The organism is Halorussus ruber (genome assembly GCF_004765785.1).
In the GTDB taxonomy this organism is placed as follows: Archaea; Halobacteriota; Halobacteria; order Halobacteriales; family Haladaptataceae; genus Halorussus; species Halorussus ruber.
The window spans coordinates 1-113,209 of record NZ_SBIT01000006.1; the positions used below are offsets into that span (position 1 = coordinate 1).

104 protein-coding genes and 1 pseudogene (1 of these 105 cut by a window edge) are annotated in these 113,209 nt (G+C 66.7%); 52 read left to right on the plus strand and 53 right to left on the minus strand.

Annotation, left to right across the window (positions count from 1 at the left end; all coding sequences use genetic code 11):
• From EPL01_RS09490 to EPL01_RS09505, 4 genes are all read left to right on the plus strand, one after another.
• A partial coding sequence (locus EPL01_RS09490; RefSeq protein WP_135824065.1) for an integrase core domain-containing protein occupies positions 1-119 on the plus strand: 119 nt, incomplete at its 5' end.
• 187 nt (positions 120-306) lie between these two features.
• Positions 307-1,029 (plus strand): helix-turn-helix domain-containing protein, encoded by a 723-nt coding sequence (locus EPL01_RS09495; RefSeq protein ID WP_135825036.1) that lies wholly within the window; start codon positions 307-309, stop codon positions 1,027-1,029.
• 338 nt (positions 1,030-1,367) lie between these two features.
• Positions 1,368-2,369 carry a glutathione S-transferase family protein gene (locus EPL01_RS09500; RefSeq protein WP_135825037.1) on the plus strand — a complete coding sequence of 334 codons (1,002 nt, stop codon included), beginning with the start codon at positions 1,368-1,370 and terminating at the stop codon, positions 2,367-2,369.
• A 108-nt stretch (positions 2,370-2,477) separates the two neighbouring features.
• Positions 2,478-3,035 (plus strand): thioredoxin family protein, encoded by a 558-nt coding sequence (locus tag EPL01_RS09505; RefSeq protein WP_168215855.1) that lies wholly within the window; start codon positions 2,478-2,480, stop codon positions 3,033-3,035.
• A gap of 17 nt (positions 3,036-3,052) precedes the next feature.
• Here the strand turns inward: EPL01_RS09505 and EPL01_RS09510 are convergent, their stop codons facing one another.
• Both EPL01_RS09510 and EPL01_RS09515 read right to left on the minus strand, forming a co-directional pair.
• Positions 3,053-4,240 (minus strand): cation:proton antiporter, encoded by a 1,188-nt coding sequence (locus tag EPL01_RS09510; protein WP_135825038.1) that lies wholly within the window; start codon positions 4,238-4,240, stop codon positions 3,053-3,055.
• On the minus strand, positions 4,240-4,719 hold the full coding sequence (locus tag EPL01_RS09515) for a cation:proton antiporter regulatory subunit (RefSeq protein ID WP_135825039.1): 480 nt from the start codon (positions 4,717-4,719) through the stop codon (positions 4,240-4,242). The genes EPL01_RS09510 and EPL01_RS09515 overlap by 1 nt, the downstream gene beginning before the upstream one ends.
• Before the next feature lie 460 nt (positions 4,720-5,179).
• Between EPL01_RS09515 and EPL01_RS09520 the strand changes: the two genes are divergently transcribed.
• Both EPL01_RS09520 and EPL01_RS09525 read left to right on the plus strand, forming a co-directional pair.
• Complete coding sequence (locus tag EPL01_RS09520; protein ID WP_210424115.1) at positions 5,180-6,511, plus strand: oxidoreductase; 1,332 nt, start codon at positions 5,180-5,182, stop codon at positions 6,509-6,511.
• A 40-nt stretch (positions 6,512-6,551) separates the two neighbouring features.
• Positions 6,552-6,803 (plus strand): CDGSH iron-sulfur domain-containing protein, encoded by a 252-nt coding sequence (locus EPL01_RS09525; protein WP_135825041.1) that lies wholly within the window; start codon positions 6,552-6,554, stop codon positions 6,801-6,803.
• On the opposite strand, the gene EPL01_RS09530 is transcribed toward EPL01_RS09525, so the two are convergent.
• The 9 genes from EPL01_RS09530 to EPL01_RS09570 all read right to left on the minus strand — a co-directional run bounded on the left by EPL01_RS09530 (position 6,800) and on the right by EPL01_RS09570 (position 17,685).
• Positions 6,800-8,053: a threonine synthase gene (locus EPL01_RS09530; protein WP_135825042.1), complete on the minus strand. Its 1,254-nt coding sequence runs from the start codon at positions 8,051-8,053 to the stop codon at positions 6,800-6,802. The two genes, EPL01_RS09525 and EPL01_RS09530, sit on opposite strands and share 4 nt — an antisense overlap.
• Positions 8,050-8,844: an HpcH/HpaI aldolase family protein gene (locus EPL01_RS09535; protein WP_135825043.1), complete on the minus strand. Its 795-nt coding sequence runs from the start codon at positions 8,842-8,844 to the stop codon at positions 8,050-8,052. The genes EPL01_RS09530 and EPL01_RS09535 overlap by 4 nt, the downstream gene beginning before the upstream one ends.
• Positions 8,845-9,446: 602 nt before the next feature.
• Positions 9,447-9,725, minus strand: a complete 279-nt coding sequence (locus EPL01_RS09540; RefSeq protein ID WP_135825044.1) for a DUF7521 family protein — start codon at positions 9,723-9,725, stop codon at positions 9,447-9,449.
• A 105-nt stretch (positions 9,726-9,830) separates the two neighbouring features.
• Positions 9,831-10,538 (minus strand): ABC transporter ATP-binding protein, encoded by a 708-nt coding sequence (locus EPL01_RS09545; protein ID WP_135825045.1) that lies wholly within the window; start codon positions 10,536-10,538, stop codon positions 9,831-9,833.
• A 25-nt stretch (positions 10,539-10,563) separates the two neighbouring features.
• Positions 10,564-11,334 (minus strand): ABC transporter ATP-binding protein, encoded by a 771-nt coding sequence (locus EPL01_RS09550; RefSeq protein ID WP_135825046.1) that lies wholly within the window; start codon positions 11,332-11,334, stop codon positions 10,564-10,566.
• A complete protein-coding gene (locus EPL01_RS09555; protein WP_210424116.1) occupies positions 11,331-12,224 on the minus strand; it encodes a branched-chain amino acid ABC transporter permease in 894 nt (297 codons plus the stop codon). The genes EPL01_RS09550 and EPL01_RS09555 overlap by 4 nt, the downstream gene beginning before the upstream one ends.
• Positions 12,224-13,174, minus strand: coding sequence for a branched-chain amino acid ABC transporter permease (locus EPL01_RS09560; protein WP_135825047.1), 951 nt, complete (start codon positions 13,172-13,174; stop codon positions 12,224-12,226). Before EPL01_RS09560 ends, EPL01_RS09555 begins: the two co-directional genes overlap by 1 nt.
• A 106-nt stretch (positions 13,175-13,280) precedes the next feature.
• Positions 13,281-14,531 carry an ABC transporter substrate-binding protein gene (locus tag EPL01_RS09565; protein WP_135825048.1) on the minus strand — a complete coding sequence of 417 codons (1,251 nt, stop codon included), beginning with the start codon at positions 14,529-14,531 and terminating at the stop codon, positions 13,281-13,283.
• A gap of 166 nt (positions 14,532-14,697) precedes the next feature.
• Positions 14,698-17,685 carry an FAD-binding and (Fe-S)-binding domain-containing protein gene (locus EPL01_RS09570; protein WP_135825049.1) on the minus strand — a complete coding sequence of 996 codons (2,988 nt, stop codon included), beginning with the start codon at positions 17,683-17,685 and terminating at the stop codon, positions 14,698-14,700.
• Positions 17,686-18,178: 493 nt separating this feature from the next.
• Between EPL01_RS09570 and EPL01_RS09575 the strand changes: the two genes are divergently transcribed.
• Both EPL01_RS09575 and EPL01_RS09580 read left to right on the plus strand, forming a co-directional pair.
• The gene (locus EPL01_RS09575; protein WP_135825050.1) at positions 18,179-18,910 is read left to right on the plus strand and encodes a minichromosome maintenance protein MCM; all 732 of its coding nucleotides are present in this window, start codon (positions 18,179-18,181) and stop codon (positions 18,908-18,910) included.
• A gap of 102 nt (positions 18,911-19,012) precedes the next feature.
• Positions 19,013-19,309, plus strand: a complete 297-nt coding sequence (locus EPL01_RS09580; protein WP_135825051.1) for a PadR family transcriptional regulator — start codon at positions 19,013-19,015, stop codon at positions 19,307-19,309.
• A 12-nt stretch (positions 19,310-19,321) separates the two neighbouring features.
• Here EPL01_RS09580 and EPL01_RS09585 read toward each other — a convergent pair whose 3' ends face one another.
• The 4 genes from EPL01_RS09585 to EPL01_RS09600 all read right to left on the minus strand — a co-directional run bounded on the left by EPL01_RS09585 (position 19,322) and on the right by EPL01_RS09600 (position 22,193).
• A complete protein-coding gene (locus tag EPL01_RS09585) occupies positions 19,322-19,990 on the minus strand; it encodes a hypothetical protein (RefSeq protein ID WP_135825052.1) in 669 nt (222 codons plus the stop codon).
• 64 nt (positions 19,991-20,054) lie between these two features.
• Entirely contained in the window at positions 20,055-20,444 is a 390-nt protein-coding gene (locus EPL01_RS09590; RefSeq protein ID WP_135825053.1) for a hypothetical protein, read from the minus strand.
• Positions 20,445-20,901: 457 nt separating this feature from the next.
• Positions 20,902-21,294 carry a DUF8115 family protein gene (locus EPL01_RS09595; RefSeq protein WP_135825054.1) on the minus strand — a complete coding sequence of 131 codons (393 nt, stop codon included), beginning with the start codon at positions 21,292-21,294 and terminating at the stop codon, positions 20,902-20,904.
• The gene (locus EPL01_RS09600) at positions 21,291-22,193 is read right to left on the minus strand and encodes a ParA family protein (protein WP_135825055.1); all 903 of its coding nucleotides are present in this window, start codon (positions 22,191-22,193) and stop codon (positions 21,291-21,293) included. Before EPL01_RS09600 ends, EPL01_RS09595 begins: the two co-directional genes overlap by 4 nt.
• A gap of 166 nt (positions 22,194-22,359) precedes the next feature.
• Between EPL01_RS09600 and EPL01_RS09605 the strand changes: the two genes are divergently transcribed.
• From EPL01_RS09605 to EPL01_RS09640, 8 genes are all read left to right on the plus strand, one after another.
• Positions 22,360-22,836, plus strand: coding sequence for a DUF456 family protein (locus tag EPL01_RS09605; protein ID WP_135825056.1), 477 nt, complete (start codon positions 22,360-22,362; stop codon positions 22,834-22,836).
• Between the two features lie 34 nt (positions 22,837-22,870).
• Complete coding sequence (locus tag EPL01_RS22025; RefSeq protein ID WP_210424117.1) at positions 22,871-23,515, plus strand: DUF192 domain-containing protein; 645 nt, start codon at positions 22,871-22,873, stop codon at positions 23,513-23,515.
• Between the two features lie 473 nt (positions 23,516-23,988).
• Complete coding sequence (locus EPL01_RS09615) at positions 23,989-24,282, plus strand: hypothetical protein (protein ID WP_135825057.1); 294 nt, start codon at positions 23,989-23,991, stop codon at positions 24,280-24,282.
• A 48-nt stretch (positions 24,283-24,330) separates the two neighbouring features.
• Positions 24,331-27,183, plus strand: coding sequence for a cation-translocating P-type ATPase (locus EPL01_RS09620; protein WP_135825058.1), 2,853 nt, complete (start codon positions 24,331-24,333; stop codon positions 27,181-27,183).
• Positions 27,184-27,544: 361 nt separating this feature from the next.
• The gene (locus EPL01_RS09625) at positions 27,545-28,540 is read left to right on the plus strand and encodes a sodium:calcium antiporter (RefSeq protein WP_135825059.1); all 996 of its coding nucleotides are present in this window, start codon (positions 27,545-27,547) and stop codon (positions 28,538-28,540) included.
• A gap of 365 nt (positions 28,541-28,905) precedes the next feature.
• Positions 28,906-29,583, plus strand: coding sequence for a pyroglutamyl-peptidase I (locus EPL01_RS09630; RefSeq protein ID WP_135825060.1), 678 nt, complete (start codon positions 28,906-28,908; stop codon positions 29,581-29,583).
• A gap of 74 nt (positions 29,584-29,657) precedes the next feature.
• Positions 29,658-30,158, plus strand: coding sequence for a LutC/YkgG family protein (locus EPL01_RS09635; protein ID WP_135825061.1), 501 nt, complete (start codon positions 29,658-29,660; stop codon positions 30,156-30,158).
• On the plus strand, positions 30,155-32,353 hold the full coding sequence (locus EPL01_RS09640) for an LUD domain-containing protein (RefSeq protein WP_135825062.1): 2,199 nt from the start codon (positions 30,155-30,157) through the stop codon (positions 32,351-32,353). Before EPL01_RS09635 ends, EPL01_RS09640 begins: the two co-directional genes overlap by 4 nt.
• Positions 32,354-32,690: 337 nt before the next feature.
• Here the strand turns inward: EPL01_RS09640 and EPL01_RS09645 are convergent, their stop codons facing one another.
• Positions 32,691-33,254 carry a HalX domain-containing protein gene (locus EPL01_RS09645; protein ID WP_135825063.1) on the minus strand — a complete coding sequence of 188 codons (564 nt, stop codon included), beginning with the start codon at positions 33,252-33,254 and terminating at the stop codon, positions 32,691-32,693.
• Positions 33,255-33,561: 307 nt separating this feature from the next.
• Here EPL01_RS09645 and EPL01_RS09650 point away from each other — a divergent pair, with 307 nt between their 5' ends.
• Positions 33,562-33,864: a hypothetical protein gene (locus tag EPL01_RS09650; protein WP_135825064.1), complete on the plus strand. Its 303-nt coding sequence runs from the start codon at positions 33,562-33,564 to the stop codon at positions 33,862-33,864.
• 243 nt (positions 33,865-34,107) lie between these two features.
• On the opposite strand, the gene EPL01_RS09655 is transcribed toward EPL01_RS09650, so the two are convergent.
• From EPL01_RS09655 to EPL01_RS09670, 4 genes are all read right to left on the minus strand, one after another.
• A complete protein-coding gene (locus EPL01_RS09655) occupies positions 34,108-35,352 on the minus strand; it encodes an RNA-guided endonuclease InsQ/TnpB family protein (RefSeq protein ID WP_135825065.1) in 1,245 nt (414 codons plus the stop codon).
• 4 nt (positions 35,353-35,356) lie between these two features.
• Positions 35,357-35,761: an IS200/IS605 family transposase gene (tnpA, locus tag EPL01_RS09660; protein WP_135825066.1), complete on the minus strand. Its 405-nt coding sequence runs from the start codon at positions 35,759-35,761 to the stop codon at positions 35,357-35,359.
• Between the two features lie 203 nt (positions 35,762-35,964).
• A complete protein-coding gene (locus EPL01_RS09665) occupies positions 35,965-37,248 on the minus strand; it encodes an ABC transporter substrate-binding protein (RefSeq protein WP_135825067.1) in 1,284 nt (427 codons plus the stop codon).
• Positions 37,249-37,362: 114 nt separating this feature from the next.
• Positions 37,363-38,127 (minus strand): hypothetical protein, encoded by a 765-nt coding sequence (locus EPL01_RS09670; protein WP_135825068.1) that lies wholly within the window; start codon positions 38,125-38,127, stop codon positions 37,363-37,365.
• Between the two features lie 170 nt (positions 38,128-38,297).
• Between EPL01_RS09670 and EPL01_RS09675 the strand changes: the two genes are divergently transcribed.
• On the plus strand, positions 38,298-38,537 hold the full coding sequence (locus EPL01_RS09675) for a hypothetical protein (protein ID WP_135825069.1): 240 nt from the start codon (positions 38,298-38,300) through the stop codon (positions 38,535-38,537).
• An 89-nt stretch (positions 38,538-38,626) separates the two neighbouring features.
• On the opposite strand, the gene EPL01_RS09680 is transcribed toward EPL01_RS09675, so the two are convergent.
• Both EPL01_RS09680 and EPL01_RS09685 read right to left on the minus strand, forming a co-directional pair.
• The gene (locus EPL01_RS09680) at positions 38,627-40,243 is read right to left on the minus strand and encodes a protein kinase domain-containing protein (RefSeq protein ID WP_135825070.1); all 1,617 of its coding nucleotides are present in this window, start codon (positions 40,241-40,243) and stop codon (positions 38,627-38,629) included.
• 141 nt (positions 40,244-40,384) lie between these two features.
• The gene (locus EPL01_RS09685; RefSeq protein WP_449272271.1) at positions 40,385-40,981 is read right to left on the minus strand and encodes a DUF7504 family protein; all 597 of its coding nucleotides are present in this window, start codon (positions 40,979-40,981) and stop codon (positions 40,385-40,387) included.
• A gap of 180 nt (positions 40,982-41,161) precedes the next feature.
• Here EPL01_RS09685 and EPL01_RS09690 point away from each other — a divergent pair, with 180 nt between their 5' ends.
• Positions 41,162-41,374, plus strand: coding sequence for a hypothetical protein (locus tag EPL01_RS09690; RefSeq protein ID WP_135825072.1), 213 nt, complete (start codon positions 41,162-41,164; stop codon positions 41,372-41,374).
• Here the strand turns inward: EPL01_RS09690 and EPL01_RS09695 are convergent.
• A complete protein-coding gene (locus EPL01_RS09695; RefSeq protein ID WP_135825073.1) occupies positions 41,337-42,650 on the minus strand; it encodes a glycosyltransferase family 87 protein in 1,314 nt (437 codons plus the stop codon). The genes EPL01_RS09690 and EPL01_RS09695 overlap by 38 nt on opposite strands.
• A 24-nt stretch (positions 42,651-42,674) precedes the next feature.
• A complete protein-coding gene (locus tag EPL01_RS09700) occupies positions 42,675-44,510 on the minus strand; it encodes a MutS-related protein (protein WP_135825074.1) in 1,836 nt (611 codons plus the stop codon).
• 567 nt (positions 44,511-45,077) lie between these two features.
• Here EPL01_RS09700 and EPL01_RS09705 point away from each other — a divergent pair.
• On the plus strand, positions 45,078-45,779 hold the full coding sequence (locus tag EPL01_RS09705) for a TVP38/TMEM64 family protein (protein ID WP_135825075.1): 702 nt from the start codon (positions 45,078-45,080) through the stop codon (positions 45,777-45,779).
• Between the two features lie 30 nt (positions 45,780-45,809).
• Here EPL01_RS09705 and EPL01_RS09710 read toward each other — a convergent pair whose 3' ends face one another.
• The 4 genes from EPL01_RS09710 to EPL01_RS09725 form a co-directional block, all read right to left on the minus strand.
• Positions 45,810-50,342 carry a GAF domain-containing protein gene (locus EPL01_RS09710; protein WP_135825076.1) on the minus strand — a complete coding sequence of 1,511 codons (4,533 nt, stop codon included), beginning with the start codon at positions 50,340-50,342 and terminating at the stop codon, positions 45,810-45,812.
• Positions 50,343-50,796: 454 nt separating this feature from the next.
• Complete coding sequence (locus EPL01_RS09715; RefSeq protein WP_135825077.1) at positions 50,797-51,960, minus strand: hypothetical protein; 1,164 nt, start codon at positions 51,958-51,960, stop codon at positions 50,797-50,799.
• 422 nt (positions 51,961-52,382) lie between these two features.
• Complete coding sequence (locus EPL01_RS09720; RefSeq protein ID WP_135825078.1) at positions 52,383-52,643, minus strand: hypothetical protein; 261 nt, start codon at positions 52,641-52,643, stop codon at positions 52,383-52,385.
• 10 nt (positions 52,644-52,653) lie between these two features.
• Positions 52,654-53,781: a M24 family metallopeptidase gene (locus EPL01_RS09725; RefSeq protein ID WP_135825079.1), complete on the minus strand. Its 1,128-nt coding sequence runs from the start codon at positions 53,779-53,781 to the stop codon at positions 52,654-52,656.
• Positions 53,782-53,902: 121 nt separating this feature from the next.
• Between EPL01_RS09725 and pdhA the strand changes: the two genes are divergently transcribed.
• From pdhA to EPL01_RS09740, 3 genes are read left to right on the plus strand one after another with little or no spacing between them, the layout of a single operon-like run.
• Entirely contained in the window at positions 53,903-55,126 is a 1,224-nt protein-coding gene (pdhA, locus tag EPL01_RS09730) for a pyruvate dehydrogenase (acetyl-transferring) E1 component subunit alpha (protein WP_135825080.1), read from the plus strand.
• Positions 55,119-56,087: an alpha-ketoacid dehydrogenase subunit beta gene (locus EPL01_RS09735; RefSeq protein ID WP_135825081.1), complete on the plus strand. Its 969-nt coding sequence runs from the start codon at positions 55,119-55,121 to the stop codon at positions 56,085-56,087. The genes pdhA and EPL01_RS09735 overlap by 8 nt, the downstream gene beginning before the upstream one ends.
• 42 nt (positions 56,088-56,129) lie before the next feature.
• Positions 56,130-57,191 (plus strand): NAD(P)-dependent alcohol dehydrogenase, encoded by a 1,062-nt coding sequence (locus EPL01_RS09740; RefSeq protein ID WP_135825082.1) that lies wholly within the window; start codon positions 56,130-56,132, stop codon positions 57,189-57,191.
• Between the two features lie 227 nt (positions 57,192-57,418).
• On the opposite strand, the gene EPL01_RS09745 is transcribed toward EPL01_RS09740, so the two are convergent.
• From EPL01_RS09745 to EPL01_RS21565, 4 genes are all read right to left on the minus strand, one after another.
• Positions 57,419-58,072 (minus strand): DUF7504 family protein, encoded by a 654-nt coding sequence (locus EPL01_RS09745; RefSeq protein ID WP_135825083.1) that lies wholly within the window; start codon positions 58,070-58,072, stop codon positions 57,419-57,421.
• Positions 58,063-58,188, minus strand: coding sequence for a hypothetical protein (locus tag EPL01_RS22440; protein WP_281275355.1), 126 nt, complete (start codon positions 58,186-58,188; stop codon positions 58,063-58,065). The genes EPL01_RS09745 and EPL01_RS22440 overlap by 10 nt, the downstream gene beginning before the upstream one ends.
• A 221-nt stretch (positions 58,189-58,409) precedes the next feature.
• Positions 58,410-58,697, minus strand: a complete 288-nt coding sequence (locus EPL01_RS09750; RefSeq protein ID WP_135825084.1) for a hypothetical protein — start codon at positions 58,695-58,697, stop codon at positions 58,410-58,412.
• A gap of 93 nt (positions 58,698-58,790) precedes the next feature.
• Complete coding sequence (locus tag EPL01_RS21565) at positions 58,791-58,931, minus strand: hypothetical protein (protein WP_168215856.1); 141 nt, start codon at positions 58,929-58,931, stop codon at positions 58,791-58,793.
• Positions 58,932-59,020: 89 nt separating this feature from the next.
• On the opposite strand from EPL01_RS21565, the gene EPL01_RS09755 reads away from it, so the two are divergent.
• Positions 59,021-59,215: a hypothetical protein gene (locus tag EPL01_RS09755; protein ID WP_135825085.1), complete on the plus strand. Its 195-nt coding sequence runs from the start codon at positions 59,021-59,023 to the stop codon at positions 59,213-59,215.
• Position 59,216: 1 nt separating this feature from the next.
• Here EPL01_RS09755 and EPL01_RS22445 read toward each other — a convergent pair whose 3' ends face one another.
• From EPL01_RS22445 to EPL01_RS09770, 4 genes are all read right to left on the minus strand, one after another.
• A complete protein-coding gene (locus tag EPL01_RS22445) occupies positions 59,217-59,345 on the minus strand; it encodes a hypothetical protein (RefSeq protein WP_281275356.1) in 129 nt (42 codons plus the stop codon).
• 86 nt (positions 59,346-59,431) lie between these two features.
• The gene (locus tag EPL01_RS09760) at positions 59,432-60,649 is read right to left on the minus strand and encodes an RNA-guided endonuclease InsQ/TnpB family protein (protein WP_135825086.1); all 1,218 of its coding nucleotides are present in this window, start codon (positions 60,647-60,649) and stop codon (positions 59,432-59,434) included.
• A gap of 161 nt (positions 60,650-60,810) precedes the next feature.
• Complete coding sequence (locus tag EPL01_RS09765) at positions 60,811-63,384, minus strand: heavy metal translocating P-type ATPase (RefSeq protein WP_246045663.1); 2,574 nt, start codon at positions 63,382-63,384, stop codon at positions 60,811-60,813.
• 279 nt (positions 63,385-63,663) lie between these two features.
• Complete coding sequence (locus EPL01_RS09770) at positions 63,664-64,476, minus strand: DUF7839 domain-containing protein (protein WP_135825088.1); 813 nt, start codon at positions 64,474-64,476, stop codon at positions 63,664-63,666.
• Positions 64,477-64,625: 149 nt separating this feature from the next.
• Between EPL01_RS09770 and cbiT the strand changes: the two genes are divergently transcribed.
• From cbiT to EPL01_RS09825, 11 genes are all read left to right on the plus strand, one after another.
• Positions 64,626-65,234, plus strand: coding sequence for a precorrin-6Y C5,15-methyltransferase (decarboxylating) subunit CbiT (gene cbiT / locus EPL01_RS09775; RefSeq protein ID WP_135825089.1), 609 nt, complete (start codon positions 64,626-64,628; stop codon positions 65,232-65,234).
• A complete protein-coding gene (locus EPL01_RS09780) occupies positions 65,231-65,941 on the plus strand; it encodes a cobalt-factor II C(20)-methyltransferase (RefSeq protein ID WP_135825090.1) in 711 nt (236 codons plus the stop codon). The genes cbiT and EPL01_RS09780 overlap by 4 nt, the downstream gene beginning before the upstream one ends.
• Before the next feature lie 29 nt (positions 65,942-65,970).
• The gene (locus EPL01_RS09785) at positions 65,971-66,840 is read left to right on the plus strand and encodes a cobalt-precorrin-4/precorrin-4 C(11)-methyltransferase (RefSeq protein WP_135825360.1); all 870 of its coding nucleotides are present in this window, start codon (positions 65,971-65,973) and stop codon (positions 66,838-66,840) included.
• A 240-nt stretch (positions 66,841-67,080) separates the two neighbouring features.
• Positions 67,081-68,052: a cobalt-precorrin 5A hydrolase gene (gene cbiG / locus EPL01_RS09790; RefSeq protein WP_135825091.1), complete on the plus strand. Its 972-nt coding sequence runs from the start codon at positions 67,081-67,083 to the stop codon at positions 68,050-68,052.
• Between the two features lies 1 nt (position 68,053).
• The gene (locus EPL01_RS09795; protein ID WP_135825092.1) at positions 68,054-68,908 is read left to right on the plus strand and encodes a precorrin-3B C(17)-methyltransferase; all 855 of its coding nucleotides are present in this window, start codon (positions 68,054-68,056) and stop codon (positions 68,906-68,908) included.
• Positions 68,909-68,915: 7 nt separating this feature from the next.
• Complete coding sequence (cobJ, locus tag EPL01_RS09800; protein WP_135825093.1) at positions 68,916-69,911, plus strand: precorrin-3B C(17)-methyltransferase; 996 nt, start codon at positions 68,916-68,918, stop codon at positions 69,909-69,911.
• Positions 69,912-69,914: 3 nt separating this feature from the next.
• Positions 69,915-70,157 carry a ferredoxin gene (locus EPL01_RS09805; protein ID WP_135825094.1) on the plus strand — a complete coding sequence of 81 codons (243 nt, stop codon included), beginning with the start codon at positions 69,915-69,917 and terminating at the stop codon, positions 70,155-70,157.
• The gene (locus tag EPL01_RS09810; protein WP_135825095.1) at positions 70,150-70,836 is read left to right on the plus strand and encodes a cobalamin biosynthesis protein; all 687 of its coding nucleotides are present in this window, start codon (positions 70,150-70,152) and stop codon (positions 70,834-70,836) included. Before EPL01_RS09805 ends, EPL01_RS09810 begins: the two co-directional genes overlap by 8 nt.
• The gene (locus EPL01_RS09815) at positions 70,829-72,052 is read left to right on the plus strand and encodes a CbiX/SirB N-terminal domain-containing protein (RefSeq protein WP_135825096.1); all 1,224 of its coding nucleotides are present in this window, start codon (positions 70,829-70,831) and stop codon (positions 72,050-72,052) included. Before EPL01_RS09810 ends, EPL01_RS09815 begins: the two co-directional genes overlap by 8 nt.
• An 11-nt stretch (positions 72,053-72,063) precedes the next feature.
• On the plus strand, positions 72,064-72,438 hold the full coding sequence (locus EPL01_RS09820) for a DUF3209 family protein (protein WP_135825097.1): 375 nt from the start codon (positions 72,064-72,066) through the stop codon (positions 72,436-72,438).
• On the plus strand, positions 72,435-73,697 hold the full coding sequence (locus EPL01_RS09825) for an outer membrane protein assembly factor BamB family protein (RefSeq protein ID WP_135825098.1): 1,263 nt from the start codon (positions 72,435-72,437) through the stop codon (positions 73,695-73,697). The genes EPL01_RS09820 and EPL01_RS09825 overlap by 4 nt, the downstream gene beginning before the upstream one ends.
• A 520-nt stretch (positions 73,698-74,217) precedes the next feature.
• Here the strand turns inward: EPL01_RS09825 and EPL01_RS09830 are convergent.
• Together EPL01_RS09830 and EPL01_RS09835 are read right to left on the minus strand one after the other, a co-directional pair.
• On the minus strand, positions 74,218-74,940 hold the full coding sequence (locus EPL01_RS09830) for a hypothetical protein (RefSeq protein WP_135825099.1): 723 nt from the start codon (positions 74,938-74,940) through the stop codon (positions 74,218-74,220).
• Positions 74,937-77,030 carry an ATP-binding protein gene (locus EPL01_RS09835; RefSeq protein WP_135825100.1) on the minus strand — a complete coding sequence of 698 codons (2,094 nt, stop codon included), beginning with the start codon at positions 77,028-77,030 and terminating at the stop codon, positions 74,937-74,939. The genes EPL01_RS09830 and EPL01_RS09835 overlap by 4 nt, the downstream gene beginning before the upstream one ends.
• 34 nt (positions 77,031-77,064) lie before the next feature.
• On the opposite strand from EPL01_RS09835, the gene cobN reads away from it, so the two are divergent.
• Genes cobN through EPL01_RS09850 form a run of 3 tightly spaced genes read left to right on the plus strand, consistent with a single transcriptional unit; the run spans position 77,065 to position 82,425 of the window.
• The gene (gene cobN, locus EPL01_RS09840; protein ID WP_135825101.1) at positions 77,065-80,949 is read left to right on the plus strand and encodes a cobaltochelatase subunit CobN; all 3,885 of its coding nucleotides are present in this window, start codon (positions 77,065-77,067) and stop codon (positions 80,947-80,949) included.
• On the plus strand, positions 80,939-81,667 hold the full coding sequence (locus tag EPL01_RS09845; protein WP_135825102.1) for a precorrin-8X methylmutase: 729 nt from the start codon (positions 80,939-80,941) through the stop codon (positions 81,665-81,667). The genes cobN and EPL01_RS09845 overlap by 11 nt, the downstream gene beginning before the upstream one ends.
• Positions 81,664-82,425, plus strand: a complete 762-nt coding sequence (locus tag EPL01_RS09850) for a cobalt-precorrin-7 (C(5))-methyltransferase (protein WP_135825103.1) — start codon at positions 81,664-81,666, stop codon at positions 82,423-82,425. Before EPL01_RS09845 ends, EPL01_RS09850 begins: the two co-directional genes overlap by 4 nt.
• Positions 82,426-82,555: 130 nt before the next feature.
• Here the strand turns inward: EPL01_RS09850 and EPL01_RS09855 are convergent, their stop codons facing one another.
• Entirely contained in the window at positions 82,556-83,335 is a 780-nt protein-coding gene (locus tag EPL01_RS09855; RefSeq protein WP_135825104.1) for a CbiX/SirB N-terminal domain-containing protein, read from the minus strand.
• Positions 83,336-83,548: 213 nt separating this feature from the next.
• On the minus strand, positions 83,549-84,307 hold the full coding sequence (gene cobA, locus EPL01_RS09860; protein ID WP_246045679.1) for a uroporphyrinogen-III C-methyltransferase: 759 nt from the start codon (positions 84,305-84,307) through the stop codon (positions 83,549-83,551).
• 632 nt (positions 84,308-84,939) lie between these two features.
• On the opposite strand from cobA, the gene EPL01_RS09865 reads away from it, so the two are divergent.
• The 4 genes from EPL01_RS09865 (at position 84,940) to EPL01_RS21570 (ending at position 88,926) form a co-directional block, all read left to right on the plus strand.
• Positions 84,940-86,280, plus strand: a complete 1,341-nt coding sequence (locus EPL01_RS09865) for a cobyrinic acid a,c-diamide synthase (RefSeq protein WP_135825106.1) — start codon at positions 84,940-84,942, stop codon at positions 86,278-86,280.
• A gap of 2 nt (positions 86,281-86,282) precedes the next feature.
• Positions 86,283-86,969: a cob(I)yrinic acid a,c-diamide adenosyltransferase gene (locus tag EPL01_RS09870; RefSeq protein ID WP_210424119.1), complete on the plus strand. Its 687-nt coding sequence runs from the start codon at positions 86,283-86,285 to the stop codon at positions 86,967-86,969.
• Positions 86,970-86,979: 10 nt separating this feature from the next.
• On the plus strand, positions 86,980-88,569 hold the full coding sequence (locus tag EPL01_RS09875; RefSeq protein ID WP_135825362.1) for a cobyric acid synthase: 1,590 nt from the start codon (positions 86,980-86,982) through the stop codon (positions 88,567-88,569).
• 186 nt (positions 88,570-88,755) lie between these two features.
• Positions 88,756-88,926, plus strand: a complete 171-nt coding sequence (locus EPL01_RS21570) for a hypothetical protein (protein WP_168215857.1) — start codon at positions 88,756-88,758, stop codon at positions 88,924-88,926.
• 31 nt (positions 88,927-88,957) lie between these two features.
• Here the strand turns inward: EPL01_RS21570 and EPL01_RS09880 are convergent.
• The 5 genes and pseudogenes from EPL01_RS09880 to EPL01_RS22450 all read right to left on the minus strand — a co-directional run bounded on the left by EPL01_RS09880 (position 88,958) and on the right by EPL01_RS22450 (position 94,710).
• Positions 88,958-90,741: pseudogene (locus tag EPL01_RS09880) on the minus strand (Rieske (2Fe-2S) protein).
• A 66-nt stretch (positions 90,742-90,807) separates the two neighbouring features.
• Positions 90,808-92,049 carry an ABC transporter ATP-binding protein gene (locus tag EPL01_RS09885; protein WP_135825107.1) on the minus strand — a complete coding sequence of 414 codons (1,242 nt, stop codon included), beginning with the start codon at positions 92,047-92,049 and terminating at the stop codon, positions 90,808-90,810.
• Positions 92,042-93,136, minus strand: a complete 1,095-nt coding sequence (locus EPL01_RS09890) for an ABC transporter ATP-binding protein (protein WP_135825108.1) — start codon at positions 93,134-93,136, stop codon at positions 92,042-92,044. Before EPL01_RS09890 ends, EPL01_RS09885 begins: the two co-directional genes overlap by 8 nt.
• Positions 93,133-94,368 carry an ABC transporter permease gene (locus EPL01_RS09895; RefSeq protein ID WP_135825109.1) on the minus strand — a complete coding sequence of 412 codons (1,236 nt, stop codon included), beginning with the start codon at positions 94,366-94,368 and terminating at the stop codon, positions 93,133-93,135. The genes EPL01_RS09890 and EPL01_RS09895 overlap by 4 nt, the downstream gene beginning before the upstream one ends.
• 210 nt (positions 94,369-94,578) lie before the next feature.
• The gene (locus EPL01_RS22450) at positions 94,579-94,710 is read right to left on the minus strand and encodes a hypothetical protein (protein ID WP_281275357.1); all 132 of its coding nucleotides are present in this window, start codon (positions 94,708-94,710) and stop codon (positions 94,579-94,581) included.
• Between the two features lie 257 nt (positions 94,711-94,967).
• On the opposite strand from EPL01_RS22450, the gene EPL01_RS09900 reads away from it, so the two are divergent.
• Positions 94,968-95,951: an ABC transporter permease gene (locus tag EPL01_RS09900; protein ID WP_135825110.1), complete on the plus strand. Its 984-nt coding sequence runs from the start codon at positions 94,968-94,970 to the stop codon at positions 95,949-95,951.
• Between the two features lie 19 nt (positions 95,952-95,970).
• Here EPL01_RS09900 and EPL01_RS09905 read toward each other — a convergent pair whose 3' ends face one another.
• Both EPL01_RS09905 and EPL01_RS09910 read right to left on the minus strand, forming a co-directional pair.
• The gene (locus EPL01_RS09905) at positions 95,971-96,561 is read right to left on the minus strand and encodes a winged helix-turn-helix transcriptional regulator (RefSeq protein ID WP_135825111.1); all 591 of its coding nucleotides are present in this window, start codon (positions 96,559-96,561) and stop codon (positions 95,971-95,973) included.
• Positions 96,562-96,668: 107 nt separating this feature from the next.
• Positions 96,669-97,724 carry a Gfo/Idh/MocA family protein gene (locus EPL01_RS09910; protein ID WP_135825112.1) on the minus strand — a complete coding sequence of 352 codons (1,056 nt, stop codon included), beginning with the start codon at positions 97,722-97,724 and terminating at the stop codon, positions 96,669-96,671.
• 260 nt (positions 97,725-97,984) lie between these two features.
• Here EPL01_RS09910 and EPL01_RS09915 point away from each other — a divergent pair, with 260 nt between their 5' ends.
• Positions 97,985-99,169, plus strand: a complete 1,185-nt coding sequence (locus EPL01_RS09915; protein WP_135825113.1) for a glycosyltransferase family 4 protein — start codon at positions 97,985-97,987, stop codon at positions 99,167-99,169.
• Here EPL01_RS09915 and EPL01_RS09920 read toward each other — a convergent pair.
• Positions 99,166-100,428 (minus strand): glycosyltransferase family 4 protein, encoded by a 1,263-nt coding sequence (locus EPL01_RS09920; protein WP_168215858.1) that lies wholly within the window; start codon positions 100,426-100,428, stop codon positions 99,166-99,168. The two genes, EPL01_RS09915 and EPL01_RS09920, sit on opposite strands and share 4 nt — an antisense overlap.
• Before the next feature lie 129 nt (positions 100,429-100,557).
• Here EPL01_RS09920 and EPL01_RS09925 point away from each other — a divergent pair, with 129 nt between their 5' ends.
• Positions 100,558-101,064: a hypothetical protein gene (locus tag EPL01_RS09925; RefSeq protein WP_135825115.1), complete on the plus strand. Its 507-nt coding sequence runs from the start codon at positions 100,558-100,560 to the stop codon at positions 101,062-101,064.
• A 138-nt stretch (positions 101,065-101,202) separates the two neighbouring features.
• Here EPL01_RS09925 and EPL01_RS09930 read toward each other — a convergent pair whose 3' ends face one another.
• A complete protein-coding gene (locus EPL01_RS09930; protein ID WP_135825116.1) occupies positions 101,203-101,727 on the minus strand; it encodes a hypothetical protein in 525 nt (174 codons plus the stop codon).
• A gap of 373 nt (positions 101,728-102,100) precedes the next feature.
• Here EPL01_RS09930 and EPL01_RS09935 point away from each other — a divergent pair, with 373 nt between their 5' ends.
• Positions 102,101-102,913 (plus strand): mycofactocin-coupled SDR family oxidoreductase, encoded by an 813-nt coding sequence (locus tag EPL01_RS09935; RefSeq protein ID WP_135825117.1) that lies wholly within the window; start codon positions 102,101-102,103, stop codon positions 102,911-102,913.
• Between the two features lie 19 nt (positions 102,914-102,932).
• Positions 102,933-104,123, plus strand: coding sequence for an AI-2E family transporter (locus tag EPL01_RS09940; protein WP_168215859.1), 1,191 nt, complete (start codon positions 102,933-102,935; stop codon positions 104,121-104,123).
• A gap of 5 nt (positions 104,124-104,128) precedes the next feature.
• On the opposite strand, the gene EPL01_RS09945 is transcribed toward EPL01_RS09940, so the two are convergent.
• Together EPL01_RS09945 and EPL01_RS09950 are read right to left on the minus strand one after the other, a co-directional pair.
• Positions 104,129-105,631 carry a glycosyltransferase family protein gene (locus EPL01_RS09945; protein WP_135825119.1) on the minus strand — a complete coding sequence of 501 codons (1,503 nt, stop codon included), beginning with the start codon at positions 105,629-105,631 and terminating at the stop codon, positions 104,129-104,131.
• 483 nt (positions 105,632-106,114) lie between these two features.
• On the minus strand, positions 106,115-106,783 hold the full coding sequence (locus EPL01_RS09950) for a hypothetical protein (protein ID WP_135825120.1): 669 nt from the start codon (positions 106,781-106,783) through the stop codon (positions 106,115-106,117).
• Between the two features lie 318 nt (positions 106,784-107,101).
• Here EPL01_RS09950 and hemE point away from each other — a divergent pair, with 318 nt between their 5' ends.
• The 3 genes from hemE to EPL01_RS09965 all read left to right on the plus strand — a co-directional run bounded on the left by hemE (position 107,102) and on the right by EPL01_RS09965 (position 109,449).
• Positions 107,102-108,112 (plus strand): uroporphyrinogen decarboxylase, encoded by a 1,011-nt coding sequence (gene hemE / locus EPL01_RS09955; protein WP_135825121.1) that lies wholly within the window; start codon positions 107,102-107,104, stop codon positions 108,110-108,112.
• 33 nt (positions 108,113-108,145) lie between these two features.
• Positions 108,146-108,466, plus strand: a complete 321-nt coding sequence (locus EPL01_RS09960; protein WP_135825122.1) for a hypothetical protein — start codon at positions 108,146-108,148, stop codon at positions 108,464-108,466.
• A 281-nt stretch (positions 108,467-108,747) separates the two neighbouring features.
• Positions 108,748-109,449, plus strand: coding sequence for a ZIP family metal transporter (locus tag EPL01_RS09965; RefSeq protein ID WP_394346244.1), 702 nt, complete (start codon positions 108,748-108,750; stop codon positions 109,447-109,449).
• A gap of 32 nt (positions 109,450-109,481) precedes the next feature.
• Here EPL01_RS09965 and hemG read toward each other — a convergent pair whose 3' ends face one another.
• Entirely contained in the window at positions 109,482-110,849 is a 1,368-nt protein-coding gene (gene hemG / locus EPL01_RS09970; RefSeq protein WP_246045667.1) for a protoporphyrinogen oxidase, read from the minus strand.
• Positions 110,828-111,883: a ferrochelatase gene (gene hemH, locus EPL01_RS09975; protein ID WP_135825123.1), complete on the minus strand. Its 1,056-nt coding sequence runs from the start codon at positions 111,881-111,883 to the stop codon at positions 110,828-110,830. Before hemH ends, hemG begins: the two co-directional genes overlap by 22 nt.
• 243 nt (positions 111,884-112,126) lie before the next feature.
• Here hemH and EPL01_RS09980 point away from each other — a divergent pair, with 243 nt between their 5' ends.
• Both EPL01_RS09980 and EPL01_RS09985 read left to right on the plus strand, forming a co-directional pair.
• Positions 112,127-112,381: a hypothetical protein gene (locus tag EPL01_RS09980; RefSeq protein WP_135825124.1), complete on the plus strand. Its 255-nt coding sequence runs from the start codon at positions 112,127-112,129 to the stop codon at positions 112,379-112,381.
• 324 nt (positions 112,382-112,705) lie between these two features.
• Positions 112,706-113,209: the start of an Eco57I restriction-modification methylase domain-containing protein gene (locus EPL01_RS09985; protein WP_135825125.1), read on the plus strand. It continues 3,870 nt past the right edge of the window; the window shows 504 of its 4,374 coding nt (coding positions 1-504); the start codon lies at positions 112,706-112,708; its stop codon lies beyond the right edge, outside the window.

Sequence of the window (113,209 nt, forward strand, 5' to 3'; positions counted from 1 at the left end):
GGGTGGGCAGTCAGCAAAGCGCCCGCGAGTGGCTTGTACAGTTCACCCATTATTATAACGCACAACGACCGCATCAAGCACTCGATGGACGCACCCCGATTCAGGAGGTGCGTAACTAGACAGTGCCTCTAGAGAAATATAGTAGTGTTGCAGAGAAGTGATATGATATATCGAACGCGCTCTGTCCACCTCGTCCGAACACCGTCGGACGTCAGACTCGCGCCCCTGACGATTCCGGACGCAACCTCGACTATCCAAAACCGCCTCCACCCCGGACGCTAACTTGTCGGAGGCCGAAGACGAGGTATGCGCGCCGTTTCGTTCGCGTTGGAATACCAGGCCGGGGCCGACGCGGTGGCCGAGGTCTTCCGCGAGCATCCGGACCTCTACGGTCACTCGCTAGCGTGTACTGTCACCTCCGACTACTGCTGGCGGGTGGACCGGCTCACCGGTCCCGCCGAGGCGCTGGAGGAGGCCGAACTCGCGTTCGCCGAGGCGGGCCACGCGGCCGACTGTTTCGGGGCCGCGGAGTGCGCGACGGAGTTCCGGAGCGAGGTCCTACACCGGGACCCCTCGACGCGCATCCTGTTCACGAGTTGGCAGCGAACCGGCGAGTGCGCGTCGATACCCCACCTCGCGCTGGAGTACGTCGGGCCGGGCGTCCTGTTCGCCACCGAGCGCCGCGGCCCGCGCTACGAGTGGCACGTCCTCCTGCCGAGCGACGCCAACTTGGGCGCGTTCTCCGACGCGATTCAGGCCGAGGCGGGCGAGGGTATCTGGTTCGACCTCCAGCAGGTCACCGACGAGTCGGCGTGGCTCTCGGCCTACAGCGGTCGGCCCGCGCTCCCCTACACTCACTACGAGGCGATGGCCGCCGCGGTTGAGCGCGGCTACTACGAGACGCCCCGCGAGATTACCGTCGAGGACCTGGCCGAGGAGTTGGACGTGCCGCGCTCGACGCTGTCGTACCGACTGCGCCGGGCGGAGGCGGAACTGGTGAGGAGTTTCGTCGGCGAACCGGGAGAGTAGGGGAGTCGGTCGTCTGAGTTCGGGAAATCGGGAGAAGAGGGTCGCCCGTGACCGTCGGCGAAGGAGACGGAGATAGAAGAGAGCTAGCTATTCCCGACTCATATGAGTTGACCGCCCCGCACCGCGACCGCGGGCCACACCCTCCCCAACCGATTGCGTTGCTCGGCCTCCGCTTCGCTCCGGCCTGCGCTACTCATCCCTCGCACGCCGATGGCAGACCACGAGGGTCTGCCAGCGCGCGCCGGACACAACTGTTCGAAATTTGCTGAAATCTATTTCAGGTCCGGACTGCCGCGAGCAACGTCCCTTTTGGGCTTCGAGACCCATCCTAGACCGTCATGAACATGCTCGTGGACGGCGAGTGGCGGACCGACGCCTACGAATCCACCGACGAGGAGGGCAACTTCGACCGGCAGGAGACGACGTTCAGAGATTGGGTCGAGGACGACCCCGACGCCGAGTTCCCGGCCGAGGCCGGTCGCTATCACCTCTACGTCTCTCACGCCTGTCCGTGGGCACACCGGACGCTGCTCCTCCGGAGCCTGAAGGGTCTGGAGGACGCGATTTCCGTCTCGGTCGTGGACCCGTACCGCGAAAACGACGGCTGGGAGTTCAGCCCGGAGACGGAGGGATGCACCGAGGACCGCGTCAACGGCTTCGACTACCTCCGCGAGACCTACGTCGCCGCCGACCCCGAGTACACCGGCCGAGTCACCGTCCCCGTGCTGTGGGACACCGAGCGCGAGACCATCGTGAACAACGAGTCCGAGGAGATTATGCGGATGTTCGACACGGCCTTCCAAGACGTGGCGGGGAGGGACCTGACTCTCTACCCCGAGGGCTACCGCGACGACGTGGACCGAATCATCGACGACATCTACGACCCCATCAACAACGGGGTCTACCGCGCCGGATTCGCCGGGAATCAGGCGGCCTACGAGCAGGCCGTCACCGAACTGTTCGACGCGCTCGACCGCTACGACGAACTCCTCGCCGACCGGCGGTACCTCTGCGGCGACCGACTCACCGAGGCCGACGTGGCGATGTTCACCACGCTGGTCCGGTTCGACCCGGTCTATCACACTCACTTCAAGTGCAATGTTCGGCAACTCTCGGACTACGAGAATTTGTGGCCCTATCTCCGGGACCTCTATCAGACACCCGGCGTCGCCGAGACGGTCCACCTCGACCACATCAAACACCACTATTTCCGGAGTCACACCAGCCTGAACCCCAAGCAAATCGTGCCGAAAGGGCCGAAACTCGACTTCGAGGAGCCGCACGATAGAGACCGTCTACCGGGCAAGCCGCCCGAGCGAGTCGAAGCCTCGGCCCGGTAGCTTCGTTTCTCCCCCAGCGATGGGTAAACTGATAAGCGCGATACGGACCCCGAGGAGAGCGCGACGCTCTCCCGAATCTATTTTTCCGCGGACGGCGAATCTCCTCACATGGTCATGAAAGAGTCCACGGAGAAACTGGAGCGCGGAGAACCAGTACCGAACTTCGAGTTGGAGGGCACCGACGGCGAGACCCACACGCTCGCAGATTTCGCCGACTACGACGCCGTGCTGTTGGTGTTCACGTGCAACCACTGCCCTTACGCACAGGCCAAGTTCGACATCCTGAACGACATCGCGGCGGAGTACGACGACGCCGCGGTCGTCGGCGTCAATCCCAACGACGCCGAGGAGTACCCCGACGACTCCTACGAGAAGATGGTCGAGTACGTCGAGGACGGCACGATTCGCTACGACGCCTACCTCCGCGACGAGACCCAAGAGGTCGCCGAGGCCTACGGCGCGGAGTGTACGCCCGACCCCTTCCTCCTCAGAAACGGTGGCGACACGTTCACCCTCGCCTACCACGGTCGCCTCGACGACGCGCTGAATCCCGACGACGAACCGACCGAAATCTACATCCGGGACGCCATCGACGCGGTGCTGGCGGGTGAGGACGTGGACTTGGAGTTCATGCCCTCGCGGGGTTGCTCAATCAAGTGGAAGTAAGCCGTCTATTTGCTGTCCTACTTCCCGCCGACGAACGCCGTCGCCTCGTCGGCGTACCGCATCGCCACCGTGCCGAGGACGCTCATCACGAGGACGTAGCCCACCGTGAAGGTAGCGAGTTCGTCGGTGCGTGCCATGGACGCGCCAGCGGTCGTCGCCAGCGAGGCCACGACCAGCGAGAACTCTCCTCGCGGGACCAGTCCGACGCCGACCCGGAGCGACCGGCGTCTGCTCAGGCCGTAGAACAGGCCCCCGGCGACGCCGCTGGCGACTTTCGAGACCGCGGTCGCCACCACGGCGACAGCGAGGAGGACCGACACGTCGAGGAAGGCGGTCACGTCGGTCGTGAGTCCGATGGAGAAGAAAAAAATCGCGGCGAAGAGGTCGCGGGTCGGGCCGACCACGGCCTCCAGTCGGTGTTCGTGGTCGGTCTGGCCGAAGGCGATGCCGACGAAGAAGGCCGCGACCGCCTCGCTGACGCCGAGGACGAGCGCCTCGCCAGCGACCAGCGTGGTGGTGCCGACCGCGAACAGCAGGAAGAGTTCGTCGGCGTCCACCGAGAGCATGCGCTCGACGTAGGGCGTGCCGTAGGCCGCGACGGCCGCCAGCGCCAGCAGGAAGGCGGCCGCGGTCCCGACCGACGAGAGGACGGCCATCGCGCCGCCACCGCCGAGTGCGACCGCGGTCAGAATCGAGAGGATGACCGCGATGAGCAGGTCCTCGAAGACCAGCGTCCCCAAAATTACGTCGCTCTCGGGGTCGGCGACCCACCCGCGCTCGACCAAGGCTTTCGTGACGACCGCGCTGGAGGAGATGTAGACGATGCTGGCGAGGAAAAGGCCGGTCAGCCACGGGAAGCCGAACAGCGCGGCCACCCCCAGTCCGACGCCGAAGTTGACCACGAAGTCGGTCGCGCCGACGCCGAGGAGTCGCGTCGGTCGGGCCAGCAGTCGCTCGGGGCTGAACTCCAGCCCGAGGAAAAAGAGGAGAAAGATGACGCCGAGTTCGGCACCCACGCCGAGGATTTGGGACTGCGAGACCAGCGTCAGGTCCACCGGGCCGACCGACCGGGGCGCGTTCGGGCCGACGACGACCCCGGCGAGGATGTACGCCGGGATGACCGACTGGTCCACGCGGGCCGCCAGCGCCCCGGCGAGTCCGAGCGCGAGAAACGCGACGCCGAGTTCGACCAGGATTTCCGCCATCAGTCGGCGACGAGGTCCGCGAGCGTCTGGTGCTCGGCGCGGGTACCGAGCGCCACGACCACGTCGCCAGCTTCGAACTCGAAGTCGGGGTTGGGGTTGGCGACAGTCTCGCCGTCGCGCTGGACGGCAAGTATCGAGGTGCCGGTCTGCTGGCGGATGCCGCAGTCGCTCAGCGACTGGCCGACCAGCGAGGAGTCCGGGGGAAGGTCGTGCCACTGGATGATTTCGTCGCCGAGCGGGACCTGAATCCGGTCCAAATCGACCGGCTGGAAGTACGCCCCCTCCAGCAGGGTGCCGAACTCGCGGGCCTGCCGGTCGGAGAGTTCGAAGAGCTTCTCGCTGTCGGCCTCGGCGGACCGACGCCGGAACACCTCGCGCTTGCCGTCGTGGTGGATGAGAACCACGAGACGGTCGTCGCCGTCGAGTTCGTACTCGAACTTCCGCCCGACACCCGGCACGTCCGTCTCGTAGACCGTCATGGTCCGCGATACGGGAGAGACGACAAGAAAAAAGCACCGGTTTATTTCATCTTTACTTCTAATGTAAAATTAGATGCGCGAGGTCATAGGTGTTTTGATTGGAAAATATAATCATTCACTAAAGCAAACTATATACAGTCTTAAGAATTTAAAATGATTCTTGGAGGCGACAGCGGTCCGCAAGAGAGCCGAAATTGGTCGTCGAGCGCCCGGCCGAGGAGTCCACGCGCGGACGCTGGGCCAGTCAGACCACCGGCGAACGCTGGGCCGACCAGACCACCGGGCGGGATGAAGGGGCCGGGCGCTTCAGAGGCGTTTACTGCCACGACCGAACTCACCGAAGACCGTTGAGTGAGTCATGACGGGTGAGCGAGAACGTCCGAAGGCGAAAACACCCGACGAAAGCACTCACATCGACCAAACACTTTACCCCCCGAACCGTCGAACACCAGACTCCAACGTGCCCGAACTCGAAGCTCCGCTCGAAATCGGCGGCGTCGAGCTATCGAACCGGCTCTACCGCGCGCCGCTGCTGGAGTGCGCCGGAGAGGGACCCGATGCCGCGGACGCTCTCATCGACGAACTCGAACCCGCCGCAGAAGCAGGCGCGGGGCTGATTTGCCAAGGCGCGGCCCCGATACGCGAGGAGGGCGGCCGGGTCGCGCCAGCGATGACCCCCGTGTCGGACCCCGAGTTCACCGCGAGCCTGTCGTCGGTCCCCGAGGCCATCAACAGCCACGGCGGGCGCATCTTCGCGCAACTCGACACCGGCGGCCTCCGGAGCATGGAGACGTGGCACGCCGAATATCGCCGTGCGAACCCGAATCTACGCCAACTCGCCGTCTCGCGGCCGCCGTGGCCGCTCCGCGCCGCCGACCGCCTCGGCTTTCTGGACTTCGACGCGCACGTCCTCTCGACCGAGGAGGTCTACGACCTCGCGGCGGATTTCGGTCGCGGCGCGGCCAACGCCGCCGACGCGGGCTACGACGGCATCCACCTCGCGGGGGCGAACATGGGCCTCCTCCAGCAGTTCCTCTCGCCGTTCTACAACCGCCGGGACGACGAGTTCGACGACGGCGTGCGCTTCTTCGAGGTGGTCTACGACGAGATTCGAGACCGGGCGGGCGACCTGCCGATTATCGCCAAAGTGCCCGCCGAGACCGAGGCCCCGCCGGGCGTCCGGCCGACGCTCTCGGCCGACGACGCGGTGGAAATCTCGACCCGCCTCGACCGCATCGGCTACGACGCGCTGGTCCCCGTCCGGGTCTCGACGTTCTGGGACATGAGCATCGTCCGCGGGCGGTTCCCCGACCGAGCGTGGCGCGACCCGAACTTCCGCGAGGGCTACGTCTCGGCGTTCGGAAGCCGGTGGAAGGCCGCGCTGGTCGCCCTTGCGAACCGAATCGAGGCGTTCGAGTACGACTTCGAACCCGCGTGGAACGCCGACCTCGCGCGCCGAGTCCGAGAGCGCGTCTCGGTGCCGGTCCTGCTGGAGGGCGGGATTCGCTCTCGTGAGCAGATGGACCGCCTCCTCGGGGCCGATGGTTCTCCACCGGCCTGCGACGCGATTGGGATGGCTCGGCCCTTCTACGCCGAGCCGAGGCTGCCCGCCCGACTGCTCGACGCCGACAGTTCCGGAGATTCCGGCGGAGTCGAGGCCGTCTGCGAGAACTGCAACAACTGCACCGTCCCGCAGGTGACCGGCGCGAACGGGGTCTGTCGGACCCCCGAGGTCATGGCCGAGCGCGGGGAGCTGATTCGGGAGGGAGCCTACGACCGGGAGCGAGAGTGACGGACGAAGGGTTACAACGCCCCGTCCCCTACCGCGAGGCATGGCCCGCGAAGTCACCCACGACGCGACCGGTCCCCTCAAACTGGACGAGAGCGACTTGGACGACGAGAAAGGCAACATCGCGGTCTGTCTCTGCGGTCTCTCGGAGAACTACCCCTTCTGCGACGGCTCGCACCAAGCCACCGAGGACGAGGAGTCCGGAGTGCGCTACAAGTACGAGGACGACGACCCGGAGGGCGAGCGCCGCGAAATCGAGGACATCGTCTTTGCGGACGAGAGCGAGAAAAGTTAATCGGCGAGCGCCCGGAGGTGGTCGGGTAAGTCGGCGAGTTCGACCGCCTCGGGTTTCTCGCCGTCGGCGTCGAGTTCTCGGAAGCCGGTCCCGGTCAGCACCGCGACCACCTCGTCGTCCGGGTCGAGTTCGCCCGAGTCGGCGAGTCGGCGAATCCCGGCGAGCGTGGTCGCCGAGGCCGGTTCGACGCAGAAGCCCGCCTTCCGGGCCAAATCTGCCTTGGCGTCGAGAATCTCGTCGTCGGGCACCGAGAGGACCGCGCCGCCGGTCGCTCTGGCCGCGGTGAGCGCCCGGGTGCCGCTCGGCGGGTCGGCGTTGGCGATGGAGTAGGCGACGGTCGATTCGGACTGCTCGGTTTTGGTCACGTCCTCGGCCTCCTCGCGGTAAGCCTCGGCGATGGGGTCGCAGGCCGCGGCCTGCACGAAGTAGAGCCGCGGGAGGTCGGCGTCGAGGAGGCCCGCCGCGCGGAGTTCTCGCAGGGCCTTCCACGTCGCGCTGGCGTGGCCCCCGCTGGAGACGGGCAGGACGATGGCGTCGGGTGCGGTCGGGGAGAAGGCCTCGCAGATTTCGAGCGCGGTGGTCTTCTGGCCCGCGACCCGGAGCGGCGTGTCGCTGTTGACGAACTCGACCGGCGAGTCCGCGGCGAGGGTCTCGTAATAGAGTCGGCCGTAGTCGCCCGAGACGCGCAGGACCTCGGGACTGTACTGCGCGATGGCCGCGAGGCGCTCGCCGGAGATATCCTCGGGGACGAGAACGAGCGCGTTTAGGCCGTCACCTTCCTCCTCGCGGTCGGAATCGCCGGTGTTTCCGGTGTTCACGTCGATTCCGGCCGCGTTGGCGGCGACGCTCATCGCCATGTTTCCGTGCGAGACGGTGCCGAGCCACCGCTTTCCGGCTCGGGCGGCCCACGCCGCGCCGACGGCGCTCCCGCGGTCCTTGAAGCTCCCCGTGGGGTTCTCGCTCTCGTCTTTGAGCCAGAGGCGACAGCCCGCGCTCTCGTCGAGGTTGGCGGCGCGGACGAGCGGGGTGGCTCCGGCGGCGGCAGCGACGCCGCCGGGCGGTTTCGTCCGGTCGGAAGACCCGACCGGGAGGAGGTCGGCGTAGCGCCAGACGCCAGTTCCCGAATCCGGCCACGAAAACCTGCTTGCGGACTCCTCGGTGTCGAACCAGAGCGGTTCCCCGCACTCGCATCGCTTGCGGTCGGGGAAGGTAGCGGTCGCGCCGCACCGGTAGCAGACGAGATTACTCATCCCATCTCCTCGTCGTAGACCGACCGGGCGCGCTCGGCCCCGGCGGCGAGGTAGCCCGCGTCCACGCCGACGATTTGGTAGTCGTAGCCGTACTCGGCCCAGCGGCGGATTTCGTCGTCGCTGGTCGCCAGCGTGCCGACCGGAGTGTCGGCGTCGTGAGCGCGGTCGAGGACCGATTCGACCGCCTCGCGGAAGGTCTCTCCGGCGTACTCGCCGAAGACGCCCAGCGACCCCGAGAGGTCCGCCGGGCCGACCAGCAGGGCGTCCACGCCCTCGACCGCCGCGATGGCCCCGGCGTTCTCGACGGCCTCCTCGGTCTCGATTTGGACGACGGTGACGAGGTGATTGCCGCCGTCCTCGACCTGTTCGGCGAGATTTCGGCCGTAGTCGTTGCCCCGCGACCCCGCGATGCCCCGGACGCCCTCCGGCGGGTAGCGCACCGCTTCGACCGCCTCGCGGGCCTCCTCGGCGGACTCGACCATCGGGACCAAGACACCGGAAACGCCGGTGTCCAGCACGCGCTTGATTCGCACGGGGTCGTTCCACGCCACGCGAGCGAGGAGCGCCGTCTCGCCGTCGCCCGCCGCGTCACCGTCGCCCGCGGCCTCGACCGCCCGGGCCACGTTCGCCACGCTTTCGAGGTCAGTCGGCGCGTGTTCGGTGTCCACGACCGCGAAATCGGCCTCCCGGGCGCAGACCTCCGCGACCGCCGGGTGACCGACCGAGAGCCACTGGCCGGTCACGGGGTCGCCGTCTCTGAGGCGTCGCTTGAATCTCGGCATCTCTGTCATGAGTACAGCGTGGACGCCGGGCGGCAAGTAGGTTTCCGAGACGGCAGAACGATAGGAGACGTGGTTTTGTGTTTGTTTTAGTAATTTTAGAATTTTCTAAAGCAATCTAAGTATTGTTAAGGATTGAGAAATCCACCGTGGCGCGCGCTGGCGCGACGCGTTCATGCGTCGCGCCTTTCCGCGCGAGGGATGAGTAGCACAGGAGCGTAGCGACGAGCAACGCAATCGGTTGGGGAGGGTGTGGCCCGCGGTTGCGGGGCGGTGCGGTTGCGGTGACGCCTAGGCTTCGGCAATAGCTAGCTACTCTCGACAGAGATGCGGCGAAGAAAATCCCGATAAAGATGAAACGAAGCCACTCCCAACAGAGATTGCATCGAGGCTAGCTCCCGACAGAAGTGCATCGAAGCTAGCTACTCCCGAAGCCTAGGAGTTACCGCACCTCGTCCTCCCCAACCTCCTCGTTCGCTCCGGAAGACTCGCGTCGCTCGTCTTCCGAAGCCTCACTCGTCCCTCACGCGCGTTACTCGCGCGCGCCAGAGAAAATAAATAATAGTTCCATAGTCTCGAAATTCCGCTCCCAAAAACTCACACCCCCAAATCTCCTACTGCGCTCGAACACTCACGATAATAAACACGTACCCGAGCGTCGTCACCGCATAATTCACCGTCAGCAGAATCCTGCTCCCCGCGAAATCGTTGACGAACGCGCTGAACGTCGTTGCCACGGCCGCGGCGACCACGAACGAGAAACCGACCGCCAGCAGGAGCATCGAGCGGTGTTCGGTCTCGAGATAGGCCCGGGCCGCGAGCGCGACGAGCGCCAGCCCGGCGACAACGAGTGCCGCGCTGAGGGCGACGTAGGCGACTTCCATCGGTAGCATTTGGGTACGTGACTAATCACATGCCAGCAATTTAAAGCTGAAGCCCGTTATCAAACCGGAGAATCGGACTGAAAATGGTCAGTCGTTCGACCGTCTGGGCCGAAATCACGACCCCAGATACAGCTCCGCGATCTCCTCGGAGTCGAGGAGTTCCTCGCCGGTTCCCTCGAAGCGGTCCTGTCCCAGCTCCAGAACCACGCCGCGGTCGGCCTCCCGGAGCGCGCGCCGGGCGTTCTGCTCGACCATCAGCACCGCGGTCCCCGAGTCGTTGATGTCGCGTATCTTCTCGAACACGTCGTCGATGAGTCGGGGCGCGAGGCCCGCGCTGGGTTCGTCCAGAATCAGCAGGTCGGGGTCTAACATTAGCGCCGCACCCATCGCCAGCATCTGCTGTTGCCCGCCGCTCATCGTCTCGGCGCGCTGGTTGGGTCGGTCTTCCAGCACCGGGAATCGCTCGTAGACGCGCTCGACTCGGTCCTCGAACGCGGCGTCCTCCAGCGCCCACGCGCCCATCTTCAGGTTCTCGATGACGGTGAGGTTGCCGAAGATGTTGGTCGTCTGGGGCACGTAGCAGATGCCGTGGTAGATGATTTCCTCGGCGGGCGTGTCGGTGATGTCCTCCCCGGCGAACTCGACCGTGCCGGTTCTGGCTTCGAGGAGGCCCGCGACGGTCTTCAGGAGCGTGGACTTGCCCGCACCGTTCGGCCCGATGACCGAGACCATCTCGCCGTCTTCGACCGTCAAATCGACGCCGTGGAGGACCAGCACGTCGCCGTAGCCGCTCTCGACGTTCGAGACTTCGAGCAGGCTCACGCTGCTCCCCCCGAACGAGCGACTCTCACACCGAACCCCCCAGATAGGCTTCCAGCATCTTCTCGTCGGACTTGACCTCCTCGGGCGTGCCGACCGACAGCACCTGCCCGTTGTGCATCCCGATTATCTTGTCGCTGACCGACATGATGACGTCCATGTCGTGTTCCACGATGACGAAGGTCATGCCCTCCTCCGACTGGAGGTCGTCGATGCGCGAGAGGAGCCGGTCGGTCAGGTCCGGGTTCACCCCGGCCATCGGCTCGTCGAGCAACAGCAGGTCCGGGTCGGCCATCAGCGCCCGGCCCAACTCCAGCAGTTTGCGCTGGCCGCCCGAGAGGTTGCCCGCGTACTCCTCGCGCAACTCCCAGAGTTCGAGGAACTTGAGCAAGTCCTCGGCGCGCTCTCGGGCCTGCTCCTCGCGGGACTCGACCGACCCCGTATTCGCCAGCGCGCCGACGACCGTCTCGCCGGGGTGGTCTTGGGCGGCCAACAGCATGTTCGCCATGACCTTCATCCCGGTCAGCTCGCGGGTGATTTGGAAGGTCCGAATCATGCCGCGCTGGGCGCGCTCGTCGGGCGAGAGGCCCTCGACGTGTTCGCCCTCGAAAATCACTTCGCCCGCGTCGGCCCCGTAGAACCCCGACAGGAGGTTGAACGTCGTGGACTTGCCCGCCCCGTTCGGCCCGATGAGGCCCGCGATGGTGCCCTCCTCGACCTCGAAGGTGGCGTCGTCCACCGCGAGGAGTCCGCCGAAGGACTTCCGGAGGCCCTCCGCGCGGAGGATGGGGTCGGTCATCTGGTCGCCTCCCCGAAGATGCCCTCCGGTTTCGACAGCAGGCCGATGATGAGCAACAGCAGGCCGATGGCTGGCTTGTACTCGGTGGGGATGACGACGACGCTGAGTTCCTGGGTAATCCCGATGGCGTAGCCGCCAGCGACCGCGCCGATTGGGTCGCCGATGCCCCCGAGGATGACCGCGGCGAAGATGGGGATGAGCGCGGTGAAGCCCATGTTCGGCCGGATTTGAGCGTCGAGTCCCAGCAGGATGCCCGCGATTCCCGCAATCGCGCCGCCGACCAACCAGACGTAGGTCACGAGGCGCTCGGTGTCGATGCCCCGGATTCGCGCGAGGTCGGTGTCGTCGGACGCCGCGCGCATGGCGATGCCGATTCTGGTCCGCCGCAACAGAAGATAGGTCCCCCCGAGGATGGCGACGCTGATGACGACGATGGCGACTTGGTCCGGCAGCACCCGAATCCCGAAGAACTGGGGCGCGGCCTCGATTGGCCCCGAGAAGCGCCTGCTCCCGGTCCCCCAGACGATGCGAATCAGGTTCCGGAGGACGAACGCCACGCCGATGGAGACCACCAGCAGGACGATGGCGCTTCTGGACCGGAACCGCTCGAAGACGAGCTTGTCCACGACGAGCGCGCCGACCGCCATCACGACCATGCCGATTAGCGCCGCGACCACGATGGGCAGGTCGTACTGGGTGTTTGCCGCGAACGCGAAGTAGGCCCCGACCGCCATGTAGTCGCCGTAGGCGATGTTGATGAAGTTGAGGATGCCGAAGATGAGCGTCAGGCCGAGGGCCGCGACCGCGATGATGCTCCCGACGACGAGTCCGTTCCAGAGGAACTGCGGGTCGAAGGCGGCCATGACGAACTGCGGGTCGAACCCCGCCATCAGTCGGCCCCCTCCTCGCTGCCCGCGAGCATTCGCTCCTCGTCGCCAAGCAGGCCGTAGGGCCGGTAGTACAGCACCGCGATGAGGAGGACGCCGATGACGACCAGTCGGATGTACGGCAGGTCGCTGGCGAAGGGCACGTCGCTCGGGACGAACCGCGTGACCTGCCGGATGCCGACGATGAAGGCGGTGCCCACGATTGCGCCGAGGTAGCTCCCCGCGCCGCCGATGATGACCGCGGCCCAAATCGTGAACGTCAGGCTCGGTAGGAACATGTTCGGCGTGATGGCGTAGACGTAGTGCGCCCACAGGCCGCCAGCGAGGCCCGCGATGGCCGCCCCGAGGCCGAACGACTTGAGCTTGAACCACGTCGTGTCCTTGCCCAGAGCGAGGGGGACCTCCTCGTCCTCGCGGACCGCGTGGAGGACCCGGCCGAAGGGACTGCCCGCGAGTCGGCGGAACAGGAGGTAGCTCCCCGCGACCACCCCCAAGACCAGCAGGAAGTAGAAGAGGTCGTAGCGAATCGGCACCGACCCCTCCAGCGGGCGCTCGATGCCCTTCAGCGACTGCGCGCCCGAGGTCAGCCACCCCTCGTTGTGGATGACGAGTCTGATGAGTTCCGCGAAGCTCAGCGTGACCATGGCCAGATAGTCGCCCTCCAACCGGACGCTCGTGACCGCGATGAGGACGCCCGCCGCCGCCGCGAGAGTGGCACCCGCCAAGAGGCCGACGAAGATGGGGTAACTCGCCCCCACGGTCCGGTTCGCCAGCAGGCCGGTCTCGGGCGGCGTCGTCAATATCGCGGAGGTGTAGGCCCCGATTGCGAAGAACGCGGCGTGGGCGAAGTTGAGCAGGCCGGTGTCGCCCCAGTGCATGTTCAGGCCGATTGCGAGCAGGGAGTAGACGCCCATGATGGTCGCTACCAGCAGGGCGAGGTCGCCTACCGCCATCGGGTCACCCCCCGAGATTCAGGGCGAGGATGAAGTCCGTCTGCGGTGCGGTCCATCTGCGGGTTGTCGAGTCGTTGTGACGACATGGAAGAAGAACGGGAGGGCGTCAGGACGTCGTGGTGGTCGCCCCACCGCCGTCTTGGGTCAGTTCCGACGCCGAGAAGGTCTCGACCTCGGTCCACTCGCCGTTCTCGACCCGGACGACCGAGAACGGGCCGACGACGTTGCCGTTCTCGTCGAAGTTCTGCGGGTTGGCCGCGCCCTGATAGTCGATTTCGCTGCCGTTAGCCAGCGCCTGCTTGCCCTCGGCGAACGTCGTGACCTTCTGGCCCGGCGGCGCGCCGACGCTCCGGAGGTTCTGGGCGATTGCCTGCCGGGAGGCTTCGCCCGCACGCTCCATTGCTAACGCAATGAGATTCATCGCGTCGTAGGACGACCCCGAGAAGGTGCCGGGCTGTTCGCCGTGCATCTCCTGGTACTTCGAGGCGAAGTTGTCGAACGCCGGGCCGGGGGCGGGAGCCTGCCCGAGCATCCCGTCCATCGTGTCCGCGCCCATCTGCTCGATGAAGTCCGGCGTAATCACGTCGTTGCTCAGCATGAGCGGAATCTCGACGCCCAGCTCCCGGAAGTTCTGGACGAAGAGGCTGGTGACCTCGGTCGCGGCCGTCATCGAAATCACGTCCGGGTTCTGGTTCCGGATGGTGTTGATTTCGCTCCGGTAGGAGTCGGCGTTGGGTGCCAGCGGCGTCTGGCCGGTGATTTGGCCGCCCTGCGACTGGAAGAACTCGCCGACCGCCGCCGAGAAGCTCTGTGACCCCTTGTCGTTCTTGAACGTCAGGGCCATCGTTTCCCACCCTTGGTCCGTGGCGTAGGCCCCCTGCGCTCGGCCGCCGATGGAGTCGCTCGGAACGGTCCGCCAGATGTACTCCCCGCCAACGTCGTCCAGTTGGAGCGTGCCCGCCATCGTGGAGACCAGCGGGAGTTGGGCGTCTTGGGCCGGTTGGACGAGGTTCGGCATCACGGTACTGGACGGCCCGATGATAGCCACGACGCCCTGACTGTCCAACGTCTGGAAGCCCGAAAGCGCCGCCTGCGGGTTGGTCTCGGTGTCTTGGCGGTTGATGGTCACCTGCCGACCGTCGAGGAGTCCGGCCTCGTTGACCTCCGAGAGCGCGAGTCCGACCCCCTTCCGGGCGTTCGGCCCTATCCAGCCGAGGCCGCCGCTGAAGGGTGCGAGGTGCCCGAGGACGATGTTGTTCTGCCGCGCGCTTCCGACGCCTGCGAGGCCGACCGCGCTCGCTCCTCCGGCCAGTCGCAGGAACCGCCGCCGACGCAACGCCGTGCCATTTCTTGACATACTCCCCACGACGTATAACCCGATGATTAATAATGTTAATTAATTGCCGGGGGCGCGGGGGCTGTTTTTGAACGTTTGGGCCAACGGTTCAATTCCGCGGGGCGAGAAACATCATCGGAGCAGTAGCTCGGGAGGCGCACTCGCCGGGAAAAGCAAAAGTACCGGCTTACCGAGGCGCTGGAAGTGCCTCTGCCAACTTTTCGACGGGATGGGTCGGGCGGCGCGTCTCCAGTTGGGACCGGCAGGAGGCACCGGGCGCAATCACCTCGTCGGCGTCGGCCTCGTCGATTTGGTCGCGCAGGATGTCGGCGATGGACTGGGAGAGGTCGTAGTGTTCGGCGTGGTAGCCGAAGCTCCCGGCCATGCCGCAACAGCCCGAATCGAGCGCGGCGACGCCGTAGCCCGCCCGAGAGAGGACCGACGCGGCGTGATTTGCGGTGCCGAGGGCCTTCTGGTTGCAGTGGCCGTGGTAGGCGAGTCGCTGGTCGGGCGCGTCGAAGTCGAGCGTTCCCGCGTGGTGCACGTCGAGGTACTCGCAGACGCCGTAGGCGTGTTCGGCGAGGCGGGCAACGTCGGCCGAGTCGGGAAGCAAGTCGCGGTACTCGTCCTGCACCATCGCGGCGTCGGAGGGTTCGGGGTAGACGACCGACCAGCCGTCGCGGACCCGAGGAGCGAGGAGTTCGACGTTCGACTCCGCCCTGTCACGAGCGACGTCGAGGAACCCCTCCGAGTACGCAGGCCGACCGCTGGGGTCGGCGTCGGGGACCCTGACGTGGACGCCCGCCGATTCGAGGACCTGCACCGCGGCCCGGCCGGTCGCGGGGTAGACGTAGTCGGTGTAGGTGTCGGGGACGAGGAGGACGCGCTCGTCGGCGTCGGATTGCGGAATCCGGGGGCCGCCGCGGGCCTCGAACCAGTCGGAGAAAGACTGTTCGGCGAACTCCGGAAAGTCGCGCTCGCGGGCCACGCCGACGGTCTTCTCGGCGAGGAGGCCCGAACCGGGGAGGTCGGCGAGCCAGTTCGAGACCGGCGCGAGGGCCGACCCCACCCGAGCGAGGCGGTCCACCTCCGCGAAGAGGCGTTCGCGCAGGCCAGCGCCCTCTCGCCGGTGGTACCGGTGTTTGACCTCGGCTTTGAGTTTTGCGAGGTCCACGCCGGTCGGGCAGTCGCTCGCACAGCCCTTGCACCCCAGACAGAGGTCCAGCACCTCCTTCTGGAATCGCTCGCTGTGCATCTCCTCGGGCGGGAGTTCGCCCGAGATGGCGGCCCGGAGCATGTTGGCCCGGCCGCGGGTGGTGGCGACCTCCTCGTCCATCCCGCGGTAGGAGGGGCACATGACCTCGGTGTCGGTCTGTCGGCAGGTGCCACAGCCGTTGCAGAGTTCTACGAGGTGCGAGAACCCGCCGTCCTCCGAAAAGTCCTGCTCGGTGCGGGGTTCGAGCGACGAGTAGGCCGGGCCGTAGCGCAGGTTTCGGGTCATGTCGGCGGGCGAGTCGTCCCGAAAGACGACCTTACCGGGGTTCATCCGCCAGTCGGGGTCGAAGGCGGTCTTGAGTTCCTTGAAGGCGTCCCAGAGGTCCGGGCCGTACATCTTGGGATTGAACTGGGTCCGGGCGAGACCGTCGCCGTGTTCGCCCGAGAACGACCCCCTGTGGTCGAGGACGAGCGAGGTCACGTCCTCGGCGATGGACTGCATCTTCTCGACGCCCGCCTCCTCCTTGAGGTTCAGGACCGGCCGGACGTGGAGGGTGCCGCTTCCCGCGTGGGCGAAGTACGCCGCGGTGGTGTCGTGCGCTTCCAGAACCCCCTCGAAGCCCTGCACGTACTCGGCGAGTTCTTCGGGGGGCACCGAGGCGTCCTCGATGAAAGGGTAGGGCTTGGGGTCGCCCTCCATGCTCATCAGCAGGGGGATGGCGGCCTTCCGGAGCTTCCAGAGTCGGGACTGGGCCTCGTCGTCGTGGGCCTCCAGCACGTCGAAGGCCGACCCCGCGTGGACGAACTCGGCGTTGGTCCCCGCAATCGCGTCCTCCAAGTCGTCGTGGACCTCCGAGTCGAACTCCAGCATCAGCGCGGCCGCGGCGTCGTCGGGGATGGGTTCGGCGTAGCGGGCGTACTCGGTGGACTCGCGGGCGAGTCGGAACACCTCGTCGTCCATCAACTCGACGGCGCTCGGGTCGTAGCCGAGCGCGACGGGTACCGCCTCCATCGCCGACAGCAGGTCATCGAAGCAGTAGAGCGCGAGTGCGGTCTCCTCGGGCTTCGAGACCAGCGAGAGGGTGGCCTCGGTGACGACGCCGAGGGTTCCCTCCGCACCGACGAAGAGCTTGGCCAAGTTTACGCAATCGTTTCCGTTTGCGTTAACGTAAACGCACTTGTGGAGGTTGTAGCCCGACACCGACCGCTTGAGTTCGGGGTATCTTTCCTCGATTTCCTCGGCGTTGTCCTCGACCAGTCCGCGGACGGTTCGATAGAGATCTGCCTCGCGGTCGTCCCTCGCCACGATTTCGTCCCACTCGGGACCGCCGATTTCGATTTCGCGGGCGTGGATGGTGGTTCCGTCGGCGAGGAGCGCCCGGGCCTCCTCGACGTAGGCGTCGGTGATGCCGTAGCGCACCGAGTGCGCGCCGGTCGAGTTGTTGCCGATGCCGCCGCCGATGGTCGCGCGGTTCGAGGAGGCCGGGTCGGGGGCGAACTTCAGGCCCCACTCCGCGAGGTGCGAGTCGAGGTCGTCCTGCACGACGCCGGGTTGGACCGTCGCGCGCTTCGCGTCGGGATTCACGTCGAGAATCGCGTCCATGTGGCGGGTGAAATCGAGGACGACGCACCCGGGGCCGACCGACTGGCCCGCGAGCGAGGAGCCAGCGCCGCGGGGCAGGACCGGCGCGTCGTGGTCGGCCGCGACCTCCATCGCGGCCCGCACGTCCTCGGCGTCGGTGGGGAAGACGACGCCAGCAGGCCGGGCCTGATAGATGCTGCCGTCGGTCGCGTAGAGGATTTGGCTGTACTCGTCGAAGCGCACGTCGCCCTCGCAGGCCGACCGGAGGTCGCGAGCGAGGGCCGAATACTCGGGGGACTCCTCGACCTCGATGTCGAGCGATTCGCGGTAGGACTCGATGGAGAGGGCCGAGTCGCCGGGAGTGGAGGGAGATGACATGGCACGTATTGCCACGCGAAGGGGTATAAGTCCGGGGGCGATTAGAGGCGATATCGGGAGTCCGTAAACGAGCGTTTCCGTAACGGTAGGTTGCTTCGATGTTATCTGACTGTCCCTGCTGACCGCAGAATCAGAGTCGTGTCGTCTTCTCGAAGCCCCTTCATCCCACCCCGGTAGTCTGGTCCGCCGAGCGCCGGAGAGACGTAAATATAATTTCTAAAGAAATATTTTCGATCTTTTAGAAAATGTGTAGTTGTCCCTCCCTCTCGGCATGCTGGCCGATGCGGCACATTCGCGCGCCGCACCGGCCGATTTCGTTTACGTAAACGAAAACGCAAACGTCAGCGAAAACGCAAATGTCGGAGAACGCTCAAACGGTCCGAAAATGGATGTAAAATCGCAGTCCGGCGGCCGAACCGCAGGACGACGCTAACCATCTCGGACGCCCGACAGGAGGCGTGTAACAAAGATTGGTGCGAGAGAAGGGTGGTCCATGTCGGTACGAAGCGGCGACTTGACGGAAAAATGGTACGAGTACGTCTATCGGGACCGGGGCGAATCGGTGCGCCGGTTCGTCGAGGAGTACCCCGACGAGCGCTCGCTGTCGGTGAGTTGCGAGCGCTTCGGCCACGACTACCAGTTCGTCCGGCCGCTGTTGGCCGACCCCGACGACGCGCTCCGGGCTGGCAAGGCCGCACTCGGGCGATTCCTCGCCGACGACGACCGGGAGATGCAGGACGTCTACCTGCGCGTCACCGACCTACCCGGCGAGAGCGAGGTCGCGCTGGCCGACTTGCGGGCGAGTCACCTCAACAGTCTCCACGCGGTCGAGGGCGTCGTCGCCGAAGTCGGGGACCTCCGGCCGAAAGTCGTGCGCGCGGGGTTCCGGTGCGCGAAGTGCGAGGACGTGACCCGTCACGTCGCTCAACCCGGTCGAGAGTTCCGGTCTCACGAGAAGTGCCCGCGGTGTAACTCGGTAGGCTACCTCTCGTTCGCGCCCGACGCCAGCGAGTACGTCGACGCCCAAGAGGTGCGGCTCCGAGACCCCGCCGGTTCGGACACCGTTCCGGTCCTCCTCGAACACGATTTGACCGGGAGCGTGTCGGACGGCGATGAAATGCGAATTGTTGGCATTCCGCGTGCTAATCGGGCCGACGGGACGACCGTCGCGGACCTCTGGGTCGAATCCGTGAGTATGGAATGCTTAACGGACTCGAACCGATAGCGTCCCGCGATTTCGGAATCATCCGACCGTGACAGGTTTTCGGCTACGAAACGGCCATCATACTTTTGGCAATACAAAGATTTCAGTCTAAAAGGGGAAACGATGTACGACTTGACAGGCTTCCAAAGAGACTTGCTATACGTCATCGCGGGATTGGACGAGCCCCACGGCCTCGCCATCAAAGACGAACTCGAATCGTACTACGAGAAAGAGATTCACCACGGGCGACTCTACCCGAACCTCGACACCTTGGTCGACAAAGGATTCGTGGAGAAGGGCCAGCGCGACCGTCGGACCAACTACTACACGCTCACCCGCCGGGGCAAGCGCGAAATCGAGGCCCGGCGCGAGTGGGAGTCCCAGTACGTGGACCACTCCCAGGAAGCGACCGCACAGTAGCACCGCGCCGACTCAGGGGTGGGAAGTAGCGAGCGTCGCACCGACGACCGCCGCGTCGAGTGACTGTACCAACCGGAGGACCGGACCGAACGGGGCAACGACGTACTCGTCGCCCGACTCCTCGAGGACCGAGAGGTCCACCAACTTCTCTACGTGCAGCCAGACCCGCTTTCGAGAGACGCCCGTCAACTGATGGACCTCCTCTTGCGTCAGCGATTGGTCGGGCTCGGCTTCGAGCAAGGCGTCGAGCATCAGTCGGACCGATTCGAGTCGCGCGAGATACTCGAAGCCCGACTCGTCGTCGGGCGCACCCGTGGCCTCGACCGCCTCGGAGAGGTCCGCCGCCATCCGGTAGACCACCGAGTGGGTGTTGACCCGGTAGGCACCCTCGTCGGCGACCAACACGCCGAGCGAGAGGAGCGCGTCGATGGCCTCCTCGACCGCCGACTCGTCCAACTCCGAGCGCGAGGCCAAGTCGTCGATGCCGTAGCGCGCGTCGGTGTCGGCCGACAGCAGCGCGGCCAGAAGCGTCCGAATCGACTCCTCGCCGGTCAGCCAGAGCCACCCGCTTGGGTAGGTCCGGCGCGCCTCGGCCGGGTTGCCGTCCTCGACGAGGTCCCACATCTGCTCGGCGGTGTCGCTGGTCCGCAGTTCGGCGTCGTCGGTCGTGGGGAGACTCATTACGTTTTGCGTGACGCGGGGGCGATAAAAAGCTACCGTGCGAGATTGAAGCGGAAAACGAAGCTCACTCCGGGTGCGTCGTCTCGCACTCGACGCGCCACGCCGACTCGTCGGCGTCGCAAATCCGGGTGTACAGCCCGCGAAGCGCCTCCGGGGCCGTCTCCGGCAGGACGTGAAACTCCACGGTCCCGTAGCGGACCACGACCCGGAAGGCGGTCGAGTGGACCTCGTCGTGAACCAGATACACCGGCTTCGGAAGCTCGAACCAGTCGCCGTAGGTGTACCGGTCGTCCTCCAGCACGCGCTCTACGAGCGCCCCCAGTTCGTCGTCCGACAGCTCTGAGTCGGGCGAGAGCCGAAACGTCGTCCCGCCCTCGTACTCGACGCCGCCGTCGCTGGGGTAGACCCGGTCGGGCCGACACGGAATCTCGAACTCCGGCGCGTCGTCGGTCACGAAGGTTGGTACGGCGCCGTCACTTATCAATCTCTGCGCCGAATCGCCAGTCGATTGCGTTTACGATTCCGTTTGCGTTTTCGTTTTCGAATTTGTTTACGCATTCGTTTCCGGCCTCTCGCGGTCGGGAGACGACCGCCGTGCAGAGGAGAAACCGGCTGGCGAGGGTCCGACTGACAACAGTCCGAGAGATTTACGCTTCCGTTTCCGGATCCGTTTTCGCACACGTTTTCGAATACGTTTGCGTTCGTCCCGTCTCGCCGGTCGAGTACTGGCACGTCGGACTCCAGTTCACGAATCGCGTTGCTTTCCGAAGCGAGAGTGAAGAGATGAAAGCCGAGGAGCGTACCGGCGCGTGAGACATTGCCGTTTTCGAAACCGTAAACGAAAACAGAGTCGCAAACGATTCCGGGAACGAATCCGTAAACGACTTCGAAAACGCGGACAAAAGCGCGTCTCAGACGTTCCGGCGGGCGTACTCGCCGGAGGCCTCGGCGAGGAGGTCCAGATACTCCGGGGCGGCCTCGCGGAGGCCGAGTCGGACTGCGAGCCGGACGATTTCGCTCCGGTCGAGCGACTCGGGGTCGATGTCTCGGTCGAGTTCGCCCTGAAGCGAGGTGCCGACCGCTTCGAGGTCGTCTGGGCGGTCGTCAAGCGTCGAGAGCAGGGCGGTCACCGACTCGTCGCGGGCCGCGAACGTCTTGGCCTGCTCGCCCGAGTCGATGGCCGCGAGGGCGTCGACCAACTCCTCCAACAGGTCGTCGGTGCCCGGCGGGTTCGTGGCGGACTCGGCGAGGCGGTCGGTGCGCTGGGTCTGCTGGCGGAGTTCTTCGAGGTCGGGGTCGCTCACGCGGTCTCACCCCCGGCCGGGGCGGCGCGCTCGCTTTCGCGTTCACGCGAGGCCAGCCGCTCGGCCAGCGCCTCGGCATTTTCTAGGAATGATTCGCGTGCGCGTTGGGCGGTCGTGGACGGCTCCTCTAGCGCGAAGGCGGTCCGGCCCGACTCGGCGGCGTTGCGGATGTCCTGACTGACCGGGACGTGAGCGGGCGCGAACGCCTCGGGGTAGGCCCCCTCGAAGGCGTCGAGGTACTCCTCGGCGAGTGTCGTCCGGGTGTCGACCTTGTTCGGGAGGACCATCGCCAGTTCCACGTCCACGTCGAAGTTCGCGCCGATTTTGTCGAGGTCGGCCCGGAGCGCCTCGGCCTGCTCGGACTCGAACGGCCCCATCTCGACCGGCGCGATGACGTTGCGCGCGGCCCAGAGACCGTTGTAGCTGACGTTGTTCGTCAGCCCCGGCAGGTCGATGAGGATGGCGTCATAGCCAAGCGGTTCGATATACTCGTCGAGGAAGGAGTCGAGTCGGGAGTAGCGGTCCTGCGCGTCGTCGATGTTGCCCAGTTCGGCGTCGAGGCTGTCCAGCCCCGGGTGGGCCGGAATCAGGTCCACGCCCTCGTCGGTTTCGAGGACGAGGTCTTCGACCGCGGCCTCGCCCAGTTTCTCGGCGATGGCGTCCCACTGGTCTTGGAACACCGTCGAGATGTTGGGCCAGTCGTCGTCCTCCTCGATTTGGCGCTCGACGGTCTCCCATCGCCCGAAGTGCTTGACGAGGTCGCCCTGCTTACCGGCGAGGTCGATGAGCAACACGTCGTTTCCCTGCTCTGCGAGCGCCACCCCGAGGTGGGCCGCGGTGGTCGTCTTGCCCGTCCCTCCCTTGTCGAGGAAGGTACAGGCGCGGATGGACCGAGACATGATTTGCGTTTGCGCAAACGCAAACGACCCATTTAATCCTTTGTCAGACATCTGTGGGAGAAACAACATTTGCGAAATCGTTTGCGGAAGCGTAAACGCAAACGAAAACGGGATCGTGTCAGCGAAGGCCGGAATCGCTAACCGGCGTGAGACCCAATGTCCCGACATGGACATCTTCTTCCTCGCGGCGGTGGCGCTCCTGCTCGCGGGCGTCGTCGGAAGCGTCGTGCCGGTCGCCCCCGGCGCGGGCCTGTCGCTTGCAGGCATCTACCTCTACTGGTGGTCGTCGGGCTACGCGGTCCCCGGTCTCGCGGCGCTGGCGGCGTTCACGCTGGTCGGCCTCGCCGCAATCGTCGCCGACCAGTTCGGCGGGGCGCTCGCCGCGAACGCGGGCGGCGCGTCGGCGAAGACGACCCTCCTCGCCAGCGTGGTCAGCATCCCGCTGTTGTTCGTCGCGGGACCGGTCGGCCTCGTCCTCGGCATCGCGGGCACGGTGTTCGTCGCCGAGTTCTACCGGACTCAGAGCGCGGGCCGAGGAGCGCGGGCGGCGGCCTTCGCCGCGGTCGGCGTCCTCGGGTCGGCGGTGGTCCAATTGATCGTCACGCTCTCGCTGCTGGTCGGATTCGCCTTCGTCGCCGTCTAACCTTTTTGGTCGGTCGGAGAGTAGTAGTAGCGACATGAAGCCACGTGCCGTGCTACTGGTGGGTGCGCTCGTCCTGCTGGCGGGTTGCATCGGCGGACTCGGCGGACCCGGCGGCGGGGCCTCGGACGACGCGAATCGACAGACGACTAGTGCAGAAGTAGCCGATTCGACGGCGGACGGGTCGGCGGCAGACGGGTCGACAGCGGACGGTTCGACGGCGACCGATTCGCCGACCGAGACGCCCGCGCCGCCGACGACCACCGACGTCGAGCGAGTCGTCAACGCGACGTTCGTGGTCGAGGACGGAGAGAACGTCAGCGTCTCGCTCATGGTCGCCGACGAGCCGTCCGAGCGCCAGTCGGGGCTGATGCACCGCGAGTCGCTGGCCAACGACACCGGGATGGTCTTCGTCTATCCGAACCCCCAGCAGGTCTCGTTCTGGATGAAGAACACCCTGATTCCGCTCGACATGATATTCGTCTCCGAGAGCGGGACCGTGCTGAACGTCCAGCACGCCGAACCACAGCCGAACGCCTCGACCAGCGAGTTGGACACCTACCCGAGCGACGGGAAGGCCAAGTACGTCGTCGAACTCCCGCGCGGGTTCGCCAACCGGACCGGCGTGGAACCGGGGTCGAAGCTGGTGTTCAACGGCACCGCACCGACCGCCGAGGAGTAGCGCGCGACCGCGGGGGAAGTTTCGCTGTTTCTCTTGAGCCACCTTCCTCCGTGGTAAAGAAATAAAATTGCAATTTAGGGAAATGTATAGTCCCGTGAGAGACGTTACAGGGTCGATGAAGAACACAAAGCATTTACGTGATTGGTGTGACGAGATGAATACCTCGGGTAGGGGTACACGAGGTATATTCTTTCGAGGCAGGACGGTGAGCCGAGGGTACGTCAACGGGGTACATGGTCAGGATGGGGGACTCGAAGCGGAGGAGTCGAGGCGAGAGAGACGAGACAGCGAGTCGAGCGCATCCGCCGAAGGTCGTTTACGCAAACGTAAACGAAATCGGAAACGCTTACGTTTCCGATTCTTCCCGGATTTCCGTGCGAGAGTGTGCCACGGTTGGCAGTTTCCCGGGGTGTGAGAATCGAGACCGATTGATATGCGACGTGGGAACGATTTTCGAGACAGGGCGAAGAAAGATGTCCGAATCACGTACGCCAGTCGGCGAGCGAATCGAGTGGACCCGCTACGGCGACCGCCAGCACGAATCGGCCAGCATCGGCGGACCGGTGCGGTACGGAGACCCGCAACACGACCCCGGGAAATCGAATCCCGACGCGGTCGAGCGACTCGGATACGAGGACGACCACTGGGTGGACGGCGGCCGGAGACCCGACGGCGGGGTAGCCGACGACAGCGCGAGCAGTAGCGACGGCGGCGCGAGACGACCGGCGGGCGAATCCTCCTCCGGCGCGGTCGAGTTGCTCGCGTAGCCCGTACGTTTTCGGAACTGGACGACGTGAATCCGGACGATTCGCTCGATGGACTGGCACGCCGAATCCCCCAGCGAGGTCTACGACGCCCTCGACACCGACGAGGAGGGACTGTCCGAGGACGAGGCAAAGCGCCGCTACGAGGAGTACGGCCCGAACGAGATTCGCGGCGAGCGGGAGATTTCGGCGCTCGCGCTGTTCGTCTCGCAGTTCCGCAACTGGTTGACCTACCTGCTGGTGGTGGCGGCGCTCCTCTCGCTCGCCGTCGGATTCCTGCCGGGCCAGACCCCGGAGTACGCCGAGGCCGCGCTCATCTTCGCCATCCTGCTGGCCAACGGCCTGTTCGGCTTCGCGCAGGACTACCGGACCGAGCAGTCGGTTCAGGCGCTCCGGTCGCTCTCGACGCCAGACGCGACGGTCCTGCGCGACGGCGAGAAGCGGACGGTAGACGCCACCGAGGTCGTGCCCGGCGACGTGTTCTTCGCGGCACAGGGCGACGTGATTCCGGCCGACGGCCGACTGATTCAGGCCGAGAGTCTGGAGACCGACGAGTCGGCGCTGACCGGCGAGAGCGCGAGCGCCTCGAAATCGGTCGAGGCGGTAGACCCGGACGCGCCCCCGGCAGACCGCGAGGGGATGGTCTTCATGAACACCTACGCCGTGGCTGGCCGGGGCGCGGCAGTCGCGGTGGCGACCGGGATGGAGACCGAGGTCGGAGCCATCGCCGAGCAACTCGGCACGACCGAGGAGCCGCCGACCCCGTTTCAGGAGGAGGTGGACGCGCTCGGCAGGCGAATCGCCGGGCTGACGCTCGGCATCATCGCGTTCGTCGCGGTGGTCCAGCTGCTGTTCACGGGCGCGTCTCCGATTTCGGTCCTCCTCATCGCGGTGACGCTGGCGGTGGCCGCGGTGCCCGAGGGGTTGCCCGCCGTGGTCACGCTGACGCTGGCGCTGGGGTCGCGGCGACTCCTCCGGAAGGACGCGCTGGTCCGACGACTCCCCGTGGTCGAGAGCCTCGGCGCGGTGGACGTCATCGTCACCGACAAGACCGGGACGCTGACCGAGAACGAGATGACGGTCCGGCGGGCCTACGCCGGGGGCGAGAGCCACAGCCTCCCGCTCGGGGAGCGCGAGCAGGAGCGCCCGGAAGCGAGAAGCGACGAGACGGGACGAGAAGGAGACAGCCAAGCCCCGACGCAGGCCCGGACCGACGGGTCGCCGAACGTCGACCGCTCGGTCGCGCCCGAACTCGTCGCTCTCCTCCGGACCGGCGCGATTTGCAACGACGCCGAGCCCGCCGGGGAGGAGTCCCGCGGTGACCCGAGTGAGGTCGAGTATCGCGGCGACCCCACCGAAGTCGCACTCGTCCGGGCCGCCGACGACGCCGGGGTGAGTTGGCACCGAGAGCGCTTGCGCGAGATTCCCTTTTCGGCCGAGCGAAAGCGCATGACGGTCGTGGCCGAAGGGAGCGCGGACGGCATCGTTAGCGTAAACGAAAACGCAAACGTAAGCGCAAACGAAAATGGAAGCGAAGTCGAAAGCGGAAACGCAAATACACCCACGGCCTACCTCAAGGGCGCGCCCGAGGTGGTGCTGGAGCGGTGCGACTCGATACTGGAGGACGGCGAGGCGACCCGGCTGACCGACGAGCGCCGGGCCGAGATACTCGACGTGAACGACGAGTTCGCTGGCGACGCCCTCCGGGTGCTGGGGTTCGCGCGCCGGGTCGGCGTGGACCCGGACGCCCCCGACGAGGAGTTGGAGACCGGCCTGACCTTCGTCGGCCTCCTCGGGCTGATGGACCCGCCCAGACCCGAGGTCGCCGACGCGGTGGCCGACTGCCGGAAGGCCGGGATTCGAACCGTGATGGCGACCGGCGACAACGTCGAGACCGCGAAGGCAATCGGCGCGGAGTTGGGCTTCGACCCCGAGGGCGCGCTGACCGGGCCGGAAGTCGAGGCGTTGGACGAGGGCGAACTGGCCGAGCGCGTCGAGGAGGTGGAGGTGTTCGCGCGAGTCTCGCCGACCCACAAAGTCGAGATTCTACAGGCGTTGCAGGACAACGGCCACACCGTGGCGATGACCGGCGACGGGGTGAACGACGCCCCCGCCCTGAAGCGCGCCGACGTGGGCGTGGCGATGGGCCAGCGCGGAACCGACGTGGCCCGGACCGCCTCCGACGTGGTGCTTCGGGACGACAACTTCGCCACGATTCGGGACGCGGTCGCGGAGGGCCGCGGGGTCTTCGACAACGTCCGGAAGTTCGTCAACTACCTGCTGTCGGCCAACGCGGGCGAGGTGCTGGTGGTGTTCGTCGGCGCGCTCGTCGGGGCCGCGTTCTTCCCCGAGACGTTCGCCGGAACCGAGGAGGCCGTCGTCCTCACGCCGGTCATGCTCCTGTGGGTGAATCTGGTGACCGACGGCCTCCCGGCGCTCGCGCTCGGGGCCGACCCCAAGTCCGAGAACGTGCTGGAGCGCCCGCCCAGGGACGCCGACGAGCGCGTGGTGAACCGCCGAGTGATGGTCTCGGTCGGGGCCATCGGCGTCCTGATGACGCTGACGGGACTCGCGCTGTTCTTCTACGGGGTGGCCGAAGCGACCCTCGTCGTCGCCCAGTCGGTGCTGTTCACCTTCCTCGTGGCCATCGAGATGGTCCGGATTCAGTTCATCCGGTCGCGCTACGACCTCTCGGTCCTCTCGAACCGGTGGCTGTTGGCCGCCATCGCGGTGACGCTCGCGCTCCAGTTGACGATTCTCTACACGCCGATTCGGACCGCCTTCGGCGTGGTCGCGCTCGGCGCGACCGAGTGGTCGTGGATAGCCGCCGGGTTCGCGGCGTTCGTCCTCCTCGCGCTGGGGGTCCGGGCGACGCTGGGCCGGATGTTCGGGGCGGAAGCGTAGAGAGGCTGGATTACCTACCCGCGACGCTCGGCGAAACAACCGGTGGCCTGCCGGACTGAAAGGGCGAGCGCGGTTCGCGTCCAGTTGAGTCGTTTCAGCGTGGCAGTTTAGTCGTTTCAGCGTGGCAGTTGAGTCATTTCAGCGTGGCCCTATTTCGCCCGCGCAGTTCTGCGCGGGCGAAATAGCCCGCGAACGACCGCGAACCGCGCGAGGGCTTTCGAGGAGAATGCGGTCCCGTCTACTCCTGCGGTTCCGAGTACGAGGGCTTTCGAGACCTCGGTAGTTGTCTCAATGACGTATCTAAACACGACCGACCAAAACGCCACAAACATTTACCCGTTCACTAGTCGAAACCGACGCCGTGGCAGTCACTCCGCAGACGCTCGGGGCGGTACTGGTCGGAGCGATGGCGCTCTACCTGCTGTTGGTTAGCTCGCGGGTCGTGGTCCAGCGGTTCGTCAACGTCGCGCAGGGCTACGGGATTTCGGAGGCCGTCATCGGCCTGACGGTGGTGGCGGTCGGCACCAGTCTGCCGGAAATCGCCTCGCACGTCATCGCGTCGGTCGGCATCGTCACGGGGACGCTCGACCCCGAAGTCGCGTCGGCGACGGTGCTGGGCGGGTCAATCGGGTCGTCGGTGACCCAGCAGACGCTTCTGGTCGGCCTGCTTCTCCTCGGCGCGGGGCAGGTGACGCTCTCGCGGTCGTTCGTGCGGTCGAGTTACCTGCCGATGGTGCTGTCGGCGGCGCTGGCGCTGACGCTGGCCGCCGACGGCGTGCTGACGCGCCTCGACGGGGTGATTCTGGTCGGGGCGTTCGTGGTCTACGTCTACTACACCTACGACCGGCGCGAGCGGGTGGCGATTCCCGAGGGAATCGAGGTCGAGAACATCGACCCGCGGACGGACGCGGCGGTCGGAATCGCCGGACTGGTGGTCGTGCTGGCCAGCGCCTACGTCGCGCTCTCGGCGCTGGAACTCCTCGTGGAGAGCCTCGACCTCGGCGGGTCGCTGGTCGGCATCGTCACGCTGGGTATCGGGTCCGCGCTGCCGGAACTCTCGACGGTCACCGAGTCGATTCGGCGCAAGCGCCCGACGCTGGCGCTCGGGACGCTGGTGGGGAGCAACGTGGTGAACCTCCTGCTGGCGGTCGGCCTCGGCGGCGCGATTTCGGGGTATCGAGTCCCGCGCGCGGTGGTGTTTTGGGACCTGCCCTTCGTCCTCCTCGCGGGCCTCAGCGCGTTCGTCTACGTCACGCGCGTCACCGACGGCCAGCTCCGCCGACGCGACGCCAGCGCGTTCGTCGTCGCCTACTTCGGGTTCCTGACCGGGCACCTGCTGTTGTTCCCGAGCGGGTGAGAATCGGTGAAAGATAACTACTTATTTCTTTAACACTACTAATTATGTCTTTAGTGCGTGTGAAGGGTGTTTATATTGGGCGCTCGCCGCCCGCGGCGAGCGCCCCGGCCAGCCAAACTACGTGCGAACGCTCGGCGGTCCAATTCACCGAGAGCGCCAACAGACTGGACTACCGACAAACGCTCGGTGGACCGTGGGCAGGGTGGATGAAGGAGCCGGGGGCTTCAAGAAACGTTCACGGCTACGATTCCGGCGATGCTGTTCCGGCTCCGAGTAAATCAGTTGGGCGGAGTCTGGTACAAAGAGATTCCGCGACAAGTTCCGGAGGACCAACAATCAAGACACTCCACCCGAGAATCGAAGTAATGACGCTCCTGCTCACCGGCTACGAACCCTTCGGAGACCACGACCGCAACCCCACCGAGGAGGTCGCCCGCGAACTCGACGGACAAGAAGTCGCGGGCCGCGAAATCGTCGGGCGCGTCCTCCCGGTGGAGTTCGACCGCGCGGCCGAGGAGATGCGCGACCTCGTCCAGAAACACGACCCCGAGACCGTCGTCGCCACCGGCCTCGCGGCGGGTCGGGCGGCCGTCAGCGTCGAGCGCGTCGGGGTCAACGTCGCCGACTGCGCGGGAATCGCCGACAACGCCGACGCGGAGCCGCGGAACGAGCGCATCCGGACAGAAGGAGCGGACTCCGAGAGCGACACCCCGCCGGCCGCCTACTTCGCCACGCTCCCGGTGGTCGAGGTCGTCGAGGACCTGTTGGAGGCCGACATCCCGGCGCGGGTGTCGAACACGGCGGGAACCCACCTCTGCAACAACGTCCTCTATCAGACGCGACACTACCTCGAAACGGCGGGCCGAGGAGCCGAGATTCCGATGGGGTTCGTCCACCTCCCGCTGACGCCAGAGGGCGCGGCGAAGAAGGCCCGCGAGGGCGAGGCCGCGAGCGGCGGCGGCGTGGAACCGAGCGTGGCGCTGGAGACGCAACTGGAGGCGATACGGCGGACGTTCGAGACCACGGTCGAGCCCTCGCAGTGACGGACGAACACGGCACCGAGACGAGCGAGAACTCGACCCACACCATTACGTCCCGCGACTCCCACACGTTACCCATGACAGGCCTCGTCCAGCAGTTCGACAGCGAGGCGACCGACGCCGGGTGCGAGGTCCGCCGGGCCGCGGTCGAGGACTTCGCCGAGGAGATTGCCGACCTCCTCGAACCCCCGGCGGTCGGCGCGCCCCTGCCGTTCGACGGCGTCTCGCTTCCGGAGCGCGCGACCACCGACCCGACGCCCGCCGAGTTGGAATCTGCCGAGACAGGAATCACGCCCGCCAGATTCGCCGTCGCCGACTACGGGTCGGTCGCAATCGAGTCCACGCCAGCGGGCGACGAGCAAGTGAGCCTCTGGCCCGGCCACCACGTCGCGGTCCTCGCCGAGTCCGACCTCGTGGCCGACATGCCCGCCGGAATCGAGCGCGTCGGGGAGATTGCGAGGGCGGGCGGCGACGTGGTGCTGGCGACGGGGCCGAGCGCGACCGCCGACATGGGCGAGTTGGTGCTGGGTGCCCACGGACCCAGAAGCGTCAGCGTCGTGCTTCTGGAGGACCGATGAGCGGGACACTCGACCGCGAGGAGAAGGCCGCCCGGATTCGCCACCTCCTCTCGACCGAGGGCGACAGCGTCGAGCGCAACACGCAGGGGTTCAACCGGGGGCGCTACGACGCGGTGGCCGACCTATCGGACTACGAGGAGCTGAAATCGCAGGCCCGCGCCGTCAAGGAGGACGCCATCGCGCGCCTGCCGGAACTCATCGAGACGGTCCGCGAGTCGGTCCAGTCGCGGGGCGGACACGTCTACCTCGCCGAGGACGCCGCGGACGCGAATCGGTACGTTCGGGAGGTCGTGGAGAGCGAGAACGCGGATTCGGTCGTCAAGAGCAAGTCGATGACCTCCGAGGAGATCGAGGTCAACGACGCCCTGCGCGAGGCCGGTGCGGAGGTCTGGGAGACCGACTTGGGCGAGTTCGTGCTGCAAGTCGCCGACGAGGCCCCGAGCCACATCGTCGCCCCCGCCATCCACAAGTCCGAGGCCGACATCGCGGAGTTGTTCAACGCGCACTTCGACCCCGACGAACCGCTCGAAACGGCGGACGACCTGACGCGGTTCGCCCGCGAGTACCTCGCCGAGCGCATCGCCGGGGCCGACGTGGGGATGACCGGCGCGAACTTCGTCGCGGCCGACACCGGGACGCTCGCCCTGGTGACCAGCGAGGGCAATGCCCGGAAGACGGTCGCGGCGACCGACACCCACGTCGCCGTCGCGGGCGTCGAGAAGCTCCTCCCGCGATTCGAGGACGTGGCCCCTTTCGTGGAACTCATCGGGCGCTCCGGCACGGGACAGGACATCACCTCCTACGTGACCTTCCTGACGCCGCCCGGCGACGCGCCGACGATGGACTTCGAGGATGACTCGCTCAGCGAGGGGGCGGACAACCGCGAGTTCCACCTCGTCCTGCTCGACAACGGTCGGATGGAGATGCGCGAGGACGACCAACTGCGCGAGACGCTCTACTGCATCCGGTGTTCGGCCTGCGCGAACTCCTGCGCCAACTTCCAGCACGTCGGGGGCCACGCCTTCGGCGGCGAGACATACTCGGGGGGCATCGCAACCGGGTGGGAGGCGGGCGTCCACGGTCTCGACTCGGCGGCGGAGTTCAACGACTTCTGCACGGGATGCACGCGGTGCGTCAACCAGTGCCCGGTCGAAATCGACATCCCGTGGATAAACACCGTGGTTCGGGACCGACTGAACCGCGGAGAGAGTAACAAATTCGACTTCCTCGTGGACGGCTTGACTCCCGACGAGGAGACCGAATCGGGCGGGCTGGACCTCCAGAAGCGACTGTTCGGCAACTTCCCGACGCTGGCCCGGCTCGGGAGCGCGACCGCGCCGGTGTCGAACTGGGTCGCTCGCGCTCCCGGCACTCGGGCGCTCGCCGAGCGAGCGCTGGGCGTCGATTCGCGCCGGGACCTGCCGGAGTTCCAGCGCGAGAGTCTGCGCGAGTGGTTCGCGGCCAGAGGCGGGACAACGGTGCGGGACGCCGACAGGGAGGCCGTCCTCTACCCGGACCCCTACACCGACTACGTCGCCGTCGAGCGCGGGAAGGCCGCGGTCCGGACGCTGGAGGCGCTCGGAGTGAGCGTTCGGATTCCGGACCTCCCGGCCTCCGGGCGCGCGCCGCTCTCGCAGGGGATGATTTCGACCGCCGAGTCGCGGGCCGAGGCGGTGGCCGACGCGCTCGCGCCACACCTCGACGCCGACCGGGACGTGGTGGTAATCGAACCGAGCGACCTCGCCATGTTCCGGGCCGACTACCGGAAGCTCCTGCCCGAGGAGGCCGCCAGCCGAATCGCCGACCGGAGCTACGAACTGTTCGAGTACCTCTACGGCCTGCTGGAAAACGGCGCGGACGCCGACACGCTCCGGGCGAGCGACGGCGAGCGAGTGGCCTACCACTCCCACTGCCAGCAACGAACGCTCGGACTGGAGGAGTACACCACGGAAGTCCTCGGAGAACTGGGCTACGACGTCGTCTCCTCGGACGCGGAGTGTTGCGGCATGGCCGGGAGTTTCGGCTACAAGCGCGAGTACTACGAACTCAGCATGGACGTGGGTACAGACCTGCGCGACCAGTTCGCCGACGAGGAGCGCGTGGTCGCCAGCGGGACCTCGTGCTGTGAGCAACTCGCCGCGCTCCGCGACGAGACGGTGGGGCATCCGATTCGGCGTATCGCTCCGGCGGAGTAGAGAATTATTTTTGTTTACTAAAGCAATTAAAATATTTTTCTAGGAAGTATAGAGTTATTTCTGAGGATTAATTAACCATTCGGCGCGCGCGAGCAACGCGCGCGAGGGACGACCGAGTGGCGGAAGGCGAGCGGAGCGACGTCGTCCGCGACGAGGGAGGAGGTTGGGGAGGACGAGGCGCGGTGCGGGAGACTCCTGTGTTCGAGCCTGAAGCTAGCGTCCTCGTACCTGACACCTGTTTCGTGCGGTCGGGGAAACTACCAGTTTACACTCAGAGGTCAAGCCCACCGACGTCAAGAGGCTCAACGCAAAAACAGAACGCAATCGAAATCGTAGATTAGAGGTCCTGAAACGCACCGACGAAGTCGTCGTGGTCGTTCAGTTCGCCGCGGGTGTCGTCCACCTCGGCGCTGAGTTCTTCGATTTCGGCCTCGAGTTCGGCGTACTCCTCGCTGGATTCGAGCGTCTCGGGGTCCTTCTCGGCTTCGAGAACCGCGCGCTTCGAGACGAGCGAGTAGTAGTCCTGTAGCTTCGCGCCGTAATCGACGCGCGTGAGCATCTGCTCGACGATTTCGTGGAGGTCGTCCTTCGAGACGGGCTTGACGAGGTAGTCGTCGAAGCCCATCTCCAGAATGTCGAAGTCGGGCTTGACCGCCGTCACCATGACGACGCGGCAGTTGAGTTCGCGCTCGCGGATTTCTTCGAGGACCTCGTCACCGGATTGGCCGGGCATCCGGCGGTCGAGGAGCACTACGTCTACGGACTCGTCGAGGACGTCGAGCGCCTCGTCGCCTTCGTAGGCACTCCGCACGCGATAGTCGTCTTTCAACCACATCGCGTAGAGGTCGGCAACGTCTTGCTCGTCGTCAACGACGAGAACTGTCGATTGGTCGGGGGACATGGTCAGTCAGGCGCGCCTCTGGTAGACTCTGGTTACTGACTGAGTTATGCAACAAGATAAACTTATATCTTGTGGTTGGAGTCCGAGAACTATTATCGCATCTAATGAATAAAAAATTACATCAGGCGCCGGGACGGACCATCGAAACGCCGAAACGTCCGCCGAAAGGTTAGAGTACTAATACCTTCGGGCGATAGCGCTCCTCGGAGCGCCATCAGTTCGCGGAGCCTACATTTTTATTCACCAATATTTCCGGAACAACTAACTGGGTGGGGTCCGTAGCAGTCGATGGCTATGTCGAAGACCAGTGATCGCTTTTGCCACGGGCAGTGAACCCGAAACGACCCCGGAGCAACGATTCGAGCGACTCGTAGACCTACCGCCGAGCGCGAAGCTCGTCTACAAGGTGTTGGAGTCCGAGGACGCGCCCCTGACGCAGGGCCAGATACGCGAACAGGCGCTCCTCCCGGCGCGGACCACCCGCGACGCGCTGACCAAACTCGAAGACGAGGACCTCGTCGAGGAGCAGATGTACGTTCCCGACGCACGCAAGCGGCTCTACGTGCCCCGTTCCGTCGCCGACCCGGAGGAGACGGAAGGGACCATGTAGGCGGGTCTCTTCCGAGGGGATTTAAAGAAGCGCCATACCATGCAGTACAGCTATACAAGTATCGACACCTGTTCGAAACGCCTGCAGGGGCCATACCCGGCCGGATTGACAGTCTGGCACACTTAGGAGACGCCCCGGCGTCGCAGGCGAGGGAGTCGTTACCGAACTACTGTGCCTCTGACAACCGGGGCGGTCCTGCCGCCCTGATTTCGAACTCGTGAGTCGCTTGTGAACTACCCTACCCTACTCGCTCACGGCTGACGCCGTTCGCTCCTTGAGGGTAGGGCTTCCTGCTTCAACGACGCGCTTTGCAGGAACCGTGGTGGTTCCCGTAGGGAGCGCAGTCTCCACAGGCGGTGATTCGGAGCGTCCCGCTCCTACTTGCTTGATACCGCGAGAAAGAATGTTCCACGCCGCGTTCGCGTCCCTGTCGGCGGTGAATCCGCACGACGGGCAAGAGTGTTCGCGGACCCACAAGGGTTTGTCCGTCGAGACACCGCACGCCGCGCACTCCTTGGTCGTCCCTGCTGGTTCGACCGCCACGAAATGCGTTCCTTCTCGTTCGCACTTGTATTCGAGCAACGAGAGGAACGTTCGCCACGCCGCAGACGCCGTGTTACCGCTGTTCGACGGCGACTCCATCATCCTCTTCACGTTTAGGTCTTCGACCGCGACAAGGTCGTACTCCCGAGCGTAGTACGCCGAGAGCTTGTGCAAGAAGTCGCGGCGCTTGCGGCGGAGGTCGGCGTGACACTCCGCGACTTTTCGCCGTTGAGTCTCGTAGTTGTTCGACCCGTGTTGTTTCCGCGAGAGTTTTCGTTGTTCGCGTTCCAACCGCTCGCGTTCGTCCGAGAGGTCCAGCGATTCGACGGCGTGCCCGTCGGTGTCGTGGGCGTACGTGAGAATCCCTACGTCGATACCGACGCACCGTTCGGGATTCTCGGGCGGTTCAGGTGGTTCACGGTCCATTTCGACACCGAACGTAGCGAACCACTCGCCCGTCGGTTCCTTCTTGAGCGTCACCTGCTTGAGGTCGGCGTCGGCGGGGATGGGTCGGTGAAGCCGAATCGGAATGTCCGCGAGTTTCGAGAGCGACAGCACAGTCTGACCGCCCTTCTTGTCGAGCTTGAAGCCAGACTGACTGTACGTGAAACTGCGGAACTCGCGTGGCGGCTTCCACTTGAGTTGGCCGACGCCGTAGCCGTTCTGCTTGAGCTCGGAGAGTGCTTTGAGGTTGTCGAACAGGCGTTCGACGACGGTTTGGAGAACCTTCGAGTACACGTCCGAGAGGTCGTCCCACCATTTTTTGAGGTCGGGGAGTTCCGACCGGAGGGTGGTCATGGACGGCAGTTCGCCGTGTTCGTTTTGGTACTGGTTGAGGCGGTAGCGCGTGTGGTTATAGAGTTGCCGACAAATATCGCGGTGGCGGTCCAACTCCTCGCGGTGGGAGTCGGACGGTTCGAGGCGATACTTGTAGGCGTAGTACATGGCGCTACTCGCGTTGGTCTTCGACGTACTGTTTCAGCACATCCAGCGAGACCTGTCCCGTCGAGATAAGACAGTACGAATCGTTCCAGAACGAGTCGCCCCACAGGTCGGTCTTCAATTCATCTTCGTATTCGTTACGGATGCGACGGGCGGTCGCGCCCTTGACCGTGTTGATGAACTTCACGAGGTCTGTGGTGGGTTTCGCTCGGAACAGGATGTGAACGTGGTCGTCCTCACCATCGAGGTTGGTGAGTTCGACACCGTAGTTGTCCGCGAACCCGCTGATGACCTCGTGAATGAATTGGGTTCGCTCCTCGGTTAGCACTCCACGCCGATACTTCGTGGTGAGTATCAGGTGGTACTGCAGGGAAAACGTCGAGTGCGCTCCAGAGTCGAGGTCGTACTCCATTGGGTTCGGTTAATACTATGCTACCCTACTGCAAAAACGCTTCGGCTGCGTGGGCCTGGAGGCCTGCAACCGGAGAGTGTATGAGAACCGTGCGGCGCTGTATCCCCTCCCTGCTCGCGCCTTCCCTTCGGTCGGCGCTCGCTGAGGAAGGGGGCTTAGCGCCTCGATTCAGCTAAAAAGAGACCAGTTCGGCGAGCGCCGCCTTACTGGAAGGCCTGCGCGATACCCTGATACGTCTTGTCCACGTTCCACGACGAGATGAACGTCGCCATCGCGTCCTCGATGTTCGTCAGCGTCTCGGGGTCGACCGCCAGCCCGTGAGCAGTCGATGGCGGCTGGGCCTCCGACTGCTTGAAGTCCTCCATCTGGCTCTGGAGGAAGGGACCGAAGGCGTCGGTCGGCACGTCGGTCCGGGGCGGAATCGACCCCTTCTTCGGGTTGAACCGCTTCTGGGCGTCCACGCTCCCGACGTAGCGCAGGAACCGCGTGGTGGCCTCGGGTGAGGGATTGTTCGTCGGGAAGGGGAACGAGTCCATGTTGAGCATGTAATAGCCCTCCGTGCCGGGGAAGGTGACCTGATTCCACCCGTTCTCGAACTCCAAGCCGCCTTCTCCGCGGTACATCCCCGCGGCCCAGTCGCCCTGATGGAAGAACCCGGCCTGCCCGTTGATGATTTTGGTGTTCGCCTCGGTCCACGAGATGGACCCGGCGTCCTGATTGAAGAACTCCCGGTAGTCTTTGACGATTTGGAGCGAGTTCTTGATGGCCTGCTCGTTCTGCTGAATTTTGCCCTGCGTGAACGCCGTGTAGGTGTCGAGCCCGTGTTCACCGAGCAGGACCGTCGCCCAGAGTTGCAGGGTGGACCACCCGGACTTTGTCTGGTGGGACATCCCGGCCGCGTCGGTGTTCTGCTGAATCTGCTCCATCGCGCCCACGAGGTCACTCGGCTTCGAGAGCGAGGAGGGGTCCACGCCCGCCTCCTCTACGACCTCGACGTTATAGAACAGGTTGTTGAGACGGTGAATGTTCAGCGGGACCGTCACGTAGCTTCCCGATGGACGGGCGGCGTCCTTCGGCCCCTGCAGGTAGGCGTTCTTCATGTCGTTGTGCGACCAGACCGACTGCTCTACGTCCTCTAGCTTCTCGGCCCGAGTGTACGGAAGCAGATTCGCCCCGGGCCACGCCTGCCACGAACTCGGCGGGTTGTTGTTCAGCACGCGCTTCTTGATGACGGTGTGGAGGTTCTGGCCCGCGCCGCCCGCCACGGGATTCTGTTTGACCTTGATGTCGGGATACTGCTTCTGGAACCCCTCGAAGAGGGCCTGAATCGCCTGTGCGCCGTCACCCCCGGTCCACCAGTGCTGTACTTCCAGCGTCCCCATATCCTGTTCCAGCAGACCGGTGAGTCCGCCGAGTCCGGCCGCGCTGGCCGCGCCGGTCGCTTTCAGATACGAGCGTCTCGAAAACGTGTCGTCGTTGGCTCCCATTGGTACTCCCCCGAACAGGCACACCACCCACGCATACTAATGATTTCCGACCAATTCGACCGCCGAGGAGTCGAAAGAAGGCCCTCCTCGCCGAAAATCCCGTTCCTCGCCGACCTACCTCGCCGAGAGGCCCTCGACGTTCTGCTGAAGCCGGATTGTCGCGGTGATGAGGAATCCGGCCACGAGGACGACGAAGACGCTCTCGACGGCCTGCACCACGACCGGACTCATGCCCGCGACGACGCCCAAGTCGGCGACTCCCAGCACGCCGAGCGAGACCAGCACCGGCAGGAGGTGTCGCCGGAGCGTGTCGAGGGCGGTCCCGCGGGCCATCGCCTCCAGTTTCTCGGCGAACACCGCGCCGTAGGCCGCGAACGCCACGCTCCCGAGGCCCTTGACGACCTGCGCGACCACCGACTGGTCGATGAGGAGGACCGCGATCCATTCGACCAGAATGATGACGACGAACCCGGCCTCGATTCGGCGGAGGGTGTCGAGCGAGAACCGCTGGTCGTCGGGCGCGGGGGCCAGCGCCGAGTTGTAGTAGACCTCCCGCATCGAGAACGCGAGGAAGACGATGCAGAACAGCAACGCCCCGTGGCCGAAGGCGGTCAGCGCCCGCGACCGGACCACCGATCCCGCGATTCCGAGCAGGCCGTAAATCCCGGCGGTCGCACCCACCAGCGCGAGGTAGCGCCAGAACGGGCGCTGGGACTCCATCCGGTTGAATCGGAGGTTCTTGACCGCGTAGAACCCGAAGAAGGCGGCGGCGGCCGCGACGATGACCGACGCGAGGAAGCGGACGACCGCGGCGCTGGGGTCGGCGGCGGAGGCAGACGCGGCGGTGGAGCCAGACGCGAGGAGCGGCGCGAGCGCCATGTTCTGTTCGCGGGATTACGCCGACCCTACTTAAATTACGGCGCTCTCCGACGGGAATCGCCGGGCCGTCCGAGGGTTTCGGCGCTGGCGGGCGACGCCGCCCGCCGCGATTTCGAATCACTTTCACGGTCGCCGGGGCTTTCAAGCCACTCGCCCCCGTCTAGTCTGGTGTGCATTCCCACGACCCGGACGAGACGCCCTGCCCGGTCTGTGGCAAAGCCTACGACCAGCGCGTCGTCGTAGAGCGCGGCGACCGATGGGCCGACGTGTTCGGCGGCCCCCCGTTCTCGGCCCTGACGAAGTACTCCCGGCGGTGCGCGAGTCGCCACGACGTCGAGGAGGAACGCGCTCGGGGCGAGAGCGAGCGCGTGGTCTACTTCCACGACGACGGCCCGGCGGGCAGGCGGTAGTCGCGGTCGAGCGCGGCGATAATCGCGGTCGAGCGCGGCGACCACCGCGTTCGCGGACGAGGAGCGCCGAATCCGGGTTCGCGGAGAAATTATAGCTCGAAAGACAGCGACAGGTTCCCCGCCAGCACCTCCAACTGGCGGCGGAAGTCCTCGGCCGTCTCGAACCGGGCCTGCTTCTCGGTGGCGAGCGCGCGGTCCACCAAGTCGTCCACGGCGGCAGGGACGCGCTCGCTGCGCTCGCTACTCTCGCTCGGTGATTCGGGCGTCTGGTTCGGGTCCCGAACCTGCCGGGCGATGTCTGCGGTCTCCCCGACGAACGGGGGGCGACCGGTGAACAGCGCGTAGCAGAGCGCGCCGAGTTGATACACGTCGGTCGAGGAGTCCGGACTGCCGAATCGCTCGGGAGCGAACTGCTCCGGCGCGGCGAACGCGGGCGGCACCGGAGGACGTCTGACCTCGCCGAGCAAGTCCCCGAGGCCCCAGTCGCCGACCTTCGGGACGGGCCACGCGCCGAGAGTGCGCGAGAGGCCGACCGCGCTGGGTCGGAGCGCGCCGTGGACGACGCCGCGGGCGTGGGCGTGGCAGACCGCAGTCGTGACGCAGTGGGCGTACCAGAGCGCACGCTCGAAGCCGACCGACCCGAGCGCGTCGCCGAGGGTCCCGCCGTCCAGAAACTCGGTGGCCAGCCACGGCCGGGGGTTCGACCCGCGGGCGAGGACCCCCACGACGTGATTGTGGTCGTCGATACCGGCCCACGCCCGGAAGGCGGTCTCGACGCGCGAGGAGTCCACCCCCGCGTCGGGCCGGAGCGTCCGGAGGAGGACGACGACGTGCTGGCCCCCCTCGCTCGCGGTCCGGACGCGGGCCTTCGCGGCGGTGGTGAGCGGGCCGTCGCCGAAGTCCGCGAGGTGTTCGAACTCGGCGCGCTCGGCGTCGATTTCCGGCGGCGCGGGAATCAGCTCCGGCGGGCCGCGGTCGTCGGGGTCGTCCGCGGCGAGGCTCTCGTCGGCCTCGTCGCCCGCCTCACTCTCGGGCGAGGAGTTCGCGCCACGGATTCGGACCGCCGGACCCTCCTCGTCGTCGGTGACTTCGACCACGCCGAGGTCGCCCGAGAGGGCGCTGGCCACGTCGGGCGCGGCCTCGATGGTCTCGGGGAAGCCGTCCTCGTCGAGGCGGACGACGAGTCGGCGGAGCGTCTCGGCGGCGTAGCGGCGCGCGACGCCGTCGCCCTCGCGGACGACTTCGGCGAGTTTGCTCAGCGCGGGTTCGACCGCGAGGGGGTACTCGCGGGCCACGCCCGAGACCGTCAGGACGCCGTTCTCGCGGACGAGCGGGTCGTCGTCGGCCAGACTCTCGGTGACTTCCGAGACGGCCGTCCGGGCGCGCTGGGGGTGCTCGTCGGCGATGTTGGCGAGCGCCCACGAGGCACCCCGGCGGACCCACTTGTCGTCGTCGGAGAGCAGCGGCGCGAGTTCGGACTCGACGGGGAGTCGCCACGCCCGGTCGGGGTTCTCGACGGCGAGTTCCGCGAGCGACCACGCCGCCTCGGCGCGGGCCTCGGGACTGTCGGCGTGGAGTTTCGCGGCGAGGGTGTCGAAGTCGTCGTCGGCCTGACCCCACCGCTCGCGGGCCTCCTCGCGCAATCGCTCGGCCTGCTCGCGGTCTGTTTCGGAATACTCGACTCGGTCCCCGTCGCGTCCTGCCATCGGTACGGGCGAGTGGTGTCGCGCTCGCCGGATAAGTGTTGCTTCGCCGTCGCAGACGCAGATGAGAAATATGTCGTGGTGTTTAGGTGAAATGGGTATATTTTCTAGAGAAATAAAATTATTTGTCTCGGTGGCTCGCGCTCAGCGCGGGTCGCCGAGGCCGACCGCGGCGTCGGCGAGTTCGCGGACGATCGAGAGCGACCGGTCGTCGTGGGCCTCGGGATGCAACAGGAAGTAAATCCGACCGTCCACGCTCTCGACGCGGCCCGCCAGCAGGTGGAGGAACTCGAAGGCCCGGTCGAGCGAGACGGCCTCGAGCAGGCCCGTCACCGAGTCGAGGACGACCACGGTCCGGTTGCCGTTGCAGTCCCACGTTTCGAGGTACTCGCTGGCCCGGACCCCGACCGCGGTGAGGTCCGCCGGGTCCTCGACCGTCGCGGCCAGCGGCAGGGCGTCGGCGGGGGTCGGTGAGCGCGACGGGCCGCCGGACGCGGACAGCGACGCAGACGCCGAGCGCGTCATCTCGCCGACGTTGACGAATCCGACTTCGGCGGGGAGTTCGCCGACGTGCTGTCGGCAGTTTTGAAGCCACTCGTCGGGGCCGTCGCGGTAGGAGACGACCAACAGATTCGTCTCGGCGGGGCGGGCCAGCACGTCGAACACCTCCGGCGGCACACCAGCAGGCGACGCGGAGACCCCCAAGAGCGTACTCGAGGGAGAGGGCTGTGAGCTAGACACACTCGAAAATGTAGTCGAGAATACTTATAAGTTAGTAGGCAGGTGAAATTCGGCCTCAGCGCGGCCAGACAGAGCGAACGGGCACAATTTCTGCCGACGGCGTCGGGGCGCGAGAGCCTCGGCGCTCAGACAGGTCGCAAAAGCTAACACCCGGGAGTGTGTGGGGTCGGCCAACGTCACATGGGAATCGGGCCAAAGAACTGGCAGTGCAAGGACTGCGGGCGAAAGCACCGCAGCGACCGCAAGCAGTGCGTCGAGTGCGGCTACAGCGTCTTGGAGCCGGTCGACAACGAGCGGCGAGCGGGCAAACTCACGAACGCGTTGCTGGCACTCCTCCCGGCGCTCCTTGCGATGCTCACGATGGGTCTGCTGGCGTGGGTTCTCTTCCTCTGAGATAGAGCAGGCAGGCCCCGAGCATCGCCACCGTCCCGTACAGCGGCGGCGTCGCCAGCGTCAGCACCGGGTCCAGAATGGGGAGCAGGCCCTCGCCGGGCGTCCCCGCCAGCGCGGCCCGGACGTTCGCCAGCGTCACCGCGAAGTCGGCGACGAGCGCGCCGGAGACGAACAGCTTCCGGGCCGGGCCGCGCTCCAGCAGGTAGAGCAGCGGAATCATCGGGAACAGCAGGTAGACGAAGTACAGCAGCAGCGACGGGAATCCCACCACGATGGCGGCCATCGTGGCGAAGATTGCGATAAGCCGCGGAATCGGGTCCGAACTCGACCCTGAAATCGGCCCAGAATCCGGTCTCGAATCCGGCCCCGAACTCGACCACGGAACCCGGCGGTAGCAGTACCAGACCACCGGCGCGAGCAGGGCAAACGAAAGCGGGCCGTAGAGCGAGGAGGACAAGTTCGGCAACAGAACCGAGATGGGTCTCCTGAGCGTCAGGAGGGTCGCACCGGCCGGGAGGCCGCCAGCGAACTCCGAACTCGACAGCCGAGGAGCCACCGCGACCTCCAGAAAGGTCAGGTGCGTCTCGACGCCGAAGACGCCGACGCCGAGTGCGAACAGGCCGGTTCCGGTCACAGTCGCCGCGCCAATCGTTCGCCACGCTCGCCGCCGGAGCAGCCAGACGCCGACCGCGGCGGGAAAGAGCTTCACGACCGCCGGGAGCGCGAAGGCGACGCCAGCCTTCGATTCGCCGCGGTTTTCGGCCCCGCTTCCGCCCCCATCCAGCCACCAGAATCCCGCGACCAGCGCGAGCAGGAGGAGGAAGTTGGTCTCGCCGTAGAGCAGGGTCGAGGCCGAGTGGAGCGAGAGCAGGGTGAACCCGGCGACGAGGCCCCTGTCGAGCCACGGGAGCGGGGTCGGGCGGTACGCCTCGACCCACCGGACGAGCAGGACCGCCGCGCCGAGCGCGGCCCCGACGTTGAGCAAGGTGAACGCCGCGAACCCGGCCTGCCAGCTCCCGAGAAGGACGAAGGGGACGAACGCGGGGAGCGTGACCGGCGGGTAGACGTAGCCGTAGGTCGGGTGGGCCGGTGGTGACGCCACGTAGAAGTCGCCGCCCGAGAGGAGGGCCTCGGCCGCGAAGTAGTAGACCTGAAAGTCCATGCCGACCATCTTGGGGTGGCGCGCGGCGGTGGCGGCGATGCCGACGACGCCCAGCAGGATGCCGAGCGCGAGGACGAGGCGGGCGTCCGTGGGGTTTCGGGGAGGGTCAGACATGGAAAGTGGAACAGTGTCGGTTAGTCAGTCGTCGGCGCTGGCTTCGGGCGACCAGTCGTCGAGGGTGCGCTGGACCGCCTCCTCGCCGACCGCGCGGGCCAGCGTCTCGAAACCGGCGCGCTCGGCGCGCTCGTCGGCACCGGCCAGCAGGCGCGAGACGATGAACTCGGGGGTGGACTTGCCGACCGTGCCGAACCGCGGCTGGTAGTCCACTTCGAGTTCGAGATTTTCGTCCAGCCCCTCGGCGAAGATGCCGTCCTTGCGGGCCTTCTCGGGCAGGGGCTTGAGGTCGTCGGCGAGGTGGGTGACGAAGACGCCGAGCGCGCCCCGGTCCACCGTGAGTCTGACGAGTCCGTGGAGGAGGTCCGCGGCGCTTCCGGGTTCCGTAATCGCCTCGAACTCGTCGACCAGCATCAGGGTGTCCGACCCCTCGGTCAGGGGCGGGACGATGCTCCGGAGGGTCGATTCCAGCACGCCAGCGTTGAAACTCGCGTGGCGGCGGTGGAAGACGATGTCCTCGGAGATGGAGACCTCGGCGCGCTCGGCGGGGACCGGCAGACCCATCTGAGCCAGCAGGGCGACCTGACAGAGCGTTTCGAGCAGGGTCGTCTTACCGCCGGAGTTCGCGCCGGTCAGGACCGAGACGCGGTCGCCGCTCGGCGGGGTGGGGTCGGCGGGCGGAGTTTGGTCGTCCAGCGCGGAGTCGCCAGATGCCGAATCCGGCGATTCCGCGCCGGATTCGGCGGCGTCGGGCAACTCGTGGTCGCCTACGGCGTAGGTGACCGGCTGAACCGCCTCGTCTCCGGCCTCGATGGAGACGTTTCGGGCGTTCCGGACCGCGAAGCCGTTCTCGCGGAACGAGGGCCGGGTCAGGTCGAACGCGGCGGCGAATCGGGCCAGCGAGAGGTTAAAGGCGAGGTCCGAGACCTCCTCGCCCGCGGCGTCGATGGCGTCCCGGTTCTCGGCGATGCGACCCCGGAGTCGCCGGGCGACCGACCGCTCGCGCTCCTCTGCCGACTCGCGGAGGTCGGCCCGGAGTTCCCGGAGCGTGGCGTTCACGAAGTCGGTGGCGTCCACCGCGTCGTCCGGCGTGGCCTCCCGCACCCGCTGGAACCCGGCGTCGGTCTCGCTGGCGACGTAGTCCACCACGACCTCGCCGAACTCGGCCCCGGCGCGGGCCTCCTCGCGTATCTCCTCCATCGCGTCGAGGGAGTCGCTGGCGAGCGACTTCACGCCGTCGAGGGCGTCGCGCAGCGAGTCGAGTTCGTCGTCCACGCCGCGGGCCACGTCGCCGCCGTCCAAGTCCGCGAGCGCCGACGCCGCGGCTTCGAGGTCGTCGCGGTCGATTTCGGCGGCGCTGGCGAACGCGCCGTCGGAGAGTCCGGCGTCCCGGAGCGCGAGGACGGTCCGGACTGCGGCCTCGTCGTCGCCGATGCGGTCGTTCTCGGCGTACTCGGCGAACGCCGAGAGGACGGCCTCGCGGGTCTCGCCGTCGAGGCGCTTCCACGACTCGGTGGCGTCCATCACCGAATCGAGGCGCTGTTCGGCCTCCTCGCGCTCCATCAGCGGCGTCAGCACCCGGATGCGGTCGGCCGCGTCCTCGGTCACGGCGTAGTCGCTGGCCGTGTCCAGCAGTTCCTTGTACACCGCGCGGGTGTCGCGGGTCGAGAGGACCGCCATGCCCTCGCCGCCGTTGGCCCGCCGGAGGATTCGGGTCGCGCGCCCCCGGGACAGCCCCGAGGAGACGAGCGCCCGGACCTCGCCGGACTCGATGGCTTCGACCGCCCGCTCTGTGCCCAACTCGGCTTCGAGGCGCTCGCGCGTCTTGGGTCCGACCCCCCAGTACTCCTCCAATCGCATATCTGAGACGTGCGCCCCACGGCTCTTAAGGGTTGCAGAAGCGTTGTCAGACAACTATTTATTTGGTTACTACAATAGAATATTTCTCAAGCAATTGATTTTAATTCTCATCTCCCGGTCACGGTCGGCGCGCGGGAGCGGCTGAGCGAAGTCTTCGGGAAGGAAGTGACCGAAGGCTCGGAAGACGCGGTTTGTCTTCCGGTGCGAAGGAGCGACTCGCGCGAGGTCTCGCTGAGCGTAGTCGTTCGAAAATCTCCGATTTTCGTGATCACGAGAGCGTTGCTCTCGGACGACGAAGCGAGGCTCGATGGACGCGGTTTGTCCGTCGGTGGAGTCGGCCGCCGGAGGCGGCCGACGAGGTTGGGGAGGTGTGAGGTTCGCGGCAGCGGTGCGGTTGCGTGGCGGGGCGGGAACGCCTCGGCTTCGGCAGTAGCTAGCTACTTCCTCCAATCCACCTCGATTTCGGTCGGCCGACACGACACTCGCGCGCTGAAAATCAGTATCTCTCTTATAACTCTGCGTGGTGTGGTGAACACACTAAAGTCGCTTCATCCCCCGTATCCGGTAGTGAGGCTATTCTCTTCGGCGGAGGCTCGGCGGCGGAGCGTTATACTTCTGGTCGCCGCGGCGGCGGCGCTGGTCGCGGTGTACGCGGGCCTCCGCCGCTACGCTCCGTTCGTCTTCCACCCCGAAGAACTCCGAACGTGGGTCGAGGGATTCGGCGTTCTCGCTCCGGTCGTCTTCACGCTCCTCCAGACGGCGCAGGTCGTCGTCGCCCCGATTCCGGGGCAAGGCGTCGCGCTCGTCGCTGGCTACCTGTTCGGCCCGGTTCTCGGAACCGTCTACAGTCTCGTCGGCGTACTCCTCGGGAGCGCAATCGCGTTCACGCTGGCGGACCGATACGGCCGAGATTTCGTCGAGGAGATACTCGACGAGGCGGCAATCGACCGGTTCGACGGATTCGTCGACCGAGTCGGGATTCCGGGTCTGGTCGCGCTCGTCGCCGTCCCCGGCCTACCGGACGACGTGATCTGTTTTCTCGCCGGAATCACGAACTGGCGGCTCCGGACGTTCATGGTCGCCATCACGATTGGTCGGCTTCCGGCCTACGTGCTCACCGTCTACGCCGGTGGCAAACTAGCCAGCGGACGCTTCGTCAGCGCGATGGCGATCCTCGGAGTCGTGATAGGAATCTCCGCGGTCGGCTACTACAAACAGGAGGAGATCAGGGACGTAGTGCAACGGTTCGCGGAACGCTCCCCGTTCTAGGGCCGAGAACCGGCAGCGAGGCGCTCTCGCCTACTCGTCCAAGAACGCCGAGAGCAACTTCCGCTCGCTCACCCGGAGGTGCTGGTGGAAAGTCGGCGCAGAGACGCCGAGTGACTCGCTGACCTCCTCGCCGGTACTCTCGCGGGGCCACTCGAAGAATCCGGCGTAGTAGGCCGCGTCGAGGGCCGACCGCTGGCGCTCGGTCAGGTCCTCTTCGAGCGTCGCGCGGAACTCCTCGACGGTGCGCTCGGGGCGCTCGCGCTCCCGGCGGGCGACGACCTTCGTGCCCGGAATCGAGTCCTGAATCGACTCGACGGCCGAACGCACGTCCACGTTCCGGGGGAGTTCGACCACGCTCCGGCCACCGTCGGCGGTGAACTTGGCGTCCCGGAGCGTCCCGCCGTGGTTGGCCAGTTCTTCGAGCGGCGAGGGACCGGTGTAGACGAACTCGAAGAGGTTGCCGTCGTCGTGTTCGTTGACGAGGCGGGCCTGCGCCACGTCGTCGGCCTGCTCGGCGCGCTCCAGCACCCGGTCGGGGGCGAGACCCTCCACCGTCATGAAGTAGACGAACGACCCCTCGGAGGTCATGGTCACGCCGTCGAGCGCGAACACGCCGCCCTCCTCGCGGGGGACGCGGGCGAAGAAGCCCTCGCCGTCGCGTATCTCGAACTCGACTTCGACCACGGCGTCCGACAGCAGCGCCTTCTTGCTCTCGGCGGCGTTGATGGCGTGGCCGATGGTCTCGCCGAGTTCGGCCAGCACCGCCTGCTCGCGGTCGTCGAAGGCGTTGGCCCGGTCGGCGTAGACGCAGAGGACGCCGTAGACCGTCTCCCGATAGCGCAGGGGGATGGCGGCCGCCGAGCGATAGCCGCGTTCGAGGGCCTGCTCTCGCCACGGCGCGAAGCCGTCGTCCTCGGGGACGTTCTGGACGACCTGCACCTCGGCGGTTTCGAGGGCCGTCTGGGCCGGGCCGCGAGGAGTCTCGTCGCGCATCTCGGTAATCGTTTCGAGGTAGCCCTCCTCGACGCCCGCGAAGGCGGTCGGTTCGGCCTGATTCGACCCCGTCATCGCCTCGCCGGTCCACGCGAACCGGTAGTGGTCGGAGTCGGCGAGTCGGTCGCAGACCGCCTGCTCCATCTCCTCGCGGGTCGAGGCCCGGACCAGCAGTTGGTCCACGTCGCGGATGACCTCGTTGATGCGGTCGAGTTCGGCGAGCTGGCTCCGCTGGTCGGCGAGTTCGGCCTCGCGGGCCGCCCGGTTGAGCGCGACCTCGGCGTTGGCCGCCAGCACGCGGACGAGGTCCATCTCGTAGTCGTCGAACGCCTCGGGGTTCGCGGAGGCCACGGTCACCACGCCCCAGTCGCCCAGCGGGAACGCGCCGAACGACCGGATTCCGGGCGACCCGTCGTCGAGCGCCCGCGGGTCGTTCCACGCGTTGTCGAAGAACTCGCTCTCGCCGGACTCGAAGACGCTCCCGACGATGCCCTCGCCGAGGTCGAAGGTCGGGGCGTCGCCGATGCTGGTGACGGTGTCTTCGGGCAGGATGTAGGGTTCGAGGAGGTCCGCGTCGTCGTCCCACCGGAAGACGGTCGCGTGAGGAATGTCGAGGACGTTCCGGGCCGTCTCGACCACGGTCTCGCAAATCTCGGACTGGCGCTCGGCCGCCATCAGGTTGCGGGTCGCCCGGTGGAGCGAGTCGAGCATCTCCTCGCGCTGGACGCGCTCGGTCACGTCGTAGTAGAGTTCCACCCGACCGCCAGCGTAGAGTCCCGACTCGATGGGCCGACTCCGGTGCTGGAGGTAGCGCTCGTCGCGGCCGTCGCCCGGCGTGACGTGGCAGGTGAACTCCTCGACGGAGGTGTTGTCGTCGTAGGTCGCGGTCACGATGTCCCCGAATCGGTCGCCGTCCTCGACGGTGTCGCGGATGTCCGTCTCGATGAGTCGGCGCTTGTCGGCCCCGACGATGGCGTCTCGCTCGACGCCGAAGTACTCCCCGACCGCGGAGTTCGCCCACGCCACGTCGAACTCGTCGTCCAAGACGAAGATGCCGACGTCGGTGTTGTCAAGCACGTCCTCGGTCATCGAGCGGTGGCGCTCCTCGTTTCGCTTGCGCTCGGTGATGTCGGTGTAGATGACGTAGTTGCCGTCGTCGCCCGACACCTCGGCGTTCCTGAGGAGGAAGTCCCGAACGCCGTCGGCGGCCGTCCGCTTGACCTCCGCGTCGACGCGCTCGCCCTGCCCGACCCGCTCGTTGAGTCGCACCGCCTCGTCCTGCTGGTCGTCGGGGACCAGCAAGTCGTCGATGGACTCGCCGCGCGCCTCGGGTTCGCTGTAGCCGAACGTCACCTCGAAGGCCTCGTTGACCGACTCGATGATTGGCTCGCCGTCCCGGAGTTCGTATCGCGCGGTCGGCTCGGGAACGTTCTCGAACAGCGCGGCGAACCGGTCTCGCTCCTCGCGGAGCGCCGACTCCGAGCGGACCCGCTGGAGCGCCTCGGAGGCGTGGGAGACCAGCAGTTCCGCGAGCTTCGCGTCCTCGTCGTCGAACTCGCCGACCGCGCGCGACCCGGCCTGCAAGATGCCCTCGTCGCCGAGCGGAACGCTCAGGAAGGACTTGAGGTCGTCGTTGATGCGCCGTCCCGTGTCGGACTGACGGATGTCCTCGACGACGTAGGTCTCCCCGCGTCGGTAAGTTCTGCCCGCGAGGCCCTCGTCGGCGCGGAGGATTTCGTAGTCGTCCTCGTCGAACTCGGAGGTAGCGGCCTTCGGCACGAGGAAGCCGCCCTCCTCGATGGCAACGCCGCAGATGTCGAACTGGAGAATCTCCTCGGCGGCCGCGACGGTCTCGTCGTATATCGCTTCGGCCGTGTCCGACCCTTCGAGGTTGACCGCGACGTGGTGAAGTTCCTCGAACTTCCGGTTAGCGCGCTCTAGGTCGCGCTCCAACTGCTTGCGGTCGGTGATGTCGGTGTAGATGGCGTAGCCGCCCGCCCGCTCGCCGGAGACGCCCGCGGTCCGCAACAGGAAGTCCCGCATCCCGTCGGCCCCTTTCCGGCGAACTTCGGTGTTGAGGTGGTCGTCGTCCTCCGTCCGGTCGAGGTGGCGCTCGAACTCGCCCTGTTCGTCAGGGGGCACGATGAGTTCGTCTATCGGTCGGCCGACGGCCTCGCCCGCGTCGTAGCCGAACACCTCCTCGAAGGCCTCGTTGACCGAGTGGACAACGGGCCGACCGTCGCGCATCCCGTAGTCCACGATTGGTTCGGGGACGTTCTCGAACAGCGCGGCGAATCGGTCGCGCTCGGCCTGTAGCGCGCTCTCGGAGCGAATGCGCTGGAGCGACTGGGCGACGTGCGAGGAGAGCAGTTCCGCGAGTTCGCAGTCGCTCTCCTCGAACGCTCCGGCTTCCTTCGAGACGGCCTGAAAGACGCCGATGTCGCCGATGGGGACCGTCAACGCCGCCCGGTAGCCGCTGGCGGCCGGGTCCACGCCCTCGTCGTGGAGGTTGCGCGTCCGAATCGACTCGCCCTCGCGGTAGGCGCGGGCCGCGAGGTTGTCCTCGGTCGAGACCGGCGTCGTGGTGTAGTAGCCGTCTGTCGGGATGCCCTTCGAGACGGCCCGCGGGACGAGTTCGCCGTCCTCGACGGTATCCACCGCGCAGAGGTCGAACTCCAGCAACTGCTCTGCGGTCTCGACCGCGAGGCGACAGACCTCCTCGGCGGTCTCGCACTCTTCGAGCATGACCGCGACCTCGTGGAGTTCCTTGGTCTTTCGCTTCTCGGCTTCGAGACGGTCTTCGAGTCGCTTGCGACGGCTCACGTCGCGCACGATGGCCGAGAAGTAGTGTTGGTCGTCGCGGACGGTCTCGCGGAAGGAGATTGCGAGCGGAATCTCCCTGCCGTCGCTGTGCCTGCCCGGCAGTTCCACGTAGTCGCGCTCGACCTGTCCCTCGTCGTCGCGGAGTTCGTTCACGGTCGCCCGGAAGCACTCGTGGACCGACTCGTCCAGCAGTCCCAAGACCGACTCGCCGACGACGTCCGCGGGTTCAAGCCCGAAGACGCGCTCGATGGCGTCGTTGGCGAACACGACCTCACAGTCGTCGTCGATGGTCAGAATCGGGTCCGGCGACTCCTCGACCAGCGTCTCGATTCCGTCGCCGAGTTGGTCGCGGTCTCGCTCGGCGCGAACGCACTCGACTGTGCTCTCGACGCGCCGCGCCGCGCGGGCAGAAAGCCCGGACTCCGGTTCGGTCGAGACGAACGTCACGTTCGCGGGCACGTCGCCGACCGACTCGGCCAGCATGACGCGGGCGACTCCGGGGTAGAGTTCGCCGACCGCGCCCAGAAACTCGGGGCCGCCGACGTCGAGGAGGTCCGCCTCGGCGACCACGCAGTCGATGTCGCCGGTCTCGATGCGGTCGAGTGCGGTCGCCCCCCGCGACTCGCACCGGACCTCGGCGTCGGTCAACTCCTCGGCGATTGCCTTCGCGCGCGACCCATTCCCGACGTAGACGACCCGTAAGGCGTCTCCTCGCGCTCGGTTCCCGTCACCCTCCGGCTTAAGCATCGTCCCACGACAGACACTCCGTGGTTGTTAGCGTTTCGGCTTTCTCGATAGTTGAGATGTTTTTTGGGCTTCGTGGCGGGGTTGAGTCAGGGTGGAGAAGGGATTGTTGTGCCAGCCACAGCGACAGCGAAAGTGAGTAGAAGCTAGCTACTGCCGAAGCCTAGGGCCCCCCGCCCCCGCCCCCCCCCGCGCCTCGTCCCCCCCACCCTCGCCGGCCGCCCCGGGCGCCCGACTCCACCGTCAGAGGCAAGCTCTGACGAGCCTCGCTTCGTCGTCCGAGAGCAACGCTCTCGTGATCACGAAAATTTCCGATTTTCGAACGACTACGCTCAGCGAGACCTCGCGCGCGAGGAGCGGCGCGAGAGCGCCGCTCCCGCACGCGCCAGAAAGACAGATTTTCCTATAGTAAGAAATTAAAATTGTCCTCTAAACAATTGAAAAGGAGTCTAAAGACTCAGAACGTGAATCCGTGCTTCGCGGTGACGTGGTGGGCTGCGGTCCCCCAGATGTAGTTCTCGCCGGGCCACCACGTCCGGGCGTTGTTGAACCCGCCGACGAGGACGCCCGCCTCGGGATTGTCGGGGTCCGGGTGGTAGTTGACCGACCCGCTGTCGCCGTCGCTGAAGCCCGACTGCTGGCCCCACTTGAGTTGGCCCTGCTTGCAGATGGCCCCGTAGGCGCAGGTGAAGCCGTCTACGGCCTGAATCTTCCCGGTCGTGTGGCCCGTCTTGACGCCGATCTTTTCGAGGCGCTCGCCCGCGGCCTTGAGGTCCGCGAGGCCGACCTTGGTGAACTGGCCGAGGACGCGGCCCGGCGACTCCTCGCGGATGCGAGCGAGCGGTTCGTAGCCGCCTTTCGGCCGGGCGCAGACCATGTCCGACTTGGGGTAGCCCGACCGGACCGTCCCGATTTCGGTCCGCCCGCCGTCGAGGAGATAGAGCGGTTTACCCTCGTTTCCGGTCCCGCCGAAGACGTGGTTCGCGGTGGCGAAGTACCGCGACCCGTCGGTCGGGTCGCGCATCGCCGGGGCGAGCGTGCCGTAGAGGTCGTCGCTGGCGACCGCGACGCTCCCCGGCACGCCGTCGCCGCGGGTCGCCTTCGAGGAGTCGCCGTCGAGAAACTCGCCCACCTCTGCGGCCGACCCCGGACTCCGGTTCTGGCGCGCGTCGGTCGCCTCCACGCGCCGGACCTCGACCGGCGTCTGCTCGACGGTCTCGGGCACCTCGCCGCGGGCCTCCTCGGTCGTAATCTCGACGCGGATGGACGCGTTCCGGCCGCCGTACTCGCCCGGCGCGACCGCCGAACTCGCCACGTCCTCGCGCCCGATGACTTCGAGGTTCCGGTGGGCCGCCAGCGCCGACCGGAAGTCGTCGTACCAGTCTGCGGGCACCGTCTTGCGCCGCGGGCGAAGCTCGCCCGACTCCTCGTCGCGGGTCAGCCCGTACACCACCGGCACCTCGTCTCGACCCGCCGCCTGCACGTCGTCTGCGGAGAGAAGACTCGCCGAGAGCGCGCCGAACCCCAAACCTAACAGCGTGTTCACGAACCGCCGCCGTCCCATCGACCCCACCGATTCGTCGTGGACGGCGCTGGTCCGCGTGTCGTCGTGTTCCCCCATTTCCCCGACTACTGTACGCCGGACTGTCACTTGAAACTGCTTGTCCGCCAGCGGTTCGAGATAGTTAGAATAAGTCGAGACTCCGGATTGAGAAAAGTTAGCACGTGTCGAGCGCATCCGCGGCGGACCCACCGCGGATGCGCTCGGCCGACCAACCACCGGAAAGAGCTTTCTCAGTTACTCCACCGGAACGAGCCTGACCAACCACTCCACCGGAAAGAGCTTCGGCCAACCACTCCACCGTGGGCGGGGTGAAGGGGCCGGGCGCTCGCGTTCACTTTAGTCGCTGGTCGGCCGCTATCCGACGCAACTACGTCCGTCGGATATGCCGGCCAGCGACCGCGAGCGGCCGGGGGCTTCAGAAAACGTCCTCGCCGTAATCTCGGCGGTTGTTCTCGTCAGATTGCCATTTAAAAGACGATTCAAGTAGTCCCCAGAACAGCGTCCGTCTCGACCGACTCCGCCGCGTCGAGCGAGCAAATGTCGTCAATATCTACCTGCTCGACCTCGACCAGCACGCGGTCGAACTCCAGTTCTCGAACGACCTCGCCGTCGAGCGACTGAACTGCCTCCTCGACAGCGGAAACCGCGCTCTCCTCGGCCAGCGTCACCACCAGCCGAATCGTCTCGCCGGGAATCGGGTCGCGGCGGAGCGACCGCACGGTGTGGCTCACGTAGGTCATGGCTCAGTCCTCAGAGCGACTCCCACGTCCGCGGCGAGTCGTTCAGTCGCTCGCACCCCTCGTCGGTCACCACCACGAGGTCCTCGATTCGGACGCCGAACTCGCCTTCGAGGTAGACGCCGGGTTCGACGCTGAACACCATCCCCGGTTCGAGTTCGGTCTGGTTGCCCTCCACGATGTAGGGGCTCTCGTGAACGTCGAGGCCGACGCCGTGGCCCGTCCGGTGGACGAACTCGTCGCCGTAGCCCGCGTCCTCGATGACCTCGCGGGCGGCCCGGTCGATTTGCTCGGCGGGGACGCCCGGTTCGACCGCCTCGACCGCGGCCTGCTGGGCCTCGCGGACGGTTTCGTGGACTTGCTGGTAGCCCTCCGGCGGGTCGCCAGCGAACACGACCGTCCGGGTCTGGTCGCCGGGGTACCCGTCGAGGTAGGCCCCGAAGTCGAGGACCACGGGGTCGCCGCGCCGGATTTCCCGGTCGCCGTGGCGGTGGTGGGGCTTCGCGCCGTTCGGCCCGGACCCCGCGATGGTGCCGAACGCGACTTCCTCGCCGCCAGCCTCGGCGAGGAGACCCTCGATTTCCTCGGCGAGTTCCGTCTCGGTCATGCCGACGGCCTCCTCGCCGAGTTCTCGAATCTCGACGCTCACCCTGTCGGCGAGTGCGCCCGCCCGCCGGAGGGCGTCGAGTTCGGTCTCGTCTTTGCGCATCCGGAGGTCCTCGAACACCTCGCTGGCGAGGCCGAAGGTGGCCTCGGGCAGGGTCTCGCGCAGGTCTTGGGTGAACAGCGCCCACATCGTGTCGTCCACGAGGAGGTGACCCCCGCGCAGGTCCATCTCGTCGGCGAGTTCGGCGACGAGTTCGGTGGGGTCCTCGCCGTCGGCCCAGAGGCGAATGTCCTCGACCCACGAGGCGTCCCGAATCTGCTCGTCGTACATCTCGGGAGCGACGAAGGCGGGCGACCCCTCTCGGGGGACGAACAGGAGGAGGTGTCGCTCGCCCGGCTCCTCGCGGAATCCGGAGGCGTAGAACAGGTTCGTACTCGGAAACAGGACGGCCGCGTCCGCGCCGACCTCGCCCAGTCGTCGCTGACACCGCCGGGTTCGCTCCTCGAACGCGCTCGGGCCGCTCGTGCCACTCATGCGAGGGGATTGCGCGGGATGCAATTTAAAAGTACGTAAGAAGAGAGCGCGGGGGAAAGCGAGGAGCGCGGCGGCAGATTCCGGCGGCGGCAATTAAATACGATGGCGTGGTACTCGCTCCGTGGTTCGGGAGCAAGTGGCCGAGTTCTCGGTCGAGTACGTGCAAGCACTGGACGAGGAGGGGAACCTCGACGAGGCGCAGGCACCCGAGGTTGACGACGAGGACCTCCTCGAACTGTATCGGCTGATGCGCCTCTCCCGTCGGACCGACGAGCGCGCCGTCGCGCTCCAGCGCCGGGGCGAGTCCGGAACCTACGCCCCCGGAATCGGACAGGAGGCCGCGCAGGTCGGGTCGGCGTTCGCGCTCGGCGACGACGAGTGGATGGTGCCCTCCTTCCGCGAGAGCGCGGCCTACCTCACGCGGGGCGCGCCGGTCCACCGACTGCTGTGGTACGCGATGGGGATGGAGGAGGGCGCGGAGGTCGCCGACCGCAACACGCCGCCCTCGATTCCGGTCGGTTCGCAGGCCCTCCACGCCGCCGGACTCGGGTGGGGTCAAGCGATTCGCGGCGAGGACGCCGCCACCCTGACCTACTTCGGTGACGGCGCGACGAGTCAGGGCGACGTGTACGAGGCGATGAACGTCGCGGGGGTGCTGGACGCTCACACCGTCTTCTGCTGCCAGAACAACCAGTGGGCAATCTCGGTGCCCCGCGAGCGCCAGAGCCGGTCCGAGACGCTGGCCCAGAAGGCGGTCGCCGCGGGCATCGACGGAATCCAAGTGGACGGCAACGACGTGCTGGGCGTCCTCGGGGTCGCGCGGGACGCCCTCGAATCGGCCCGCGAGGGGAATCCGGTCATGGTCGAAGCGCTGACCTACCGCCAGTCGATGCACACGACCAGCGACGACCCGCGGGTCTACCGGACCGAGGAGGAGGAAGGCGACTGGGACGCCCGCGACCCAATCGTCCGGTTTGAGCGGTACCTCCGCGAGGAAGGCGTGCTGGACGACGACCGCATGGCCGAAATCGCCGACGACATCGAGGCGCTCCTGAGCGACGAAATCGACCGAGCGCGCGAAGGCAGAGAGCAGGTCGAACCGGCAGAGATGTTCGACTACGTGTTCGCCGAGACGCCGCCCGAACTCCGGCGACAGAGGGAGACCTTCGAGCGCGAGGAGGGCGAGAAGGGCGAGACTGCACCCGCGAGCGCCGAGGGTGGACTCCGAGGCGAGCGCGAGGCCGGAGGCGCGGAGATTCCGGAGAGCGTCGAGCAATCTGCGGGCGAGGCCGCCGAGGAGAGAGGGGACGAGGCCGACGACGAGGAGGTGGGCGACCGTGGCTAACCAGATTCGACTCGTGGAGGCGGTTCGGCAGGCCCTCGACGAGGAGATGGCGCGCGACGAATCAGTGGTCGTCTACGGCGAGGACGTGGGCGTCAACGGCGGCGTCTTCCGCGCGACGCAGGACCTCATCGAGGAGTACCCCGAACAGGTCTACGACACTCCTCTCGCGGAGGCCGCCATCCTCGGACTCGGCGTCGGCCTCTCGGCGGCCGGGTTCCGGCCCGTGCCGGAGATTCAGTTCGCCAGCTTCGCGTATCAGGGCTTTCACCAGCTCGTCCAGCACGCGAGTCGGATGCGGAGTCGAACCCGCGGGACGCTCGGCGTTCCCATGACCGTCCGGACGCCCTACGGCGGGGGCATCCGGGCGCTGGAACTCCACTCCGAGAGCTACGAGGCCGGATTCGCCCACGTGCCGGGACTGAAGACCGTCGTGCCCGCGAACCCCGCGGACGCGAAGGGCCTGCTCACCGCCGCGATTCGGGACCCCGACCCCGTGATGTTCTTGGAGCCGACCAGTCGGTACCGGGCCTCCAGAGAGTCCGTGCCGGAGGGCGAACACGTCGTCCCCCTCGGCGAGGCAGAAGTCGTCCGCGAGGGCGAGGAGGTGACGGTGGTCGCGTGGGGAGCGATGGTGGCCGAGGCGCTCGACGCCGTCGAGAGCGGGGACGCCGACGCCGAGGTCATCGACCTCAGGACGGTCTCTCCGATGGACTCGGAGGCGATTCTCGACTCGGTCCGGAAGACCGGCCGGTGCGTCGTGGTCCACGAGGCCCCCAGAACCGGCGGCCTCGCGGCCGAAATCGTCGCCCGAATCAACGACGACGCGCTCTACTATCTGGAGGCCCCGGTCGAGCGCGTGACCGGCTACGACGTGCCCTTCCCGCTGTTCGCCCGCGAGGAGGCATATCGCCCCGACGCCGACCGAATCCGGCGGGGAATCGAGCGCGCGCTGTCGGCGTGAAAGCTATGAGACTCGGCGTCGTCTCCTCGACGAGGGATTCGAATGCAAGCATTCGTCATGAACGGAATCGGAGAGACGGGATTCGCCGAGAAGGATAGACCGGAACCGGGACCGAACGACGCGATACTGAAGCCGACGAAGGCGCTCATCTGCACGTCGGACGTTCACACGGTCCACGGTGCAATCGGCGAGCGCGAGAACCTGACGCTCGGCCACGAGGCGGTCGGCGTCGTGGACGAAGTCGGCTCGGAAGTCGAGGAGTTCGCCGAGGGCGACAGAGTCGTCGTCGGGGCCATCACGCCCGACTGGAAGTCGGAGGCGGCCCAAGACGGCCACCCCTCCCAGTCGGGCGGCGCGCTCGGCGGGTGGAAGTTCGCCAACGAGAAGGACGGCGTGTTCGCCGAGTACGCCCACGTCAACGACGCCGACGCGAATCTGGCCCACATCCCGGAGGGCGTCGAGGACGAGGAGGCGGTCTACGTCTGCGACATGCTCAGCACGGGGTTCGCCGCGGCCGAGAACGCCGAGATTCCGATGGGCGGGACGGTGGCCGTCTTCGCGCAGGGGCCGGTGGGCTTGATGGCGACCAGAGGCGCGGCGTTGCAGGGCGCGGGCCAAATCATCGCGGTCGAGAGCGTCCCGGAGCGCCAAGAGTTGGCCCGCGAGTACGGCGCTGACGAAATCGTGGACTTCTCGGAGGCGGACCCGGTCGAGGAGATTCTGGAACTGACCGCCGACGAGGGAGAACCGGCGGGCGTCGATGCGGCAATCGAGGCACTCGGCAGGGAGGAGACGCTGGCCGACTGCGTGGCCGTCACCCGGCCCGGCGGCACCATCTCGAACGTGGGCTACTACGGCGAGGGCGAGACGGTCGGCATCCCGCGAGAGGCGTGGGGCGTCGGCATGGCCGAGAAGGACATCGTGACCGACCTCTGTCCCGGCGGGCGCGTCCGCCTCCGGCGACTCCTGCGACTCATCGACGCCGGGCGCGTGGACCCGACGCCGATGACGACCCACGAATTCGACTTCGAGAACATCGACGAGGCCTTCGAGTTGATGGCGTCGAAAGAAGACGGCGTCATCAAACCGCTGGTAACGTTCTGAACCGGACGTTCCGAGGGGATTCCGGAGTCGCCCGTCGTCCCCTCGGACGGCGAACCGAACACGGTAAGATTCTTATCGGACGAGGAGAAATGCTAACGCAGAACGACCGCCGCCCGATGAGGCCGTTTCGGCTGAGGGCTTCAGCAGGAACCCGCGAGCGGAGCGCGCTCGCGGTTCATTCTGCTCTTTTGCCTTCGGGTCCGAGTCGCCCGCTACTATCTCTCGCGTCACGAGTCGAGTCCGGAGTCCGCGTTCCGGAGTTCGAACCGTAACTGTCCGTCCGCGCCCTCGGAGACCCAGAGGAGTCGGTCCACGACCGCCGTGAGCGCGTTCGTCGTCGCCTCGTCGTGCGCCGTGAAGTCGATGCCGAAGATTCCGAGTCCCGCACCGGCCTGCAGGCCCGTGGTTCGGTCGAGCAGGCGGCAGACGCGCTCGGTGGTCGCTCCGCGAATCATCGGCGTGAGCGACCGGACGACGAAGTGTCGGGGTCCGGTCGGCGGCACGACGGTCCCGGTCAGGTCCGAGAGGCCGACGACGACCCGTTCCAAGTCGTCCGCCGAGGGCACGTAGACGGTCGGCGTGTCGGCGTACGGCGCGGTGAGATACTGGTCCTCCGAGACGGTATCGACCACGGCGAGCGAAGGCGTTCCCTCGGACGGCTCGAACCCGGAGACGCGCTCGACAACCTGCTCGCGGCCCTCGGTAGTCGTCACGACGAGCGCGGTGTCGTCCCGGCCGACGGCGTGCGACAGAATCCGGAGGCAGAGCGCGTGCTCCGTCGGCTCGACGGTCCCCGCGACGAGCACCGTCGTGGATTGCGACACGGCGTCGACGGCCTCGGCAATCGAGTCGCCGTCGCCAGCGCGGCGGTTCAGGGGCATCGAGTGCCCTCCATGGTCCGCCTCAGTCTCGCGGTCGTAACTGATGGCCCGCGAGTCGGCGCTGTCTCCTCGCGGAAGTCCGTGCCCCAGTCGATAGAGTCGAGTTCGGTGGTCATGGTTGGTGAGTCCCGCCGGACGGTCGGCCTCGCGGCTAGCCGCCGGGCGGCGGCAGGGGTATCAGGCACGGCGCATCTCGGAGCAGTGCCATCGGAAGACGCCTGCACCGCGGCGACAGCCCGATGGGCGAACGGAGAAAGGACGGGACGAAATCCCTCGTACCTCGAAGTATCGAAGGGGCGTCGATATATAAGTTACGTCCGCGAAGCGGCGACAGCGCTCAGTACGCCTCGGCTTCGAGGTCTTCGAGGTGCTGGTCGAGTTCGGGGTACTCCTCGACCCTGACGAAGCCGTAGTCGCCGCCGCCGTAGAAGGTGTCGGGAATCTCGTTCTCGACCAGCATCAACTCGGGGTCGGCGTCCACGTGGTTGACCTTCTGTAGGGGGACGACGCGGGCCTCCTCGGTGCCGTCTAAGCAGACCACGGTGCGCTCGCGGAACAGTACCGCGTCGAACTCCAGCGCGTCGTACTCGTCTACCGTGAACACGGTCGGGCGGGACGGAGCCATGCCCGAGATTGCGACGACGAAGGTAATAAAATCCCGGTGAAGGAGCGAGAGTACGTCGCGGGGGAGCGTTGCAGACGATACCGATTCGGGACGCTACGCGCCGCCTCGCTTCCCGGTGTTCGACCGGGCGAGCATCCGGATTCCCTGCCAGATTGCGAGGCCGACGAGCGCGCCGACTAACACCGCTTGCGGGTCGAGTCCGGGGGCAGCGTTCGCGTGAAGCGGAAGGGTCATACGCCGCGGTACGACGCGCTCGTTCGTCAATATTTCTGTCTGCAGTCGCGGAGTCAATTTTTTACTCCTCTCGACGCAACGACCCGCTGGTGGGTGTCATGGACGAAGCCGCGTTAGTCCCGACAATCGTGTACGTCCTGCTCACGGCGTTCGTCGTCGCGTGGGCCGTCCGGGCGTTCCGGTGGCTCCGCGTCACCGAGACCACCGTCGCGCTGGCGGTCCTGCTGTTGGTCGTCGAGAGCGGCGTCGCCTACGAGGGCGTCAAGCGAGCGATGGAGTACTGATTCAGTCGGACCGCATTCGCAGGCGGTTCGAGAACCATCGGACGATTTTCCAGAGGCCCGCAATTGCGAGGAGGACGAGGAGGTACGCCGCAGGCGGCGTCCCCGGTGTTCGAAGCGGGAGGAGTTGCACGCGAGCGAAATCGGCGCGAAGTGCTGTCAACTTTTCCGTAAATCGCCTCGGGGTCAAGCCCCGAGGCTTTCGCGTGGACTCCCGTTCTATGCCTCACCCGAGGCAGGGGGAACGTACTCCCCGCTCACGTTCAGCGTCCCGCGATTCAAGCGCACATCTACGGGTGCGCCTCCGTCGTCTGCGTTTTGCCGACGACGGAGATACTGCAAACCGATGTTCTTCGCGGCGTTGTAGTCGGCGTGGTTCTCGTACCCGCACTGCTGACACTCGAACGACTCGCCTGACCGATTGTCGTCGTGGGTAAATCCACACGTCGAGCAACGCTTCGACGTGTTGCGCGGGTCAACCTGTACGACTTCGAGGCCGTGTTCTTCGGCCTTGTATTCGACGTACTCGGAGAGGCGTCGGAACGCCCAGACGTGTTGCCACGTCGCCTCGGGAATGTTCTCCCGAATATGGGTCAAATCCTCGAACACGATGTGCGAACAGTCGTTCTCGACGGCCTCCTCGATAAGTTCGTTCGCCACCGTGTGCAGGTGTATCTCGAACCGCCCGTACTCTTTCTGCCCGACTGACTCGATGTTTTCGTGGGCGTGGCGAGACCCACACTGCTGAAGCGAGCCACGACGTTTCTCGTACTCTCGTCGCCAGTGGTTGAACTCGTCTGCCGACCAGAATCGCCCCGTCGAAGCAACGGCGAGGTTGTTGACGCCCAAATCCACACCAAGGACTGTTCTGTGCTTGGACTCGGATTCAGACGGTTCCTCGTCTGCCTCGACTTTCCGCATCGAGGCGTGGAGGAACCAGTCACCGTCGCGGTACTGCAAGTGTGCCATCCGAAACTCGAAGTCCTGGTCGGAGACGTATTTGGTCGGCGGTGTCTCCGAGTCGTCGGGAAGGATGTACTCGCACTCAACGCGCCCGTCTACGGTCGAGAGGGAAACGTGGTCGCGGTGGAACGTCGCGCTCCGCTTGTCGTAGACCGCGCTATCGGCAGAAAAGTGCGGTTGTGACGTGTTCTCACCACGTTCGAGACGCGAGACTCCGCTTTTGACGGCCTCGACCGCCCTGCGAATCCCTTTCTGGACGAGATTCGCGGTAAGGTCGGTTTCGTCGCGGAGTCGGTCGTAGAGGGCGCGTTCGGCTTTGGCTTTCGAGGTGACGTGATAGCCGTCGTCGCCATGCCAACACCATTCGCTTGCGGTATTGGCGCAGTGTTTGAACTGCTCGACGGTCTCTCGAAGCGAATCGTCGGCTCCTTCGGGAGTGTCGAGTTTGATGACGGCGGTACGACGGTATTCCACTATATTTTCACATATACGGGTGGTGTTACTTACACGTTTGGGAGTCGGCTTTGCTATCGTAGCGGGGTTTGTGTCATCGAGTGTCGGCTTCCTCCCCGACCTCAAGGGTCGGGGCATCCGCCTCGTTCCGCCTGTGAAAAAGAGCGGTCAGTGGCCGGACCTCAGCGCAGGAAGCCCAACAGCTTGTAGTCGTGGTCCGGGGTGTAGCGCCGGAACAGCAGGCTGTTGGTCAGGACGCTCACGCTGGAGAACGCCATCGCGCCCGCAGCCAGCACGGGCTGGAGCAGGCCGAGGCTGGCCAGCGGAATCATCGCGGTGTTGTACCCCAGCGCCCAGAAGAGGTTCTGCTTGATCTTCGACAGCGTCCCCTCCGAGACGCGGATGGCCTTCAGCACGTCGGCGGGGTCGTCGCGCATCAGGGTCACGTCGGCGGCCTCGATGGCCACGTCGGTGCCCGAGCCGATTGCCGCGCCGACGTAGGCCGCGGCGAGGGCGGGCGCGTCGTTCACGCCGTCGCCGACCATCATGGCGTTGCGGCCCTCGCCCTGAATCGACTCGACCGCGTCGGCCTTGTCCTCGGGCAGGACCTCCGCCCGGACGTTGTCGGGGTCGATACCGACCTGCTCGGCGACGGCGCGGGCGGTGCGCTCGTTGTCGCCGGTAATCATCATGACCTCGGTTCCCCGGTCGCGGAGCGCCGAGACGGCCTGCTTGGCGCTCTCCTTGACGGTGTCGGCGTCGGCGACGACGCCCGCGAGTTGACCGTCGATTGCGACGAGCATCGCCGTCTTGCCCTCGCGTTCGAGGCGTTCCATCGGCTCCTCGGCGCGCGAGGCGTCGATTCCGTTGTCCTCCATCAGCTTGCGGTTGCCGACCAAGACCTCGCCGTGGGAGGTCGTGGCGCGGACGCCGTGGCCGGGGACGTTCTCGAAGCTCTCGGGGTCCTCGATATCGAGGTCGCGCTCTTGTGCGCCGTCAACGATGGCCTGCGCGAGGGGATGTTCGCTCCCCTTCTCGGCGCTCGCGGCCGCGGCGAGGACGACGTCTTCGTCGATTTCAGATTCGGAAGCGGGTGCTTCGACCGCGCCGCCGTCCGCGGCAGTTTGCTCCCCACCATCTGCCGCAGGGCCGAGCGCCACCACGTCGGTCAGGCGCATCTCGCCCTCGGTCAGAGTGCCGGTCTTGTCGAAGACCACGGTGTCCACGTCGCGGACGCGTTCGAGGATGTCGCCGCCCTTGAACAGGACGCCGTTCTGCGCGCCGATAGAGGTCCCGACCATCGTCGCGGCCGGGGTGGCCAGTCCCAGCGCGCAGGGACAGGCGATGAGGACCGCGGAGGCGAAGACGACGACCGCGAACTCGAAGACCGAGACGGTGCCGCCAGCGGCCGCGGGACCGCCTGCGACGAGGCCCCACAGCGGGAGCGACTGGACGAATCCGGCGAGCGCCTCGGGGAAGAGGAACCAGAGGGTGCCCCAAATCAGAGCGTTCGTGATGACCGCCGGGACGAAGTACGCCGAGATGCGGTCGGCGACCTGCTGAATCTCGGGCTGGCGGCTCTGGGCCTCCTTGACCAACTGGACGATTTGCTGGAGCGCAGTCTCCGCGCCGACCTTGGTGGCCTCGACGCGGAGGACGCCGTTCTCGTTGACGGTCGCGCCGACGACCTCGTCGCCGGGCGACTTCTCGACGGGGACCGACTCGCCGGTCACCATCGACTCGTCCACGGCGCTCTCGCCCTCTCGGACGACGCCGTCGGTCGGAATCTTCTCGCCGGGCCGGACCACCATCAGGTCGCCGACTTCAACGTCCTCGACGGGGATTTCCTCCTCGTCTCCGTCGCGGACGACCGTCGCGGTGTCGGCCTCCATTTCGAGGAGTTTCCGGAGCGCGTCGCTCGCTTGGCCCTTCGAGCGGGCTTCGAGGTAGTTGCCGAGCGTGATGAACACAAGGATGAGCGCCGCGGTGTCGAAGTAGAGACTCCCGGTGAACCCGAGCAGGACCGCCACGCTGTAGATGTAGGCGGTCGAGGAGCCGAGCGCAATCAGCACGTCCATGTTCGCGGTCCGGTTCTTGACGACCGCCTTGTATGAGTTCTCGTAGAACTCCTTGCCGAGGAAGTACTGAACCGGAGTCGCCAGCCCGAACATGACCCACCCGAGCGGGACGCCCAGCAAGGCCTCGCCGAGCAGGCCGTCGAACAGGTAGTGTTCGAGCATGAAGAAGATGAGCGGCGTGGACAGGACCGCGCCGAAGATGGTCAGATTTCGCTGGTGGCGAATCTCCTCCTGTCTGGCGGCGTCCCGGCGGTCGGCGCTGGACTGCTTGCCGTCTTCGCCCTCGCCGCCCTCCTCGCGGACCGGCGAGTAGCCAGCGCCCTCGATGGCCTCGTAGAGGGAGTCGCGGTCCACGTCGTTGGGGTTGTAGCGCACGACGCCCTCGTCGGTGGCGTAGTTGACCTCCGCGGAGACGACCCCCGGCAGGGCTTCGAGGGCGTCCTCGTTGGTCTCCGCGCAGTTCGAGCAGGTCATGTCCGCGATGCCGATAGAGACCTCCTCGGAGACGGGTTCGTAGCCCGACTCCTCGATGGCCTCGTAAATCTCGGCCAGCGTGACCTCGCCCGAGTCGTACTCGACGGTGCCCTCGTCGGTGGCGAAGTTGACGTTCACCTCCTCTATTCCGTCCAACTCGCTCAGGGCGTCTTCGACCGTCCCCGAGCAGTTGGCGCAACTCATGCCTCGTACGTCGAGGTGTGCGGTTCGCGCCATCGTTTGCTCCTTGATAGAAGGTACGGGACCCACGTTAAAGCGAGTTGTCCCTTACGAATACGGCGTAAATCCCGCCGATAGCTTTCTAGACTGTATCGAACGGGGTCACCATTTTTGTTTCCAAAGTAGGTGCGGGAGCGAAAATCGAGAGGGACTGGCACGAGGGACAGCTATAGATACTTGAAGAAAACATCTAGTCGTGTTTTGAAAAGATGCGTATGTCTCAGAAGCAGGAACAGACAGTCCTCACTCCGCCGCGTCGATGACCTCGTAGCCGACGTTCTGCTCGCGGAGCGCGTCGGTATGGGCGGTGAGTTCCGAGGAGACGGCCAGCAGAAGCACGTCGAGGCCCTTCGCGGCGGCCTCGCGGACCGCATCGACCGTCCCGAAGCGAATATCCGGGTCGAGTCCGGCGTCCCGCGCCGCGGCGAGGGCCTCGGTCCCGGCGACTGCCAGCAGGTCGTGAGAAGCGGCGCGGTCGGCGATTTCGGCCGATTCGACTGCCCTGCTCCCACCATCGCGGACCGGTGGAATCGAGACCACGGTCACGGCCCCTAAATCGTAGTCGAGGACGCCCGCGAAGTCGGTGACGCCCGCGTCGGCCCCCGCCGGGGCGTCCGTAACCGCAACTGCGGTTGTACTTCCGGACCGGCCGGGAGTCGCGCGGAGCGTTCCGTCCCGCATCGAGAGCGACACGGCGTCGCCCTCCGACACGTCGGCGGTGGCGATTGCGGTCTCGACCTCGACCTCGCCGATGACGTCGGTCGAGACGTGTTCGACGTAGGCGCGGAGTTCGTCGGTCCGGCCCATCAGCCAATCGACGCCCTCCTTGGTGACCTCGTACCGACCTCTGCCGTGTTTCGTGACGTACCCTTGGTCTACGAGGTCCTTGAGGTAGTCGCTGACCGCTTGGGACGTGACGCCGATGGCGTCGGCGATTTCGCGCTGACTGACCGCGGGTTGGCGCTCGGCTATCTCGGCCAGAATCTGGTACCGCGTCGCGTGTCGCTTGCTCCGAAGCACGTTCGCCCCGTCGTCGCCGTCCGGTCGCTCCGACATGCCCGGCGGTTCGGCACCCTACTGCAAGTATTTTTGCGTTACTCCCGGTGCAGTTTCGCTCTCGGGCCTCGGAGCCCTCGTTATTGAAATACTACTTGCTCTAATACAACCATAATTGTTTTATTCGTCGCCCGAAGTTGTATCCAGTGATGGCGAGGATAGCGCTTCCGAAGGACGCGAAGGCTGGCCCGACCAAATCGGAGGTCAGGGCGGTCCTGCTGGGCAAACTCGACCTGCGCGAGGACGACCACTTCGTAGAGGTCGGTTCCTGCACGGGTGCCGTCACTATCGAGGCGGCGCGCCGAGCCGGCCGGGTCACTGCCCTCGAACGAAAGGCGGACCGACTCGAAACCACCCGCGAGAACCTCTCGGCGAACGGTATCGAGGCGGGCGAGAACGATACTGTGACGCTACGCGAGGCCGAGGCACCCGAGGGCCTTCCCGACGACGCCGACGCCCTCTTTCTGGGCGGCAGTCGGAACTTCGAGGCGGTCCTCGACCACGCGGTCGAGACCGGCGTCGAGACGGTCGTGATGAACGTCTCGCGCCTCGAAGTCGCCGGGCGAGCGGTCGAGGCCTTCCGCGACCGGGACCTCCTCTCGGAGGTGGTTCAGGTCCAAGTCAGCCACGGCTACGAGTTGGTCGGCGCGACCAGTTTCGACTCCCAGAACCCGGTCTACACGGTGGTCGGCGGAGCGGAGGCCGAAGAAAGCGAGTCCGAGACCGAACCGGCGGACGCCGAGGAGGGCGCGCCATGACCCTCTACGGCGTCGGCCTCGGTCCCGGTGACGCCGACCTCGTGACGGTTCGTGGCAAGCGCGTCCTCGATTCCGCCGACGTGGTGTACTCGCCCGGCCGCCTCTCGCGGTCGGTGGCGACCGAGTACGTCCTCGAGTCCAAAATCGGCGACCTCGACTTCCCGATGACCCGCGACCCCGACGAACTCCGGAGCGCGTGGAAAGACGCCGCGGCCGAAATCGCTCCGCGGGCCGCGGACGGGGACGCTGCCTTCGTCACGCTCGGCGACCCCAACGTCTATTCTACCTTCGGCCACCTCCGGCGAACGATGGACGCCTTCCACCCCGAAGTAGACCTCGAAATCGTGCCCGGCGTGAGCGCGGTGACCGCGTTCGCCACCGCGCTGGGCGTCGAAATCGACGCCGGGGCGGGCCTCGCGCTGAAGGAGGCCTCCCGAGGTCGGTCCCCGACCGGGCCGGACCGGATGGTCCTGTTCAAAGTCACCGACGCGCCCGCGACCCACGAGGGCCTCGCGGAAGCGGGCTACGACGTGACCTACGGTCGCCGCCTCTACATGGAGCAGGGCGAGACGATTGTCACCAGCGACCCAGAAGAAATCGCCGAACGCGACTACTACACTCTCGCCTACGCCGAGAAGCGCGGCATCGAGAAGGACCGCGCGACCGCCGAGTTCGATAGGACAGCGGAAACGGAGGGGTCGGCGTGACGAACGGCGGCCACGGGTCCCGAGACGCCATGGAGGCCCCCCAAGACGCAATCGACGCCCAGAGTGACGCCCGCCAGCGGGACCGCGACCGGCGGGTCTACGAACACACCGCTGGCGACGTGCAGGAGGGCGTTCCCTTCATCGGAGCGGGACCGGGCGACCCCGGCCTGCTGACTGTGACCGGCAAGCAACTCGTGGAGGACGCCGACCTCGTGGTCCACGCCGGGTCGCTGGTCAACAGCGAACTCCTCGAAGCGTACTGCGACGACGCCGAACTGGTCAACTCGGTCGGCAAGGACCTCGAAGAACTCGTTCCCCTGATGCGGGACGCCTACGAGGAGGGCCGGAGCGTGGTCCGCCTCCACAGCGGCGACCCCGCGGTCTACGGCGCGGCGCTCGAACAGATGGACGCCTTGGAACACGAGGACGTGCCGACCTACCTCGTGCCGGGCGTGACCTCGGCGTTCGCCGCGAGCGCGACCCTTCGGACCCAACTCACGCTCAACGAGACCGCCAACCACGTCGCGTTCACCCGGCCGCAGGGCAAGACGTTGGACCCCGAGGACGACCACATCGGCGAGTTCGTGGGGATGGGCGACGTGACGACCTGCATCTACCTCGGCACCCACGCGGTCGGCGAGACGATGGACCGCCTGCTGGACGAGGGCCACGACCCCGACACCCCGGTCGCGGTGGTCTACCACGCCTCGTGGCCCGACGAGGAGGTCATCGAGGGCACCATCGAGACCATCGGCGAGAAGGTCGAGGCGGCCGGGTATCGGGCCTCCGCGATGGTCGTCGTCGGCGAGGCCACCACCGGGTCGGGTTACGAGCGGTCGTATCTGTACGGCGACTGGGCGAACGGCTCCGAGACAGAAGAGGGGTGTTCGGATGACTGAGACTGTCCGCCGAAGCGGGCGGGAAGACCTCGAAAGCCCCCGCCCGGTCGCGGTCGCTGGCCGACATATCTGCGCCTTCCCGCACCACGCGGCGCAGATAGGGGTCGGCCAGACGACCACGGTAAACGCGACCGGGCGGCCCCTTTCAGTCCACCCAGACAGTCGAACGTTCAGTCGAGCGCGTTCTCGATGGATGGACTCGCCGAGCGAAACCGAGTTGCAGTCGAAGATACTCGAACCATGAGTACGGACAACAACGATTCCAGTAGTAGCTGTAAAACACCCGATTCCGACGGCGAAGTAGCCGAGGAGATAGCCGTCGTCGCCTTCGAGCGCAAGATGGACACCGCCGAGGAGATAGTCGAGGGAATCGGCGACCGGTACGAGACCGTCGACGTGCTGGAGTACCACGGCGACGTGTTCGAGGAGTACTGGGGCGAGTACGACTGCTTCGTCGGCCTGATGGCCAGCGGTATCGCCATGCGAAAGACCGCCCACCTCCTCGACGACAAGTGGGACGACCCCGCCATCTGCGTCGTGGACGAGGAACTGACGTGGGCCATCCCCATCACGGGCGGCCACCACGGCGCGAATCAGGTCGCCGACGACTTGGCCTCGATGGGCGCTGTCCCGGCGATGACCACCGCCTCGGAGGCCGCCGACAAGCAGGGCGTCGAGAAGCAGGCCAAGGCCCTCGACGCCCACGTCGTCAACGGCGACTCGACGGTCGCCACCAACCTCGCGGTGCTGGACGACGAACTCGGCCCCGTAGAGCGCCTCGACGGTCCGAAGGCGGTCCTCGTCGGCGACGACGTGACGGTCCTCAAGCGCAACAAAGACGACGGAGAGGGCGTCGTCCTCGGGACCGGAAGCGTCTCCGGCGCGACGAGCGAGCAGTTCCTCGCGGCGTGGAAGCGCGCCCTCGAATCGACCGACTACGACCTCGACGACGTGGAGTTCGTCGCCACCGCGACCCGGAAGGAGGACGAGGAGGGACTCCTCGCCGCGGCCGACGAGTTAGACCTCGGCGTGGTCGCCTTCGAGAAAGAAACCCTCGAAGACTTCGAGGGACCCACCCCGTCGAAGTCCAAGGAACTCATCGGTTGGCCCGGCATCGCCGAGGCCTCGGCCATCGCCGGAGGGCGAAACCACGACCTCGTTGCCGAAAAAACGCGGTACGACGACGCCGTGACCGTGGCGGTGGGGCGATAGCATGAGTGAAGAAGTGGGCACCCTCTACGTCGTCGGCATCGGCCCCGGCCTGCCCCACGCGATGACCCAAGAGGCCAAAGACGTGATTCGGACCGCCGACTGCGTCATCGCCTCGAACCTCTATCAGGAGTTCCTGCGGAAGGACGGCACCCTCCCGCCGGAGTCCGAGACCGAGCAGGCAGCGGACGACGCCGCAATCGCCACCCGACACGACGGGACCGAGCAGGAGGTCGTTCGCTCCTCGATGGGTCGGCAGGTCGAACTCGCCCGCGAGGCGTTCGAGCGGGTCCGCGATGGCGAGGACGTGGCCCACGTCTCCGGCGGCGACCCGAACGTCTACGGCAAGTCGGACCTCGTGTTCACGATGGCCGAGGAGGAAGACGCGACCGACGTGCCCATCGAAATCGTGCCGGGCGTCACCGCGGCGCTCGGCGGCGCGGCCAACCTCGGCGCGCCCCTCAGCAACGACTTCTGCACGATTTCGCTCTCGGACAAGTGGCGGGGCTGGGACGAAATCGAGGAGAAACTGAGAGCCGCCGCAATCAGCGGGTTCGTCGTGGTCCTCTACAACTGCTGGCGCGACTACGAGCGAGCCATCGAGGTCCTCCGCGAGGAGCGAGCAGACCACGTGCCGGTCGGCATCTTCAACGACGCTGGCCGGGCCGAGGCGGGCCGGAACCTCGAAGACGAGACCCACACCATCACGACGCTCGGCGAGGCCACCGACCACGACGAGAAGGTCGGCGGGATGGGGACCTCCCTCCTCGTCGGCAACCACGAGACGAAGGTGTGGCGCAACGACGACCGAGAGTACCTCGTCACTCCTCGCGGCGGGCGTGACGTAGACGATTTCTGAATCAATCATGAGCACCGACGACACCGAACCGAGTGAATCGAAGTGCGGCGCATCGAGCAGTACGGACACAGAGGCGAGTGAATCGAGCGGGTCGAAGTGCGGCGCGACGAAAACCGAGACCGCCGAGTCGAAGTGCGGCGGGTCGAGTTCGACCGACGACAGCACGTCGAAATGCGGCGGTTCGAGCGACGAGGAGGAAGTCGGTTCGACAGTCGAGGACTTCGACGCCGACCCCGGCAGACTCGTGGCGGTCGGTCTCGGACCGGGCGAACCCGAGGGGATGACCAGTCGGGCGAAGACCGCCCTCGCAGCGGTCGAACACATCGTGGGCTACACGACCTACGTCGAACTCCTGCCCGACGACATCACCGAGAGCGCCGAGGACATCTACTCGACGCCGATGTGCGGCGAGGTCTCACGGACAGAGGAGGCCATCGACCGGGCGCTTTCGGGCAACGACGTGGCCATCATCGGGAGCGGCGACCCGAACGTCTACGCGCTGGCCGGTCTCGCGCTGGAGATTCTCGAATCCAAGGGCGGGACGGCCTCGATGGTCGATTTCGAGGTCGTTCCCGGCGTCCCGGCGGCCCAGTCCTGCGCGGCCAGAGTCGGCGCGCCCCTCGTGAACGACACCGTGAGCATCAGCCTCTCGGACCACCTCACCGACATGCCGACCATCGAGTCGCGGCTTCACGCCACCGCCAAGGAGGGGTTCACCATCGCCATCTACAACCCGTGGAGTCGCAAGCGCCGGGAGAACTTCGAGAAGTGCTGTGAGATTCTGCTGGAACACCGAGACGAGGACACCCCGGTCGGCGTGGTCCACGCCGCGGGACGCGACGACGAGGAGGTCGAGATAGTGACGCTCGGCGACCTCCCGGACCTCGGCGAGACCGACCTGATAGACATGACGACCACGCTCCTCGTGGGCAACGACGAGACCTACGTCTGGGACGACCGGATGGTCACCCCGCGGGGCTACGAGACGAAGTACGACTACTGAGAGATGTACCGAGTAGCTATCGACACCGACGCCTGCGACGGCATCTTCGCCTGCCTGACACGAGACGGCCGATTCGCGGAGGCCGAGGACGGCCTCGCAACTATCGAAGCGGACGCGGGGAACGTCCGGCGCGAGGAGGGACGAGTCGTCGCGGAGTTCGACGACGACCGGCGGGCAGACGCCGAACAAGCCGCCGCTGCCTGCCCGCCGAACGCAATCAGCGTGGAGGAGGTAAGCGATGAGTGACGCCGCAGTCGGCGAGAGCGCGCCCGACGACATGCTGGCGGGCCACCCCGAACTGGCCTACTTCTGGGGCCGGGTCGCGGGCGACGGCGACGTGACTCGGGACGGGATTCGAGTCGTCACGGGCGACGAAACCGCCGCCGAGCGATTAGCCGCGATTGCGGGGGCCGAGCAGGTCGAGCATCGAATCGCCGAACGAGAGTACGGCCACGACACCGCCATCACCCGGACAGAAGACGAGTACACCGTGCAGGTCATCGGTTCGACGCTGGCCGAGCGAGCGAGTGCCGCGCTCGGTCTGCCCATCGAGGACCAACCCGGCGGCTACCGGTTCGACGCCTTCGCCGACCACGACCGCCAACTGATTCGGGGCCTCCTCGAAGGCTGTGGCACCATCTGCTTCAAGAGTTCGACCGGGGCGGTCGGCATCTCGTTCGCCCACGCGGACCGGACCCTCGTGGAGACGATTCGGGGTCTCGTAGAGAAGGCCGAGGTCGAGGCACCGACAGGCGAGGTCGCAGAAGCGTCCTCGGGCCGGTGCTGGTTCGGCGTCGAGGACGACGCCGCGGGCCGGTTCGGCGAGTGGCTGTATCGGGACACCGACGAGTCGGGGCTGTTCGCGCCGAATCGGCGGCGGAAGCTCCGGCGGAGTCTGAAGCAGGCGGGACAGACGGATGAGTAGAACCGCCGACCCCGCGACCGGATTCGAGGACGAGGCCGTCCTGCTGGTCGGTCACGGCTCCCGGCGCGAGAAGTCGAACGAGCAGGTCCGGGAGCTGGCGGCCGCGCTGGAGGAGCGAGTCGGCGTGCCGGTGGACGCCGGGTTCCTCGAACTCGCCGAACCGTCGATACCCGACGCGATAGACGCGCTCGCGCCGTCGGTCGAGCAGATTTCGGTCGTCCAGTTGTCGCTGTTCGCCGCGAGCCACGTCAAGAACGACGTGCCGCTGGCGGTGAACCGGGCGCGGCGCGACCACTCCGAAGTCGAGTTCAGCGTCGGGTCCCACCTCGGGGTCCACCCGGCGATTATCGACCTGCTGGACGACCGGGCCGCCGCGGTGGAGGCGGAACTCGGTGTGGACCGCGCCGAGGACGACGTGGCAGTCGCGCTCTGCGCTCGGGGGTCGAGCGACCCCGACGCCAACGCCGACGTTCACAAACTGGCCCGCTTGCTCTACGAGGGCCGGGAGTTCTCGTCGGTCGAAGCGACCTTCGTCGGCGTCACGGAACCGACGCTCGACGACACGCTCCACGGAATCGCCAAACAGCGGCCCGACGCCGTGGTCGCCTTGCCGTACATGCTCGGCGACGGGGTGTTGACCCGGCGGGTCCGCGACCGGACCGCCGAGTTCGCCGACGAGTACCCCTACGTCGACGGGGCGGCGGGCGACCCGCTCGGAACCGATTCGCGCCTGCTCGACGTGCTGGCCGACCGGTGGCAGGAGGCCCGGACCGGCAGCGTCGAGATGTCCTGCGACACCTGCAAGTACAAGGTCGAACTCGACGGCTACGAGGAGGACCAAGGGGGCGCTCGGGCGATGCTCCGGGCGCTGACCCATCAGGAGGCCCACGCCGACCGGGAGGACGTGGACGACGACCCCCACGTCCACGACGCGCCGGAGAAACACGTCGCGGTCTGCACCAACCAGACCTGCGCCGCCGAGGGGTCCGCGGCCGTGCTGGAGCGCCTCCGCCAGGAGGTCCGGGACTCCGACGAGGCCGACGCCCGAATCACTCGCTCGTCGTGCCTCGGGCGCTGTGGCGACGGCCCGATGGTCGCCGTCTACCCCGACGGCGTCTGGTACGGCGGCGTCGGCGACGACGACGCCGAGCGAATCGTCTCGTCCCACCTCGACAGGGACCGCATCGTGAGCGACATCGTAGACCAAACACTCTGAAATTCGAAACCATGAGCTGTTACGAAATCGAAGCACTGCGACTCGGACTGATGAACGTACTGGGAACCGAAGACGACGCGGCGCGACGGCACGCCGAGAAGGAGTTGGAGGGCCACCTCGACGGCCCGGTCGGCGCGCTGGCCGAGGCCGAGACCCTCTCGGAAATCGAGCGCCACCTCGACGCCGCGCTGGTGGACTTGGAGGAGGAAATCGCTCGGACCGACGACGACGCGCCCGAGTACGACTACCTCCGGGGTCGCCTCGTCGCGGTCCGGGACGCCGAGCGGGCGGTCCAGCGAGTGACCGCGCAGGGCGAGAGCGTCTTGGGGGATCTGAGCGAGGCCCACGACGTGCTCCACGAGGCGTTCCCGGTCGAGGACGAATGAGTCTCGAAGGAAGCGTCTCGGTCCAGCTCGGCGACTGCTCGCCGCGGGGCAGTCGCCAGCAGTGGCGACGGTCGAGCGTGACCGCGCTCGGCGGCGGCGAGGCCGAGGCGGAGACGGCCGATTTCGCGGTCGGCACCGCCGACGGAACGGTCCTCGCGCTGGATTCCGACGGGACCGAACGATGGCGAACGCCGGGCGAGGAGATGGCGGTCGCGCTCGCCGAAGACGATACCTCGCTCGCGGTCGGTACGCGGGGCGACCGCGGCCGGGTCCGACTGCTCGATTCGTCGGGTGACGAGCGGTGGGCCTACGACACCGCCAGCGACCTCGGCGGTCCCGCGAAGGACACCCTGTTCTGGTACCCCTTCGTGGTCGATGCCCTCGCGGGCGAGGACCGCATCTACGCCGCGGCAAGGCGGTACGAGCGCGACAGCGACCGACCCGACGGCGACCAGCGAGTCTGGCGGAGCGCGGTGTACGCCTTCGACCCGGACGGTGAGGTCCGCTGGCGGTACGAGACCGACGCCTCACCCATCGCGCTCTCTCTCGAAGATGGTCGTCTCGCGGTCGCCTACAACCGATGCGGCGGCGACCACGACCGCGGACTGGTGGTGCTGGACGCCGAGTCCGGTACCCCGGTCGCGGACTGGGACCCCGGCACGGCGGGCGAGCGCCGGGTCGGCGACGTGTCGCTGGCGGGCGGCGACCTCGCGGCGGCGAGTCACGGCGACTACCGGGGGTATCTGCTCGGCGAGGTCGATGCCGACGGCGGCGCGGAGCGGTGGGCGACCGACCTCGGCGTCGAGCGCGCCGTCGGCGACGAGACGCTGTACGCCTACCCGAACCACGTCCTCCTCGCGGGCGACGCCGCGGTGTTCGTGACCGGCAACACCTTCCCCGAGGAGGGCCGCGAGGCCGAGGGTCGCCACCCGAACGAGCACACCATCGCGGCGTTCTCGCGGGAGGAGGGCGAGCGTCTGTGGTCGGCCTCGGTCGGCGGGTTCGCTTGCGAGGTTGTCTCCTCGGGCGAGCGCATCGCGGTCCCCTGCGCTCAGCACTTCCGGGACCGGGACGCGGAAGCGCACGGTTTGCGGGTGTTCGACGCTCGGGAAGGGTTGGTTCGGGAGATTGGGGCCGAGGGGGTTGTCTCCTCGGCGGCGCTGTCGGATGGCCGGGTGGCGTTCGTGGAGGAACCGGTGGAGTACCACGACGAGGGCGAAGTTCGGGGGGAGTATCGGGTTCGCGTGGAGCAGATTTGAGGTGTCAGCAGGAAGGTTTCGGTTTTTCAGTCGCTCGAAACGTATCGAAGCACGTAGTCGTCATTGCTCAAGTCGTCATTGCTCAAACCGCCAAGGATGCGCTCGGTGGAGCAAGTGTGGTTCCTTGGTGGACTGAAAGGGCGAGTGCGGTTCGCGTTCATTTCAGTCGTCTCAGCGGGCCACTATTCGAGGGGCGAGCGAAGCGAGGCCCGAGAATATCCCGCTGAGCGACCGCGAACCGCGCGAGGGCTTTCGAGGCCTTCGCGCTGTCGCTACGACTCATCGGAACAGTACCGATTTTCCAACGCCGAATCTTTCGGCCAATCCACAACCCCGAACGTGCCCACACAGAATTACCCGCGAGGAGTCGGCGACCATCGCGTCAGGACCGGTGGGAGCGTGAGGACTGCGGCGCAAACGTCAACTGTCTCTCGCAGTTCCGCAAAAACGAATGTAACTAACTCCTATCACTCAAAGGAATTCAAAATATTTCTAAAACAAATGATTACAATTCCCTAAACTACACCCCGACGACCATCGAGGCCGCGAACCAGACCACCACGACCGAGGCCCCGATTTCGAAGGCGGCGTAGGCGCGGGTGCCCCGGCCGCGGGCGAACGTCACCAGCGACCCGACGCCGCCGCCGACCGCGGCGAGCGTCACCGTGAGCGCGGCGGTGTAGGCCGCGACGGCACCGACCGCGCCCTCCGCACCGGCGGTCGGGACCACCGCCGAGACGAACGCGAGCATGCTCACCGGCGGCGAGGCCGCGAACAGCGACCCGACGACGCCCGTCCGGAGGTAGTCGGCGCGGGTCTCGTGGGGATGGGTGTGGAGGTAGCTTTGGGCCGTGGCCAGCAGCCGACCGCCCAAGCCAGCGTCCGCGCCGCGCGTCGCGTCCTCGGTGCCGACCGGCAGACCGCGGAGTCGCCGGACGCCGGTCGTCCCGAGGAGGACCGCGACGACGCCGAGGACCAGTCCGGCGAGCGTCGAACCGGCCTCGCCGATGACCTCCGGCGCGGCGCTGGCGCTGGCCCCGAGCGCGGAGAGGACCGCGACCCACGCCACGACGACCAGCGCGTGGCCGACGGCGAAACTCGCGCCGACGAAGGCGGCGTGCGCTCTGCTGTCGGTCTCGCCGGTGAGCGCCGAGATGCCCGCGGCGTGGTCCGGTTCGAAGCCGTGGGTCACGCCGAGGACGAGCGCCGCGCCGAGGACGCCGAGGTCCGCCAGCGGAATCATCGCGCGTCACCTCCGGCGGTTGAGGCCGCATCCGAACGAACGTCCGTCCCCGCTCGCTCGATTGCTCCGGCGACTCGCTCGGCCGACAGCGACGAGAGGGGAACGCGCTCGCCGTCGGTCTCGTCGGCCACGAGGTCCGCGAGACCCGCCGAATCGCCGTCTCCGGCGTCCACGACCACGACGTGGGAACCCCGCTCGGCGAGGCCGCGGGCCGCCCGGCGTGTCTCCTCGGTCGGACTGCCATCGGCGACGTTGGCCCGCCCGTCGGTGACGACCACGACGACGCTGGCGTCCGGGTCAGCGCGCGCTATCACCTCGCCAGCGGTCCGGAGACCGGCGGGCAGGGGCGTCCGGTCGCCGACCGGCAGGTCCTTGAGGTGGCGGGCCGCGAGGTCGGTGCTGTCGGTCGGCGGGAGCAGGACCTCGGCGTCCTCGCCAGCGAACGCGACGAACGCCACTTCGTCGCGGCGCTCGTAGGCGTCCCGCAACAGTTCCAGCACGACGCCCTTGGCGGTCCGCATCGCCGAGCGCATCGAGACGCTGGCGTCCACCGCGAACACGACCAGCGACGACTGCTCGCGCTCTCGGACCGCGGTCCGGAGGTCCCGCTCGGCCACCGCGTCCGCGCCGCGACTCGCCGCCGCTCGGACCGACGCCGCGGCGTCCACGGACTCCCCCGACTCCGTTCGCTCGGTCCGGACGCGAGCGCCGCGGCCCGACGGACTGGGGGTCGCCGCGGCCCGGGTCCCGTCCGCCGCGCCGGAAGCTACCCCTGACGAGTCACCGTCGGCCTCGACGCCCTCGATTTCGTGGCGCTCGGCCTCGCCGACGCCGGGCCGAGACTGGCCGGGAACCAGCGGCGCGGCGGACTCGGCATCGTCTGATTCAGGGTCGTCCGATTTCCCGGACTCTCCCGTACCCGATTCGGATTCCGCGGACGACTGACCCCCGGAGCGACCGCCTCGCGCGGGGTCGTCGTCCGGAGCGGGAGAATCGTCGTCCGAACCGCGGGACTCACCCTCGGGTTCGCCCTCCGCCGAATCGTCGGCGTCTCCGTCAGATTCGTCGGAGTCACCGTCGAAGTGGTCGTCCAGCACCTCGTCGGGGTCGGGTGCGTCATCGAAGGGGCGACTCTTGAGGCGGTGGGGAAGCGCGAGTTCGGCGGCCTCTCGAACGTCGGACTCGATTACCTTTCCCCGGCCGTCGAGCGCCGCGAAAGTCCGGCCAGCGCGGGCGACGGCGATGTCGGCGCGGTGGCCCTCGACGCCCGCGTCCCGGCAGAGTTCCGCGATGCTCTCCTTGAACTCGTCGGGGAGGGTCACGTCGCCGAGGCCCTCGCGGGCACCCACTATTCGGTCCCGGACCGCCGCAGTCTCGTCGGCGAACTCCTCTCGGAGGTCCGCGCCGTCTTCGAGCGCCCGGTCGAGGACCGTCACGCGGTCCTCGATTTCCTCGCACCCGGTGACGCTGGCTTGGAGGGCGAACCGGTCCCGGAGTTGGGGCCGGAGGTCGCCCTCCTCGGGGTTCATCGTCCCGACGAGGGTGAACTCGGCGGGGTGGGAGACGCTCACGCCGTCGCGCTCGACCCGGTTGACGCCGCTGGCGGCCGCGTCGAGGAGCACGTCCACGAGGTGGTCGTCGAGCAGGTTCGCCTCGTCTACGTAGAGGATACCCCGGTTGGCGCGGGCCAACAGGCCGGGGTCGAACTCGGCGTCGCCGTCGAGCGCCCCCTCGACAGAGAGCGTGCCGACCACTCGCTCGCGGGTCGCCCCGAGGGGGAGCGTGACGAGCGGGACCGGCCGAGTCTCGACCGGCGGGTCGGTTCGCGTCCGGCACTCCTCGCACTGCGATTCGGAGTCGCCCGGCGGACAGCCGAAGGGACAGTCCGCGACCGCTCGCTGGTCGGGCAGGAGGTCGGCCAGCGCCCGGACCGCACTCGATTTGGCGGTCCCCTTCTCGCCCCGGACCAGCAGGCCGTCGAGACCGTCGTTCGCGGCGACCGCCAGCAACGCCCGTTTCAGGCGCTCCTGCCCGACGACCGCCGGGAAGGGGACGGTCGAAGCTTTTTTAGAGCCACGTAGTTCAACCATACTTGTACTACTACAATGGAGGTTTAACAACGTTATGCCAACGATTGCACTCTACACCGCGACCGAGAACGAGTTGGGCGGCATACAGCGGGCCGCCGAGAGGTTGGACAGCATCGACCTCGTCGTCCGGTCGGAGAGCGACTTGGACGACGGGACCGACGTGGACGACTTCGTGGACGAAATCGAGGAGACCGACGCGACTGCGGCGGTCTTCTGGCTTCACGGTGCGGAGGACAGCATGCCGGGCTACGACCACGCCGTCTCCCGACTCCGGGAGGCGGGCGTCCCTCTCGTCGTCAAATCGACCGGTGACGCTTTCGCCTTCGAGGACACCAGCGTCGCCGACGCCGACCGGGACCGAGCCTACGAGTATCTGGAGAAGGGCGGCGCGGTCAACGTCGCCAACCTCTGTCGGCTCCTCGCCGACGAGTACGCCAGCAGTCGGGAAGCAGACGAGGCGACCGATTTCGACCCCGAGGCCCCAGTAACCCTGCCCACGGAAGGCGTCTATCACCCCGACTACCCCGGTGCGGAGTACGCCGACCTCCGAGAAGAAGTGGACGACGAGAAGCCGACCATCGGCGTTTGGTTCTACGAGTCACACTGGACCCACGAGAACACTCGGTACGTGGACGCCATCGTTCGAGAAATCGAGTCCGAGGAGGCGAACGCCCTCCCCGTCTTCTGCAATCCGGCGACCGACTCGGACGAACGGGAGGACGCCGAGTGGGTCGTTGACGAGTGGTTCACAGACGAGAAAGACGAGCCAATCGTCGATGCCGTCCTCTCGTCGTTCATGTTCTCGCTGTCGATGGACGAGCGCGGCCGGAGCGCCAGCGACGAGGGCCAAGGGGCCGAAGAAGTCTTCCTCGACAGACTCGGCGTACCGGTCATCCAGACCGTCACTACGATGCGCTCGCGCTCTCGCTACGCCGACAGCGACACCGGCGTCATGGGCTTCGAACTCGCGCTGTCGGTCGCTCTGCCGGAGTTCGACGGCAACGTCATCACCCACCCGATTTCGGGCAAGGAGCGCACCGACGACGAGGCCGGAATCGGGAGCGCGCCGAAACAGCACTTCCCCATCGAGGACCGGGTGAGCCACGCCGTCAGTCTCGCGGTCAACTGGGCCGAACTCCGCTACACGCCGAACGACGAGAAGCAGATTGCGGTGGTCCTCCACAACTACCCGCCGAGCGACGACGGAATCGGCACCGCGTTCGGCCTCGACAGCCCCGAGAGTACGGTCAACCTGCTGGACGAACTCGGCAAGCGGGGTTACGATTTGGGCGGAAAGACGCCGGAGAGCGGGCAGGCCCTCGTGGAGAAGTTGACCGCGCAACTCACGCTGGACGACCGGTGGGTCGCGCCGGACGACGTTCGGGACCTGAGCGTTGACGTGGTGGAATCCGACCGATACCGCGACTGGTTCGGCGAGAAGGACGACCGATTCCGCGAGAACGTGGTCGAGGAGTGGGGCGACCCGCCGGAGCGACCCTTCGCCATCCCCGGCGTCGAGTTCGGCAACGTGTTGGTGACGGTTCAGCCACCCCGCGGATTCGGGATGGACCCCTCGAAAGTCTATCACGACTCGGACCTCCAACCGCCCCACGACTACGTGGCGTTCTACTCGTGGCTCCGCCGGGAGTTCGCTGCCGACGCGGTGGTCCATCTGGGCACCCACGGCAGCCTGGAGTGGTTGCCGGGCAAGACGGTCGGCCTGGACGGCGAGAGCGCGCCCGACCAGTTAATCGAGGACATCCCGAACGTCTACCCCTACATCGTGAACAATCCGGGCGAGGGAACGCAGGCCAAGCGCCGGTCCTACGCCGCCATCGTGGACTACCTCACGCCGGTCATGTCCAACGCGGGCACCTACGACGAAATCGGCGAGTTGGAGGAGCTGGCCCGGCAGTACCGCGAGGCCGGGATGGAGGACGCCCGGGCCGACGACGGCGAGAAGCTGGCCGACGAGATTCGCTCTCTCGTAGACGAATTGGACCTCGCAGTCGAGTTGGGAATCGAAGGCGAAATAGACGAGAAGGCAGACGTGAGGGGACCGGAGGAGGCCGGAACCACCCTCGCCGAGGGCGAGGTCTCGGGCGATTCGGTGGCAATCGACGAACTGGTCGAACGAGTCCACGAGTACGTCACCGACGTGAAGACGACCCAGATTCGGTTGGGTCTGCACACGATGGGCGAACCGCCGGAAGGCGACCGACTCACCGAGTATTTGGTCGCGCTCACTCGCCTCGAAAATCCGGGCGTGCCGAGCCTCCGGGAGAGCGTGGCGGGCGTGCTGGGCGTCGATTACGAGGCGATGTTGAACTCCCCGGGCGAGTACGACGAGGACCTCGGGATGACATACGCCGAGGCCGCAGACGAGGTCTACGACCAGAGCCTCGAACTGGTCGCCCATCTCGCGGAGAACGACTTCGACGCCGAGGAGATTAACTGGAACCTCCTCGTCGTGGACATCGACCTCCTCGGCGACGGCCGGGCCGAGAGCGGGGCGCACGACGATTTGCGCGAGGTGCTTCGGTTCGTCTGCGAGGAGGCCGCGCCCCGAGTCGAGGGTGCCGAGGACGAGATTCCCCGGACTGCTGAAGCCCTTTCCGGCGAGTACGTCCCGCCGGGCGGGAGCGGTGCGCCGACACGCGGCGGGGTGGACCTGCTTCCGACCGGGCGGAACTTCTACACCCTCGACCCCCGGAAGGTGCCCGCCAAGTCGGCGTGGCGCGTGGGGCGGGAGGTCGCGGACGGCGTGGCGGAACGCCACCGAGACGAGGAGGGCGAGTATCCCGAGGAAATCGGCGTCGTGGCGTGGGGGACGCCGACGGTCCGGACCCGCGGCGAGACCATCGCGCAGGTGCTGGCTCTGATGGGCGTCGAACCCGAGTGGACCGACGCCGGGCGGATAGACGACGTGAACCCGATTCCGCTGGACGAACTGGGTCGGCCGCGAATCGACGTGACGACCCGCGTCTCCGGACTCTTCCGCGACGCCTTCCCGCAGGCCGCCGGGGTCGTCCACGACGCGGTGGACGCCGTGGTCGAGTTGGACGAACCCCACGAGATGAACTACGTCAAGAAGCACGTCGAGGAGGACGCTGCGGAGTTGGAAGCCGAAGGGGCGGAGAACCCCGAGAAGACGGCCAAGCACCGCGTTTTCACTACCCGGCCCGGCGGCTACGGCGCGGGGACGAACAAGACTGTGGACGAGGGCAACTGGGACGACAGGGCCGACCTCGCGGCGGTCTACAAGCAGTGGGGCGGCTACGCGCTGGGTTCGAGAGGCGAGGTCTCGGACGCTCACGACGCCTTCGAGCGCCGACTGGGCAACGTCGAGGCCACCGTGAAAATCGAGGACACGTCCGAGCAGGACGAGTTCGACTCCTCGGACTGGTACGCCTTCCACGGCGGGTTCATCACGGCAGTCGCAGAGACTGCGGGCGAGGAGCCAGCGTCCTACGTCGGCGACTCCAGCGACCCCGACGACGTGGACGTGTACACCAACGAGGAGAAGGTTCGGAAGGCGATGCGCGCCAGAGTCCTCAACCCCGAGTGGCTCGACAGCATGGAGGACCACGGCTACAAGGGCGCTGGCGACCTCTCGACCACGGTGGACGTGGCGCTCGGGTGGGACGCGACCACCGGCGTCGTGAGCGACGCGCTCTGGGCGGACGTGGCCGAGAAGTACGCCTTCGACGACGAGAGGCAGGCGTGGCTCCGAGACGTGAACCCGTGGGCGCTCGACAGCATCACCGACACCCTGCTCGAAGCCATCGACCGGGACCTCTGGGACGCCGACGACGAGACCGAGGACCGGCTCAGGGACCTCAATCTCGACGTCGAGGGCGACTTGGAGGAGCGCGCCAGCGAGGCGGTCCCCGCGGAGGTGACGGGCGATGACGACTGAGGGGAGCGAGACCGACGAAGCGGAGGATTTCGAGGAGTACGCCGACCTCGGTGCGACCACCTCGAACGCGATGGAAATCGCCGAGACGAGCATGGACCGGGTGCGCGAGTTGGTGCCGGACGAGACGCTGGCCGACCGCCTGCGCCAGAAGTCGGTCCACGCGACCGGCGACCCCGAGTTCCAGCACCTGATGCGGTTCACCGGCGAATCGGACGGCGAGGCCCTCGACGAGAGCGAACCCGTCAGGGCCGGGGCGCGGGCGGTCCTCGGCCGGAAGCCAATCGTGACCGACATCACGATGGTCAAGGAGGGAATCACCGGCCGAGGCCACGACTCCGAGGTCCGGAAGGCCATCGGCAACGGCGCGGAGTTGGCGGCCGAGACCGGGATGACCCGGACCGCCGCATCGGTCCTCGAACTCGACAAGCGAGGCGTCTACGACGGCGCGATAGCGGTCGTGGGCAACGCGCCGACCGCGGCGCTGGCGCTGGCCGACTGCATCGAGGACGGCACCCGGCCCGCGGTCGTCGTCGCCACCCCGGTCGGGTTCGTGAGGGCCGCCGAGAGTCGCCAGCGACTGCGAGAGGTCGCAGAAGTCCACGGCGTGCCGGTCGTGACCAACGTCGGTCGGCGCGGCGGAAGCGGCCTCGCGGCCGGACTGACGAACGAGTTGATTCACGTCGCCAGCGACGTGCGTGACGGTGAGGTAGAGCTGTGACCGACGACTACGACCTCGACGCGGGACCCGACCCGGCGGACTTCGCGGCGGCAGAGCCCGAGTCCGAAATCGCCGAGGAGGACCCGGTCCACGCGGTCGGCATCGGCCCCGGAAACCTCGACTACCTGACGCCCCGCGGCGAGCGAGCGATTCGGGAGGCCGACGTGGTGGTCGGCTTCGAGACGGTCGCGGAGTTCGTCGCCGACCGAACCGACGCCGACCTGCTGACCTGCGGCTATGCGGACGAGGCCGAGGCGCTGGCGGAGTTCGGCGAGCGCGTCGCGTCGGGCGAGTCCGGGACCGCGGTGCTGATGGGCGACCCGAACCACTCCGGCTACCAGTTCGTCGGCAAGGTCGAGCAGGCTACAGAACGCCCAGTTCGGGTGATTCCGGGCATCTCGTCGCTCCAGGTGGCCGCCGGTAGGGCGCGGACGCCGATGGAGGACTCGGCGTTCGTGACCCTCCACAAGAGCGGTGACCTCGCGCCGGACCTCGACCGCCTCCGGGACGCAGTCGGCGACCGACACCTGCTGGTCCTGCCCCGGCCCTACGACTCGATGCCAGGCGACGTTGCCGCGGAACTCCTCGACGCCGGGGCCGACCCGTCGCTGACGGCGCTGGTGTGCGAGCGCCTGACCCACGACGACGAGGAGATAACTCGGACGACGCTCGGCGAGTTAGCGGAGCGTGCAGGCGGGACCGCACCGGAGGACACGCCGTTCTCGGACCTCTCGGTGCTGGTCGTGCGGGCGGAGTGAGAGCGTCCGTTTGCTCGTTTTTTGCCCCGCGAAATAATTCTCGACAATCCCGAAAGACAGGGATAGTGGGTTAAAGGAAACACATGTATTTCTCGAAGCGTCGGAGGAGCGGCGTTCGGCGTCCGAAGAATCAGAGCGCGCCGCGGCCGTCGGTCGCCACCGGACGCCGGGCCTGCGCGAGCGAGGCCGCAAAGGAGACGGTGGCGTCCTCGACGGCGAGGACGCGCTGTTTCTCGACCTCGGCGCGGATGGCGCGGGTAATTCGGGGATGGGCACCCAGCGGGTCGGCGTACTCGATACCGCCGCGGTCGAGTTCGAGTTTCGCCGGAATCCGGTCGTCGGTGGCCTCGGTCCGGTAGGCGAACAGCGGGACGGCGACCGCCCGGTCGTTCGAGACGTTGTAACGGGCGCACTCGACGGCGGGGTTCTGGACGAGGTAACTGGTGACGACCTCGCCGTAGTCGGTCTGGTCGCGGATGCGGGCGGCGTGATATTCGGCAGTCTGGCGCTGGTAGGGGAGCGAACTACTCCCGAAGGCGACGAGGACGACGGTGGTCGCCGACGAGGCCGGGACGCGGGCGGTCGCTCGCTCGACTAGCACCCCGGTCGCGGCCGAACTCCGGCCGACGGGTTCACAGTAGCGCACGTCGCCCGAGACGAACGAGAGCGCGGCGGGCACGTCGTCTGTGGTCTCGTGGGTGTGGGCCGCCCGCATCGGAACCACGTAGGTGGCGTCCGCCGAAACCGACTCGAAGGTCTCGCGCAGGTCCGCGACGGGGTCCGCCCCGTAGAAGGCGGTGCGGACCGATTCGGCGACGCCTCGGTCTCGGAGGCGGTTGGCGTGCGTTCGGAGAACGTCGCGTGCGTCCGGGGTGTCCGTGCCGACGAGTACGAGTGCTTCCTCTGTCATTGGTTGACCTCGCGCCGCCCAATCAAGTTGAGTTTAATTACTCCAATTGGGCTTGATTCTACCAAGAAGGGAGTCCCCCAAATATGTTTTGGCAACGGGTCGGGGCGGTCGCGGAAGCGTCGCTCCGCAGAAACGCCTCTCCGCAAAAAACGTCGCTCCGCGTGAATTCGCCGCGCACAGAACTGCGCGCGGCGAACTACCGACGCCGGTAGGTCACCTGTCCAGCCACTCGCTCGTCTCGCTCCGGACGCCCACCACGTCGCCGACGACCGTGACCGCGGGCGGTTCGATACCGGCCTCTTCCTTCGCGTCCTCGATGGTGGCCAGCGTGGCCGAGACCGTCCGCTCGTCGCCCCACGTCGCCTTCTGGACCATCGCAACCGGGGTCTCGGCCGGGACGCCGTGTTCCCGGAGCGCGGCGACGTTGTTCGAGAGCCGTCGGACGCCCATCAGGACGACGAGGGTCCCGCCGCTGACCACGGTGTCGGCCAGCGCGTCCCAGTCGAGCGCGCTCTCGTCTTTGTCGGGAGTCTCGTGACCCGTGATGACGGTGACGCTCGACGCGCAGTCGCGGTGGGTCAGCGGGATGCCCGCGACTCCCGGCGCGGCGACGGCGCTGGAGACGCCCGGGACGACTTCGAAGGGCACGTCGGCGTCGGCGAGATACTGGGCCTCCTCGCCGCCCCTGCCGAAGACGTGCGGGTCGCCGCCCTTGAGGCGGACGACCGCCTCGCCGTCGCGCGAGCGGTCCACCAGCATGTCGTTGATTTCGCTCTGGGAGGTCCGGTCCGGCGGGCGCTTGCCGACGTCCACGACCTCGACCGGTTCGGGGAGTTGGTCGAGTACGTCGTCGCCCACCAGCGAATCGTGGAGGACCGCGTCGGCTGATTCGAGGAGGCCCCACGCTCGGCGGGTGAGCAGGCCGGGGTCGCCGGGACCGGACCCGACGAGGTACACTTTGCCGCCCGAAATCGACGCGCTCGCCGACGCGGAATCCGCGGACGAACCCGCGGATGCCCGGTCGGTCGATGCGTCCGCACTACCGGCCCCGGTGCCGTCTGTCCCGTCCGCGAGGTCGGTGGTCGTGCAGTCGCCGACGGAGCCAACGCGCGAGGCCGACCCGGCGCGGTCGGTCGCTCCTGCCCGGTCCGCCTGCGCGGCCGCGTCGGCGGCGGGCGACTCGAACCCGGCGCTCGACCGGACGGCGTCCGGACCGAGCGACGAACGGTCGGCGCGTCGCTCCTCGTCGGCGTCCGCTTCGTAGCGGTCCCCGCTGTCTTCGTTCATCACCTATGCAAATACTTTTGAGTTACTTCAATCTTGTTTGTACTACTGCGGTTGTACTGGTGGCCGGTAGCGACCGCGGACGGATTCGAACCGTCACGGAGGAGCGGCGGTGGCCAGCGCAGCACCGGAACGGAAAAACGAAATCTCGCCTTTCGACATTATTTATTACGTTCCTAGAATTTCTATAGTTATCTGTACTCCCGGACCGCCGACCGGGACAGCCCAAACCACAGCTAATTAAACTACGGTTGTTATAACTACGAGACGATGGTACTTCGGCGAGGAGACAGCGACGAGCGGCGTCGGGAGGCCCGACCGTGAAGGGATTCGTCCTCGGCGGGACGAGTTCGGGCGTCGGCAAGACCGTCGCGGCGCTCGCGGTGATTCGGGCGTTGAAGGACGACGGGCGCGCGGTCCAACCCGCGAAGGCAGGCCCCGACTTCATCGACCCGAGCCACCACGAGCAGGTCGCCGGACGCCCGTCCCGGACGCTGGACTGCTGGCTTGAGGGCCGCGAGGGCCTCCGGCGCAACTACTACCGCGGCGAGGGCGACGTCTGCGTGGTCGAGGGCGTGATGGGCCTCTACGACGGCGACGGGTCCAGCACCGCGATGGTCGCGGAGGCGCTCGACCTGCCGGTGGTCCTCGTGGCCGACGCCAGCGCCGGGATGGAGAGCGTGGCCGCCACCGCGCTCGGCTTCCGGGAGTACGCCGAGCGAGCGGACCGGGACGTGGACGTTGCGGGCGTCCTCGTCCAGCGCGCTCACGGCGGCCGCCACGCCGAGGGCATCCGCGAGGCCCTGCCCGACGAGTTGACCTGCTTCGGGCGAATCGGGCCAAACCCCGACCTCGAAATTCCGGACCGCCACCTCGGACTGGAGCTGGGCGACGAGCGCCCGCTGAGCGACGAGGCGCTCGACGCCGCCGCCGAGAACGTCCGGACCGACCGACTGCTGGCGGCGGCGCGGGAGCCGCCTCGACCCGCCGAGGACGCCCGACCGAACCGGACCTGCACGACGAACTCGGCCGCGACCGGCAAGCGAATCGCGGTCGCTCGGGACTCCGCCTTCCGGTTCTGTTACCCCGCGACGATGGAACGACTTCGGGCGCGGGCCGAGGTGACGACCTTCTCGCCGGTCGCTGGCGACGACCCGCCCGACTGCGACGGGGTGTACCTCCCCGGCGGCTACCCCGAACTCCACGCCGACCGCCTCGCGGAGAGTCCGGCGCTGGAGACGCTCGCCGACCGCGCCAGCGAGGGACTGCCGGTTTTGGGCGAGTGCGGCGGCCTGATGGCGCTCTGCGAGTCGCTGACCACGGCTGAAAGTGAAGCGAACGAGACCCGCGAGACCTACGAGATGGCGGGCGTCCTCCCCGCCGACGTGGAGATGTGCGACCGGTATCAGGCCCTCGACCACGTGGAACTGACCGCCCGCGACGGGACGCTGACGGCGAGCGCGGGCGACTCGCTCCGGGGCCACGAGTTCCACTACTCCAGCGCCGACACCGCGGCGGACGCCCGGTTCGCCTTCGACGTGGAACGGGGCGACGGCATCGACGGCGAGCGAGACGGCCTGACCGAGTACCGGACGCTGGGCACCTACTGCCACGTCCACCCCGAGAGCGGCGCGTTCGACGCCTTCGTGGAGAACATCTGACCATGACGGACGAGCAATCCGAGACCGAGAGCGAGCGAGCATCGACCGACGAGACGAGCAGGCCAGTCGCAACCGGGGCCATCGACCCCTCGGTCCCCGACGAGTTCGGTCTGGTCCAACTCTGGTGGGGCGACGGCAAGGGCAAGACCACCGCGGCGATGGGCATGGGATTCCGTGCCGCGGGCCACGGCTACCGGGTCCACATGGTCCAGTTCATGAAGGGCGGCGCGGGGAGCGTCGAGGACGTTCGCGGCGAGTACGAGGCCATCGAGCAGGTCTCGGGGTTCACCTACGAGAACACCGGCCACTACGGGTGGCACGGCTTCCTCGACGGGTCGGACGACGACGAACACGCCGCGCAGGCCGAGGGTGGTTTCGCGCGCGCAAAAGACATAATTAAAGCCTCCAAAGGCGACGCCGAACCGATCCCCCTCGACGCGGACCCCGAGGAGGGCGTCCACGTGCTGATTCTGGACGAGATTCTGTACGCCGCGAACCGGGGCCTCCTCGACCCCGAGGAGGTGGTGGGACTGGTCGAATCGAAACCCGACGACCTCGAACTGGTCCTGACCGGCGGCCACGACCGACCGGACTACGCCTGCGAGGTCGCCGACCTCGTGACCCACGTCGAGAAGGAGGCCCACCCCATCGAGTCGGGCCACTCGGCGCGGAAGGGCACCGAGTACTGAGGTGAGAGACGTGACCCGAACCCTGCTGGTCGCTGGCACCGCCAGCCACGTCGGCAAGAGTACGGTCGCGGCGGGCCTCTGCCGGGCGCTCGCCGACGCCGGGATTTCGGTCGCCCCCTTCAAGGCCCAGAACATGAGCAACAACGCCCGAGTCGCGCTCTCGCCGGACGAGGACGCAAGCGGCGAATCCGGGGAGACGGAAGCCGACTGGGGCGAAATCGGCGTCTCCCAGTACGTCCAGGCCCGCGCCGCCCGAGTCACCCCGACGACCGACGCGAACCCGGTCCTGCTCAAGCCCCGCGGCGACGGCGAGAGCCAGCTCGTCGTGCAGGGCGAGGCGGTCGGCCACTTCGCGGCCGGGTCCTACTACGACGACCACTGGGAGACGGCCAGAGACGCGGCCGAGGAGTCCCACGACCGACTCGCCGCCGACCACGATGTCGTCGTCGCCGAGGGCGCAGGGTCCATCGCCGAAATCAACCTCCGCGACCGGGACTTGGCGAACGTCCAGACGGCCCGGTTCGCGGACGCCGAGGTGGTCGTCGTCGCCGACATCGAGCGCGGCGGCGCGTTCGCCAGCCTCTACGGCACCCTCGAACTGATGCCCGACGACGTGCGAGCGCAGGTCGTCGGCGCGGTAATCACGAAGTTCCGCGGCGACCGGTCTATCCTCGCCCCCGGAATCGCGGAGTTCGAGGAGCGAACCGGCGTACCGATTCTGGGCGTCCTGCCCTACGACGACCCCGGTCTGCCCGAGGAGGACAGCGTTTCGCTCCCCGCGCGGGGCGAGCGAGCGGTACGGGGCGAGGACGACGGCGCGCCCGAGAAGCAGACGGTCACGGTCGCGGTGCCCCGGTTCCCGCGGGCCTCGAACGTGACCGACCTCGAACCGCTGGCCCGGGAACCCGGCGTTCGGGTGGCCTACGTCCCGCTCGATTCCGACCTCCGAGGCCCGGACTCGGTGGACGCCGACGCGGCGGTCCTGCCGGGAACGAAAAACACCGTGGACGACCTGCTGGCGCTCCGCGAGGCCGGTTTCGGCGAGGCGCTCGCCGACTTCGACGGGCCGGTGGTCGGCCTCTGCGGGGGCTACCAGATGCTCGGCGAGCGCATCACGAACGCCAGCGTCGAGGGGACCGGCGAGCGCGAGGAGGTCGCGGGATTCGGCCTCCTCCCGGTCGAGACCCACTTTTCGGCGGACAAGCGCGTCGAACGGGTCTCGCGGTCGGTCGATGGCGTCGGGCCGATAGCGGGTGCGGCGGGGACCGCCTCGGGGTACGAGATTCACATGGGTCGGTCGGCAGTAACGGAGACGGCGGAGATGGCGGAGACGGCGGAGACTGAAGCGACGGGTGGAGCGGTCGCCCGACCCCTCGGCCCGGAGAGCGCCGCGACCGGCGACGTGCTTGGGACCTACCTCCACGGCCTGTTCGAGAACGAGAACGTCCGGGAAGCCTTCGTCGCTCGGGTCTTCGAGTCGGCGGGGAAGGACCGGCCCGAGCGAGACGGAGCGGACCGAAGCGAATCGCCCTACGACGCCGCGGCCGAGTTGGTCCGCGAACACGTGGACGTGGCGGCGCTCGGGTTGCCCGCCGAGTAGCCGGGATAACTATATATTTCTTTAGAGTGACTTCGTGTTTCTTTCGGAATTATAGAGGATTCTTTCGGGAACAGCGCCAATCGAGAGAGTCGCACGCCCGATACCGACGCCCCCGTCAGACGACTCGGCCGTCGGCGACGGGTCCGGGCCACCCCACTTACGGTCCGCAACCGCGATACCTTCCACGTGAGCAAGCAGATAGAGATCGTCAACTCGGGAAGCCAGCAACAGGCCAAGAGTTCGGCCAACAACCGCATCGAGGAGTTCGAGGCCGACGGCTACGACCTCGCGGACCAAGAGATAGCGCTCGGAAACAACGGGGTGACGATACTCCTCGTCTTCGCGTCCGACGAGTAGGGCCGCGAACGTCGAACGCTCCGCGTCGGGGTCAGTCGGCCTCGTGGACCTTCTCGCCGCGATGAAGCCTATCGGCAATCGTGAACGTCTGCTCGGCCGAGCGCCGGGTCGGGACGTGAGCCGAGACGTACCTCGCGGTGGCAATCATGTGGGTCCGAGCGCGCTCGGAATCTCCCGTCAGGTCGAACTGCTCGAAGGCGGCCTCGACGTTCTGGAGCGTGTGGAAGTCGGCGTCCTCGCGCAGGAGACCCTCGCCGAGGACCTGCTTCAATTCGGCCGGGTCGCCCCCGTCGCGGAGATACGCCGCGACCAGCTCCCCGGCGCGGTCCACTTCGCCCTCCTCGTCGAAGACTCCCAGTAGCTCCTCGCGGAGGTCCTCGGGGGCCTCGACCTCGGTCCCGTCGGGAATCGGGGTCGGAGGAGTGTTGAGGAACCGGTCGAGGTAGACGCTCATCGCGCCAGCGAACGCCCCGCGGTAGCCCGCCATCGAGGAGGTCCGCAGGGCCGCCTTGTGGACCGCGTTGGCGTAGCTGTAGGTGTGATGGACCGTGTCCCAGTCGTTGAACTCGTTGGAGGTGCCGAACCGGGCGACCCGGCGGCCCGCGGCCTGCGCGACCTCGCCCGCCAGTTCTGCGGGGGTCGCACCGTTCTCGACCGCGGCCTTCATCGCGGTGACGATTTCCTCCGGGTCGTCGGACAGGAGCGTGTCGGTGAATCCGTCGGGGCCGTCCCACTCCGAATCTGCGCCTTCCGCCGCGAGGTCGGGGAGTTCGTCGTAGGCGTCGAAGGTGAGGTCCGCGATGTCGACTGGCTGACGCCACGAGGACTGCTCCTCGGAGCGTGAGGCCTCGGTGAGTCGGGGAATCACGCTCGGCAGAATCTCGTCGGCGCGGTCCCACCCGACGCGGTCAAGCGCCTCGCAGGCCTTGTTGATGAAGTCGAAGGTGTGGCCCGAGGCCATGTAGAGGTGGTCGGTCGCGGCCAGATAGAGGATGTCGGCGACCTCCTCTGGGTCGAGCGTGGCGATGGCGGTCCGGAGGCACCGCTCCGCGCCGTCCCGGTCGCGGACCTCGATGGTCTCGCGGAACCACGATTCGAGGCGGTCCCGCGAGAGGTCTCTGGCCGAAAACGACGGTTGGTCGAACTTCGGCGGTTCGCCCTGCGAGTCCTCGGCCACGCGGTAGAGGCCGGTGTAGAGCGCGCGCCGCCGGTCCTCGGGCCGGAGTTCGTCGTGCAGGTTCGCCATCGCCGAGAGGATGGTCAGCCCCGAACTCCACCCGTCGTCGCGGTACCGCGCGCCGAACCTGAGGCCGGTTTCGAGAGGGTCGGTGTACTCGACACCCTCGTCGTCCAGTCCGATGACCGACTTGGCGAGGACGAGGCGCAGGCTCTCCTCCAGTCCGGTCTGAAGCCGGTTCGACCAGTGTTCGACCGGCGGGAGGTCGGGGTCGGGATGGGGATCGACGTAGACCTCGCCGTCGCGCTCCTCGACCGGGAAGCTCTGGACGTCGTCGGCCCACGGGTCGAAGGTGTCGCCGCAGGAGAGTTCGAATCGCGCGTGGTGCCAGTAGCAGGTCAGGATGCCGTCGTCCACGGTCCCGTCGGCCAGCGGAAGCCCATGTGCGGGCACCGATTATCGACCGCCTGAAACTCGCCTTCGTGGTGGAACAGCGCGATTGTTCGGCCGTCGGCCCGCGCCACGATTCGGCCCTCCTCGCGGAGTTCGTCGGCGTCCGCGACGCGGACGAACGCCGAATCGTCGGATTCCGGACTCTCGACTGTCGAGTCGCCGGATGCTGATTCGTCGGTTGCCATGGGAAGAGGTATGCCAGCATCCCTCAAAACGGTTCGCTGAAGCCGATTTTTGTACCTATTCTCACACTACTCGGCGCGCTCGTCGTGAAGGTGACACGCCGCCGGGTGGCCCGACTCGGTCTCCCGAAGTTCGGGCGAATCGCGCTCGCACACCGTCTCGAACTCCCGACCGAGGAGGTCCCGCGCCGACTCGCTATCGCCCGACGCCAGCGAGTCGAGCGCCTCCGAGAGGACCGCCTCGGCCCCTTCATCCCCGAGTTCGTCCGGAATCCCGAATCGGTCTCGAATCCCGCCGGCCCGGACCTCGCCGTCCACCAGTTCTCCCTCGAAATCGCCGTCCTCGCTGTCTCCGAGTGCGACCCGGAGGTCCATCACGGCCCGCCAGTTCGCTTGGTCGAAGTCGTAGCCCTCGGGTTGGATAATCTCGGGGCACCGAGTGTGGAACCGACACCCGGAAGGCGGGTCCGAGGGCGAGGGCACGTCGCCCGAGAGGCGGGCCTCGCTGGCGCGCTGGCTGGGGTCTGGCGCGGGGACCGACGAGACCAGCGCCCGAGTGTAGGGGTGCTGGGGGTCGGCCAGTACCTCCTCGGTCGGCCCGGTCTCGACGATTTCGCCGAGGTACATCACCGCCACGCGGTCGCAGATTTCCCGCACGACGCTCATGTCGTGGCTGATGAGCAAAATCCCGAGGTCGAACTCGCGCTGGAGGTCGTCCAGCAGCGAGAGAATCCCGGCCTGCACCGACACGTCGAGCGCCGAGACGGGTTCGTCGGCGACCAGCAGGTCCGGATTCAAAACCAACGCCCGCGCGAGGGCCGCCCGCTGTTTCTGCCCGCCGGAGAACTGGTGAGGGTAGCGCTCGGCGTCTTCCGCCGACAGGCCCACCCGTTCCAGCAGGTCCGCGACGATTTCGCGCCGACGCGCTCGGTCGTCCAGACCGTGAATCGAGAGGGGTTCGGCGACCGACTCGCCGATGGTCATCCGCGGGTCGAAACTCGACGTGGGGTCCTGAAACACCATGCCGACGCGCCTGCGGAACTCCCGGCGGTCGACCGAGTCGCGCCGGTCCGCTGCCACGCCGTCGAACGAGACCCGGCCCGCGGTCGGCTCCTCGAGGCCCATCAGGGTCGTGGCGACCGTGGACTTGCCGCATCCCGACTCGCCGACGAGGCCGACGGTCTCGCCGCGCTCGACCTCGAAGCTCACGCCGTCTACCGCCCGGACGCGGCCGACTTCTTTGCGAAGCGGCCCCTCGGTGATGGGGTAGTGCTTCTTCAGGTCGCGGACCGAGAGGAGCGAGTCAGTCATCGTCTCCCTCCTTCGGGACCCGGGCGGTCTCCGGCGTCGTCGGGCGCTCGGCGTCGAGTTCCGCGGGGTTTCGGTCCGGGCCGTAGAAGACGCAGGAGACGCGGTGGTCGCTTTCCCCTTGGGAGTCCGCGTCGTACAGGTCGGGTTGCTCGCCCTCGCCGCACTCGGGGACCGCGGCCGAGCATCGCGGGTGGAATCGACAGCCTCCGGGCGGGTCCGCCGGGTCGATGGGGTCGCCCGGAATCGGGTCGAGTGCGGACCCCCAACCGGGCAGACACCGGAAGAGGGCGCGAGTGTAGGGGTGGCTCGGCGAGTCGAAAATTTGCGAGACGCCACCGCGCTCCATCACTTTCCCGGCGTACATCACGACGATTCTGTCGGCGACCTGCGCGGCGACCCCGAGGTCGTGGGTGACGAACAGGACGCCCACGTCGCGGTCGTCCTGCAGTTCGCCCAAGAGGTCGAGAATCTGGGCCTGAATCGTCACGTCGAGCGCGGTGGTGGGTTCGTCGGCCACGAGGAGGTCCGGGTCGCCAGCCAGCGCCAGCGCGATGACGACGCGCTGTTTCTGGCCGCCGGAGAACTCGTGAGGGTAGTCGTCGTACCGGGTCGCAGCCTCCGGAATGCCGACTTGGTCGAGCAGGTCGATGGCGACTTCGCGGGGCGAGTCCGGCGACTCTCCGGAGTCGCCGGACTCGCCAGAATCGCCGGATTCGCCGAGGTCGTCGCGGTTGCGCTCGACGGCCTCGCGGAGTTGCTCGCCGACCGAGTAGACCGGGTCGAGCGCGCCCTGCGGGTTCTGGAAGACGTGGGCGATTTCGGCCCCGCGGACCTCGCGGAGTTGCGCCTCCGAGAGGCCCAGCAGGTTCCGGCCGCCGAACCGGATTTCGCCGTCGAGGTCGGCCGAGACGAGTCGGGTCAGCGCCTCGCAGGTGACGGTCTTACCGGACCCGGACTCGCCGACCAGACAGACCGTCTCGCCGCGCTCGACGTCGAAGCTCACGCCGTCTACCGCCCAGATGTCGCCGCCGGTCTCGCCGTCGAATCGCGCGCGGAAGTTCCGGACCGAGAGGAGCGAGTCGGTCATCGGTCTCCTCCGTCGGTCTTCCCACTCGTCTTGCCGTCGGTTCTGGGGTCCAGCACGTCCCGAAGCGCGTCGCCGAGGAGGTTGAGCGAGACCACGGTCGCCACGAGGAACCCGACCGGGGCGGCCACCGACCACCAGACAAGCGTCGGGAAGTTCTTGTCGTGGATGTTGGTCTCGATGAGGTAGCCCCACGACTGACCCTGCATCGGGCCGAGGCCGAGGTACGAGAGGGTGGTCTCGATGATCAGCAGCATCGGAATCTGGAGCGTGATTGCGGTGACCACCGCGTTGGCGACGTTGGGCATCAGGTGTCTCCGCACGACCGCGAGGCGACTGCCCCCGGCGGCTTGGGCGGCCTTGACGTAGCCCGCCTCGCGCTTCTTGAGCGCCTCGGACCGGACGAGTCGGGCGACGCCGCCCCAGTTCAGCAGGCCGAAGACGACGACCATCAGCAGGAGGCTCCCGCCGTAGAGGAACTGCGCGACGAGGTAGACGAAAAAGGCCGGGATGACCTGCTGGAGGTCCACGTAGCGCATCAGCAGCGAATCGACGCGCCCGCCGAACTGGGCCGCGACGGTGCCGACGACGGTGGCGACGGGGACCAGAATCATGCCGGAGACGAACGCGAGTTTCAGCTCGATTCGGGCACCCTGCGCGACGAACGCCAGCACGTCCTCGCCGGTGTTGGTCGTGCCGAGGGGGTGGAGGACGGTCCCCCAGCACTTGCCGTCCGAGACCGGGCCGCTACAGACCGTCGCGGCGTGTTCCGAGACGCCGAAGCCGACCGGCGGCTGGTAGATGGGGATGCCGTACCGGCCCTCCGACGCGCCCATCCCCATCGGCGCTGTCTCGGGGTCGCCCAGAATGACGGGACCGACGAGCGCGAACAGCGCGAAGAAGACCAACCAGCCGAGACTGGCGACCGCGAGTTTGTCTCGGCGCAACTGTCGCCAGTAGCGCCGCGTCAACTGGCGGTTCTGCGCCAGCGGCGCGACCACGTAACAGGCGAACGCCGCCACGCCGACCAGCGAGAGCCAGTCGAGCGCGGTCGGCGACCACCCGGCCGCGAGCGGGCCGTCGGCCAGCAGGTAGTCGTAGCCGAACGCGACCGTCAGCAGTCCGACAGCGGTGAGGAACGCGAGCGAGCGACCCGTCGGAAGGTGGTTCGGGTCGTCCACCGCCGACCAATCGACCGTCTCGAAGGTGGCCCGGTCGCCCGAATCCGTCGCCATGGGCTACCACCCACTCCGGGGTCCGCGGGACCGATTCGCTCGTGTTGACATTTGAATTGGGAAGTCATAGCAAGATTACTAAAGCGTTTGGATTAGCGGCTGTGTGAGGTGGTTTGGAGCTAGTCCGGAAGGTACTCGGTTGAAGCTACTCAGATGTTCTTGGATTCTCGGCATCAAGAGAATAGTGCAGTTACGTCGAGACGTTTCGACCTACTCGTTCGTGCCGTCACTTTCGTCGTCGGCCTTCCCTACAGTTGGGCGAATGTCGGGGCCGTTTACGACAGTTTGCCCCTCTAACACCAGTTCGTCCCCCTCGTCTTCCTTCTCGTCGCCGCCCGTCATTCAGTTGGATATATGGACAACTATTAGATAAAAGTCCTATATAAACACAAAATCTATTTTGTCGAATAGCGCGATTGAGTATAAGCAATAAAAATAATTCTTCAGAGGATGTATATACACATAAAGACAATATTTTAATTTCTTAATCAGATAGCCATCGTAAGACGAGCACCGACACCTCACCCCCCGAAATCCCCTACTGCTCGTATCAGGAAGACAAACTTTATCAATCCGGTGTGTGATTCACAGCCAAACCCGTGAACGACACTCGTTGGTTCCTCCTCAAGCGAATCGCGTGGACGGCGTTCGCCGCCTACCTCCTGCTGTCGGGCGCGTTCTTCGTCTTCGCGTACACGCCGGACCCGAACAAGACGCTCGTCGCGTTCGCCGCCGCGAATCCCGACGACCCGGAGAACATGTCACAGGACTCCGCGCGGGCCGTCGCGGCCTACGAGGAGGCCCGAAACTACGACGAACCGGTCCTCGACCGATACGTCAGGTGGATGGTCGGCTACGCGACGTTCGACTGGGGAATCTCGCGGACCACCGGCCAACCCGTGACGGAGGCGCTGGCCGAGCGCATCCCGGTGACGCTTGCGTATCTCGTGCCCGCAATCGTCCTCTCGACCCTGTTGGGCGTCGGCGCGGGACTGGCGTCGGCGATGAAACCGCAGGGCGTCGTGGACCGCGTGAGCGCGGCGTTCAGCTACGTCGGCCTCGGCGTGCCGGGGTTCCTCCTCGGAGAACTGCTCCTCGTCGCGGCCATCTTCCACTTCTCGTGGTACGAGGCCTACTACAATCCCAAGTTCGGCCTCTGGAGCGTCGAGAACCTCGCGTCGCTGGCGCTCCCGTCGTTCGTGGTCGCGCTCAACCTGTTGGCGGCCCAAGCCCGCTACGCCCGCGCCGAGTCCCGCGAGTACCTCCCCGCCGAGTTCGTCAAGACCCTCCGGGCCAGCGGTGCCGACGCCCGGACCATCGGTCGCCACGTCCTGCGGAACGCCGCGCTCCCGCTGCTGACCGTCTTCTTCGCCGAGCTGCTGACCGTCCTCTTCCTGACGGTCTACGTCATCGAAGTCGTGTTCGAGATTCCGGGCGTCGGCCAGTTGGCCTATCAGGCCATCGAACAGCGCGACATCGGGACGATTCTGGCGACGACGCTCCTCCCGGCGTTCGTCGCGCTGCTGGGGAATCTCTTGCAGGACTTCGCGTACACCGTGCTGGACCCGAGAGTCGGCGACTGAGAGGAGAGTTCGACGGATTTCAGGCCGCTTCCTTCAGTTCCTCGTACTGCTCTTCGAAGCGCGACTGGCAGGACGAACAGCAGAACTGGTAGAGTTCGCCGTCGATGCGGAGCGACTCGCCCTCGCTGGTGACGGAGTTGCCGCACTCGTCGCACTCCAGCGCGAACTCGACGCCGCGGGGTTCGGGGTGCCACGCCGAGTCTTCGAGGAGTTTCACGTCGTACTCGCGGACCGCGTCGGTGTCGAGGGCGTCCGCCAGCAGGGGTTCGACCGCGCCGTCGCTGAGGCGGGCGTGGAAGATGACGTGGCCGTCGGCGGTGACGAAGACGTGTTCGACGCCCTCGATCCCCTCGACGCCGCTCCGGACCTCCGAGAGTCGGCCGGGGTCGACGTGGAGGTCCACGAGGACCGCGACGCCCTCCGAGAGGAGCGACCGGTCCAAGTCCACGGTGAATCGGCGGACGACGCCGAGTTCCTTCAGGCGGTCGATGCGGTCGGAAACCGTCGGCGGCGAGAGGTCCACCGCGTCGGCGATTTCGTTGTACGGTCGGCGGGCGTCCGCCACGAGCAGTTGAAGGATTTCCAGGTCAGTTTCGTCGAGTTCTCGCATTATCAAAGGGATTGACCCTCCGTGATAGAAACACTTTTCGTCATATCGCGGAAAATCGTGGGAAACCGAAACATGCTTCAGAAAGGAGGGAATTCCGCGAGAACCGGTCAGTCGGCGGTGACGGCCTCGCGGTCGTCGCGCTCCTCGCGGGCCTGCTCGATTCGGTCCCGTACGTTCACGGTTTGGCCGGTTTCGGCCGCCTCGTAGGCCGATTCGGTCAGCGCCGTCACTCGGAGGCCGAACGACCCCGGCACCGAGGGGTCGGTGCCCTCGCGGACCGCCCGCACGAAGTCCGAGAGTTTGCGCCGAGTGAGCGTCGTGAAGTCGCGGTCCCCCGCCACTTCGCCCTCGTAGGTCGCGCCGCCCTCGAAGACGGTGAGTCGGCCGTCCTCGTACCTGACGTGGCCCTCGGTGCCCCAGAGGACCATCCCCTCGTCGGGTTCGCCGTTAGTGCCGTCGCCGACCACGCCGACGCTGGCGGTGACAGACGAGTCCGATTGCGGGCGGTCGAGAGCGAGCGCGAGCGCCGAGTTCACGTCAACGTCCTCTCCTCGGTCGTCGGTGATGGCCGCGACCGAGCGCGGTTCGGCGTCGAGCGTCCAGAGCAGGGCGTCGAGCAGGTGGCTTCCCGAGTCGTAGAGTTGGCCGCCGCCCGAGAGGTCCGGGTCGGTCCGCCAGCCGCCGCGCTGGATTTCGATCCAGTCCTGTCCGAGGTAGGCGTTGGCGGCGTGGACCTCGCCGATTCGGCCCGACGAGACGACGCGCTTGAGTTCCCGAAAGAGGGGGTCGAAGTGTCGCTGGTAGCCGACTTGGAGGACCCGCCCTCGTTCTTCGGCCGCGGCCACGAGGTCCACGGCGTTGTCGATGCCGGTCACCATCGGCTTTTCGAGGAACACGTCCGCGCCCTCCTCGAAGCAGTCCATCGCCTGCTCGTGGTGGAGGGTGTGGGGCGTGACGATGTTGACCAAATCGAGGTCGTGTTCGGCCAGCATCTCGACGTGGCTCTCGTAGGTCGGCGCGTCGTAGGTGTCCGTGAAGCCCTCTCGTGCGCCTTCCGACACGTCCGCTCCCGCGACGACTTCCACGTCGTCCATCTCGTCGTAGATGCCGAGTTCGATGCTCCCGAGACCACCGAGTCCGATGGCCCCCAGTCGAAGTTCCATACCCTCGGCGGGGTAGTTCTTCAATGTAAATCTTCCGATTGAAGTTTAAATGGGGGCTTAGCGGGGTTCCGCTATCAACCACAACAGTCATGCCAAGCCGAATCGCGTCACTTCCGGACAATACGTTTTCGGCCTTACAGTCGCTCGTACCCGGCCAATGACCTGTTTCTGTTCGCCCAGAATACCTAACTTTGGCCGGAACCTCCTCTTAACAGGAGACCGATACGATGGGGGAAATTGCCGTTATTCATATGGATTTGATGTCCAAAGGGGGTGGCGAAGCGGTAGCGATGAACGTGTTGGAGGCCCTGCAATCGGACCACGACGTGACGGTGCTGACCCTGACGAACCCCGACCTCGACGAACTCAACGAGTATTTCGATACCAGCGTCGATACCGAGGCCCTGACGGTCGAACAGGCGGGGTATCTCGCCCCGTGGATGAACGAGCAGTTCGGTCTCAAATACTACGTCCTCCAGAACGCGCTGCTGGGACGCTACGCCCGGCGGCAGAGCGACGAGTTCGACTTGCTGGTCAGTACCATCAACGAGTTAGGCCTCGAATCCGACTCGGTCCAGTACATCCACTTCCCGTTCGACTGGACCGTGAGTTGCGACGAGCGGGAACACATCTTCCACCCGACCGTCGAGGAGGACTCGCTCTACGAGCGACTGGCGACCCGAGTGGCGGGCGTCGAGCGCGAGGACATCCGGCACAACGCCCTGCTGGCCAACTCCGCGTGGACCGCCGACGTGGTCGAAGACGCCTACGGGACTCGCCCCGAGGTCCTCCACCCGCCGATAGACACCCGCGAGTTCGAGGATCTATCGTGGGACGAGCGCGAGGAGGGAATCGTCACGGTCGGGCGAATCGAGCGAAGCAAGCGAATCAAGGAGCTGATTCGCATCACGGAGGGCGTCCGCGAGCGAGGTCACGACACCCACCTCCACGTCATCGGGCCGACCGTGGACGACGAGTACCGCGAGGAGGTCCAAGCCCTCGCCGAAGGCCGAGAGTACGTCGAACTGGAGGGCGAGATTCCCCGCGACGAGTTGGTCGAGCGCATCTGTACCCACCGGTACGGCATCCACGGCAAGGAGTACGAACACTTCGGGATGGCGGTCGCCGAACTCGCCGCGGGCGGCGCGATTCCCTTCGTGCCGGACAACGGCGGCCAGCACGCCATCGTCAACGACCGCGAGGAGTTGCTCTACGAGAGCGTCGAGGACGCCGAGGAGAAGATTTCGTCGGTGATGGCCGACCCGGACCTCCAGCGAAAGTTGCGCGAGCCGATGGGACCGGAGCCGATTCGGCGACGCTTCGGCCGCCAGCGGTTCCAGCGCGAGATTCGCCAAATCGTCGCCGAGGCCCTGAATCGGCCGAGCGCCGGGGTTTCTGAGGCCGCGGCGGACGCGCCCGCCGAGCAACCCGCGAGTGGCGATTAGGTCAGTTTTTTATACTGCTCCTCCAGCGCGTCGGCGGTCTGGTCCCACGTGTAGTTCTCGGTGGCGTGATTTCGGCAGGCCCGGCCCGCCGCGGCGCGCTCGTCGGGACCGAGGGCGGCCCAGTCGCGCATTCGCTCGGCGAGCGCCGAGGCATCGACCGACTCGACCACCATCTCGGTCGGCACGCGAGCGTCGCTTTCGAGGCCTGCCAGAATCTCGGTGGTTCCCCCGACCGGGGTGGCGACGACCGGGGTGGCCGACGAGAGGGCTTCGAGCGTGGCGAGGCCGAACCCCTCCAGTTTCCGGGTCGGCAGGACGAAGCAGTCGGCGGTGGCGTAAGCGCGGGGCAGGTCCTCGTCGGGGACGTAGCCGAGGAAAGTCACGCGGTCGGCGATACCGAGATTCTGGGCCTCGCGCGCCAACTCCTCGCGGAGCGGGCCGTCGCCCGCGACGTAGAGGTTCGATTCGGGGCGATTTCGGACGACTTCGGCGAACGCCCGCAGAAGCATCCCGTGGCCCATCCGGGGCGAGAGGCGGCGAACCGTCAGGAAGTCGGTTCCGGGACTGTCGTCGTCGGTGTCATCGTCGTCAGCGGCGTCACCGTCGGTCATCGGCGCGTAGGTCCCGGCGTCGGGTCGGTAGCGCTCGGCGTCCACGCCGCCGGGGACGATTTCGGGGGCCGGAATCTCGGCGTCGGCGACCGGGCCGTGGACCTCGCGGAGCTTGTCGGCCATGAACTCGCTCAGGGCGAGGACCCGCTCGCAGTCGGCGAGGGTGGCCCGCTCGACTCGTTCGCGGAGCGCGGCGTTGAGTCGGCGGCGCGGTGCCGAGAGGCGGTCGTCGTCGGTCTCGTGCCCGGCCCGGATGCGGTACTCGGTCGGCCACGGACTGTGGAAGGTGGCGGTTCTGGGAATCTCGTCGGCGACGAGCACGTCCAGCAGGGGGTCGGTGACGGTGCCCTGAAAGCTCACGAGGTCGGGGTCGGGCAGGGCGTCGAGGTGGCCCCGGAGCGTCCGGAGCGCGTCGGGAAGCTGGAGCGCGATTTCGGGTGCCGAGCGCTCGGCGACGTCGAGGTCGTAGCGCGCGACCCGAACCCCCGCGACGGTTTCTCGGGTCGATACGTCTCCTCGCCTGCGAGTCAGCACCGACACGCCGTGACCTCGGTCGGCGAGTCGGCGGGCGGTCTCGTAGACGTACCGACCGGTGCCGCCGGAACCGGGGTCGGGGTAGAAGTCGTGGGCGGCGACGAGGAGATGCACGCCGGAACCACGCCGGAGACGGACTAATGCCTCTCGGCCGAACGGGGCGTGACCGGGAGTCGAACGCGGGCCGACCGTGGCGGCGTTTCGTGACGACGTTTTAAGAGGATCGGGCGAGACGACTCGGGCATGGTAGCCCTCCAACCGCGGCGATTGATTCGAGAGAGCGCGCCGGTAGCCGCGATTCTTTCGTTCTGGAACCTACTGGCGGTCGTCACCCAGCAACAGCACGTCGGCGAGTCGGTCGGGAGCGCGGGCGTCGTGATGGCCGCGCTCTACGTCGTCGTCCGGGGCGTCTCGCTCTCCTCGGAGGCCCTCCCGCCCGTGACCGGTGACGTGCGGGCCGTCGTCTACGAGAACGCCCAACTTGCGATTCCGGCCGGAGCGTGGTTCCTCGGGGCGATGGTGACGAACGCGCTCGGCGAACTGCTGTTCGCGTACGGCCCGCCGTCGTTCGTCTCCGCGCTCGCAAGTTCGCTCGCTGGCGCTGGCCTCGGCGTCGTGGCCCTCTACGCCGTCGCGGCGGGGTATCGGACGCTCGACGGCGGACGAGCGGCGGGCGGCCGACCGCCCACGGACCGGGAGAGCGGATCCGACGAGGAGTCCGAACCCGACGGTGCGTCCGCCGACGACTGACCCGCCGAATCGGGTTCGCGCATTTTCTCGGACCACGGGAGCCGGCAGTAGTTCGGTTCGGCAATTAAAACAATTCTTTTAGACCTCTATACATATCCTAGAAAAATATTCTGTTGTCTCTTCGCGGTAGGTAACCGTCTACGTCGAGTCCCGTCGGTACTCGTCGAGCCACGGCGGGGGCGACCGGTCTCTGGCCCACTCGAACAGGTCGCGCTTCTCGTTGGCGTAGTAGAGCCGATACGCCTCGACGTAGTCGTCGGCCCGCCACTCGCCGGTCACCTGCGGCGGGTCGCTCGGTTCGCCCGGCCAGTCGAGGTCCGCGAGCGCGTCCCCGTCCAGCGACTCGACGGTGGCCCAGCTCCCGTGGGTCTTCTCCGGCGGGTGGTCCCACCGGTATCGCCACTCGTCGTGGGCCTCCTCGGTGTAGGCCCGGAGGTACTCCCAGTTGTCGCGGTGCGCGGCGGCCCACCGCGTCAGCGGGTGGTCCGCGTGGGAGTAGTAGAGGTCCTCGCGGACTTCGGGGTCGTCCGCGGCGTACCCGGCGAGTTGGACCGCCGTAGTCAGGACCATCGCGTTCTCGAAGACCGACGAGAGGACGTGTTTGTCCACCAGCCACCGCGCCGTCTGGTCGAGGTCGCGGTCCAACCAGAAGGCGTTGACCATGCGAGGAGTAGGAGTTTGCCCGGTTTAGGGTCGTTGGCGACTAGGGGTGCGATTTTGGACCGTAATTCTGCTCGGGGTATCCGCAACCGCGAGCCGCAGGGGAGCCGTGATTTCGTCTTCTGAAGCCCCCGCCCGGTCGCGGTCGCTGAGTGGGATATTCGGGGCCTCTCCGCACCGCCCGGCCCCGAATCGTCGCCCACTCAGACGACTGAACTACACGCGACCGGGCGGCCCCTTCATCCCACCCCGTCGGTTGATTCGCCGAGCGTTCGCTGGTGGACTGTTGAGCCGAGCGTTCTCACGTGGTCTGTCCCCTCGGTCGAAATCGGCGAACAGCGTTTTACCCGTCGCTCCCGTGCATTCTTCGGAGACCATGGCGGAGTACGACTTCGACGGACGGGTAGCGTTCGTCACGGGAGCGGCGCGAGGCCAAGGACGCTCGCACGCCGTGAAGTACGCCGAGAGCGGCGCGGACGTGGTCTGCGCCGACATCTGCGAGACGACAGACGAATCGACCTACGAGTTGGGCGACGAGACCGAACTGGACGAAACCGTTCGGAAAGTCGAGGAGCGCGGCCAGAGCGCGCTCGGCGTCCAGATGGACGTCTCCGACGAGGCCGAGGTACAGGCGGGCGTCGAACACGCCGTCTCGGAGTTCGGGCGCATCGACATCCTCGCCAACAACGCGGGAGTCGCGCCCGTCTCGGGCTTGATGGAGTTGGACGAGGAGACGTGGGACCACGCCCTCGACGTGAACCTCAAGGGGATGTGGCTCTGCGCGAAGCACGTCGGCCAGCACATGATAGACCGCGGCGAGGGCGGGCGAATCGTCAACACCTCCTCGACCGCCGGGATGGTCGCCTCGCCGGGGCTGGGTCACTACACCGCCGCGAAGCACGGGGTGCTGGGGCTGACGAAGACGCTGGCGATGGAGTTGGCCCAGCACGACATCACCGTCAACGCGGTCTGTCCGACCGCCGTGGACACCGCGATGACGGGCGGCATCGTCGAGTCCATCGACGAGGAGATGGCCGAGGTCGCAGAGCAGTCCGGCCCGGACAACGTGCTGGGCGAAATCGTCCAACCGGAGGACGTGAGCGCGGCGTTCATGTGGCTGTCGAGCGACGACGCCCGGTTCGTGACCGGCATCGCACTCCCGGTGGCGGCGGGAGCGACCGCGATTTAGTTAGCAACTGACGATACCCGTGAACTGGAACGAATTCATCGACTACGACCGAAATCGCGTCGCGTGGTGGCTCTACCTGCTGTCATTAGCCGTCGGCGTGGTCTACGTCGGCTACTCCTTCGTGGGGATGTTCGTGCTGGGCGTGTTCCTCTACTACGCCGCGCGGCCCATCTGCGACCGCCTCGGCGCGCACATCGACCGCGACGGCTGGACCGCGGGACTGACGCTGGTGGGCATCGTCGTGCCGATACTGGCCATCGTCGCGTACGTCCTCGTGGCCGGACTCCGAGACGCCGCCTCGCTCTCGGGCATGCCGGGAAGTAGCCTCGTCGCGCCGCTTTTGAACGTCGATAACCTGACGACGGGTCAACAGAGCCTCGTCCAGACCCTCATCGAGAACCCCTCGGAAGTGGGGTCGCTGAGTTCGGACCGGATTCAGCAGGTCGGGAGGGCCGCGCTGTCGGCGCTCGGCGCGCTGGTGGGCACCGTGGTCCTGCTGTCGCTGTCGTTCGGTCTGGCCTTCTTCCTGCTCCGGGACGACGACCGCATCGCGGCGTGGTTCCGCAACGAAATCGCCGAACCGGGGACGACCGGGTACGCCTACGCCTACGCCGTGGACGACGAACTGGAGACGGTGTTCTTCGGTAACATGCTGTTCGTCGCCGTGATGGCCGTCCTCGCGGCAGTCGTCTACTACGGGTTCAACTTCCTCGCGCCGCCCGCGCTGACGATTCCGTTCGCCATCCTGCTGGCCCTCCTGACGGGGGTCGCCAGCCTCGTCCCGCTGGTGGTCGGGAAGGTCGTCTACGTGCCGGTCGTGGCGTACCTCGCGTGGGTCGCGGCCGGTCAGGGCGGTGCAGGGATGATTTACCCTATCGGTCTGCTGGTGGTGTCGTTCCTCGTCCTCGACATCCTGCCACAGACCTTCCTCCAACCGTACATCTCGGGCAACGAGATTCACATGGGCATCATGATGTTCGCGTACCTGCTCGGCCCGATGCTGTTCGGGTGGTACGGGTTCTTCCTGCTCCCGCTGTTTTTCGTGCTGGTGATTCAGGCGGTCCGCATCGTCGTGACCAACCTGATTCACGGCGCGGAACTCACGCCGGACGTGGACGCCGCGCCCTCGCTGGGCGAGCGCGACTTGGGCGAGTTGGGTGACGAGGAGGCGGGCGATTCGGATTCCGATTCAGCGTCCGCGTCGTCCTGAGGCGATTACTCTCGGACGAAGGTCGGCGTCCCCGGATTCCCGGCGTCTCGGTAGCCCAGCGACCGGAGCGCGGAGACCAAATCCGCCAGCGCGTACTCCTCGCGGTCGGTCGCCGGAATCCCGTCGTCGGTGTGGTCGGCAGTCGCCTCTCGGAGTGTATTAAAATTGATTGCGCGCGTAAGAGAGTCGGACCGAGAAGCGTCAGTACTTGACCGGGCTTCCGCCCGAGAGCGCGTGGCCTCCCTCACCCCGTCTGCGAACCCGCCGCGCTCGGCTTCGAGCGCGGCGCGGACCGGTTCGTCGGCGGGACCGAGTTCGTATCGCTCGCGCTTCTCGTCGACGCGCTCGCGGAGGTCCCGATGGGTCCGGCGGGCCGAGGCCTCCGGGTCGCGGACCTCCTCGACGCGGGCGACGAGTTCGCGGTTCGCTTCGACCGCCTCGGTCCAGTTTGCGACCGCTTCGGCGGCGAGGTCCCCGAGCGCGTCGAGATTCCCGACGAATCGGTAGTCGTCGGGCACGCAGTCGTAAATCCACGGTTCGTCTCGAACCACCAGCACCTGCCCGCTGGCGGCCTGCTCGAAGGGCGTCCGGGCCATGGTCTCGTACTCGCTGGCGCAGACCGCGAGGTCCCCGCGGGCCAGCGCGGCCTCGTAGGTCTCTCGGTCGGCCTCGGGGACGGCCCGGACCCACGGGAGGTCGGCGTACTCGTCGGGGACGGGTTCCACGCTCGTGAGGAGGGTCTCGACGCCGAACTCGTCGTGGAGGCGCTTTCCGACCGCGAGGAGTCGGTCGGCGTTCTTCTTGTCCCAGAGCGACCCCGCGAGGTGGAGAAATCGGGGTTCGTCGGCGTAGGATTCGGTGAACTCGGAGAAGTCGATGGGGCTTCCGGTCTCGACTGCGGCGTCGAGCGCGTCTTCCACAACCTCGGGTTGGAGGAAGTCGCTCGCGGCCTCTCGCAGGCGCTCGGCGTCGATGCCCGCCTTGAACCAGATGCCGTCCGCGAAGACGGCCGCGGCAATCTCCATCTTGCTCTGGAAGGCGTTGCGGTGGTCGCAGTAGCGGTACTTGAAGGGGACTTGTAGGTCGTGGACGTTGGCGACGACCTCGAAGGGAGCGACGTCGGCGGCCCACTGGTCGGTCTGGGCGCAGAGCCACTTCTGGAGGTCGAAGCGTCCCGTCCGGCGCTGGTCGATTACGGCGTCGAGGTAGGCTCCTCGGTCGTAGATTTCGCGCTTCAGCGCGGCGAGTTCGGCCCAACTGTACCCGCCCTCGGTGAAGAGGTGGGCGTGGTCCGTATTACTCGCACGCGGCTCGGCCCGAATCGCGGTGACGCGCTCGCGGTCGGCCAGAATCTCCTCGTCGGGGACGTTCGGCGGCACGAGCCAGTAGACGTGGACCGAGGAGTCCCGTTCGAGCCAGCCCCGGACCCACGTCACGGCGTCGGCGAGCGTGCCGTTGGCCGAGGGCTCCTCGGGTCGGTAGAGTTCCGGAACGACGAGGACGCGCATGGTGAATCAGCCGTGTTGGTCTCTGTGAGTGTCGGAGACGGGAGCGAACGCCTTGAAAACCCCGGCCACTCGTGACTCGGGGTGAATCTCGACTGGGGGGGCAACTACGGAACTCTCGACTGGGGGAGGCAACTACGGAACTCTCGACTAGGGGAAGGAGCAGGAAGCTAGCTATTGCCGAAGCCGAGGAGTCACCGCACCGCAACCGCAGGCCTCACACCTCCCCAGCCTCCTCGCTCACTTCGTTCGCTCGTCCCTCGCACGCCGATGACGCGCCACAAGGTCGCGTCAGCGCGCGCCAAAGAAATAATAATTCCTCAGTAAATACTCTTCTTTGTTTAAGCATCCTGTATTTGTCCGGGTCAGCGTTTCCGTTGCGTCGGGACAAGACGACCGGACTGGACGAGCAGAACAGTCGAGCGAACGCCGCGCCCAAAAAAAGAATGGATGACAGTTCGGTCGGCGACTATCCAGTCGATCCAGTCAGTACTGCGAACTCTGGAACGGCTGGCTCTGTGTCTGGGGCGACTGACCCTGCATCGAGGACTGGCCCTGCGTTCCCATGCTCTGGCCCTGCATCGGCGACTGTCCCTGTATCGAGGATTGGCCCTGCATCCCCATCTGGCCCTGCTGGGGAATCTGGGACTGCTGGCTCTGCATACCCTGACTCGTCTGCGAGCCGCCCTGCTGGGTCGGGCCGCCCGTCGCGGCGAGCAACTCCTCGATGGAGTGGACCGCTCGCGTGAGGTCCGTGATGACGGCCCCCACGAACTGCTCCTGCTGGAACTGCTGGAGTTCCTGAATCGCGTCGGAGGCCACCTGCCGGAAGGTGTCGGCGTAGTACGGGACGAATTTGGAGTTGCCGAGGATAAGCTCCTCGTTGAGTTCCGCGATTTCGCTTATCGCCTCCAGCGTGGTCTCGATGCCGGTCCCCTGAAGCTCGACGTGGGCCTGCTGTGCGGCCCACTTGGTCTGCTTGCGGAGCCAGCTCAGGTCCTCGAGCGCGGCCCGATACTCGCTCCTGAGGGCCTCGTCGAAGTGAGCGGGTTGGAACTGCTGGCCCGACTGGCCCTGCGAGAGTCCTTGCTGTGACGTGCCGACCGATTGGGATTGCGAGACGCCGCGGCCTTGCGGTTGGTACTGTTGTGTCATCTGATTTCCCTCCACTTGCCGGACGCAACGCGGCTATTGATAGGTGTAGCGGCCACCTGACGCAATCCCGAACGGTATCTAATTTTACGTATCTAGACTGGAAAATCGCCGACGGCGAGAACCCTTCCCCAGAGAGCGCCAGCGACTTACTTCGCGCGTCGAACCGGACTAATTGTTGGGCGTCGAACAGCCGGACCGGTTCGACGGGAAACACGTCACGAGCGTCGGGGAACGACGGACGCCGACGACGGACATCGAGGTCCCGAGTGCGGACGCGATTCCGAAACCATTAGCCCCCGCCACGCCAACGCCGAGACAATGAGCGACTTGCTGGTCCGCGCGGCGAGAGGAGAGCGCACGGAGCGACCACCAGTCTGGCTGATGCGGCAGGCCGGGCGGTACATCCCCGAGTACCGCGACATCCGCGAGGACTACACCTTCAAGGAGGCCATCTCGACGCCCGAGGTGGCAGAGCGCATCACCCTCCTGCCGTGGGAGATTTTCGAACCCGACGGCCTCGTGATGTTCTCGGACATCCTGACCGTGCTGGAACCGCTGGGTCTGGACTACCACATCGAGAGCGGGACCGGTCCCGTCATCGAGAACCCCGTGACCCGACCCTCCGAGGTCCCCGGGAGCCACACCGACGTGCGCGAGGAGTTGGACTACGTCGGCGCGCTCCTCGAACGTCTCCAAGACAGCGTCGGCGACAAGACCAGCATCATCGGCTTCGCTGGCGGCCCGTTCACCCTCGCAGCCTACGCCGTCGCGGGCCAACCCGCGGGCAAGAAGCAGAAGCCAATTCGACGCTTCCGCGTCGAGTACCCCGAGGCCTTCCGGACCCTGCTCGAACGCTTCGCCGACGTAGTAGTCGAGTACGTCGAGTATCAGGTCGAGGCGGGCGCGGACCTGATTCAGCTGTTCGACACCTACGCCGGACTCCTCACGCCCGACGACTACCGGGAGTTCGTCCAACCGCTCCACCAGCGCATCTTCGACGCGGTGGACGTTCCGACGGTCGTCTTCGCCCGGAACCCCGGCGGCAAGTTGGACCTGCTGGCCGAGTCGGGCGCTGACGTGGTGAGCCTCGACTGGACCGTGGACATGGCCGAGGCCCGCGACCACTTGGGCGACACCCCGGTACAGGGCAACTTGGACCCGAGCTATCTGCTGGGCGACGAACAGTTCGTCCGCGAGCAGACCGAATCGGTCATCGAGAAGGCCGGACCCGAGGGTCACATCCTGAATCTGGGCCACGGCATCGACCGGGAGACGCCAGTCGAGAACGCGAAGGCGTTCGTCGAGACCGCGAAACGGTGGGAGTGGTAAGTTCTTGTCCACCGAGCGGGTAGTTTCGGCGGGATGAGCGACGACGAGCATCAGAGAGTGAACGAGGCGGAAAACGCGAACGAGACGGAGAGGGTGGGAAACGACGAAGAGAACGAGACGGTAAAAAACGGAGCAGAGAGCGAGACGGTCGGAGGGGTTCGGGAGAGCGTGCTGTTCCGGAGCATGGCCGCGTGGGTCGAACTGACCATCGTGGGCGGTGCTGGCGCGATAGCTGGGTCGTTTCTCTCCGGGCCGGTCCAGTTCGTCGTCTTCCTCGCAACGACGCTCGTCAGCGTGGTCGTTCTCTTCCACAACGTGGACAAACTCGTGAGCGACCGAATCGAGCGTGAGTGAGAGAAAGAGCGTTTCCGAGGAGACGAAGCCGACGCGGCAGTTCCAAGGTCGCGGGAAGCGGCGAAACGCATTAATAATTAACAGACTGTAGTTAATAATGAGTGAACGTGTCCGAAGCATCCCCCCGAACGTCGGCAGAGAGTAAGCTCAGTTCGGCTATCGGGCGCGAGCAGTTGGTCGGAGTCGGCGGGACCCTCCTCCTACTCGCGCTCTCGATAGTCGCGCTCGTATCAAACGTCAACTGGAAGCTGGTGGCGATATCGTGGACTGCGTTCGGAGCGATGGCGCTCGGCGCGCCCCTCGGGGCGCGGGCGGTCGCAAGCGACCACCCGCTCGAACCGGTCTGGGGATACGGACTCGCAAGCGGGGCGATGGTGACCAGCACGGCGCTGTTCCTCGTCCCGCAGGCGCTGAGCCAGAACGGCCGGTTCGGGAGCCTCGGCATCGCGGCCGGGTTCCTGCTGGGCTACGTCGGCCACACGCTGGGCCACCGCTTCACGCACCTCGACGTGCCGATAGACCACACCGCGGCGGAACTCACGATTCACGCCCTCTCGGCGGGCGCGATTATCGGCGCTATCTACACCGCAATGCCGTCGCTCACGTCGGTTCTTGGAGTCGCGCTCGTCGCGCACAAAGCGCCGGCGGGCTACGCGGCCGCCAGACGACTGGCGAGCAAGGGACGGTCAGTGACCGCACTCCTGCTTCCGGCCGCGGCGGTGGGACTGGTCGCGCTCCCTGTCGGTATCATCGGGGTCGCCCCGTCGAGTGGCCTGCGAGGGCTACTGTTCGGCGTCGCCGCCGGGGTGTTCCTCCACGTCGCGGTCGACCTCCTGCCGGAGTGTACGACCGGGAGCGAGACCTGCCCGGCGGACTTCGAGGGAGACGCCCACCAACTGCAGGACCGCCTCCGAACGCACGCCGCACTCAGCTCCGTCGTCGGTGGCGTCGTCGTCGTCCTGATGTGGCTGTTGGTCGGCTGACGCGCCGCTCTTTTTTACTTCGAGACCCGCGGTCAGGCCGACACCAACGCCTCGGCCAGTTCGTCGGCCACGCTCTCGGCCTCCCGAATCCGGCTCGGGATGCCCATCCGGGCGGTGTAGTTGGTCGCCAGTCGGACGCCCTCGGGGAGGGCCACCCTCTCAATCGCTTCCCACGAAGTGTCGTAGGCCGGGAAACCGCGCCGGAGGAGGTTGACGGCCACGACTTCGGCGGGTGCGCCCGTGACCTGCTCGAACTCCGAGGCGGCGATGTCGCCCATCGTCTCCTCGCTCTCGTCCAAGACCTCGGGGTCGTGCATCCCGCCGAGGAAGGCGGTGTAGATTCCCCGGTCGAACATGCTGTCGTTCCACGAGACGCCGAGGGTCCGGAGGTCGGCGTCGAAGCCGACCTGATAGCCGAGCGCGTCGGGATTCACGTCGCCCTCGCCCGCCAAATCGGCCCGGAGGTAGACCATGGCGAGGGGATTGTAGTTCAGTTCGCGGAGCGCGTCCGCCGAGTCCGGCGCGAGGTCCGCGACGAGGTCGGCGGTCAGGTCCGCGGGCGTGGTCAGGACGACGCGGTCGAACTCCTCGGTCCTGTCGAGGGTTTCGAGTTCGTAGGTCGGGCCGTCCTCGCCCGCTCCGGCGGAGTCACCCGCTCCGGCGGAGTCGCCCTCTCGAACCGCGGTCACGGGCGTCTCGAAGCGAATCGACTCGCGGTGGGCCTCGGCGAGGACCTCGGGGAGGCGCTGGAGGCCGTCGTCGAACGAGATGGCGGGCGGGGTGTCGCGGTCCTCGGCGCGCTTGATTGCGGCCTTCAGGAGGCTCCCGTCGCGCTGTTCGAGTTTGAGGAGACCCGAGAGCGCGTGGCCGACCGGCATCTCGGCGGGGTCGGAGCCGTAGATACCGCCGAAGAGGGGGCCGAGCAGGTTTCGGTAGGTCTCCTCGCCGAACTTGCGAGTGAACATCTCCGCGGCGGTCTCGTCGGGACTCGCGGGGTCGGTGTAGGGTTCCGCGAGGACGGTGCGCTTGGCCTCGGCCGAGAGGAGGTCGGTCTCGCCGAACTCCTCGACCGAGAAGGGCGCGGGTCGAATCGCCCCGTCGGCGTAGACGCAGATTGGCAGGTCCGGGTCGGCGGTCCGGACCTCGCTTTCGAGGCCGAGGTCCGAAATCAGGCCGTCGATGCGGTCGGTGCGCCGGGCGCGCTGGGGGCCTTGCTCCAGCAGGTAGCCATCGACGCGCTCGCTCCGGATGACGCCGCCGGGTTCGGACGCGGCCTCGAACAGGGTGAAATCCACGTCGCGGTCGGCGAGGTAGTGGGCCAGCGTCAGGCCGGTGAGACCGCCGCCGACGATGCCGACGCGAGGGGTCTCGGAGCCTGTCATCGTGGTGCGTTCAGGCACATCGCGCCGGGCGAGTCCGAACACTGGCACTCGCGGAACTGGTAGTAGCCGGGGTCGAAGTCGCCGACGAAGGGTTCGGCGAGGTCGCCCAGCACCGACTTGAACCGGTCGTCGTCGTGGGGAACGGGGACGCGGTAGAAGTCGAGTCCGACCTCCTCGGCCTCCTCGCGGAGTTCGTCGTCCAGTTCCGAGAGGGTCTCGCTCTGCTCGTGCATGAAGCTGATGGGTTCGACCACGACGCGCTCGACGCCGTCTTCGTCGCCGAGGTCCTCGATTACGTCTTCGACCTCGGGTTCGGTCCACGGGATGTCGCGGTTCTCGTGGTTCTGGTAGCCCAGCGAGTAGGACTCGACGCCGAGCTTTCGGCCGATTACCTCGCAGAACTCCTCGACGTAGCGGTCGTAGCGACTGCCCTCGTCGAGGTAGTGGCGGGGCGTGCCGTGGGCCGAATAGACCAGTTCGGTCGCCTCGTCGCGCAGGTCGAGGTCGTGGGCGTCGGCGAAGCGCCGGACGTTGTCGGCCCGAAGCTCGTTGTAGAGGGGATGGCGGTGCCAGCCCGTGATTTCGGCGACCGGCACGTCCCAGTCGCGGGACTCGACGGCCTCGCGGAGGTCCTCGTTGGCCGCGATGGTCGTGGAGGCCCCGCAGAGGGGGTAGACCGGCAGGCCGACGAGTTGGTCCACGTCGTCCTCGCGGGCAGCCTCGACGGCGTCGGAGACGAACGGTTCGGTGAACTGCATCCCGAGATAGGTCTCGACGTCGTAGCCCCGCGAGCCGAGTTCCTCGGCCAGCGCGTCAGCTTGGGCCTCGGCTTGGGGGTTGAGCGGCGAGCCGCCGATTTCCTCGTACTCCTCGATGAGGCCGGGCGCGCGGCGCTCGGCGAGTTGGCGGGCGCGCTCTCGCTTCTCCTCTTGGGTGTCGGCCTCCTCGAGCGAGGCGTTGTTGAGGAAGATGCGTTCGAGGTAGGCGACGACGTTCTCCCGGGTCGGTTCCGACGGCTCTCCGAAGTTCAGCAACACGATTCCCGTGGTCATGTTCGGGCCTTAGGACAGTACGATGTAATAGCTGTCGCTTGGGGAACTTCCGCGCAGAGGTGTTCGTATTACTTTCGATACACCCCTTCGAATGAACAAGTATAGCCATCACAGGATACTTTCGTCCATCATCGAAGACGTATTCGTAGGTCTCAATGGCGCTCGATAGTGGTCAGAAGCGGTCGAGAGCGGTCCGAAACGGTTGGAATCGGGTTTCAAGGCGATGGCGGCCCAGAAGCCGATATGGCCACCCGCAATCCCGCCGAGTCCGCGAGCGAGGACGTTGCCGAGAGCGAGGAGGTCGCGGAAAGCGACTCCTCCAGCGAAAATACGGACACCGAAACCCCCACTGAAAATACGAACACCGAAAGCCGAGTCGAGGCCGCGCGCTCGCGCCGCGAGCGCGGGGCGGACGACATCGAACGACTCTTCGGGTCGATTCCCCACGTCCGCGTCTCGCGGTTGTCGAACGGCGAGGTGCGCGGTGGAAAGCGGTAGGCCGGAAGGCGCGGAACAGAAACCGACGTGTAGCGTTCGGTTGCGGGAACACGGACACAACTAATTCTTTACTTTGGGAATAGAGACAGTTGCGAAAGAATAAGAGAACTATCTTATCGCAAACAGTAGACGACGCGGTGGAAACGGCGGGCGTCGGAGGTACGGACGCTGTCAATCTACGTAGACGACCGCGGCTGAACGTCCGTTAAACCGGCCGCAGGCCTCTTTTTGCTGGCTCTCATACTTCTCAGCGGCAGAAATGACAAAGTATTTTAGTTAGATTGCTCAGAGCTAGAATAATTTCGGAGATATTATCGAGAAACTATGAACACGACGCTGGATTATCGGACAAACCGGGACCTCTTTTCGAATTATTATCTCGACGAGCATCTGCCGGAGACCGAAGACTGGCAGACGGTCGGCGAGGCGGAGGTCCGCGACGCTTACGAGGAGATTCGGGACTGCTATCGCCGGGAGGCCGACCGCGCGCCGGGGTACAACGAGCGACAGTTACGTGAGAACCTGCTGAATCCCGTCTTCGAGACGCTCGGCCTGACCACTGCGGTCGAGGAGCCGATTCGGGGCGAGCGCCTGCGACCCGACTACACCCTGTTCGGGAGCGAGCGCGCCAGAGAATCGGCCTTCGAGCGCCGCGAGGAGGGCCGGGACTTCCACGCCGACGCGCTCGGGGTCGCCGACGCCAAGCGGTGGGACCGGTCGCTCGACGCCGGGAGCAAGCGCGATTTCACCAACCCGAGCTATCAGGTCCACGTCTACCTCGACGCCACGGGCCTCGAACGGGGTATTCTCACCAACGGTCGGAAGTGG

Excerpts from the sequence above, each read along its gene's own strand:
- EPL01_RS09825 (WP_135825098.1), top strand. The coding sequence starts at position 72,435 with ATGAGTCTCGAAGGAAGCGTCTCGGTCCAGCTCGGCGACTGCTCGCCG.
- EPL01_RS09745 (WP_135825083.1), bottom strand. The coding sequence starts at position 58,072 with ATGCCCCTGAACCGCCGCGCTGGCGACGGCGACTCGATTGCCGAGGCC.
- EPL01_RS09820 (WP_135825097.1), top strand. The coding sequence starts at position 72,064 with ATGAGCTGTTACGAAATCGAAGCACTGCGACTCGGACTGATGAACGTA.
- EPL01_RS09950 (WP_135825120.1), bottom strand. The coding sequence starts at position 106,783 with ATGACACAACAGTACCAACCGCAAGGCCGCGGCGTCTCGCAATCCCAA.
- EPL01_RS09855 (WP_135825104.1), bottom strand. The coding sequence starts at position 83,335 with ATGACAGAGGAAGCACTCGTACTCGTCGGCACGGACACCCCGGACGCA.
- EPL01_RS09930 (WP_135825116.1), bottom strand. The coding sequence starts at position 101,727 with ATGGTCAACGCCTTCTGGTTGGACCGCGACCTCGACCAGACGGCGCGG.
- EPL01_RS09960 (WP_135825122.1), top strand. The coding sequence starts at position 108,146 with ATGAGCGACGACGAGCATCAGAGAGTGAACGAGGCGGAAAACGCGAAC.
- EPL01_RS09505 (WP_168215855.1), top strand. The coding sequence starts at position 2,478 with ATGGTCATGAAAGAGTCCACGGAGAAACTGGAGCGCGGAGAACCAGTA.
- EPL01_RS09710 (WP_135825076.1), bottom strand. The coding sequence starts at position 50,342 with ATGCTTAAGCCGGAGGGTGACGGGAACCGAGCGCGAGGAGACGCCTTA.
- EPL01_RS09530 (WP_135825042.1), bottom strand. The coding sequence starts at position 8,053 with ATGAGTAATCTCGTCTGCTACCGGTGCGGCGCGACCGCTACCTTCCCC.
- EPL01_RS09795 (WP_135825092.1), top strand. The coding sequence starts at position 68,054 with ATGAGTGAAGAAGTGGGCACCCTCTACGTCGTCGGCATCGGCCCCGGC.
- EPL01_RS09915 (WP_135825113.1), top strand. The coding sequence starts at position 97,985 with ATGTCCAAAGGGGGTGGCGAAGCGGTAGCGATGAACGTGTTGGAGGCC.
- cobJ (WP_135825093.1), top strand. The coding sequence starts at position 68,916 with ATGAGCACCGACGACACCGAACCGAGTGAATCGAAGTGCGGCGCATCG.
- EPL01_RS09570 (WP_135825049.1), bottom strand. The coding sequence starts at position 17,685 with ATGTCATCTCCCTCCACTCCCGGCGACTCGGCCCTCTCCATCGAGTCC.
- EPL01_RS09600 (WP_135825055.1), bottom strand. The coding sequence starts at position 22,193 with ATGTCTCGGTCCATCCGCGCCTGTACCTTCCTCGACAAGGGAGGGACG.
- EPL01_RS09785 (WP_135825360.1), top strand. The coding sequence starts at position 65,971 with ATGGAGGCCCCCCAAGACGCAATCGACGCCCAGAGTGACGCCCGCCAG.
- EPL01_RS09770 (WP_135825088.1), bottom strand. The coding sequence starts at position 64,476 with ATGTCGGAGCGACCGGACGGCGACGACGGGGCGAACGTGCTTCGGAGC.
- EPL01_RS09680 (WP_135825070.1), bottom strand. The coding sequence starts at position 40,243 with ATGGCAGGACGCGACGGGGACCGAGTCGAGTATTCCGAAACAGACCGC.
- EPL01_RS21565 (WP_168215856.1), bottom strand. The coding sequence starts at position 58,931 with ATGACCCTTCCGCTTCACGCGAACGCTGCCCCCGGACTCGACCCGCAA.
- EPL01_RS09605 (WP_135825056.1), top strand. The coding sequence starts at position 22,360 with ATGGACATCTTCTTCCTCGCGGCGGTGGCGCTCCTGCTCGCGGGCGTC.
- EPL01_RS09640 (WP_135825062.1), top strand. The coding sequence starts at position 30,155 with ATGAGCGGGACACTCGACCGCGAGGAGAAGGCCGCCCGGATTCGCCAC.
- EPL01_RS09665 (WP_135825067.1), bottom strand. The coding sequence starts at position 37,248 with ATGGGAGCCAACGACGACACGTTTTCGAGACGCTCGTATCTGAAAGCG.
- EPL01_RS09575 (WP_135825050.1), top strand. The coding sequence starts at position 18,179 with ATGTCGGTACGAAGCGGCGACTTGACGGAAAAATGGTACGAGTACGTC.
- EPL01_RS09845 (WP_135825102.1), top strand. The coding sequence starts at position 80,939 with ATGACGACTGAGGGGAGCGAGACCGACGAAGCGGAGGATTTCGAGGAG.
- EPL01_RS09885 (WP_135825107.1), bottom strand. The coding sequence starts at position 92,049 with ATGACTGACTCGCTCCTCTCGGTCCGCGACCTGAAGAAGCACTACCCC.
- EPL01_RS09720 (WP_135825078.1), bottom strand. The coding sequence starts at position 52,643 with ATGACCTACGTGAGCCACACCGTGCGGTCGCTCCGCCGCGACCCGATT.
- EPL01_RS09560 (WP_135825047.1), bottom strand. The coding sequence starts at position 13,174 with ATGGCGGTAGGCGACCTCGCCCTGCTGGTAGCGACCATCATGGGCGTC.
- EPL01_RS09910 (WP_135825112.1), bottom strand. The coding sequence starts at position 97,724 with ATGGAACTTCGACTGGGGGCCATCGGACTCGGTGGTCTCGGGAGCATC.
- EPL01_RS09540 (WP_135825044.1), bottom strand. The coding sequence starts at position 9,725 with ATGCTACCGATGGAAGTCGCCTACGTCGCCCTCAGCGCGGCACTCGTT.
- EPL01_RS22450 (WP_281275357.1), bottom strand. The coding sequence starts at position 94,710 with ATGACGGGCGGCGACGAGAAGGAAGACGAGGGGGACGAACTGGTGTTA.
- EPL01_RS09895 (WP_135825109.1), bottom strand. The coding sequence starts at position 94,368 with ATGGCGACGGATTCGGGCGACCGGGCCACCTTCGAGACGGTCGATTGG.
- EPL01_RS09515 (WP_135825039.1), bottom strand. The coding sequence starts at position 4,719 with ATGACGGTCTACGAGACGGACGTGCCGGGTGTCGGGCGGAAGTTCGAG.
- hemE (WP_135825121.1), top strand. The coding sequence starts at position 107,102 with ATGAGCGACTTGCTGGTCCGCGCGGCGAGAGGAGAGCGCACGGAGCGA.
- EPL01_RS22440 (WP_281275355.1), bottom strand. The coding sequence starts at position 58,188 with ATGACCACCGAACTCGACTCTATCGACTGGGGCACGGACTTCCGCGAG.
- EPL01_RS09695 (WP_135825073.1), bottom strand. The coding sequence starts at position 42,650 with ATGTCTGACCCTCCCCGAAACCCCACGGACGCCCGCCTCGTCCTCGCG.
- EPL01_RS09925 (WP_135825115.1), top strand. The coding sequence starts at position 100,558 with ATGGTAGCCCTCCAACCGCGGCGATTGATTCGAGAGAGCGCGCCGGTA.
- EPL01_RS09555 (WP_210424116.1), bottom strand. The coding sequence starts at position 12,224 with ATGGCGGGGTTCGACCCGCAGTTCGTCATGGCCGCCTTCGACCCGCAG.
- EPL01_RS09945 (WP_135825119.1), bottom strand. The coding sequence starts at position 105,631 with ATGCGCGTCCTCGTCGTTCCGGAACTCTACCGACCCGAGGAGCCCTCG.
- EPL01_RS09740 (WP_135825082.1), top strand. The coding sequence starts at position 56,130 with ATGCAAGCATTCGTCATGAACGGAATCGGAGAGACGGGATTCGCCGAG.
- EPL01_RS09965 (WP_394346244.1), top strand. The coding sequence starts at position 108,748 with ATGGCGCTCGGCGCGCCCCTCGGGGCGCGGGCGGTCGCAAGCGACCAC.
- EPL01_RS09715 (WP_135825077.1), bottom strand. The coding sequence starts at position 51,960 with ATGGGGGAACACGACGACACGCGGACCAGCGCCGTCCACGACGAATCG.
- EPL01_RS09835 (WP_135825100.1), bottom strand. The coding sequence starts at position 77,030 with ATGGTTGAACTACGTGGCTCTAAAAAAGCTTCGACCGTCCCCTTCCCG.
- EPL01_RS09635 (WP_135825061.1), top strand. The coding sequence starts at position 29,658 with ATGACAGGCCTCGTCCAGCAGTTCGACAGCGAGGCGACCGACGCCGGG.
- cbiG (WP_135825091.1), top strand. The coding sequence starts at position 67,081 with ATGAGTACGGACAACAACGATTCCAGTAGTAGCTGTAAAACACCCGAT.
- EPL01_RS09670 (WP_135825068.1), bottom strand. The coding sequence starts at position 38,127 with ATGGCGCTCGCGCCGCTCCTCGCGTCTGGCTCCACCGCCGCGTCTGCC.
- EPL01_RS09810 (WP_135825095.1), top strand. The coding sequence starts at position 70,150 with ATGAGTGACGCCGCAGTCGGCGAGAGCGCGCCCGACGACATGCTGGCG.
- EPL01_RS09535 (WP_135825043.1), bottom strand. The coding sequence starts at position 8,844 with ATGACAGAGATGCCGAGATTCAAGCGACGCCTCAGAGACGGCGACCCC.
- hemH (WP_135825123.1), bottom strand. The coding sequence starts at position 111,883 with ATGACCACGGGAATCGTGTTGCTGAACTTCGGAGAGCCGTCGGAACCG.
- EPL01_RS22025 (WP_210424117.1), top strand. The coding sequence starts at position 22,871 with ATGAAGCCACGTGCCGTGCTACTGGTGGGTGCGCTCGTCCTGCTGGCG.
- EPL01_RS09630 (WP_135825060.1), top strand. The coding sequence starts at position 28,906 with ATGACGCTCCTGCTCACCGGCTACGAACCCTTCGGAGACCACGACCGC.
- EPL01_RS09565 (WP_135825048.1), bottom strand. The coding sequence starts at position 14,531 with ATGTCAAGAAATGGCACGGCGTTGCGTCGGCGGCGGTTCCTGCGACTG.
- EPL01_RS09935 (WP_135825117.1), top strand. The coding sequence starts at position 102,101 with ATGGCGGAGTACGACTTCGACGGACGGGTAGCGTTCGTCACGGGAGCG.
- EPL01_RS09890 (WP_135825108.1), bottom strand. The coding sequence starts at position 93,136 with ATGACCGACTCGCTCCTCTCGGTCCGGAACTTCCGCGCGCGATTCGAC.
- EPL01_RS09980 (WP_135825124.1), top strand. The coding sequence starts at position 112,127 with ATGGCCACCCGCAATCCCGCCGAGTCCGCGAGCGAGGACGTTGCCGAG.
- cbiT (WP_135825089.1), top strand. The coding sequence starts at position 64,626 with ATGGCGAGGATAGCGCTTCCGAAGGACGCGAAGGCTGGCCCGACCAAA.
- EPL01_RS09655 (WP_135825065.1), bottom strand. The coding sequence starts at position 35,352 with ATGTACTACGCCTACAAGTATCGCCTCGAACCGTCCGACTCCCACCGC.
- EPL01_RS09585 (WP_135825052.1), bottom strand. The coding sequence starts at position 19,990 with ATGAGTCTCCCCACGACCGACGACGCCGAACTGCGGACCAGCGACACC.
- EPL01_RS09645 (WP_135825063.1), bottom strand. The coding sequence starts at position 33,254 with ATGTCCCCCGACCAATCGACAGTTCTCGTCGTTGACGACGAGCAAGAC.
- EPL01_RS09780 (WP_135825090.1), top strand. The coding sequence starts at position 65,231 with ATGACCCTCTACGGCGTCGGCCTCGGTCCCGGTGACGCCGACCTCGTG.
- EPL01_RS09830 (WP_135825099.1), bottom strand. The coding sequence starts at position 74,940 with ATGATTCCGCTGGCGGACCTCGGCGTCCTCGGCGCGGCGCTCGTCCTC.
- EPL01_RS09510 (WP_135825038.1), bottom strand. The coding sequence starts at position 4,240 with ATGGCGGAAATCCTGGTCGAACTCGGCGTCGCGTTTCTCGCGCTCGGA.
- EPL01_RS09495 (WP_135825036.1), top strand. The coding sequence starts at position 307 with ATGCGCGCCGTTTCGTTCGCGTTGGAATACCAGGCCGGGGCCGACGCG.
- EPL01_RS09580 (WP_135825051.1), top strand. The coding sequence starts at position 19,013 with ATGTACGACTTGACAGGCTTCCAAAGAGACTTGCTATACGTCATCGCG.
- EPL01_RS09750 (WP_135825084.1), bottom strand. The coding sequence starts at position 58,697 with ATGGCTCCGTCCCGCCCGACCGTGTTCACGGTAGACGAGTACGACGCG.
- EPL01_RS09805 (WP_135825094.1), top strand. The coding sequence starts at position 69,915 with ATGTACCGAGTAGCTATCGACACCGACGCCTGCGACGGCATCTTCGCC.
- EPL01_RS09700 (WP_135825074.1), bottom strand. The coding sequence starts at position 44,510 with ATGCGATTGGAGGAGTACTGGGGGGTCGGACCCAAGACGCGCGAGCGC.
- cobN (WP_135825101.1), top strand. The coding sequence starts at position 77,065 with ATGCCAACGATTGCACTCTACACCGCGACCGAGAACGAGTTGGGCGGC.
- EPL01_RS09870 (WP_210424119.1), top strand. The coding sequence starts at position 86,283 with ATGACGGACGAGCAATCCGAGACCGAGAGCGAGCGAGCATCGACCGAC.
- tnpA (WP_135825066.1), bottom strand. The coding sequence starts at position 35,761 with ATGGAGTACGACCTCGACTCTGGAGCGCACTCGACGTTTTCCCTGCAG.
- EPL01_RS09725 (WP_135825079.1), bottom strand. The coding sequence starts at position 53,781 with ATGAGTGGCACGAGCGGCCCGAGCGCGTTCGAGGAGCGAACCCGGCGG.
- EPL01_RS09905 (WP_135825111.1), bottom strand. The coding sequence starts at position 96,561 with ATGCGAGAACTCGACGAAACTGACCTGGAAATCCTTCAACTGCTCGTG.
- EPL01_RS09620 (WP_135825058.1), top strand. The coding sequence starts at position 24,331 with ATGGACTGGCACGCCGAATCCCCCAGCGAGGTCTACGACGCCCTCGAC.
- EPL01_RS09525 (WP_135825041.1), top strand. The coding sequence starts at position 6,552 with ATGGCCCGCGAAGTCACCCACGACGCGACCGGTCCCCTCAAACTGGAC.
- EPL01_RS09815 (WP_135825096.1), top strand. The coding sequence starts at position 70,829 with ATGAGTAGAACCGCCGACCCCGCGACCGGATTCGAGGACGAGGCCGTC.
- EPL01_RS09615 (WP_135825057.1), top strand. The coding sequence starts at position 23,989 with ATGTCCGAATCACGTACGCCAGTCGGCGAGCGAATCGAGTGGACCCGC.
- EPL01_RS09765 (WP_246045663.1), bottom strand. The coding sequence starts at position 63,384 with ATGAGTTGCGCCAACTGCTCGGGGACGGTCGAAGACGCCCTGAGCGAG.
- EPL01_RS09550 (WP_135825046.1), bottom strand. The coding sequence starts at position 11,334 with ATGACCGACCCCATCCTCCGCGCGGAGGGCCTCCGGAAGTCCTTCGGC.
- EPL01_RS09690 (WP_135825072.1), top strand. The coding sequence starts at position 41,162 with ATGGGAATCGGGCCAAAGAACTGGCAGTGCAAGGACTGCGGGCGAAAG.
- EPL01_RS09500 (WP_135825037.1), top strand. The coding sequence starts at position 1,368 with ATGAACATGCTCGTGGACGGCGAGTGGCGGACCGACGCCTACGAATCC.